At 57.9% G+C, this 115,343-nt stretch carries 100 protein-coding genes and 1 tRNA gene (2 of these 101 cut by a window edge); 39 read left to right on the forward strand and 62 right to left on the reverse strand.

The window, feature by feature from the left end:
* The 4 genes from mglB to folE all read right to left on the reverse strand — a co-directional run.
* On the reverse strand, positions 1 to 226 hold the beginning of the coding sequence (gene mglB / locus CWM54_RS17255; RefSeq protein WP_061153870.1) for a galactose/glucose ABC transporter substrate-binding protein MglB. 773 nt of this gene lie to the left of the window's left edge; the window shows 226 of its 999 coding nt (coding positions 1-226); the start codon lies at positions 224 to 226; its stop codon lies off the left edge, out of view.
* 296 nt (positions 227 to 522) lie between these two features.
* Positions 523 to 1,545 (reverse strand): HTH-type transcriptional regulator GalS, encoded by a 1,023-nt coding sequence (gene galS / locus CWM54_RS17260; RefSeq protein ID WP_100681781.1) that lies wholly within the window; start codon positions 1,543 to 1,545, stop codon positions 523 to 525.
* A gap of 155 nt (positions 1,546 to 1,700) precedes the next feature.
* On the reverse strand, positions 1,701 to 2,858 hold the full coding sequence (gene yeiB, locus CWM54_RS17265; protein ID WP_061153869.1) for a DUF418 domain-containing protein YeiB: 1,158 nt from the start codon (positions 2,856 to 2,858) through the stop codon (positions 1,701 to 1,703).
* Between the two features lie 15 nt (positions 2,859 to 2,873).
* Entirely contained in the window at positions 2,874 to 3,542 is a 669-nt protein-coding gene (gene folE, locus CWM54_RS17270) for a GTP cyclohydrolase I FolE (RefSeq protein ID WP_061153868.1), read from the reverse strand.
* A 362-nt stretch (positions 3,543 to 3,904) separates the two neighbouring features.
* Here folE and fghA point away from each other — a divergent pair, with 362 nt between their 5' ends.
* Positions 3,905 to 4,738, forward strand: a complete 834-nt coding sequence (fghA, locus tag CWM54_RS17275) for an S-formylglutathione hydrolase (protein ID WP_100631149.1) — start codon at positions 3,905 to 3,907, stop codon at positions 4,736 to 4,738.
* A 70-nt stretch (positions 4,739 to 4,808) separates the two neighbouring features.
* Here fghA and cirA read toward each other — a convergent pair whose 3' ends face one another.
* The 3 genes from cirA to yieE all read right to left on the reverse strand — a co-directional run bounded on the left by cirA (position 4,809) and on the right by yieE (position 9,794).
* A complete protein-coding gene (gene cirA, locus CWM54_RS17280; RefSeq protein WP_061153866.1) occupies positions 4,809 to 6,782 on the reverse strand; it encodes a catecholate siderophore receptor CirA in 1,974 nt (657 codons plus the stop codon).
* 498 nt (positions 6,783 to 7,280) lie between these two features.
* A complete protein-coding gene (locus CWM54_RS17285) occupies positions 7,281 to 8,750 on the reverse strand; it encodes an amino acid permease (protein ID WP_061153865.1) in 1,470 nt (489 codons plus the stop codon).
* Positions 8,751 to 8,927: 177 nt separating this feature from the next.
* Entirely contained in the window at positions 8,928 to 9,794 is an 867-nt protein-coding gene (gene yieE, locus CWM54_RS17290; protein ID WP_061153864.1) for a DNA-binding transcriptional regulator YeiE, read from the reverse strand.
* Positions 9,795 to 10,061: 267 nt separating this feature from the next.
* Here yieE and CWM54_RS17300 point away from each other — a divergent pair, with 267 nt between their 5' ends.
* Together CWM54_RS17300 and nfo are read left to right on the forward strand one after the other, a co-directional pair.
* Positions 10,062 to 11,111: a YeiH family protein gene (locus CWM54_RS17300; RefSeq protein ID WP_012967550.1), complete on the forward strand. Its 1,050-nt coding sequence runs from the start codon at positions 10,062 to 10,064 to the stop codon at positions 11,109 to 11,111.
* A 71-nt stretch (positions 11,112 to 11,182) separates the two neighbouring features.
* Positions 11,183 to 12,037, forward strand: a complete 855-nt coding sequence (gene nfo, locus CWM54_RS17305; protein ID WP_061153862.1) for a deoxyribonuclease IV — start codon at positions 11,183 to 11,185, stop codon at positions 12,035 to 12,037.
* 52 nt (positions 12,038 to 12,089) lie between these two features.
* Here nfo and fruA read toward each other — a convergent pair whose 3' ends face one another.
* From fruA to fruB, 3 genes are read right to left on the reverse strand one after another with little or no spacing between them, the layout of a single operon-like run.
* Positions 12,090 to 13,784, reverse strand: a complete 1,695-nt coding sequence (gene fruA, locus CWM54_RS17310; protein ID WP_100631147.1) for a PTS fructose transporter subunit IIBC — start codon at positions 13,782 to 13,784, stop codon at positions 12,090 to 12,092.
* Between the two features lie 16 nt (positions 13,785 to 13,800).
* Positions 13,801 to 14,739 carry a 1-phosphofructokinase gene (gene fruK, locus CWM54_RS17315; RefSeq protein WP_061153860.1) on the reverse strand — a complete coding sequence of 313 codons (939 nt, stop codon included), beginning with the start codon at positions 14,737 to 14,739 and terminating at the stop codon, positions 13,801 to 13,803.
* Positions 14,740 to 15,870 carry a fused PTS fructose transporter subunit IIA/HPr protein gene (fruB, locus tag CWM54_RS17320; protein ID WP_074388034.1) on the reverse strand — a complete coding sequence of 377 codons (1,131 nt, stop codon included), beginning with the start codon at positions 15,868 to 15,870 and terminating at the stop codon, positions 14,740 to 14,742.
* A gap of 334 nt (positions 15,871 to 16,204) precedes the next feature.
* On the opposite strand from fruB, the gene setB reads away from it, so the two are divergent.
* Complete coding sequence (gene setB / locus CWM54_RS17325) at positions 16,205 to 17,386, forward strand: sugar efflux transporter SetB (protein WP_061153857.1); 1,182 nt, start codon at positions 16,205 to 16,207, stop codon at positions 17,384 to 17,386.
* A 34-nt stretch (positions 17,387 to 17,420) separates the two neighbouring features.
* Here setB and CWM54_RS17330 read toward each other — a convergent pair whose 3' ends face one another.
* Together CWM54_RS17330 and CWM54_RS17335 are read right to left on the reverse strand one after the other, a co-directional pair.
* Positions 17,421 to 18,557 carry an HlyD family secretion protein gene (locus CWM54_RS17330; RefSeq protein WP_061153856.1) on the reverse strand — a complete coding sequence of 379 codons (1,137 nt, stop codon included), beginning with the start codon at positions 18,555 to 18,557 and terminating at the stop codon, positions 17,421 to 17,423.
* A gap of 1 nt (position 18,558) precedes the next feature.
* Positions 18,559 to 18,903 carry a DUF3302 domain-containing protein gene (locus CWM54_RS17335; protein ID WP_061153855.1) on the reverse strand — a complete coding sequence of 115 codons (345 nt, stop codon included), beginning with the start codon at positions 18,901 to 18,903 and terminating at the stop codon, positions 18,559 to 18,561.
* Between the two features lie 213 nt (positions 18,904 to 19,116).
* Between CWM54_RS17335 and CWM54_RS17340 the strand changes: the two genes are divergently transcribed.
* Positions 19,117 to 20,049, forward strand: coding sequence for a LysR family transcriptional regulator (locus CWM54_RS17340; RefSeq protein ID WP_100698115.1), 933 nt, complete (start codon positions 19,117 to 19,119; stop codon positions 20,047 to 20,049).
* A gap of 2 nt (positions 20,050 to 20,051) precedes the next feature.
* Here CWM54_RS17340 and CWM54_RS17345 read toward each other — a convergent pair whose 3' ends face one another.
* Entirely contained in the window at positions 20,052 to 20,306 is a 255-nt protein-coding gene (locus tag CWM54_RS17345; protein WP_100697965.1) for a YkgJ family cysteine cluster protein, read from the reverse strand.
* 147 nt (positions 20,307 to 20,453) lie between these two features.
* On the opposite strand from CWM54_RS17345, the gene yeiP reads away from it, so the two are divergent.
* Positions 20,454 to 21,026: an elongation factor P-like protein YeiP gene (gene yeiP, locus CWM54_RS17350; RefSeq protein WP_061153853.1), complete on the forward strand. Its 573-nt coding sequence runs from the start codon at positions 20,454 to 20,456 to the stop codon at positions 21,024 to 21,026.
* A 639-nt stretch (positions 21,027 to 21,665) separates the two neighbouring features.
* Here yeiP and uxuA read toward each other — a convergent pair.
* Positions 21,666 to 22,856 (reverse strand): mannonate dehydratase, encoded by a 1,191-nt coding sequence (gene uxuA / locus CWM54_RS17360; protein WP_061153852.1) that lies wholly within the window; start codon positions 22,854 to 22,856, stop codon positions 21,666 to 21,668.
* Positions 22,857 to 23,063: 207 nt separating this feature from the next.
* Here uxuA and CWM54_RS17365 point away from each other — a divergent pair, with 207 nt between their 5' ends.
* From CWM54_RS17365 to yejF, 9 genes are all read left to right on the forward strand, one after another.
* On the forward strand, positions 23,064 to 24,530 hold the full coding sequence (locus CWM54_RS17365) for a mannitol dehydrogenase family protein (protein WP_100697967.1): 1,467 nt from the start codon (positions 23,064 to 23,066) through the stop codon (positions 24,528 to 24,530).
* A gap of 120 nt (positions 24,531 to 24,650) precedes the next feature.
* A complete protein-coding gene (locus CWM54_RS17370) occupies positions 24,651 to 25,637 on the forward strand; it encodes a CobW family GTP-binding protein (protein WP_061153850.1) in 987 nt (328 codons plus the stop codon).
* A gap of 28 nt (positions 25,638 to 25,665) precedes the next feature.
* Positions 25,666 to 26,379 (forward strand): phosphatase PAP2 family protein, encoded by a 714-nt coding sequence (locus tag CWM54_RS17375; protein ID WP_165785836.1) that lies wholly within the window; start codon positions 25,666 to 25,668, stop codon positions 26,377 to 26,379.
* A gap of 426 nt (positions 26,380 to 26,805) precedes the next feature.
* A complete protein-coding gene (gene mepS / locus CWM54_RS17380) occupies positions 26,806 to 27,375 on the forward strand; it encodes a bifunctional murein DD-endopeptidase/murein LD-carboxypeptidase (protein WP_004201653.1) in 570 nt (189 codons plus the stop codon).
* Positions 27,376 to 27,563: 188 nt separating this feature from the next.
* A complete protein-coding gene (locus CWM54_RS17385; RefSeq protein WP_100697969.1) occupies positions 27,564 to 29,126 on the forward strand; it encodes a cyclic di-GMP phosphodiesterase in 1,563 nt (520 codons plus the stop codon).
* A gap of 68 nt (positions 29,127 to 29,194) precedes the next feature.
* The gene (locus CWM54_RS17390) at positions 29,195 to 31,000 is read left to right on the forward strand and encodes an extracellular solute-binding protein (protein ID WP_100697971.1); all 1,806 of its coding nucleotides are present in this window, start codon (positions 29,195 to 29,197) and stop codon (positions 30,998 to 31,000) included.
* 9 nt (positions 31,001 to 31,009) lie between these two features.
* Positions 31,010 to 32,104, forward strand: a complete 1,095-nt coding sequence (locus CWM54_RS17395; RefSeq protein WP_100631141.1) for a microcin C ABC transporter permease YejB — start codon at positions 31,010 to 31,012, stop codon at positions 32,102 to 32,104.
* Positions 32,104 to 33,129 carry a microcin C ABC transporter permease gene (locus CWM54_RS17400; RefSeq protein WP_074388026.1) on the forward strand — a complete coding sequence of 342 codons (1,026 nt, stop codon included), beginning with the start codon at positions 32,104 to 32,106 and terminating at the stop codon, positions 33,127 to 33,129. The genes CWM54_RS17395 and CWM54_RS17400 overlap by 1 nt, the downstream gene beginning before the upstream one ends.
* 1 nt (position 33,130) lies before the next feature.
* Positions 33,131 to 34,720, forward strand: a complete 1,590-nt coding sequence (gene yejF, locus CWM54_RS17405) for a microcin C ABC transporter ATP-binding protein YejF (RefSeq protein ID WP_100681791.1) — start codon at positions 33,131 to 33,133, stop codon at positions 34,718 to 34,720.
* 3 nt (positions 34,721 to 34,723) lie between these two features.
* On the opposite strand, the gene CWM54_RS17410 is transcribed toward yejF, so the two are convergent.
* The 3 genes from CWM54_RS17410 to rsuA all read right to left on the reverse strand — a co-directional run bounded on the left by CWM54_RS17410 (position 34,724) and on the right by rsuA (position 37,311).
* Complete coding sequence (locus CWM54_RS17410; RefSeq protein WP_002912974.1) at positions 34,724 to 35,068, reverse strand: YejG family protein; 345 nt, start codon at positions 35,066 to 35,068, stop codon at positions 34,724 to 34,726.
* A 330-nt stretch (positions 35,069 to 35,398) separates the two neighbouring features.
* Positions 35,399 to 36,595, reverse strand: a complete 1,197-nt coding sequence (locus CWM54_RS17415; protein ID WP_100681792.1) for a Bcr/CflA family multidrug efflux MFS transporter — start codon at positions 36,593 to 36,595, stop codon at positions 35,399 to 35,401.
* Positions 36,592 to 37,311 carry a 16S rRNA pseudouridine(516) synthase RsuA gene (gene rsuA, locus CWM54_RS17420; protein ID WP_061153842.1) on the reverse strand — a complete coding sequence of 240 codons (720 nt, stop codon included), beginning with the start codon at positions 37,309 to 37,311 and terminating at the stop codon, positions 36,592 to 36,594. The genes CWM54_RS17415 and rsuA overlap by 4 nt, the downstream gene beginning before the upstream one ends.
* A gap of 147 nt (positions 37,312 to 37,458) precedes the next feature.
* Between rsuA and CWM54_RS17425 the strand changes: the two genes are divergently transcribed.
* Both CWM54_RS17425 and rplY read left to right on the forward strand, forming a co-directional pair.
* Positions 37,459 to 39,216: a DEAD/DEAH box helicase gene (locus CWM54_RS17425; protein WP_100697973.1), complete on the forward strand. Its 1,758-nt coding sequence runs from the start codon at positions 37,459 to 37,461 to the stop codon at positions 39,214 to 39,216.
* A gap of 136 nt (positions 39,217 to 39,352) precedes the next feature.
* The gene (gene rplY / locus CWM54_RS17430) at positions 39,353 to 39,637 is read left to right on the forward strand and encodes a 50S ribosomal protein L25 (protein ID WP_100697975.1); all 285 of its coding nucleotides are present in this window, start codon (positions 39,353 to 39,355) and stop codon (positions 39,635 to 39,637) included.
* A gap of 80 nt (positions 39,638 to 39,717) precedes the next feature.
* Here rplY and CWM54_RS17435 read toward each other — a convergent pair whose 3' ends face one another.
* Positions 39,718 to 40,314: an NUDIX domain-containing protein gene (locus CWM54_RS17435; RefSeq protein WP_061153839.1), complete on the reverse strand. Its 597-nt coding sequence runs from the start codon at positions 40,312 to 40,314 to the stop codon at positions 39,718 to 39,720.
* 81 nt (positions 40,315 to 40,395) lie between these two features.
* Here CWM54_RS17435 and CWM54_RS17440 point away from each other — a divergent pair, with 81 nt between their 5' ends.
* On the forward strand, positions 40,396 to 41,157 hold the full coding sequence (locus CWM54_RS17440; RefSeq protein WP_061153838.1) for a DeoR/GlpR family DNA-binding transcription regulator: 762 nt from the start codon (positions 40,396 to 40,398) through the stop codon (positions 41,155 to 41,157).
* Positions 41,158 to 41,167: 10 nt separating this feature from the next.
* Here CWM54_RS17440 and yejK read toward each other — a convergent pair whose 3' ends face one another.
* Positions 41,168 to 42,175 (reverse strand): nucleoid-associated protein YejK, encoded by a 1,008-nt coding sequence (yejK, locus tag CWM54_RS17445; RefSeq protein ID WP_074388020.1) that lies wholly within the window; start codon positions 42,173 to 42,175, stop codon positions 41,168 to 41,170.
* Between the two features lie 186 nt (positions 42,176 to 42,361).
* On the opposite strand from yejK, the gene CWM54_RS17455 reads away from it, so the two are divergent.
* The 4 genes from CWM54_RS17455 to CWM54_RS17470 all read left to right on the forward strand — a co-directional run bounded on the left by CWM54_RS17455 (position 42,362) and on the right by CWM54_RS17470 (position 45,429).
* Positions 42,362 to 42,589 (forward strand): YejL family protein, encoded by a 228-nt coding sequence (locus CWM54_RS17455; protein WP_004195346.1) that lies wholly within the window; start codon positions 42,362 to 42,364, stop codon positions 42,587 to 42,589.
* Between the two features lie 18 nt (positions 42,590 to 42,607).
* Positions 42,608 to 44,368: an LPS biosynthesis-modulating metalloenzyme YejM gene (gene yejM, locus CWM54_RS17460; RefSeq protein ID WP_061153836.1), complete on the forward strand. Its 1,761-nt coding sequence runs from the start codon at positions 42,608 to 42,610 to the stop codon at positions 44,366 to 44,368.
* A gap of 76 nt (positions 44,369 to 44,444) precedes the next feature.
* Positions 44,445 to 44,521, forward strand: a tRNA-Pro gene (locus CWM54_RS17465).
* A gap of 98 nt (positions 44,522 to 44,619) precedes the next feature.
* A complete protein-coding gene (locus CWM54_RS17470) occupies positions 44,620 to 45,429 on the forward strand; it encodes a phage integrase central domain-containing protein (RefSeq protein WP_413773796.1) in 810 nt (269 codons plus the stop codon).
* Positions 45,430 to 45,701: 272 nt separating this feature from the next.
* Here CWM54_RS17470 and CWM54_RS17475 read toward each other — a convergent pair whose 3' ends face one another.
* From CWM54_RS17475 to CWM54_RS17505, 7 genes are all read right to left on the reverse strand, one after another.
* Positions 45,702 to 46,061, reverse strand: a complete 360-nt coding sequence (locus CWM54_RS17475; RefSeq protein ID WP_100697977.1) for a colicin E1 family microcin immunity protein — start codon at positions 46,059 to 46,061, stop codon at positions 45,702 to 45,704.
* 224 nt (positions 46,062 to 46,285) lie between these two features.
* Complete coding sequence (locus tag CWM54_RS17480; RefSeq protein ID WP_100697979.1) at positions 46,286 to 47,074, reverse strand: pyrroline-5-carboxylate reductase family protein; 789 nt, start codon at positions 47,072 to 47,074, stop codon at positions 46,286 to 46,288.
* 208 nt (positions 47,075 to 47,282) lie between these two features.
* Entirely contained in the window at positions 47,283 to 47,822 is a 540-nt protein-coding gene (locus tag CWM54_RS17485) for an L-2-amino-thiazoline-4-carboxylic acid hydrolase (RefSeq protein ID WP_008803992.1), read from the reverse strand.
* Positions 47,823 to 47,826: 4 nt separating this feature from the next.
* Positions 47,827 to 48,669: a transporter substrate-binding domain-containing protein gene (locus CWM54_RS17490; RefSeq protein ID WP_022065447.1), complete on the reverse strand. Its 843-nt coding sequence runs from the start codon at positions 48,667 to 48,669 to the stop codon at positions 47,827 to 47,829.
* Complete coding sequence (locus CWM54_RS17495; RefSeq protein ID WP_012541007.1) at positions 48,659 to 49,411, reverse strand: amino acid ABC transporter permease; 753 nt, start codon at positions 49,409 to 49,411, stop codon at positions 48,659 to 48,661. Before CWM54_RS17495 ends, CWM54_RS17490 begins: the two co-directional genes overlap by 11 nt.
* Before the next feature lie 9 nt (positions 49,412 to 49,420).
* The gene (locus CWM54_RS17500) at positions 49,421 to 50,119 is read right to left on the reverse strand and encodes an ABC transporter permease subunit (RefSeq protein ID WP_061156331.1); all 699 of its coding nucleotides are present in this window, start codon (positions 50,117 to 50,119) and stop codon (positions 49,421 to 49,423) included.
* Positions 50,120 to 50,127: 8 nt separating this feature from the next.
* On the reverse strand, positions 50,128 to 50,868 hold the full coding sequence (locus CWM54_RS17505; RefSeq protein WP_008803988.1) for an amino acid ABC transporter ATP-binding protein: 741 nt from the start codon (positions 50,866 to 50,868) through the stop codon (positions 50,128 to 50,130).
* Between the two features lie 332 nt (positions 50,869 to 51,200).
* On the opposite strand from CWM54_RS17505, the gene CWM54_RS17510 reads away from it, so the two are divergent.
* The 5 genes from CWM54_RS17510 (at position 51,201) to eco (ending at position 53,761) form a co-directional block, all read left to right on the forward strand.
* Positions 51,201 to 51,410, forward strand: coding sequence for a YdgH/BhsA/McbA-like domain containing protein (locus CWM54_RS17510; protein ID WP_100681030.1), 210 nt, complete (start codon positions 51,201 to 51,203; stop codon positions 51,408 to 51,410).
* Positions 51,411 to 51,481: 71 nt separating this feature from the next.
* Complete coding sequence (locus tag CWM54_RS17515) at positions 51,482 to 51,670, forward strand: hypothetical protein (protein WP_061153831.1); 189 nt, start codon at positions 51,482 to 51,484, stop codon at positions 51,668 to 51,670.
* A 19-nt stretch (positions 51,671 to 51,689) separates the two neighbouring features.
* Positions 51,690 to 51,983 carry a hypothetical protein gene (locus CWM54_RS28110; protein ID WP_133122423.1) on the forward strand — a complete coding sequence of 98 codons (294 nt, stop codon included), beginning with the start codon at positions 51,690 to 51,692 and terminating at the stop codon, positions 51,981 to 51,983.
* A 22-nt stretch (positions 51,984 to 52,005) separates the two neighbouring features.
* A complete protein-coding gene (locus CWM54_RS17520) occupies positions 52,006 to 53,115 on the forward strand; it encodes an AI-2E family transporter (protein ID WP_008803986.1) in 1,110 nt (369 codons plus the stop codon).
* A 154-nt stretch (positions 53,116 to 53,269) separates the two neighbouring features.
* Positions 53,270 to 53,761 (forward strand): serine protease inhibitor ecotin, encoded by a 492-nt coding sequence (eco, locus tag CWM54_RS17525; protein WP_032733375.1) that lies wholly within the window; start codon positions 53,270 to 53,272, stop codon positions 53,759 to 53,761.
* 64 nt (positions 53,762 to 53,825) lie between these two features.
* Here the strand turns inward: eco and mqo are convergent, their stop codons facing one another.
* Positions 53,826 to 55,460, reverse strand: coding sequence for a malate dehydrogenase (quinone) (gene mqo, locus CWM54_RS17530; protein ID WP_032733376.1), 1,635 nt, complete (start codon positions 55,458 to 55,460; stop codon positions 53,826 to 53,828).
* A 359-nt stretch (positions 55,461 to 55,819) separates the two neighbouring features.
* Here mqo and CWM54_RS17535 point away from each other — a divergent pair, with 359 nt between their 5' ends.
* Positions 55,820 to 56,980 (forward strand): SulP family inorganic anion transporter, encoded by a 1,161-nt coding sequence (locus tag CWM54_RS17535; RefSeq protein ID WP_100698117.1) that lies wholly within the window; start codon positions 55,820 to 55,822, stop codon positions 56,978 to 56,980.
* Here the strand turns inward: CWM54_RS17535 and mgtE are convergent.
* From mgtE to CWM54_RS17565, 6 genes are all read right to left on the reverse strand, one after another.
* On the reverse strand, positions 56,943 to 58,379 hold the full coding sequence (gene mgtE / locus CWM54_RS17540; RefSeq protein ID WP_061153827.1) for a magnesium transporter: 1,437 nt from the start codon (positions 58,377 to 58,379) through the stop codon (positions 56,943 to 56,945). The genes CWM54_RS17535 and mgtE overlap by 38 nt on opposite strands.
* 155 nt (positions 58,380 to 58,534) lie before the next feature.
* Positions 58,535 to 60,178: a multidrug ABC transporter permease/ATP-binding protein gene (locus tag CWM54_RS17545; RefSeq protein ID WP_100697981.1), complete on the reverse strand. Its 1,644-nt coding sequence runs from the start codon at positions 60,176 to 60,178 to the stop codon at positions 58,535 to 58,537.
* A gap of 74 nt (positions 60,179 to 60,252) precedes the next feature.
* On the reverse strand, positions 60,253 to 60,906 hold the full coding sequence (alkB, locus tag CWM54_RS17550) for a DNA oxidative demethylase AlkB (protein WP_100697983.1): 654 nt from the start codon (positions 60,904 to 60,906) through the stop codon (positions 60,253 to 60,255).
* Entirely contained in the window at positions 60,906 to 61,970 is a 1,065-nt protein-coding gene (gene ada / locus CWM54_RS17555; protein ID WP_100697985.1) for a bifunctional DNA-binding transcriptional regulator/O6-methylguanine-DNA methyltransferase Ada, read from the reverse strand. Before ada ends, alkB begins: the two co-directional genes overlap by 1 nt.
* A 73-nt stretch (positions 61,971 to 62,043) precedes the next feature.
* Positions 62,044 to 63,096, reverse strand: a complete 1,053-nt coding sequence (gene apbE, locus CWM54_RS17560; protein ID WP_100697987.1) for an FAD:protein FMN transferase ApbE — start codon at positions 63,094 to 63,096, stop codon at positions 62,044 to 62,046.
* Positions 63,097 to 63,199: 103 nt separating this feature from the next.
* Positions 63,200 to 64,291, reverse strand: coding sequence for a porin OmpC (locus tag CWM54_RS17565; RefSeq protein ID WP_061153822.1), 1,092 nt, complete (start codon positions 64,289 to 64,291; stop codon positions 63,200 to 63,202).
* A gap of 771 nt (positions 64,292 to 65,062) precedes the next feature.
* Here CWM54_RS17565 and rcsD point away from each other — a divergent pair.
* Both rcsD and rcsB read left to right on the forward strand, forming a co-directional pair.
* Complete coding sequence (gene rcsD / locus CWM54_RS17570; RefSeq protein WP_100697989.1) at positions 65,063 to 67,720, forward strand: phosphotransferase RcsD; 2,658 nt, start codon at positions 65,063 to 65,065, stop codon at positions 67,718 to 67,720.
* 15 nt (positions 67,721 to 67,735) lie between these two features.
* Positions 67,736 to 68,386 carry a response regulator transcription factor RcsB gene (rcsB, locus tag CWM54_RS17575; RefSeq protein ID WP_004201684.1) on the forward strand — a complete coding sequence of 217 codons (651 nt, stop codon included), beginning with the start codon at positions 67,736 to 67,738 and terminating at the stop codon, positions 68,384 to 68,386.
* Between the two features lie 45 nt (positions 68,387 to 68,431).
* Here the strand turns inward: rcsB and rcsC are convergent, their stop codons facing one another.
* Together rcsC and gyrA are read right to left on the reverse strand one after the other, a co-directional pair.
* Positions 68,432 to 71,272, reverse strand: a complete 2,841-nt coding sequence (gene rcsC, locus CWM54_RS17580; protein ID WP_100681035.1) for a two-component system sensor histidine kinase RcsC — start codon at positions 71,270 to 71,272, stop codon at positions 68,432 to 68,434.
* Between the two features lie 131 nt (positions 71,273 to 71,403).
* Positions 71,404 to 74,037, reverse strand: a complete 2,634-nt coding sequence (gyrA, locus tag CWM54_RS17585; protein ID WP_012967527.1) for a DNA topoisomerase (ATP-hydrolyzing) subunit A — start codon at positions 74,035 to 74,037, stop codon at positions 71,404 to 71,406.
* 146 nt (positions 74,038 to 74,183) lie between these two features.
* On the opposite strand from gyrA, the gene ubiG reads away from it, so the two are divergent.
* The 4 genes from ubiG (at position 74,184) to yfaE (ending at position 79,029) form a co-directional block, all read left to right on the forward strand.
* Positions 74,184 to 74,912: a bifunctional 2-polyprenyl-6-hydroxyphenol methylase/3-demethylubiquinol 3-O-methyltransferase UbiG gene (ubiG, locus tag CWM54_RS17590; protein ID WP_100681036.1), complete on the forward strand. Its 729-nt coding sequence runs from the start codon at positions 74,184 to 74,186 to the stop codon at positions 74,910 to 74,912.
* A gap of 345 nt (positions 74,913 to 75,257) precedes the next feature.
* Positions 75,258 to 77,543: a class 1a ribonucleoside-diphosphate reductase subunit alpha gene (gene nrdA / locus CWM54_RS17600; protein ID WP_061153818.1), complete on the forward strand. Its 2,286-nt coding sequence runs from the start codon at positions 75,258 to 75,260 to the stop codon at positions 77,541 to 77,543.
* Between the two features lie 101 nt (positions 77,544 to 77,644).
* On the forward strand, positions 77,645 to 78,775 hold the full coding sequence (nrdB, locus tag CWM54_RS17605) for a class Ia ribonucleoside-diphosphate reductase subunit beta (RefSeq protein WP_061153817.1): 1,131 nt from the start codon (positions 77,645 to 77,647) through the stop codon (positions 78,773 to 78,775).
* Positions 78,775 to 79,029, forward strand: coding sequence for a class I ribonucleotide reductase maintenance protein YfaE (gene yfaE, locus CWM54_RS17610; protein WP_002913017.1), 255 nt, complete (start codon positions 78,775 to 78,777; stop codon positions 79,027 to 79,029). The genes nrdB and yfaE overlap by 1 nt, the downstream gene beginning before the upstream one ends.
* A gap of 93 nt (positions 79,030 to 79,122) precedes the next feature.
* On the opposite strand, the gene glpQ is transcribed toward yfaE, so the two are convergent.
* Complete coding sequence (glpQ, locus tag CWM54_RS17615) at positions 79,123 to 80,190, reverse strand: glycerophosphodiester phosphodiesterase (RefSeq protein ID WP_100697991.1); 1,068 nt, start codon at positions 80,188 to 80,190, stop codon at positions 79,123 to 79,125.
* A gap of 9 nt (positions 80,191 to 80,199) precedes the next feature.
* The gene (glpT, locus tag CWM54_RS17620; protein WP_100631088.1) at positions 80,200 to 81,546 is read right to left on the reverse strand and encodes a glycerol-3-phosphate transporter; all 1,347 of its coding nucleotides are present in this window, start codon (positions 81,544 to 81,546) and stop codon (positions 80,200 to 80,202) included.
* A gap of 271 nt (positions 81,547 to 81,817) precedes the next feature.
* Here glpT and glpA point away from each other — a divergent pair, with 271 nt between their 5' ends.
* The 3 genes from glpA to glpC are packed head-to-tail and all read left to right on the forward strand — an operon-like array spanning position 81,818 to position 85,864.
* A complete protein-coding gene (gene glpA / locus CWM54_RS17625) occupies positions 81,818 to 83,440 on the forward strand; it encodes an anaerobic glycerol-3-phosphate dehydrogenase subunit A (RefSeq protein WP_061153814.1) in 1,623 nt (540 codons plus the stop codon).
* Positions 83,430 to 84,689 (forward strand): glycerol-3-phosphate dehydrogenase subunit GlpB, encoded by a 1,260-nt coding sequence (gene glpB / locus CWM54_RS17630; RefSeq protein ID WP_100697993.1) that lies wholly within the window; start codon positions 83,430 to 83,432, stop codon positions 84,687 to 84,689. The genes glpA and glpB overlap by 11 nt, the downstream gene beginning before the upstream one ends.
* Positions 84,686 to 85,864 carry an anaerobic glycerol-3-phosphate dehydrogenase subunit GlpC gene (glpC, locus tag CWM54_RS17635; protein WP_100697995.1) on the forward strand — a complete coding sequence of 393 codons (1,179 nt, stop codon included), beginning with the start codon at positions 84,686 to 84,688 and terminating at the stop codon, positions 85,862 to 85,864. The genes glpB and glpC overlap by 4 nt, the downstream gene beginning before the upstream one ends.
* Positions 85,865 to 85,892: 28 nt before the next feature.
* On the opposite strand, the gene yfaU is transcribed toward glpC, so the two are convergent.
* The 7 genes from yfaU to CWM54_RS17670 form a co-directional block, all read right to left on the reverse strand.
* The gene (gene yfaU / locus CWM54_RS17640; RefSeq protein ID WP_100681039.1) at positions 85,893 to 86,696 is read right to left on the reverse strand and encodes a 2-keto-3-deoxy-L-rhamnonate aldolase; all 804 of its coding nucleotides are present in this window, start codon (positions 86,694 to 86,696) and stop codon (positions 85,893 to 85,895) included.
* Positions 86,697 to 86,710: 14 nt separating this feature from the next.
* Positions 86,711 to 88,000 carry an MFS transporter gene (locus CWM54_RS17645; protein WP_100697997.1) on the reverse strand — a complete coding sequence of 430 codons (1,290 nt, stop codon included), beginning with the start codon at positions 87,998 to 88,000 and terminating at the stop codon, positions 86,711 to 86,713.
* Between the two features lie 42 nt (positions 88,001 to 88,042).
* Positions 88,043 to 89,248, reverse strand: coding sequence for an L-rhamnonate dehydratase (gene rhmD / locus CWM54_RS17650; protein ID WP_100681041.1), 1,206 nt, complete (start codon positions 89,246 to 89,248; stop codon positions 88,043 to 88,045).
* A gap of 10 nt (positions 89,249 to 89,258) precedes the next feature.
* A complete protein-coding gene (locus CWM54_RS17655; protein WP_100681042.1) occupies positions 89,259 to 90,044 on the reverse strand; it encodes an IclR family transcriptional regulator in 786 nt (261 codons plus the stop codon).
* Between the two features lie 204 nt (positions 90,045 to 90,248).
* Positions 90,249 to 91,445: a nicotinamide mononucleotide deamidase-related protein YfaY gene (locus tag CWM54_RS17660; protein ID WP_061153807.1), complete on the reverse strand. Its 1,197-nt coding sequence runs from the start codon at positions 91,443 to 91,445 to the stop codon at positions 90,249 to 90,251.
* A gap of 102 nt (positions 91,446 to 91,547) precedes the next feature.
* Positions 91,548 to 92,090, reverse strand: a complete 543-nt coding sequence (locus CWM54_RS17665; RefSeq protein ID WP_061153806.1) for a YfaZ family outer membrane protein — start codon at positions 92,088 to 92,090, stop codon at positions 91,548 to 91,550.
* 273 nt (positions 92,091 to 92,363) lie between these two features.
* On the reverse strand, positions 92,364 to 93,317 hold the full coding sequence (locus CWM54_RS17670) for an Rpn family recombination-promoting nuclease/putative transposase (RefSeq protein ID WP_061153805.1): 954 nt from the start codon (positions 93,315 to 93,317) through the stop codon (positions 92,364 to 92,366).
* 137 nt (positions 93,318 to 93,454) lie between these two features.
* On the opposite strand from CWM54_RS17670, the gene nudI reads away from it, so the two are divergent.
* Positions 93,455 to 93,880, forward strand: a complete 426-nt coding sequence (gene nudI / locus CWM54_RS17675) for a nucleoside triphosphatase NudI (protein WP_074387952.1) — start codon at positions 93,455 to 93,457, stop codon at positions 93,878 to 93,880.
* Between the two features lie 55 nt (positions 93,881 to 93,935).
* On the opposite strand, the gene menE is transcribed toward nudI, so the two are convergent.
* The 7 genes from menE to CWM54_RS17710 all read right to left on the reverse strand — a co-directional run bounded on the left by menE (position 93,936) and on the right by CWM54_RS17710 (position 101,540).
* Entirely contained in the window at positions 93,936 to 95,312 is a 1,377-nt protein-coding gene (gene menE / locus CWM54_RS17680) for an o-succinylbenzoate--CoA ligase (RefSeq protein WP_100697999.1), read from the reverse strand.
* On the reverse strand, positions 95,309 to 96,274 hold the full coding sequence (gene menC, locus CWM54_RS17685; RefSeq protein WP_100681044.1) for an o-succinylbenzoate synthase: 966 nt from the start codon (positions 96,272 to 96,274) through the stop codon (positions 95,309 to 95,311). The genes menE and menC overlap by 4 nt, the downstream gene beginning before the upstream one ends.
* Positions 96,274 to 97,131, reverse strand: coding sequence for a 1,4-dihydroxy-2-naphthoyl-CoA synthase (menB, locus tag CWM54_RS17690; protein ID WP_022066040.1), 858 nt, complete (start codon positions 97,129 to 97,131; stop codon positions 96,274 to 96,276). The genes menC and menB overlap by 1 nt, the downstream gene beginning before the upstream one ends.
* 14 nt (positions 97,132 to 97,145) lie before the next feature.
* Positions 97,146 to 97,904, reverse strand: a complete 759-nt coding sequence (gene menH / locus CWM54_RS17695; RefSeq protein ID WP_100681046.1) for a 2-succinyl-6-hydroxy-2,4-cyclohexadiene-1-carboxylate synthase — start codon at positions 97,902 to 97,904, stop codon at positions 97,146 to 97,148.
* The gene (gene menD / locus CWM54_RS17700) at positions 97,901 to 99,571 is read right to left on the reverse strand and encodes a 2-succinyl-5-enolpyruvyl-6-hydroxy-3-cyclohexene-1-carboxylic-acid synthase (RefSeq protein ID WP_100698001.1); all 1,671 of its coding nucleotides are present in this window, start codon (positions 99,569 to 99,571) and stop codon (positions 97,901 to 97,903) included. The genes menH and menD overlap by 4 nt, the downstream gene beginning before the upstream one ends.
* Positions 99,572 to 99,653: 82 nt before the next feature.
* On the reverse strand, positions 99,654 to 100,943 hold the full coding sequence (gene menF / locus CWM54_RS17705) for an isochorismate synthase MenF (RefSeq protein WP_100698003.1): 1,290 nt from the start codon (positions 100,941 to 100,943) through the stop codon (positions 99,654 to 99,656).
* Between the two features lie 135 nt (positions 100,944 to 101,078).
* Complete coding sequence (locus CWM54_RS17710; protein ID WP_100698005.1) at positions 101,079 to 101,540, reverse strand: GNAT family N-acetyltransferase; 462 nt, start codon at positions 101,538 to 101,540, stop codon at positions 101,079 to 101,081.
* 57 nt (positions 101,541 to 101,597) lie between these two features.
* On the opposite strand from CWM54_RS17710, the gene rnz reads away from it, so the two are divergent.
* The gene (gene rnz / locus CWM54_RS17715; RefSeq protein ID WP_100698007.1) at positions 101,598 to 102,518 is read left to right on the forward strand and encodes a ribonuclease Z; all 921 of its coding nucleotides are present in this window, start codon (positions 101,598 to 101,600) and stop codon (positions 102,516 to 102,518) included.
* A gap of 54 nt (positions 102,519 to 102,572) precedes the next feature.
* Here rnz and nuoN read toward each other — a convergent pair whose 3' ends face one another.
* The 11 genes from nuoN to nuoC all read right to left on the reverse strand — a co-directional run.
* Positions 102,573 to 104,030, reverse strand: a complete 1,458-nt coding sequence (gene nuoN, locus CWM54_RS17720) for an NADH-quinone oxidoreductase subunit NuoN (RefSeq protein ID WP_100698009.1) — start codon at positions 104,028 to 104,030, stop codon at positions 102,573 to 102,575.
* A gap of 6 nt (positions 104,031 to 104,036) precedes the next feature.
* A complete protein-coding gene (nuoM, locus tag CWM54_RS17725; protein ID WP_100698011.1) occupies positions 104,037 to 105,566 on the reverse strand; it encodes an NADH-quinone oxidoreductase subunit M in 1,530 nt (509 codons plus the stop codon).
* A 169-nt stretch (positions 105,567 to 105,735) separates the two neighbouring features.
* Positions 105,736 to 107,577, reverse strand: a complete 1,842-nt coding sequence (gene nuoL, locus CWM54_RS17730; RefSeq protein ID WP_008803949.1) for an NADH-quinone oxidoreductase subunit L — start codon at positions 107,575 to 107,577, stop codon at positions 105,736 to 105,738.
* Complete coding sequence (gene nuoK / locus CWM54_RS17735) at positions 107,574 to 107,876, reverse strand: NADH-quinone oxidoreductase subunit NuoK (protein WP_002913148.1); 303 nt, start codon at positions 107,874 to 107,876, stop codon at positions 107,574 to 107,576. The genes nuoL and nuoK overlap by 4 nt, the downstream gene beginning before the upstream one ends.
* Entirely contained in the window at positions 107,873 to 108,427 is a 555-nt protein-coding gene (gene nuoJ / locus CWM54_RS17740) for an NADH-quinone oxidoreductase subunit J (protein WP_015365591.1), read from the reverse strand. Before nuoJ ends, nuoK begins: the two co-directional genes overlap by 4 nt.
* A gap of 11 nt (positions 108,428 to 108,438) precedes the next feature.
* On the reverse strand, positions 108,439 to 108,981 hold the full coding sequence (nuoI, locus tag CWM54_RS17745; protein WP_008803948.1) for an NADH-quinone oxidoreductase subunit NuoI: 543 nt from the start codon (positions 108,979 to 108,981) through the stop codon (positions 108,439 to 108,441).
* 14 nt (positions 108,982 to 108,995) lie between these two features.
* Positions 108,996 to 109,973 (reverse strand): NADH-quinone oxidoreductase subunit NuoH, encoded by a 978-nt coding sequence (gene nuoH / locus CWM54_RS17750; protein ID WP_002913156.1) that lies wholly within the window; start codon positions 109,971 to 109,973, stop codon positions 108,996 to 108,998.
* On the reverse strand, positions 109,970 to 112,696 hold the full coding sequence (nuoG, locus tag CWM54_RS17755; protein WP_100698013.1) for an NADH-quinone oxidoreductase subunit NuoG: 2,727 nt from the start codon (positions 112,694 to 112,696) through the stop codon (positions 109,970 to 109,972). Before nuoG ends, nuoH begins: the two co-directional genes overlap by 4 nt.
* Positions 112,697 to 112,728: 32 nt before the next feature.
* On the reverse strand, positions 112,729 to 114,066 hold the full coding sequence (gene nuoF, locus CWM54_RS17760) for an NADH-quinone oxidoreductase subunit NuoF (RefSeq protein WP_061153791.1): 1,338 nt from the start codon (positions 114,064 to 114,066) through the stop codon (positions 112,729 to 112,731).
* Complete coding sequence (gene nuoE / locus CWM54_RS17765; protein ID WP_002913160.1) at positions 114,063 to 114,563, reverse strand: NADH-quinone oxidoreductase subunit NuoE; 501 nt, start codon at positions 114,561 to 114,563, stop codon at positions 114,063 to 114,065. The genes nuoF and nuoE overlap by 4 nt, the downstream gene beginning before the upstream one ends.
* 2 nt (positions 114,564 to 114,565) lie before the next feature.
* Positions 114,566 to 115,343: the 3' portion of an NADH-quinone oxidoreductase subunit C/D gene (gene nuoC, locus CWM54_RS17770; protein WP_074387942.1), read on the reverse strand. The gene runs 1,031 nt beyond the window's last position; the window shows 778 of its 1,809 coding nt (coding positions 1,032-1,809); its start codon lies beyond the right edge, outside the window — the gene reads right to left on this strand; its stop codon occupies positions 114,566 to 114,568.

Below are 115,343 nucleotides of genomic sequence, written 5' to 3' on the forward strand. Positions count from 1 at the left end.
CAATCTGATCGTTTTGTTTCGACTGGTCGTTCTGCGAGTCATTCATCAGCAACTGGACGTCAGGCGCGGATTTGCCATCTTTTTCAATCGCCTTACGCACCACCGACATAAAGTTGTCGTCATATTTATAAATCGTCACGCCGATACGGGTATCTGCTGCGTGTGCTGCGGCGCCAAATAACAGACCAGCCATTACAGCAGACAGGGTAAACACCTTCTTATTCATGGAATCTCCGGTTTTATTATGCAGGGTCATTATTGTGAAAAAGTGCGGGCGGGATTTGTTGCATTAGTGTTACCGCACAACGCATTTCACGACGAAAATTCGGTCTTCCGTGTCGGGTAACGCTCCAGAAAAATACGACTCTAAAACTCATTTAACGCCTTGTTCCTACTTAAAAAAGTGAGGATAACCCATCACCTCGTGGTTCAGACTGGTAAACGCTGCCATCATAATCAGGCGAATGTTAATATACTGTGAATTTACTCACAAATTGAAAGCGGTTACATCCCATCACCGCTTCAGTTAGTGATCGGCCCCACAGTTTGCCGCTGGGCAACGGAATGACGGCGCACCAGCGTCGGCATAAAGCAGTGCGTTGCCTCGCGATCCAGCTTGCCGGCCGCCCCCAGCAGCGCCAGCTCGGTGGCCAGTTTCGCCATCGACATCACCGGATAGCGCACGGTGGTGAGCTGAGGATCGGTGTAACGGGAAATAGGAATATCATCAAAGCCAATCAGCGACAGATGCTGCGGCACGACAATGCCGTTGTCCTTCAGCGTCGTCAGCGCGCCGGCCGCCATGCTGTCGTTATAGGCAAACACTGCGGTGAGACCGAGATTACGCCCCAGCAGTTCGACCATCGCCGCTTCGCCGCCCTGCATATCCGGAGAGCCAGAACCGACCCAGCTATCCGGGGCGATGATGCCCTGCTCCTGCAGCGCTTTGCTCCACCCTTCCCGGCGCATATCGTCATCTTCAATGCCGTGATTCGAGGAGAGGTAGCCGATGCGCTGGTGGCCGTTATTGAGCAACATGCGGGTGGCCATCAGCGCGCCGCTGACGTTGTCGAGCCCGACGCAGCGATGGGCAAAGCCCGGCACGATGCGGTTGATCAGCACCATCCCCGGGATATGTTGCATAAAGTCGCTCAGTTCATCATCGCTGAGCGCTTTCGAATGGACGATCAGCGCCGAGCAGCGCTGGCGGATCAGCACCTCGATGGCGTGGCGCTCTTTTTCTGCCTCGTGATAGCTGTTGCCGATCAGCACATACTTCTGATGCTGCTGGGCGACGGTATCCACCGCTTTCACCAGCGCGCCGAAGAAGGCGTCGGAGACGTCCATCACCACCACGCCGATGGTATCGCTCACCTGGGTGGCCAGCGCCTGGGCGTTGGCGTTGGGCCGGTAGCCCAGTTGGGTCACCGCTTTCATCACGGCGTCGCGCGTATCCGGACTCACCAGCGCGCTGTTGTTCAGCACCCGCGACACGGTGGCCACGGATACGCCCGCCTGGCGGGCGACATCACGAATGGTGATCATACTCTGCGACCTTAAGAGAATTACAGCACGTCACATTCACCTCCTGTGCTCAGCAAGGAGGCTATTCTGGCAGCGACCTGCGGTCCGCTACGTGAGTGAAGTCACATGGCTGGAAACGTTTACATCCGTTTTGTTAATGATTGTGATCGAGATCGTTATCTGGATGTGTCTTTCAATGATGTGCCTGACGCACGCAGGGTTAACTGACGCCACAGCCATTCCACCGGCCCCTGGCGGAAGCGGCGCAGCCACAGCGATGAGACGAGGAGGTTAACAGCCCAGATGGGGGGAACAAAGGCCAGCAGCTGCAGACGATCGAAGCGCATAAACAGCCCGAGATGATAAAACAGGGTGGTGCAGATCAGGGTCTGCAGCAGGTAGTTGGTCAGCGCCATGCGTCCAACGCAGGCGATAGCGCCCACCAGGCGGAAACGGCACAGCTGCGGCCAGTAACCCCAGGCCAGCGAGGCATAGCCGATAGCCTGCAGGGGGGCGCTCAGTTCGCGCGGCGCCTGCAGCAAAAACGCGCACCAGCGATAGTCCCAGGCCAGATACCACTGGGCGAATATTGCCGGCAGATTCACCGCCATCCCGGCCACCACCAGCAGCGCCCCCGTGCGCCGGTAGTGACGCAGGCTGAACTGTCCTTTGAGCCAGCCGCTGCGCATCAGCGCTGCGCCCATCAGCATCATCCCCGCCAGCTGCCAGCCATACTGGGCGCCCAGTGCCAGCAGATTGTCCGAGAGCATATCCGCCCGGTTACTGACTGCCTCCATGCCGCCGTGCAGCTTCCAGTACTGCTCATACTGCAGGTTCGCTGCGTCCGGCACCCAGGAGCGATTCGCCGCCGTCCCGGAGATCATCCCCAGCAGGACCAGCACCGCAATGCCGATGAGGTAGAGCACCACCCCGGTATTGAACAGCGATTTGACATGGTGCGCCTCACGCACCATACGCCAGCTCACCAGCCCCACCAGGGCGTAGGCCAGCAGAATGTCGCCATCCCAGAAAAAAAGACCGTGAATGAAACCGAGCAGCGCCAGTAGCGTCAGCCGCGACTGGATCCAGCGCTTCCCTCGCGGGAGCAGCAGCTGCAGACCGGCGCCAAACAGCAGTGCAAAGAGCGTGAGAAACTTAACCTGCGCCAGCAAGTCGAGGAGTGCCCACGTCCAGGCATCGCTGAGGGACGCGCTTCCTGACCAGGCGGGATTGAGGTAAGCGGCCTTCGGCAAGCCGAAGGCGCTGATATTGAGAAGCAGGATACCGAGGATGGCGACGCCGCGGACAAAGTCCAGCGTGACATTTCTCTCCATGTACCCTGCTCCGTTTTAGTTGTGGTGACGTACTGCGCGCAGGAATTCCTGGCGGGTATTCTGGCTGGATTTGAACAGGCCACCGAGGGAGGTGGTGGTGGTTGCGCTGGTCGCGTCGCGGATGCCGCGCGCTTTCACGCAGTAATGCACCGCGTCAATGGATACCGCCACGTTGCTGGTGCCGAGCAGCGTCTGCAGCGCCAGCAGGATCTGCTGGGTCAGGCGCTCCTGGACCTGCGGGCGCTGGGCGAAGAACTGCACGATGCGGTTGATTTTCGACAGGCCGATCACCGAATCTTTCGGGATATAGGCCACCGTCGCTTTACCATCGATGGTGACAAAATGGTGTTCGCAGGTGCTGGTCAGAGTGATATCGCGCACGGTGACCATTTCATCGACCTTCATTTTGTTTTCAATGACGGTGATTTTCGGGAAGCGGGTGTAATCCAGCCCGGAGAAGATCTCATCGACATACATTTTGGCGATGCGATGCGGCGTCTCCATCAGACTGTCATCACTCAGATCCAGATTCAGCAGTTGCATAATCTCGGTCATATGACCGGCAATCAAACGCTTGCGTGTTTCGTTATCAATTTCTTGTACTGGCGCACGCAGCGGCGTCTCCAGCCCACGAGCGACCAGCGCTTCATGAACGAGGACGGCTTCTTTACTCAGTGATGACATTTGGGTTTCTCCTGCAGGTGTGGCGCTCTTTGCTTTTTATGGGGGCAAAGTTTGTATTCATTGTGCGTGAGGTGGCGCACAGAATCCAGTAGCCGTAACGATAATTATTGAAATTGGCGCTGCCTTTTATTAGGGCCTGGAGCCGCACCTCAGGCACATCGCCAAATCCTTATCACCGAATCCGGAATGATCTAACCGCTGTACGCATCCATAAGCGCCATCGCTACACCGGCATGTTGGCTATAAGTTGCATTAATGATGCAGTAAGTTCTCAAAAGGAGAAAGTGAAAGTTACTCACCGGCTAATGAAATATCTGTATTATGAACGTTTACGCGCCCCCCCCTTGTTCGAGGAGCCTTGCATGGAACTGCTTGAAGAGCATCGCTGTTTTGACGGTCGGCAACAACGCTGGCGTCATCACTCCCCTGTCCTGAACTGCGCCATGACGTTCAGCATTTTTTTACCGCCTGAGCGCGAAACGCCGCCGCCGGTACTGTACTGGCTGTCCGGGCTGACCTGTAACGACGAAAACTTTACCACCAAGGCGGGCGCCCAGCGCATTGCCGCTGAGCTGGGCATCGCGCTGGTGATGCCGGATACCAGCCCGCGCGGTGATGAGGTCGCCAACGATGATGGATACGATCTGGGGCAAGGTGCCGGCTTCTACCTGAATGCCACCGAGGCGCCGTGGGCGGCGCACTATCGAATGTATGATTATCTGCGCGATGAACTGCCCGCGCTGATCCGTAGCGAGTTTAGCGTCGGCGAACGCTGCGCCATCAGCGGCCACTCGATGGGCGGTCACGGCGCGCTGGTAATGGCGCTCAAAAATCCAGGCCGCTACGCCAGCGTCTCCGCCTTCGCGCCGATCGTCAATCCCGGCCAGGTGCCGTGGGGCAAGAAAGCGTTTACCGCCTATCTGGGCGCGGATGAATCGACATGGCAGTCGTGGGACAGCTGCGCGCTGATGCAGGCCAGCCAGCCGGCTGACGCCGTGCCGACGCTGATCGACCAGGGCGATAACGATCCGTTCCTCGCCGGGCAATTACAGCCGGCCGTACTGGCGGAAACCGCCCGCCAGAAGGCCTGGCCGTTAACGCTGCGTATCCAGCCTGGCTACGACCACAGCTATTACTTCATTGCCTCGTTTATTGAAGACCATCTGCGCTTCCATGCGCAGCATCTCTTTGGCTAAACGCCAATGCGCCGCGAAGCAGCTTCGCGGCACATGCTCGGGCCCGCAGGCCACGTTTTAGTGCCGACGATCAGAAGCGATAATCCACCGCCATAAAGTAGCGACGGCCCTCTTCGGTATAGCTGTAGTCGTCCCGGCTCAGATCTTTATCACCCACGTTCTGCACCCCGGAGCGCAGTTTCACGTTTTTGGTCACCTGCCATGCCGCGCCAACGTCAAACAGGGTGTAGCCGCCCGGCGTTTTGCCGGTGGCGCTCACCGAGCGCTGCTGGCCGGTATAGTTGGCCGTCACGTAGAAGGACCAGTCGTCCAGCGGTTTCCAGTCAAGCGTGCCGTTGGCGGTATGGAACGGCAGCGTCTGCAGCGGTTTGTCGCCGCCATTGCTCAGATCGCGGCCATCGTTGTAGGTGTAGTTCATCGTCAGCTTCCACTCATCGCCAAACGGGATCTTCACCTCCGTCTCCACCCCTTTGATGCGGGCTTTGTTGACGTTGAAATAGCGGAAGATCGGCACGCGCTTGCCGTTGACGGTTTTCCAGCCGACAAAGTTCGGGTAGCCCGGCGCTTCGCTGGCGCTGGAGGTGCGCAGAACATCGATCATATCGTCGACATTATTCTGGAAGGTGGTGATGCTGCCTTCGACATCTTCCAGCCAGCCCTCTTCCCCACGGTAGTAGAGACCGAGCTCGAAGCTTTCACTGGTTTCCGGTTTCAGATCCGGGTTACCGATGATGCTGCACGACCCGCGGCAGGAGTTGGTGGTCCAGTCGGGGTTAAGCTGCAGCAGCGACGGGGCTTTAAACGCCGTCGCCCAGCCGCCTTTGACGGTGACGGTATCGGTGGCGTTATACACCAGATAGGCACGCGGGCTCCAGTGATCGCCATAGGTCTGGTGGTCGTCCATACGAATGCCGGTGGTCAGCGCCAGCGGCTCGATGATGCGCCATTCGTCTTCGATAAACAGGGCATACTGGCTGGCGGAGGTCGACTGGCTGCCGCTGCTCAGGTTGACCGGATCTTTCAGTTTATCGTGGCGCCATTCGCCGCCGAAGGTTACCAGCTGGTTAATCATGTCCAGCGGCAGGACATACTTGCCGTCGATGGCATTGCTTTCCGAGGTAATGGTCCCGTTCTGCCCCGGATTTTTGTTATCCACCTTTTCGCCGTAGAACTTGAGCTCACTGTTGCCCATATCCCAGCGGCCGTTATGGCTCAGGGAGTAGTTCTCACGCTCAAGGCGGTTGCGGTCAAGGGAATCGGAATCACGATCCTGACGGTCAAAGCCATAGCCCGCCGTAAAATCATGGTTTTCGCCCGGCGTCCAGGCGAATTCAACATTGCCATCGCGGCTGGTGAAGCCCTCAATGCGCGGCGTCTCGCCAGTGGCGCTGCTGGAAGACTGCGGATCGTCCTTGGCGCGTTTTGCCAGGCTGCCGTAGGCCTTCATCCCGAGCACGCCGTCGATCAGCGGACCGCTGGTGAAGAACTGGCCGTTCCAGGTATCGCCGCGGTCGCGGTGCTCCTGAATGGTGGTATCGGCACTCAGCGTCCCGGTCCATTTCTGGCCGATTTTTTTGGTAATAATGTTGACCACGCCGCCGAGCGCATCGGAGCCGTAAAGGGAGGACATCGGACCGCGCACCACCTCGATACGTTCGATGGCATCCACCGGGATCCAGTTCAGGTCGAAGTCATTATGGCGGAAGACGGCGTTCCGGGAGTTGACGCGTTTCCCGTCGACAAGGATCAGGGTATAGCTGCTGCTCAGACCGCGGATGCTGACGCCCTTGCGGTTATCCCCTTCGTTAGTGAGCTGGACCCCAGGGACATCGCGCAGTACGTCTTTCAGGTTCTGGACGGGCTTACGTTGTAAATCCTGCTGGGTGATGACGCTGATGCTCGCCGGCGCGTCTTTGACGCTCTGTTCAGTGGCCGAGGCGGTCACCACCAGCGTTTCTTCATTTACATCGGCGAGGGCCGGAAACGCCAAGGATACGACGGACGCAGACAATCCCGCCCGGATAAAAGGGTTTAACCTGAACATTCCAAATCTCCATGAGGTGTACAACCAAACAAACAAAAAGGTGCTGCTCACACGCGCTGGCGGCCTGTCGCTCTGTCGGCGGCATGCTCGCGCTGTTTTCTCGTCGATGTGGCTGGTCGCCCAATGTCAGTCTGACCAAATGGCAGAGACGGGGAGTGGCTTCATCCGTAATGGACGAAAATGATAAAGATAATGATTACGATTATCAATATAATTATGAAGAATTGTGTCAAGCTGTAACCGTGCGGACATAAAAAAAGCCCTCTTTTCAGAGGGCTTCCGGGTGATGACAAACCTGTTTTCGTTATTGTGCTCATATTTCTGCCGGGTGGCGGCTTTCGCCTTATCCGGCCTACGAAAGATTGCAATATCAAACAGTTATGCAGTTATCTGTAGGCCCGCGCAAGCGCAGCGCCGCCGGGCAATCCCTGAAGATTGCACTTTGCCAGCAATATAAAGCCCTCTTTTCAGAGGGCTTTTGCCGTATAACCGTGAGGATTAACGCTTAAAGCGGTCCGGGAAGGTCATTTCGCTGTAGCGAACAAAGCGGGTGCCTTTCGCCAGCTTGTAACCAAACCAGATGACGAGGAACAGCGGAATACCGATGTAGGTCGCCGCCACACCGCCCCAGTCAATAGTGTCCTTGAGGAACGCTTCGTAGTTCTGTCCAAGGGTGATGATCAGGCACAGCACGAAAGCGAAGATTGGCCCCAGCGGGAAGAACCCGGAACGATACGGCAGATTATTAATATCGTTACCCTGCATGACGTAGCCGCGACGGAAACGATAGTGGCTGATCGCAATCCCCAGCCAGGCGATAAAGCCCGTCATCCCGGAGGTGTTCAGCAGCCACAGGTACACCGTCTGGTTGCCGAACATGGACGTCAGGAAGCACAGCGCCGCGATAACAGTGGTCGCGTACAGCGCGTTGCGCGGCACGCCGCCACGCGACAGCTTCGAGAAAATACGCGGCGCTTTGCCGTCGCAGGCCAGGGTGTACAGCATACGCGTGGAAGCGTACATCCCGGAGTTACCGGCCGACAGAACGGCGGTCAGGATAACCGCGTTCATGATCGCCGCCGCCGACAGCAGACCGGCGTGCTGGAAGACCAGCGTGAACGGGCTGACGGAGATATCCTTCACGTCGTTGCGCAGCAGGCTCGGGTCGGTGTACGGAATGATCAGGCTGATAATCAAAATGGCGAAAACGTAGAACAGCAGGATACGCCAGAAGACCTGGCGCACCGCGCGCGGGATGTTCTTCTCCGGATCCTCAGACTCACCGGCCGCGATGCCGATAAGCTCGGTGCCCTGGAAGGAGAAGCCGACAATCATTGCCACGCCGATCATCGCCGAGAAGCCGCCGGCGAACGGCGCATCCGCGATCCCCCAGTTGCTCCAGCCGGTAGGCTGCGACCCTTTGAAGATGCCGACAATCATCATCACGCCGACAATAATAAAGATAATGACGGTGGCGACTTTGATCAGCGAGAACCAGTATTCCGCCTCGCCAAAGCCGCGAACCGAGATCCAGTTCAGCAGGAACATAATGCCAAGGAACAAGGCGCTCCAGATCCAGCCCGGAGAGTCAGGGAACCAGTAGCTCATCACCAGCTGCGAGGCCACGAGGTCAACGGCGATCGTCACTGCCCAGTTGTACCAATAGTTCCAGCCCAGCGCGAAGCCAAAGCCTTCTTCAACATAATTCTGGCCGTAGGTGGCAAAGGAACCGGACACCGGCATAAACGCCGCCAGTTCACCCAGGCTGGTCATCAGGAAATAGACCATTAAACCGATCAGAATATAAGACAGCAGCGCCCCGCCGGGACCTGCTTGCGAAATGGTTGCGCCAGAGGCAACAAAAAGACCCGTACCGATGGAACCGCCGATGGCGATCATGGTCAAGTGGCGCGCCTTGAGTTCACGACGTAGCGTGGGCGCTTCTGTGGTTTTAGTTTCCGAAACCATGTGATAATGCTATCCATCCAAAAAATGAGGCGCGATTGTAGCAGACGATCGGGGTTCCATCCGGTACAAATGCAAAGTTATAAGAGAGCTTCATGATCGCCCGCAAATTATTAGTAAAGCACTAACCTGCGGAATTGCCAGCGAATTCAGCCCGTTATGAGGCGGAAAAACCGGGTGCTACACCTGGCAATAATGCAGAAAACGTTGTAATGCTTTGGAAATATGCTTCTGCCGATGATGGATCCGCCACAGCGTGCGCGTCAGCCGAGGCAATGGCACTTTCAGCTCCGCCAGCGTGCCCGAGGCCAGTTGTTCGGCAATTACCCGCCGCGATAAACAGCTGATGCCCAGCCCATGCCGGACGGCGTGCTTGATCGCCTCCGAGTTGCCCAGCTCCATGCCCATATGAAACGCCGGCAGATGCGACAGCAGAACATAATCGACAATCTCCCGGGTACCGGACCCATGCTCGCGCAGGATCCACGGCGCCTCGGCCAGCTGCTGCAAAGTCACTTCCCCCGCCAGCAGCGGCGAATCAGGCGCGGCAAACACCACCAGCTCATCTTCCAGCCACGGCTCGGCAATAATATCAGCGGCATGGCACGGCCCTTCAATCAGACCGAAATCCACCCGCAGGTCGGCGACGGCGTTGATCACATCCAGACTGTTACCCACGCTCAGCTCAACCGGCAGCTCCGGGAAGTCATGGCGATAGCGGGCAATGATCTCCGGCATAATATAGTTACCGATGGTGCTGCTGGCGTAGACCCGGATTGCCCCATTATCGCCGCGAAACAGCTGTTCGATCTCCAGCGCCCGCTCCAGCAGGGCCAGCGCACGCGGGTACAGCAGCCGTCCGTGCTCATTCACCACCAGTCGTTTACCGACGCGGTCAAACAGCTGAACGCCGAGCTGCCCTTCCAGATCGGTCAGCGCGGCGCTGACCGCAGATTGCGAAAGCGCCAACATCTGTGACGCCTGAGTGGTTGACCCACTCTTGTGGACTTCGGCGAACACTTCCAGCTGCCGCAGCGTAATATGCATAACCCACCCGTTTAGTAATCCAACCTGAATAACCTTCCTTACTATGGTGACACAAATCGAGGCGGCTGAAGGAAGGAAAATCCGCTTATGTCACAAAATCATCGTCTTGCCGGGGGAAACCGCCCCGCTTCCGCCGCCTCAGGCCCCAGCCCCGTTGTCAGCGACGATGCGGTCATTAACCACTTATTACGATTGATTATAAACATATAATCAATTTTATATTTAACCGCGCGCGGCGTAACCTTTAGGCAGACAAAGGAGAAGGTTATGACAGCACTCACTTTACCCACCAAACATCGTTCCCTGTGGCATTTTGTCCCAGGCCTGGCGCTGACCGCCGCGCTGACCGGCGCCGCCCTGTGGGCCGGTAGTTTCCCGGCCATCGCCGGCGCAGGCTTTAGCGCCCTGACCCTCGCTATCCTGTTCGGGATGGTCGTCGGCAACACGGTCTACCCGAAAATCTGGCAGCCCTGCGACGGCGGGGTGATCTTCGCCAAGCAGCACCTGCTGCGCCTGGGGATCATCCTCTACGGCTTCCGCCTGACGTTCGCCCAGATTGCCGACGTCGGCGTGAGCGGTATTTTGATTGACGTACTGACGCTCTCCAGTACCTTTTTCATCGCCTGCTTCCTTGGCCAGAAAGTGTTTGGTCTCGACAAACACACCAGCTGGCTGATCGGCGCCGGCAGCAGCATCTGCGGCGCGGCGGCCGTGCTCGCCACCGAGCCGGTGGTCAAAGCCGAAGCCAGTAAAGTGACCGTCGCCGTCGCTACAGTGGTTATCTTCGGTACCATCGCTATCTTCCTCTACCCGGCGATGTACCCGCTGCTGGCGCACTGGTTTACCCCGGAGACCTACGGGATCTATATGGGTTCCACCATGCATGAAGTGGCGCAGGTGGTTGCCGCCGGCCATGCGGTCAGCCCGGACGCGGAGAACGCGGCGGTTATCGCTAAAATGCTGCGCGTCATGATGCTGGCTCCGTTCCTGCTGTTCCTGGCGGCGCGTGTTAAACAGCTGACCCCGGCAGGCAACGGCGAGAAAAGCAAAATCACCATTCCGTGGTTCGCGATTATGTTCATCCTGGTGGCGGTGTTTAACTCCTTCCATCTGCTGCCGAAAGCCGTGGTGGATATGCTGGTGACGCTGGATACCGTTCTGCTGGCGATGGCAATGGCCGCCCTCGGGGTCACCACTCACGTCAGCGCGCTGAAAAAAGCCGGGGCGAAACCGCTGCTGATGGCGCTGATGCTGTTCGTCTGGTTGATTGTCGGCGGCGGGGCTATTAACGTCGCTATCCACAGCCTGATGGCATAAAGCACTACATCTTTCTCCAGTTAAGCCGCTATCATTACCCACCCCCCAGCGGCTTTAACTGGAGTTTTTTTATGAAATACGTAGGAGCGCACGTGAGCGCCTCAGGTGGACTGGCCAATGCCGCCATTCGCGCCGCCGAAATCGAAGCAACCGCCTTCGCCCTCTTCACCAAGAACCAGCGCCAGTGGCGCGCCGCGCCGCTCAGCGACGAGACCATCGCCGAATTCAAAGCCGCCTGTGAAAAGTATCACTTTGGCCCGGGGCAGATCCTGCCGCACGACAGCTACCTGATTAACCTCGGCCACCCGGTGGAAGAAGCGCTGGAAAAATCCCGTGATGCCTTCATCGATGAGATGACCCGCTGCCAGCAGCTGGGGCTGACGCTGCTCAACTTCCACCCCGGCAGCCATCTGCAGCAGATCCCGGAGGAGGCGTGCCTGGCGCGCATCGCCGAATCGATCAATATCGCGCTGGCGAAGACCGAAGGCGTTACTGCGGTTATCGAAAATACCGCCGGCCAGGGCAGCAACCTCGGCTTTAAGTTCGAGCACCTCGCGGCGATTATCGACGGCGTGGAGGATAAATCCCGCGTCGGCGTCTGCATCGATACCTGCCACGCGTTCGCCGCCGGCTATGACCTGCGCAGCGCGGAAGCGTGTGAAAAGACTTTCGCCGAGTTTGCGCGCATCGTCGGGTTCCAGTATCTGCGCGGCATGCACCTGAATGATGCCAAGAGTACTTTTGGCAGCCGCGTTGACCGTCACCATAGCCTTGGCGAAGGCAACATCGGCCACGACTGCTTCAGCTGGATCATGCAGGACAGTCGCTTCGACGGCATTCCACTGATTCTGGAAACCATCAACCCGGATATCTGGGCGGAAGAGATTGCCTGGCTGCGGGCACAGCAGACCGCCGAAGTGGCGTAAAACAGAGATAAAAAAAGGGCCGAACAATCGGCCCTTTTTTATTACGGTAAGATTATGCTGCTTTTTCGACTTCCACTGCCTGCGCTTCCGGGCGTTTCAGCACCGCGTAGGAGAGGCCCGCCACCAGCGTCCCGGCAACAATCGCCAGCAGGTAGCCCAGCACTGGCGTAATCGCTCCCGGGATCAGCAGGACAAACAGACCGCCGTGCGGCGCCATCAGTTTCGCGCCAATCGCCATCGAGATAGCGCCGGTTACCGCGCCGCCGACGATACAGCAAGGCAGCACGCGCATCGGGTCACGGGCGGCAAAAGGAATCGCCCCTTCAGAGATAAAGCACAGGCCGAGAACCAGCGCGGCTTTCCCCCCTTCACGCTGCCCTTTGTCGAACTTATTGCGGGCAACCAGCGTCGCGATACCCATCGCCAGCGGAGGCACCATACCGGCCGCCATGATCGCCGCCATCGGCGCGTAGGTCTGGGTACTCAGCAGGCCCACGCCAAAGGCATAGGCCGCTTTGTTCACCGGCCCGCCCATGTCGGTACACATCATCGCGCCGAGGATCGCGCCCAGCAGAACCGCGTTCGCGGTGCCCATGGTTTGCAGCCAGTGGGTCAGCCAGGTGAGGATACCGGCTACCGGTTTACCGATCAGGTAGATCATCGCCAGACCCACGATCAGGCTGGAGACCAGCGGAATGATCAGGATTGGCTTCAGCGCTTCCATACTCTGCGGCAGTTTCAGCTTCGTGCTGATGGCTTTCGCCACGTAACCGGCAAGGAAACCAGCGATGATCCCGCCGATAAAGCCGGAGCCGCCGCTGACCGCCAGCATACCGCCGATAAGACCCGGGGTCAGACCCGGACGGTCGGCAATGGAGAAGGCGATAAAGCCTGCCAGCACCGGCACCATCAGCGCGAAGGCCGAGCCGCCGCCGATTTGCATCAGCGCCGCCGCCAGGGTGTCTTTCACTTCAAACGCTTTGATCCCGAAGGCAAAGGAGAGCGCGATACACAGGCCCCCGGCCACCACCATCGGCAGCATGTAGGAGACGCCGGTCAGCAGGTGGCGATAGGCGCCCGCCGACTCTTTTTTCCCTTCGCCAGCAGCCTGAGGTTTACCGGAAGGCTGGTACGGTTTGGCTTCGGCCACTGCTTTATCCAGCTCCAGCGCGGTTTTCTTCAGCGCCAGACCGGTAGTAGTGCGATACATCGGCTTACCGGCGAACTTCGCCAGGTCCACCTCGATATCGGCGGCGACGATCACCAGATCCGCCTCGGCCACCTCTTCCGGGGTGATAGCATTGCCAGCCCCGACGGAGCCGCGGGTTTCCACCTTCACCCACCAGCCGCGTTTTTTCGCTTCGGTTTCGATGGCTTCCGCCGCCATAAAGGTATGGGCAACGCCGGTCGGGCAGGCGGTGACCGCGACAATACGTTTCGGTCCGCCGGTGGCCGCCGGGACTGCTGCCGCGGCAGGGGCCGCGTACGGCGTCGCGTGACCTTTGGCTTCGCTGAGGAACAGCTCCGGGTGCGCCACGGCGCGATTAATATCGCCAAGGTAGACCTGTTTGCCGTTCAGCGCGCTGTCGGTGGGCAGCGCCGCGCCCAGCACAATCACCAGTTCGGCATCGTTCGGGTTATCAATCAGTTCAAGGTGCGCTTTAGGCGCTGCCGCTCCCAGCAGGGTTTTCGCCATATAGGCGCGTGCCTGTCCGAGTCCGGCATCAATAATCAGCAGCGTTTTCATTATGCCTCTCCTGCTGTCAATTAAAGGGTTGTAAGTCGACGCGCGCCATCATCGCGGCCAACTGGGTACGGTCGGTAATACCCACGTTGCTCTGGCTGACGGCCAGGGCAGCGACGGCAGTCGCCAGGCGCAGGGTATGCTCGCTGGATTCACGCATCAGCAGGCCGTAAATCAGGCCGCCAACCATCGAATCGCCGGCGCCGACGGTGCTGACCACTTCCACTGAAGGCGGTTTGGCAATCCATTCACCGGAGGCGTTCACCCACAGCGCGCCCTCTTCACCCAGGGAAATCACCACGTGGGCGATACCCTGCTCGCGCAGCGCATGGGCGGCTTCGATAACATCTTTCATCTCCGGCAGCTTGCGCCCGGCCCAGATTTCCAGCTCGCGACGGTTCGGTTTCACCAGCCACGGCGCCGCTTTCAGTCCGGCAACCAGCGCTTCGCGGCTGCTGTCGAAAATAATGCATGGGCACTGGCTGCGCAGACGGGTCATCCAGTCGGTGAAGGCCTCCGGGCTGACACCGGACGGCAGGCTGCCGCTGACGCAGACCATATCGAACTGCCCAAGCCAGCTCAGGGAGTCGTTGACGAAGCGTTCCCAGTCGCCCGGGGTGACTTCAAAGCCGGAGAAGTTGAAATCCGTCACTTCGCCATCTTTTTCCGTTAGCTTAACGTTGATGCGGGTCCGGCCCTGCACCACCTGGAAACGGTTGGCGATACCCAGCTCGCTGAACAGCTGCTGAAAGCCATCCTGGTTGTCTTTGCCCAGGAAGCCGCCGACGGTGACATCAATGCCGAGATCTTTCAGCACTTTCGCCACGTTGATGCCTTTCCCGGCTGCGTGCAGGCCGGTGGTGCGCACCAGGTTCACTTCACCGCGTTCAACCTCCGGGGTGAACCCCACCAGATCGTACGCCGGGTTTAACGTAATCGTTGCTACACGTCTGCTCATTTATGCGCCCTCCCCAAGGCCTGCGGCGATCGCTTCGCCAATCGCATCCAGCGCTTGTTGCGCATCCTCACCCTGCGCGGTGAAACGCAGACGGTGACCTTTTTTCACACCCAGCGCCACGACCTTCATCAGGCTACGACCGTTGGCCGGCTTGCCGGAACCGTCGAGGTTGGTGACGGTGACGTCGCTGGAGAATTGTTTAATCGTATTGACCAGCATAGTGCCCGGACGGGCATGCAGGCCATGCTCATTGCGCACGACGAATTCGGCGCTCAGCACATCTTCCGCAATGGCATCGTCGCTGGTCAGCAGCGCCAGCACGGTGGCGGCGTCGGCTTTCAGCAAACGGTCAGCTTTCTTATCCAGCAGCAGCTTGCTCAGGCGGTTCAGCACCGCAGTCGGCTGCTCATCGGCCATCGCCACCGTGACCAGCAGGGAAACCGGCTGATCGTCGCGGGTAAAGGCATTAGCCGCACGACTGACCGCCACGGCGCTGCGCAGATTGCCTTCCGCACTGTCGTTCAGCCAGATGCCCTGACCGAGGTTCAGCGGCGTATCGTTGATAGCGTGGCTAACGAATGCCGTGTCAGCAGCACCTACTTCTTTCAGCCGCGCCGCGTTCAGCGCCTGCAGGGTCAGCAGATCGCTGGCCGCCACGTCAAGGCTCAGGGTCTCGTTGTCCAGCTTCAGCGCTTCGCTCTGTTTTTCCCCCATCAGCAGCGCACGCAGCTCTTCCGCGGTGGTGGCGGACTGCAGCTGAGCGGCTACCGCGTCATCACTTAGCACATGGGTCAGCTGACGCAGCAGGCCGAGGTGTTCATCTGAGCTGGCGGCAATACCGATCGCCACATAGGCGGTCTGCCCTTCGCCCCAGGTGACGCCCTGCGGGAACTGAAACACCTGGACGCCGGTCTTCAGCACCTGGTCACGGGTGTCCGTCGTGCCGTGCGGGATCGCAATCCCGTTGCCGAGGAAGGTCGAGGTCTGCTGCTCGCGAGCCAGCATACCGTTCACGTAGCCATCAGCCACATTGCCGGCGCTGACCAGCGCGGCGGCGACCTGCCGGATGGCCTCTTCTTTATTACCGGCCTGCTGGCCGGGATGAATATCCTGCACAGATAACTGGAACATGGTTCTCCTCTCCTGCTGAATTGAATCGTTTCAGCTAACTTGAGAAAAAAGGCGCCATCTGACGGTGAACGGATTGTCGAATGACGCTGAAACGTTTCAAGAATTTTGTACCTTTCTTGCTCAACGCGCAAGGTACGTCAGCGACTTGATTGCAGAACTTAGAGGTACTGCACACTTTTGCTGAAGCCTTTGCTAGCGACCACCGCAAACGTCAGCTTTTTGCTGAACATTGTATTTTGAAACGCCTTTTTAATTATTCGTGCCATACTACTGTTTATTTTCAGCCAGCAGGCGTAAACTCCGCGCCGTCTCCTGAAACTACAGAAAACCGAACATGCAAAACCGTAGCGCCGCCCTTCCCCGACGCGGGTTCGATGTAACCTCTTCCGCATTCTTGATCGTCGCCTTTCTGACAGGCATTGCCGGGGCGTTGCAAACCCCAACCCTGAGCCTCTTTTTAACCAACGAAGTGCACGTCCGCCCGGCGATGGTCGGCTTCTTTTTTACCGGTAGTGCCGTCATTGGCATTCTGGTCAGCCAGTTCCTCGCCGGCCGTTCCGACCGCAGGGGCGATCGCAAGCAGCTGATTGTCATCTGCTGCCTGCTGGGGGTGCTGGCCTGCCTGCTGTTTGCCTGGAACCGGAACTACTTCATCTTGCTGTTTATCGGCGTCTTCCTCAGTAGCTTTGGCTCGACCGCCAACCCGCAGATGTTCGCCCTCGCGCGCGAGCACGCCGACAAGACCGGTCGCGAAGCGGTGATGTTCAGCTCCATTTTGCGCGCCCAGGTCTCCTTGGCATGGGTGATTGGTCCCCCGCTGGCCTATGCCCTGGCGATGGGGTTTGGTTTTACCGCGATGTATCTCAGCGCCGCGGCGGCGTTTATCGTCTGCGGGATCATGGTCTGGCTGTTCTTACCCAGCATGCGTAAAGCGACGGCAGTGGCGACCGGCCGGCTGGAAGCCCCGCGCACGCACCGTCGCGATGCGCTGCTGCTGTTCAGCATCTGCACGCTCATGTGGGGTACCAACAGCCTGTACATCATTAATATGCCGCTGTTTATCATTAATGAGCTGCATCTGCCGGAGAAGCTGGCCGGGCTGATGATGGGCACCGCGGCCGGACTGGAAATTCCTACCATGCTGATTGCCGGTTACTACGCCCGGCGCTTCGGCAAACGCTTTCTGATGCGCCTTTCCGCAGTAGCCGGTGTGTTGTTTTACGTGGGCATGTTGACGGTGCATACGCCAGCGCTGCTGCTGGCGATGCAGGTGCTGAACGCCGTCTATATCGGGATCCTCGCCGGGATCGGCATGCTCTATTTCCAGGATCTGATGCCGGGACAGGCGGGCGCGGCCACCACCCTCTACACCAATACCACCCGCGTTGGCTGGATTATCGCCGGTTCACTGGCGGGGGTCGTGGCGGAGATCTGGAGCTATCACGCGGTGTTCTGGATTGCGCTGGTCATGGGTATCGCCGCTCAGGCTTGCCTGTGGCGGATCAGGGATGTGTAGGCAAGACGGCCCGGCCGCGACCGGGCCATCCTGATTAATGATCCAGATAGAGGTAATGCAGCCAGCTGGTCATCCGTAGCAGGACTTTGCGCATAATCGACACATGGGCAAAATAATCGGTATAAACCGCCGCCTGCGCACTAACCCCGTCCGGTAAATGTTCCACTTCCGGGTGGGGATCGAGGTCGATCAGCACATAGATACCCTCTTTTCCGGCTCCGGCGCTCAGCCCCTGCAGCGCACCGCTGGCCTGATAGCTGCCATCCGGGATCGCCGGTAGCACCCGCGATACCTTACCGCTATAGACGCTGCCCGGCAGACCATTAAACACCACCTCCGCGCTATCCCCGGCCGTCAGACGCAGAACCGAGTTCTGGCGGAATACCGCCACCACCTGGCGCTTTTGCTGGGGAATAAACACCAGCACCGGCTTGAAGGGCAGACGTACCGCGGTCATCCCCGGTCGCGCCAATAGCTGGGTAACGTAGCCGTCACTCGGCGCACGAACCACGGTTTGCGCCAGATTATACTCCGCCTCGAGGATCTGCGATTTCAGACTGGCAATGTTGGCATCAAGCCCGTTATAGCGGCCAGACACCTGCTCTCTGGCGTTTTGTAATTGCGCTTTCGCCGCCTGCAATACCGCCGTCTGGATCTGCACCTGCTGCCTGGCGTGAGTCACATCCTGTTCCGAGAAAGGATTGACCGGCATGGCCGCCCCCTGAGCATAACGCTGGTAGTCACGGGTAACGCGATCGTACTCGGCCTGCGCCTGCTGCACTCTGGCGCTGGCATCGTCAATGGTCGCCTGCTTCGCCCGTAGCGTCGCCTCCTCGGCCGCCAGATCGGCCTGCAGTTTGTTCAACCGCGCGCGGTAGCGGGTGTCATCGATGCGGAACAGCAGTTCGCCCTTCTTCATTAACACGTTGGTTTTACTGGTGACCTCAACCACCTCGCCTGAGACCTGAGGCACCATCGGAATAGAGACGACAATTTTTTGCGCCCGCAGCGTATAGGGATGGTTATAGTTCATCGTTAATATTAACGTGCCTACGACCACTATTCCGCCTAATATGGCAGTGGGGATCGTCCATTTATTAACTGGAATGCGAAATATCTTAAAAACGCCCCAGGCGATGGCGACATAGCAAAGGATAATTAACAGATCCATATTATTTCTCGTTATTCCCCGCTGACGCTTGCTGACTATTTTTTAACGCTGCTTCGAGTAACGCAATGCGTTTCTCCAGTTCCTCGCGTTGCAGACTATCCTCGGTCTGCGAAGCCATCCCCCACCCGCGGTCAGGGCGGTACAAGGTGGCCCAGATCCACAGAAAAGGCCAGATAGCATGCAGGGTAAACAGGCTTATCCAGCCCGCCACATGAATCGCGTCCTGATGGGGGTGCTGCCGTTTTTGCGCGATATGATAGGGAATATCGTGGATAATAATCACTCCATAAAATAATATGAGAAAAACCAGTATTAATACAAACAAAGCAAAATAATTAAGCAGCATGGTGCATATACACTCAGTAAGCCAGCGGGAAGATCGTTATTTTTAATGACGTCGAGGACCACAAAAGAAGCGATAAAACGCACAATTTTCCTTAAATAACGGACTGTTCAACGCAAAGGCCATCATACGTTTAGCGGATCAATAAATCACATGGCAATTCCGCCAAACTGGTATATCATTTTTGATATATTACAGATATCAGGCAGCGATAAGATGTTGAAAGACTTTAAAATGGATGAGCTCAGAGTTATCAGCGCCATCGCCGAAACCGCCAGCGTGAGCCGGGCGGCCCAGCGCCTGAATATGCCCCAGTCTAACGTCTCACGGACGCTGACCAGCGTGGAGCGGAAAGTCGGTTTGGCCATTTTCCTGCGCGCCGCCCGAGAACTGGTGCGCACCGAATTCGGCGAGCAGTTTATCCATGCCAGTCGCGCGGTTCTCGAACAACATGAGCAGCTTATCAACCTTGCCGACCGTTATAAGAACACGCTGCAGGGCGTGGTCACGCTCGGGGCCCCCATCGGTATCCATCAGTTTCTCGGGCGGTACATTCTGCCGGCGCTGAGAAAAACCCTGCCGGAGCTGCAGATCAATCTGGTCACCCGCAACGCCAGCGAGCGGGAACAGAAATACGGCGCCATTTTTAATAGCGACTGCGATCTGCTGATAAGCCCCTTTAAGCCGCAGAATGAAAATCTCATCGCCCGCCCCTTTACCCGGTTTCGCACCGGCGTCTTCGCCTCTCCGGACTATCTGGCGCAACATCCTATCGCCGAGCCGGAGGCGCTGGTGGATCATGAGTGCATGACCCTGCGCATGCTGGGCGGCAGCGACAATATCTGGACCTTCAAAAGCAAAAACGGCAAACCGCTTAATCTCACGGTAAAAGGGGGATTCGTTTGCGATAACACGCTACCGGCGGTAGAGCTGGCGAAGCTGGGGATGGGGATCGTCTATGCGCCCTACTATTCACTCGCCACCGAGCTGGCGGCGGGACAGCTGGTTCCCTGTCTGAAAAAGGAGCGCTGTATCGACCTGCAGGCCTGGCTTATCTTCCAGCGGCGGGACATTCTTCCCCTGCGCGTACAGGCGCTACTCGACGGCCTCAGCGCCCATATCAAAAACCTGTCTCATCTGCTGCTTTAAGCTCAGGGTGCGGTGACCAGTTCAAGATCCAGCAGCCAGGTGATGGCGTCATCACGGTTGGTGAAGCACATCTCGGGCGAGGGCTGCAGGCTGGCGCACACCTTCGGGCGCAGAGGCGAGCCGAAAATCAGGCATAAATTGTGCTCGGAAAGCTGAATACAGCGGGTATTGGCGGGCTTGCCCTGCGGCATGCCGGGTATTGGCGATGATATAGAGGGAGCGATGCAACATGCGCCACAATCGGTACGACATTCCACAACCCAGCTCCCAAACGCTCATTTTGTGCCACAGCCTAAACGTTTTGCCAGAAGATAGCAAAACTCGCGAATTCCGCTTGCCTGAAGGCGCGGGCGCGAGTAGTTTTACGCGATATTTTTGACTCGTTAAGTGACAGGATTACTGCAATGCCAAGAGCGAATGAAATTAAAAAAGGTATGGTGCTGAATTACAACGGCAAGCTGCTGATTGTGAAAAATATCGATATTCAGTCACCCAGCGCCCGTGGTGCTGCGACACTGTATAAAATGCGCTTCTCCGATGTGCGTACCGGCCTGAAAGTGGAAGAGCGCTTCAAAGGTGATGATATCGTCGATACCGTCACCCTGACCCGCCGTTTCGTTGACTTCTCCTATGTCGATGGCAACGAATACGTGTTCATGGATAAAGAAGACTATACCCCTTACACCTTTACCAAAGAGCAGATCGAAGAAGAGCTGCTGTTTATTCCGGAAGGCGGTATGCCGGATATGCAGGTGCTGACCTGGGACGGCCAGCTGCTGGCCCTGGAGCTGCCGCAGACCGTTGACCTGGAAATTATCGAAACCGCGCCGGGTATTAAAGGGGCATCCGCCAGCTCCCGCACCAAGCCAGCCACCATGAGCACCGGCCTGGTCATTCAGGTGCCGGAATACCTGACCACCGGTGAGAAAATCCGCATTCATATCGAAGAGTGCCGCTATATGGGCCGCGCGGATTAATCCTCTGTGACGCACCGACAGTAAAAAAGGACAGCCGCTGGCTGTCCTTTTTATTTGGCGACGGTATGCCCCGGTGCCGGGTAATATTCATTCAACACGGTTCCCGTATTTGTGCCGGATGGCGGCTGACGCCTTATCCGGCCTACGATGCGGGCACCCTGTCGTTAATTTATTCACTATTCTTGCTGAAACTGCCGGTGCTGGCGGCCTCAAAATCGCTGAGACGTTCCCGGAAGGCCGGGGCAGCCCGCATGGATGCGGGCTGAGGGCCGTGTTTTGCACGGACGCTGCCTCGGCCCGACCCGAAGCCTGCAGGGATAAGTCGAAGGCGCCACGAAGTGGCGATTTTGCTGGCCGGAGCCAGGGGGTACAGGGGGCGGCGGCGACTGGCCGCCCCCTGTGCGCTCCCTGCACCATGAGTGACATAACGCAGAAGAAATATCGGGAGCGCAATCTGCCCGGAAATAACAGAGAACACAGGTTTTTCCAGGGTCGACACTGTTGCAAACCGATCACAGTATCTACCCCATTGCGCCGTTATTTTGTCGGGTGGCGCTTCACTTACCCGACCAGGCTGACGCCCCGACAGTAAAAAGGGACAGCCGCTGGCTGTCCCTTTTATTATCCCTATTACCGCGATTACAGCAGTTCAGGGTATTTGGTCATTTTCAGCGCCAGCTCGACGCCACGCACTTCCGCCATCCCCTTGAGACGGCCAATCGCCGAATAGCCTGGGTTGGTTTTCTTGCGCAGATCGTCGAGCATCTGATGACCATGATCCGGGCGGAATGGGATCGGACGCAGATCGCCTGCCTGTTTACGCCGCTGCTCTTCACGCAGGATAGCATCCACCACCGCCACCATATTGACGTCGCCGCTAAGGTGCGCCGCCTCGTGGAAGGTTTTCGGGTTCGCTTCACGGCAGGTGGAGCGCAGATGGGTGAAATGGATGCGATCGCCAAAGGTTTCCACCATCTTCACCAGATCGTTATCGGCGCGGACGCCATACGACCCGGTACACATGGTGAAGCCATTATTGATGCTGTCCACCGTCTCTTTCAGCCACTGCATATCTTCGATGGTTGACACGATACGCGGCAGGCCGAGGATCGGCCGCGGCGGATCGTCCGGATGCACTGCCAGACGGATCCCCACCTCTTCGCACACCGGCACGATGGCGCGCAGGAAATAGGCCATATTGTCGCGCAGCTGCGCTTTATCGATGTGGTCATATTCCGCCAGACGCGCGCGGAACTGATCGAGGGTGTAACCCTCTTCCGCCCCCGGCAGGCCGGCGATGATATTGCGGGTCAGTTTCTCAATATCCGCTTCGCTCATCGCCTTGAACCAGGCTTCGGCCTGGCGCTGCTCTTCTTCGCTGTAATCCGCTTCCGCGCCCGGGCGTTTAAGGATATGTAGTTCAAAGGCGGCGAAGGCTATTTGATCGAAACGCAGCGCCCGGGAGCCGTCCGGCAGCTCATATTCCAGATCGGTGCGCGTCCAGTCGAGGATCGGCATAAAGTTGTAGCACACGGTATCGATGCCGCAGGCCGCGAGGTTGCGGATGCTCTGCTGATAGTTGGCAATCCAGGTCGCATACTGCCCGCTATGAGTTTTAATATCCTCGTGGACCGGAATGCTTTCGACGACCGACCAGGTCAGCCCTTTTGCCGCTAACAGCGCCTGACGCGCTTTAATCTCGTCTACCGGCCAGACCTGACCGTTTGCAATATGGTGCAGCGCAGTCACGACGCCGGTCGCCCCTGCCTGCCGTACATCATCAAGCGATACCGGATCGTTCGGCCCATACCACCGCCAGGTTTGTTCCATCGCTATGCCCTCACAAAAGTTGTTATACCAATAATGGCGACACTCATGACGACTACCATACATGTTTCTGCTCAGGCTGCAAACAGTGCCGGCGCATTGATTGATCCAGCTCACAGTCAGCGGATAATTTCGGCTTACCAATTTAATTTCCTGTCATATAACTTTAGACTGACATTGTTAATAAGCAGTTAAACAGGTGTGTGAAGAATGACAACAATTGCAACCGCTACGCTACCGGAAAGCGTGCAACGTCCTCAGTACGATCGCAGCCAGCTCCGCTCGCGTATTGTCCATTTCGGCTTTGGCGCGTTTCATCGCGCGCACCAGGCGCTGCTGACCGATCGCGTGCTGAATAACGTCGGTGGCGACTGGGGGATCTGTGAAATCAGTCTGTTCAGTGGCGATACGCTGATGAGCCAGCTTCGCGAACAGGACCACCTGTTTACCGTGCTGGAAAAAGGCGCCGACGGTAATCAGCCTATTATTATCGGCGCGGTGCACGAATGTCTGAATGCCAGGCTCGATTCACTGGCGGCAATTATCGAAAAATTTTGCGAGCCGCAGGTGGCGATTGTCTCGCTGACCATCACGGAAAAAGGCTATTGCATCGACCCGGCGACCGGCAAACTGGATCCGACGCATCCGCGCATCGTTCACGATCTGGAGAATCCGACGCTGCCGCAGTCGGCTCCCGGTATTTTAGTGGAAGCGCTGGCCCGCCGCCGGGAACGGGGCCTGCCGCCCTTTACCGTGCTCTCCTGCGATAACATTCCCGACAACGGCCACGTGGTGAAAAATGCCGTCCTCGGCATGGCGGAAAAACGCAGCCCGGCGCTGGCGAACTGGATCGCCGATAACGTCAGCTTCCCGGGCACCATGGTGGATCGGATCGTTCCCGCTGCCACCGCCGAGTCGCTGGCGGAAATCGCCGCCGTGCTGGGGGTCGACGATCCCTGCGCCATCAGCTGCGAACCCTTCATCCAGTGGGTGGTCGAAGACCACTTCGTCGCCGGACGACCGGCCTGGGAGACGGCAGGCGTGCAGATGACCGACGACGTGCTGCCATGGGAACAAATGAAGCTGCGGATGCTCAACGGCAGTCACTCTTTCCTCGCCTGGCTTGGCTATCTGGCAGGTCATGCGCACGTCAGCGACTGCATGCAGAATGACGTCTTCCGCCGGGCGGCTCGCCAGCTGATGCTTGACGAACAGGCCCCGACACTGACCATTACCGGCGTCGATCTGGAGGCTTATGCCGACAGCCTGATCGCCCGTTTCAGCAATCCGGCGCTCAAACACCGCACCTGGCAGATCGCCATGGACGGCAGCCAGAAGCTGCCCCAGCGTATGCTCGATGGCATCCGCGTGCATCTTGAGCGCGGTAGCCGCTGGCCGCTGCTGGCCCTCGGCGTTGCCGGCTGGATGCGCTACGTCAGCGGTACTGACGATGCGGGTCAGACGATCGACGTGCGCGATCCGCTGGTCGACAAGATCCAGCAGCGGGTGGCGCAGAGCGATGAGCAGCAGCGCGTCGATGCGCTGCTCGGGCTGGAGGAAATATTTGGCCGCGACCTGCCGCACAACGCGCAGTTTGTCGCCGGGATCCGCACCGCCTGGCAGCAGCTGACGACGCACGGTGCCCGCGAGGCCGTGGCCCGCACGCTGAATTCTTAACAATATTTGCGCTTATGCGGACAGAATCCGCTTCTGTCCGCCTCAGGTCTTCTCTTTTCTCCCTTTTTTCGTCAGGATAGGCGTAACTGTTACAACATTACATTTATCCTGGAGAAAAGAGTGACCAGAACCAATTTGATCACCGGCTTTCTCGGTAGCGGTAAGACGACCTCTATTCTTCATCTGCTGGCACAGAAACCTGCGGATGAAAAATGGGCCGTACTGGTGAATGAGTTTGGTGAAGTCGGGATAGACGGCGCGCTGCTGGCCGACAGCGGCGCCCTGCTCAAAGAAATCCCCGGCGGCTGCATGTGCTGCGTCAACGGCCTGCCGATGCAGGTTGGACTGAATACCCTGCTGCGCCAGGGTAAACCCGATCGTCTGTTGATCGAACCCACCGGACTTGGCCACCCGAAGCAGATCCTCGATATCCTCACCGCAGCAGTGTATGAACCCTGGATCGATCTGCGCGCCACAGTGTGCATCCTCGATCCCCGCCAGTTGCTGGATGAGAAAGTCGTCAACAATGACAATTTCCGCGATCAGCTGGCGGCGGCGGACATCATTGTGGCCAACAAAAACGATCGGGAAACGCCCGAAAGCGCCCAGGCGTTGGCCGACTGGTGGCTGCGCTGGGGCGGCGATCGTCGTCAGGTGTCGGCGACCCAGGGCAATATCGACCTCGCCCTGCTCGATGAGCCGCGCCGCAACACCGCCCCATTGCCGGCGAGTGCGGAGCATGTTCACCACTCTCGCCCGACCAGCGGTCTCGCCGCACTCAGCCTGCCCGAGCACCAGCGCTGGCGCCGCCATCTCAACAGCGGCCAGGGCTATCAGGCCTGCGGCTGGATTTTCGACGCGGAAACGGTCTTCGAGACCATCGGCCTGCTCGAATGGGCACGGCTGGCACCTGTGGCACGCGTCAAAGGTGTGATGCGCATTGCCGAAGGGGCTGTGAGGATCAACCGCCAGGGCGAAGATCTGCATATCGAGACCCTGAGCGTCGCCCCACCTGATAGCCGGATCGAGCTTATCTCGGCGAACGAAGCCGACTGGAACGCGCTCCAGACCTCACTGTTGAGGCTTCGTTTAAGTTACGACGGCTAAGGTTGCCGCCGACTGTTACAGAATCGCAATGGCTATGATGAAAAACCGAATTCCTTTAATCCTGCTGCTTAACATCGCGGGTGTGGCACTATTTTGTTCCTGGTATTTACCAGCCAACCACGGCGCGTGGTCGCCGCTCGACTCTGCGATCTTCCATTTCTTTAACCATGGCGTCAGCGTCAGCCACGCCTATGCCTGGCTGCTGGCGATTATCAACAATCGCGCCTTCGACGCCTGTTCACTGCTGGCGATGGGTTGCCTGATGCTCAGTTACTGGCTTAAAGCGTCGGCGGCGGGCCGTCGTCAGATTGCCATCATGGGCGTGGTGATGCTGCTGGCGGCGGTGATCATTAACCAGCTGGCGCAGCACCTGATGCCGGTTCAGCGCGCCAGTCCATCGCTGTTTTTTGACGATATCACCCGCGTCAGCGATGTCGTCAATTTTCCCACCAAGGATGCCTCAAAGGACAGCTTCCCTGGCGATCATGGGATGATGCTGCTGATCTTCGCGAGCTTTATGTGGCGCTATTTCGGCCGTCGTGCGCTGGCCGTGGCGCTGGTGATATTTGTGGTCTTTGCTTTCCCGCGCGTCATGATTGGCGCTCACTGGTTCAGCGATATTGCCGTGGGCTCCCTGACCGCCGTCCTGATTGGCGCGCCGTGGGTATTGATGACACCGCTGAGCGATAAATTGATCGCCCTTTTCGATCGCTCCCTGCCCGGCGGAATATCGGCCAAATAATGCCGTGCTCGCCGTCTGGCGTCATTATCTATAAGGGGACCTTTTGGGTCCCCTTTTTCAATTGTGCTTTTTTTCAACATGATGTTCATCTTCTTGTCACATTAATCCCGTGACAAATGAAGGAATTGTCTGTTTTTTACCCGATGCTGGCGCTATTTTGTCCTTTCCCGATGATTCACTTTTTGTCACCAAAATACTTATAAGAAATCGCGCAAAACCGCTCGCCATGCGGCGTTTGATAGGGTAATCTCGTTCTCGTTTTGCCTTTTCCGCAACATTAATTCAGAGCATGAATAAATTTGTGCGTGACTGCACAAATTTAAGCTTAAGGAATTGTCTCATTGCGGATGGGTATTTAGGCTCTAACACGTTTGGCATTTTTTATAACGACATTGTCGTTAAGGACAACAAGGGAAAATAAACAGCATGGTCAAATCTCAGCCGATTTTGAGATACATCTTGCGGGTAGCCCCCGCGATTGCAGTAGCGGTTCTGCTTTCCGCGTGTAGTTCAACAAGTACCGCCAGAAATATGCATTCTGAGACGCATGCTGTGGGTAGTGGCGATTTATCATCACTGCAAGCCTCTCAGGATGAATTTGAAACGATGGTCCGTAACCTGGACGTGAAGTCCCGTTTGATGGATCAGTATGCCAGCTGGAAAGGCGTGCGTTACCGCCTCGGTGGCAGCACTCGCAAAGGTATCGACTGCTCGGCGTTCGTGCAGCGCACCTTCCGCGAACAATTTGGTCTGGAACTGCCGCGTTCAACCTCTGAACAGCAGGAAACCGGAAAATCGATTTCCCGTACCCAGCTGCGTACTGGCGATCTGGTTCTGTTCCGCGCCGGCTCTACGGGCCGCCACGTCGGGATCTATCTCGGCAACAACCAGTTCGTTCACGCCTCCACCAGCAGCGGGGTGACCATCTCCAGCATGGATGAACCGTACTGGAAAAAGCGCTACAACGAAGCGCGTCGAGTTCTGAGCCGCTCGTAAACTGTCCTCTACCGCCGCCGGTTATCCCTTGGCTGGAGGCGGGATAAAAAAACACTGCCCCGGCAGTGTTTTTTTTTGCCACCTGATTCTGAACGACGCAAAATAAGCTATGTCTTTTAAGTGGGAATGAGAAAAACGACGACTGACAACCCGTTGATGCGATTCAATAAAACGGAAAGACTATAGCTATGCTTACTCGCTACTTTTCGCCCCAGCGTAAAATCTGGTTAACCAGCCTCTGCGTGGGGGTTATCGTCGCGCTGCTGGCCGGCTGCATTCAGTTCATGGTGATTTACCATAACCGGGCAGAGCGTTTCGACGCCATTATCAACAACGTTAACACTTACCTGAAAAGCTATTTTTACGATCTCCGTCAGACCATTGACGGCCTGCAGCCGCTGGTGGATCAGCCCTGCGAAAATATCGACTCCGGGCTCACCTCCCATGCCGCCTTCAGCCCTAACGTTCGCGCGTTTCTGCTGGTCAAAAACGGCGTCGTCTTTTGCTCCTCGGCGACAGGGGCCATGAATACGCCCCTCAGTCAGCTTATCCCGGCGATCGATATTCACAAACCCGTTGATATGGCGATTTTGCCGGGCACGCCGATGATGCCGAAAAGCGCAGCGCTGGCGTTATGGGTCAGCAAACCCGATGATGCAAACAGCGGCATTTTCGTATCGATTAACGCCAACCTCACGCCCTATATCCTCTATTCCGCACGACAAAATGATTTCAGCGGTATAGCGCTGGCCATCGGCCATACCGCCATCTCCACCTTCAGTAACCGGCTGGTGGATCCGCAAACGCTGGACAACGCGCCGATCCGCCAGGTACAGATCGACGGTTTACCGCTGAAGGTCTACCTGTATGCCAACAGCTGGCTGGCGGAAAATACACAGTTTGCCCTGTTGCTCGGGGTAGTGTGCGGTCTGCTGGCGGGGTTGCTCTGTTATTACGTGCTGACGATCAAATCCGATCCGCGAAAATCGATACTGCTGGGGATCAAAAATAACCAGTTCTACGTCGTCTATCAGCCGGTCGTGAATGCCCAGACCCTGCGCATCAGCGGCGTGGAAGTGCTCATGCGCTGGCGCCATCCGGTGGTGGGTGAAATCCCACCCGACGTCTTTATTAACCTGGCGGAAACCCAGCAGATGATCGTGCCGCTGACCCATCACCTGCTGGCGCTGATCGCCAGCGACGGTCAAGTGCTTAAACGGATCCTGCCCCGCGGCGTCAAGCTGGGGCTCAATATTTCCCCTGCCCATCTGCAGGCTGACAGCTTCCGCGACGATATGCTGCGCTTTGCCGACGCGCTGCCCGCCGACCATTTTCACGTGGTGCTGGAGGTGACCGAGCGGGCCATGATTGATAAAGAAAAATCGATCGCTAACTTCGCCTGGCTCCACCAGCAGGGTTTTGAAATCGCGATTGATGACTTTGGTACCGGGCATAGCGCGCTGATTTATCTCGAACGCTATAACTTCGATTATCTGAAGATCGATCGCGGCTTTGTGCAGGCGATTGGCACCGAAACCGTGACCTCGCCGGTGCTGGATGCGGTACTGACCCTCAGCCGCCGGCTGAAATTAAAGACCGTCGCCGAAGGAGTGGAGACCCAGGAACAGGCGGAATGGCTTCGTGCCCAGGGCGTCAATTTCCTGCAGGGGTACTGGATAAGCCGTCCGCTATCGCTGGAGGCGCTGGTGGCTGCGCATGATGAACCTGCGAATTATTTCACAACGCGCTAAGTCTCACATATGATGCGGGAACAGAGGTCGGCTATGGGGGCCGACCATGACAAGGTATTCTGTCGCCTATGTATGCGCGCCTCTTTTTAATCCTGCTTGCTCTGTTTAGCCTTAGCGCTAAGGCGCAAACTATAAAAGAAAGCGTCGCCTTTGCGATTATCGGTGAACCCAAATACGCTGCCAGCTTCAGCCATTTTGATTATGCCAATCCAAAGGCGCCAAAAGGCGGCACCCTCACCCTGGCGGCGATCGGCACCTTTGACAACTTCAACCGCTACGCACTGCGCGGCAATGCCGCCGTGCGCACTGAGGCGCTCTACGATACCCTGTTCACCACCTCGGATGATGAGCCCGGCAGCTACTACCCGCTGATTGCCGAACGGGCGCGCTATGCTGAGGATTATTCATGGATGGAGATCGCTCTCAACCCGCGCGCCCGCTTCCATGACGGCACGCCAATCACCGCCCGGGATGTCGCGTTTACCTTCAACAAGTTTATGACTGAAGGGGTGCCGCAGTTCCGCCTGTTTTATAAAGGCACCACCGTTAAGGCCATCGCCCCGTTGACCGTACGAATCGACCTCGGCCAGCCCGGGAAAGAGAACATGCTGAGCCTGCTGAGCCTGCCGGTGATGCCTGAGGCATTCTGGCGCCAGCACAAACTCAGCGACCCGCTGTCAAAGCCGCCGCTGGCCAGCGGGCCATACCGCATCAGCGCCTGGCGAATGGGGCAATACATCACCTATTCACGGGTCGCCGACTACTGGGCAGCCGATCTGCCGGTCAACCGGGGTCGCTGGAATTTCGATACGCTGCGCTATGACTATTATCTCGACGACAATGTCGCTTTCGAAGCCTTTAAAGCGGGAGCCGTCGATCGCCGGGAAGAGACGGTCGCCAAAAACTGGGCCACCCGCTACGTCGGTCGCAACTTCAGCCGCGGCTACATTATTAAAGATGAGCATACAAATACCTCGGCGCAGGATACCCAGTGGCTGGCGTTCAATATTCAGCGCCCGGTTTTTGCCGATCGCCGGGTGCGGGAGGCCATTACCCTGGCGTTCGATTTTGAATGGATGAACAAGGCGCTGTTTTACAGCGCCTATCAGCGCGCCAACAGCTATTTCCAGAACACCGAATATGCCGCCCGCAGCCTGCCCGACGCGGCCGAGCTGGCCCTGCTGACGCCGATGAAAAACGAACTGCCCCCGGAGGTCTTCAGCCAGGTTTACCAGCCGCCGGTCTCCCGCGGCGATGGCTTCGACCGCGACAACTTACTCAAAGCCGACGCCCTGCTCAATGCGGCGGGTTGGACGGTAAAAAACCAGCGCCGGATCAACGCCGCCACTGGCAAGCCGCTGCGCTTTGAGCTGCTGATGCCAGCCGGAGGCAATGACCGCTGGGTGCTGCCGTTTCAGCACAACCTGCAGCGCCTGGGGATCGTCATGGATATTCGTCAGGTTGATAACTCGCAGTACAGCAACCGCCGCCGCAGCCGCGATTACGACATGATGCCGAGCCTGTGGCGTGCCATGCCCTGGCCCGGCACCGACCTGCAAATCTCCTGGGCCTCAGACTATATTCACTCCAGCTATAACGCGCCGGGGGTGCAAAGCCCGGTGGTGGATAAGCTGATTGCGCAGATCCTGCAGTGGCAGGGCAATAAGCAGAAACTGATCCCCCTCGGTCGGGCGCTGGACCGCGTGCTCACCTGGAATAACTACATGCTGCCGATGTGGTATATGGCGCAGGACCGCACCGCGTGGTGGAATAAATTCTCATTCCCCGAGACCCGCCCCATTTATTCGTCAGGCCTCGATACCTGGTGGTACGACGTGAATAAAGCGGCCACCCTCCCCGCGGACAGACGTTAAGGACATCCCATGGGCAGCTACCTGATCCGCCGTTTGCTGTTAGTGATCCCCACCCTGTGGGCCATCATCACCATTAACTTTTTTATAGTGCAAATCGCGCCCGGCGGCCCGGTCGACCAGGCCATCGCCGCCGTAGAGTTTGGTCAGCACGGCGGGATGCCGGGTGCCGGCGACGGCGGGATGGGCGCCAGCCATGCCCGCACCGGCGCAGGGAACATCAGCGAGGGGCACTATCGCGGGGGGCGGGGCCTTGATCCGGAAGTCATCGCCGAGATCACCCACCGCTACGGCTTCGATAAGCCGCTGCACGAGCGTTACCTGAAGATGCTGGGCGATTATCTGCGCTTTGATTTTGGCGACAGCCTGTTTCGCAGCGCCTCAGTACTGCAGCTGATTAAAGACAGCCTGCCGGTCTCGGTGAGCCTCGGGCTGTGGAGTACGCTGATTATCTACCTGGTTTCCATTCCGCTGGGTATCCGCAAAGCGGTCAGCAATGGCAGCCGCTTTGACATCTGGAGCAGTACGCTGATTATTATTGGCTATGCGATCCCCGCCTTTCTGTTCGCCATCCTGCTGATCGTGATTTTTGCCGGCGGCAGCTATTTCGACCTCTTCCCGTTGCGCGGTCTGGTCTCACCGAACTTCGACACCCTTCCCTGGTATCAGAAGATCCTCGACTACCTGTGGCACATCACCCTGCCGGTGCTGGCGACGGTGATTGGCGGCTTTGCCGCCCTGACCATGCTGACCAAAAACAGCTTCCTCGACGAGATCCGCAAACAGTATGTGGTCACTGCCCGCGCCAAAGGTGTCGGTGAGAAACAGATCCTCTGGGGACATGTATTCCGCAACGCCATGCTGCTGGTGATCGCCGGCTTTCCGGCCACCTTTATCAGTATGTTCTTTACCGGTTCGCTGCTGATCGAAGTGATGTTTTCGCTGAACGGCCTGGGTCTGCTGGGCTATGAAGCGACGGTCTCCCGCGACTATCCGGTGATGTTCGGCACACTCTATATTTTCACACTGATTGGCCTGCTGCTGAATATCATCAGCGATATCAGCTATACGCTGGTCGACCCGCGCATTGATTTTGAGGGCCGCTAATGTCTTTCTTCAGTCCCGTTAATCAGGCCCGCTGGGCGCGCTTTCGTCACAACCGTCGCGGCTACTGGTCGCTGTGGCTGTTTTTAATTCTCTTCCTCTGCAGCCTGGGCGCCGAGCTGCTGGCCAACGATCGCCCGCTGCTGGTGCAGTACCGGGGCCAGCTGTACGTTCCGGTGTTAAAAAACTACACCGAGCAAACCTTTGGCGGCGCATTTGCCACCGCCGCCGACTATCAGGATCCCTGGCTACAGCACCAGCTGGCCACCCACGGCTGGGCGCTTTGGCCGCCGGTGCGCTTCGGCGCAACGACGATTAATTTTGCCAGCACGGTTCCTTTTCCGTCGCCGCCCTCGACCAGCAACTGGCTCGGCACTGACGCCAACGGCGGCGATGTGCTGGCGCGGATCCTCTATGGGACACGCATCTCGGTGCTCTTCGGTCTGCTGCTAACGCTGTTCTCCAGCGTGCTGGGGGTGCTGGCCGGGGCGATACAGGGTTACTACGGCGGTAAAATCGACCTCTGGGGCCAGCGCTTTATCGAGGTCTGGTCAGGGATGCCGACGCTGTTTTTGATTATCCTGCTCTCCAGCGTCGTGCAGCCTGGCTTCTGGTGGCTGCTGGCAATCACCGTCCTTTTTGGCTGGATGACGCTGGTGGGCGTGGTGCGCGCTGAATTTCTTCGCACCCGCAACTACGACTACATCCGGGCGGCGCAGGCGCTAGGGGTCAGCGACCGGCAGATCATCCTGCGGCATATGTTGCCTAACGCAATGGTGGCGACCCTCACCTTCCTGCCTTTTATCCTGTGCAGCTCCATTACCACCCTGACGTCGCTGGATTTTCTCGGCTTCGGTCTGCCGCTCGGCTCCCCCTCTCTCGGGGAGCTGCTGCTGCAGGGAAAAAACAACCTGCAGGCGCCCTGGCTGGGCATTGCCGCGTTTCTCTCCGTCGCCGTACTGCTGACGCTGCTGATTTTTATTGGTGAAGCGGTTCGCGACGCCTTTGACCCAAGTAAGGCGGTGTAATATGACCCACCCGCTGTTAGCTATCGACAATCTCTCTATTGCCTTTCGCCAGCAGGGCGAGACGCAGACCGTGGTACATAATCTGTCGCTCGAGGTGGCGGTCGGTGAGACGCTGGCGCTGGTGGGAGAATCCGGCTCCGGAAAAAGCATCTCCGCGCTGTCAGTGCTGCGGCTGCTCCCCACCCCGCCGGCCAGCTACCCCAGCGGCGATATCCGCTTTCATGGCCAGTCGCTACTGCATGCGAATGAGGCCACGCTGCGCGGTGTGCGCGGCAACCGAATCGCGATGATCTTTCAGGAGCCGATGGTGTCGCTCAACCCTCTGCATACCCTGGAAAAACAGCTCTACGAGGTGCTGTCGTTACACCGGGGAATGCGCAAACAGGCGGCGCGCGGGGAGATCCTCGACTGCCTGGAGCGCGTTGGGATCCGTCAGGCACCGCGGCGACTGGCGGACTATCCGCATCAGCTCTCCGGCGGCGAGCGCCAGCGGGTGATGATCGCCATGGCGCTGCTGACGCGCCCGGAGTTGCTGATCGCCGATGAACCGACCACCGCCCTCGACGTGTCAGTGCAGGCACAAATCCTGCAGCTGCTGCGCGAGCTGAAGCGGGAGCTGAACATGGGGTTGCTGTTTATCACCCATAACCTGAGCATTGTCCGTCAGTTGGCTGACCGGGTGGCGGTGATGCAGAACGGCCGCTGTGTGGAACAAAATCACTGTCGGGCGCTGTTCAGCGCACCAGCGCATCCGTACACCCAACGCCTGTTGGATAGCGAGCCGGACGGCGAGCCGGTACCGCTGGCCGTCGATGCCCCGGTGCTGCTGCTGGCGGACGATTTAAACGTGGCGTTTCCTGTTCGCAAAGGGATCCTGCGCCGGGTGGTCGATCACCATCGGGTGGTCAACAGCCTCAGTTTTCAGCTGCGCGCCGGCGAGACGCTGGGGCTGGTGGGCGAATCGGGATCGGGAAAAAGCACCACCGGTCTGGCGCTGCTGCGCCTGATCTCATCCGAGGGCAGGATAACCTTTGCCGGCCAGCCGATTCAGGGGCGTAACCGTCGACAGCTGCTGCCGTTGCGCCGACAAATGCAGGTGGTTTTTCAGGATCCGAACTCGTCGCTCAATCCGCGTCTGACGGCGCAGCAGATTATTGAAGAAGGATTGCGCGTTCACCAGCCGACGATGACGGCAGTCGAACGCGAACAGGCGGTGATCCTCGCCATGCAGGAGGTCGGCCTCGATCCGGCCAGCCGCCAGCGCTACCCGGCGGCGTTCTCCGGTGGCCAGCGGCAGCGTATCGCCATCGCCAGAGCGTTGATCGTCAAGCCGCAGCTGATCGTCCTCGACGAGCCGACCTCATCGCTGGACAAAACCGTTCAGGCGCAGATCCTGAATCTGCTGAAAGCATTACAGCAAAAACATCAGCTGGCCTATATTTTTATCAGTCATGATTTACGCGTGGTGCGGGCGCTGTGTCATCAGGTGATGGTGCTGCGTCAGGGAGAGGTGGTTGAACAGGGCGAGTGCCAGTCCGTCTTCAGCGCACCCCGACACGAGTATACCCGCCAGCTGCTGGCGCTGAGCTGACGGTCAGAAGGGGTTGTTGCCGGAGAAGGGCTCGGCGATGGCCACGCCAAAATTTTTCAGACGACAGGTGGCGGCGAACTCATCCTGCAGGTTAACGAACAGGCAGGGTTCGCCTTCGCACTCAAGGACGGAACAGTCGACTTCGATGTCGCTTAACGCCTGGCTGAGCTTATGCATAACCGGCCAGGCTTTCTCACCGTCCGGACTCAGCAACTTCAGGGCAACGAGACTGTTCTCGTTCTGCGCGCCGTTTTGCGGAATCGGTTCAACTCTGGAACCCGCAAAACCGGCCAGCCAGCGATAGCTCTGCGGCAGACGGTGTACGATAGAGAGTTGTTGTGTATTCACGTGGTTTCCCCGGAAGCAAAAAGCTTCACAATAAATTTACATCAATATTAACACACTGTTGACAAATAGTCCTGCCTTGACGCAGAAAACGTTTACAGCCACGGCGGGCCAGGGTTAAGCACTTATAATCCAGCGCTTTATTTTTTTACCCGGCGAGCCGATTGGCGCTATATGTACCCGTTTCTGTGATCCAAAACAACTTTTTTATCGCAACAATGCGACTTTTTACACTAATTGATTTTACATAAAGGAAACAAATCGCAGAACCCTGAAGCTCATTCTGGTTGACATGTATCAAGAAAGGGGCGATTTCGCCCCTGAAAATGTGACCTAGTGTGCGATTTTTCGCCGACGGGAAGCGTAAAGCGAGAAGAAAATAGAACAGGTTGCGCAGAAGGCAATAGAGATCAGCATCGGCCAGGCGGTGGTAAACGTTGCCATAGACAGCAATGCGCCGATGATAGCCCCAATACCAAAACGAAACGTTCCGGCCAGCGACGAAGCGGTGCCCGCCATATGCGGAAACTCATCGAGGATCACCGCCATGGCGTTAGACGACACCATCGATACGCAACCGACAAAGGCCGCCACGCCGAGCACCAGTGACCAGAAGCCAACATCGAGTAGCGCGCAAACCACCATCCATACCGCCATGGCAAACTGGATCCACAGCCCGGCGCGGAACATGCGCAACGCCCCCACCCGCCGCACAAAGCGGCTGTTGAACATGGTCATCAGGAACAGGAAAACAATGTTCAGCGCAAAATAGTAGCCAAAGTGCTGAGGCGCGACGTGGTTAATATTGATATAGACGAAAGGCCCGGCACTGAGGAAAGAGAACATGCCGGCGAAGCTAAAGCCGCTCGCCAGCATATAGCTCAGCACCCGCTTGTGACGGAACAGGGTGGCAAAATTACCCAGCGTAGTACGCAGATGGAACGGCTGACGCCTGTCAGCTGGTAGCGTCTCGCGGATAAACAGGCCGATCATCAGCGAGGCCAGCAGGGCCACCAGCGCAAGGATCCAGAAGATGGCATGCCAGCTAAACCAGACCAGCACCGCCCCGCCAACCATCGGCGCCACCAGCGGCGCAATGGTCGTCACCAGCATGACAAACGACATCATCCGTGAAAACTCATCTTTCGGATAGATATCGCGCATCAGGGCGTTGATCACCACGCTGGCCGCCGCGGCCGCCAGACCGTGGAAGAAACGCATGACAATGAGCATATCGATGGTCTGCGACAGGGCGCAGGCCACCGCCGCCGCGGCGAATACCAGCGTCCCGCCGAGGATCACCGGTTTGCGACCAAGGCTGTCTGCCATCGGCCCGTACAGCAGCTGACCCAGCGCAAACCCCAGGATATAGGTGCTGAGCGTCATCTGCGCGCTGCCGTCCGGGACGTTGTACTGGGCGGCGATCACCGGCAGCGCCGGAAGATACATATCGATCGACAGCGGCATCAACATGGCCAGCAGGCCGAGAATAAACACAATTCCCACAGAAGAATTCTGCTTCACCGTCACGTTTTACTCCGTGCCTGCGGGGCGCCCACGCTGGCGATTTCCGCTTCCGTCAGCGGACGATATTCACCCGGCGCCAGCGCGTCATCCAGCAGAATGTCGCCGATGCGCTCCCGATGCAGGCCAACCACATGGTTGCCCACGGCGGCGAACATACGTTTCACCTGATGGTAGCGCCCTTCGCTAATGGTCAGACGCACTTCGGTCGGGGTGATGACTTCAAGCACCGCGGGTTTAGTGAGATCTTTTTCGTTATGTAACTGGACGCCTTTGGCAAACAGCTCTGCGGTCCCTTCCGCCAGCGGGCTTTCCAGCTCCACCAGATAGGTTTTTTCACAGTGGTGGCGTGGCGAGGTAATGCGGTGCGACCACTGGCCGTCATCGGTCATCAGCACCAGCCCGGTGGTGTCGATATCCAGACGCCCGGCGGCGTGCAGCTTGTGCGCCACCGGCTCATCGAGGAAATAAAGGATCGTCGGATGATCGGGATCGTCGGTGGAACAGACGTAACCCTGCGGCTTGTTGAGCATAAAGTAACGTGGGCCGTGCTGCTGGGTCAGCGTGTTACCGTCATACTCCACCTCGTGCTCCGGCTGGAGCTTAAAAGAGGTATCTTTCACAATGTCGCCGTCCACGGTAACGCGGCTACCGCGGATTTCACGCCCGGCAATAGCCCGGCTGACGCCAAGCTGCTGAGCGATAAACTTATCAAGTCGCATGAGTTTTTTTTAGCCTGTAATAATGCTGGAGCGGGCAACTCGCCCGAAAAAGAAGAATTTCACTGGCTAGTATAACGGGCTCTTAACACCACTCAAGGGAAAAGATTCGTGGCATACTATTCGCGAGTTAATTAGCCCCGTGAATTCATGACTTTTACATTACGCCCCTATCAACAAGAAGCTGTCGACGCCACCCTCGCCTGGTTTCGTCGCCATACCGAGCCGGCGGCGATAGTCCTGCCCACCGGCGCGGGCAAAAGCCTGGTGATCGCCGAGCTCGCCCGGCTGGCCCGCGGCCGCGTGCTGGTGCTGGCCCACGTCAAAGAGCTGGTGGCGCAGAACCATGCGAAATACTGCGCCCTTGGCCTCGAGGCGGATATCTTTGCCGCCGGTCTGCAGCGTAAAGAGAGCCATGGCAAAGTGGTGTTCGGCAGCGTGCAGTCGGTGGCGCGCAACCTCGATCAGTTTCACAGTGAATTTTCGCTGCTCATCGTCGACGAATGCCACCGTATCAGCGATGACGACGACAGCCAGTATCAACAGATCATTAGTCACCTGCGGCAGGTGAATCCTCAGCTCCGGCTGCTCGGCCTGACGGCCACCCCGTTCCGCCTCGGCAAGGGCTGGATCTATCAGTTTCACTATCACGGCATGGTTCGCGGCGACGAGAAAGCGCTGTTTCGCGACTGCATCTACGAGCTGCCGCTGCGCTATATGATTAAGCACGGCTACCTGACGCCGCCGGAACGCCTTGATATGCCGGTGGTGCAGTACGATTTCAGCCGTCTGCAGGCGCAGAGTAACGGCCTGTTCAGTGAAGCCGATCTTAACCACGAGCTGAAAAAACAGCAGCGCATTACGCCGCATATCGTCAGCCAGATCGTGGAGTTCGCCGAAAGTCGTAAAGGGGTGATGATCTTCGCCGCCACCGTGGAACACGCCCGGGAAGTGACTGGCCTGCTGCCGGCGGCGCACGCCGCACTGATCACCGGGGAAACGCCTGGACCAGAGCGGGATCGCATCATCGAGGCGTTTAAAGCGCAGGAGTATCGCTATCTGGTGAACGTCGCGGTGCTGACCACCGGCTTCGACGCCCCGCACGTTGACCTGATCGCCATCCTCCGCCCCACCGAGTCGGTGAGTCTTTACCAACAGATCGTTGGCCGCGGCCTGCGCCTGGCGCCGGGCAAAACCGACTGCCTGATCCTCGACTACGCCGGCAACCCGCATGACCTGTACGCCCCGGAAGTGGGGACGCCGAAGGGGAAAAGCGACAACGTGCCGGTGCAGGTCTTCTGCCCGGCCTGCGGTTTCGCCAACACCTTCTGGGGCAAAACCACCGCCGACGGCACCTTGATTGAACACTTTGGCCGCCGCTGCCAGGGCTGGTTTGAAGATGATGACGGCCACCGCGAACAGTGCGACTTCCGCTTTCGCTTCAAAAACTGCCCGCAGTGCAACGCGGAAAACGATATCGCTGCCCGCCGCTGCCGCGAGTGCGACACGATTTTGGTCGACCCGGACGATATGCTGAAGGCGGCGCTAAAGCTAAAGGACGCGCTGGTGCTGCGCTGCAGCGGCATGGCCCTGCAGCACGGTAGCGACGAGAAAGGCCCGTGGCTGAAAATCACCTACTATGATGAGGACGGCGCCGACGTGAGTGAGCGCTTCCGTCTGCAAACGCCCGCCCAGCGTACCGCCTTTGAGCAGTTGTTTATCCGCCCGCATACCCGTACGCCGGGAGTGCCGTTACGCTGGATAACCCCGGCGGATATCATTGCCCAGCAGGCGCTGCTGCGCCATCCTGATTTTGTCGTCGCCCGTATGAAGGGACAATACTGGCAGGTGCGGGAAAAAGTGTTCGATTATCAGGGCCGTTTCCGTCGCGCCAATGAGCTGCGTTAATCCGCCAAAAACTGAGGTTTTGATTGCCGCTGTGCCGATTGGCGGCTATAATGCCGCCCGCTTTTGCATTCGCAAAGCAGATAATCTGCCTGCAGCTGGGTCGCCTGTTGCAGGCTTTATATATAGAGAGACATCAATGTTTACTATCAACGCAGAAGTACGTAAAGAGCAGGGTAAGGGTGCGAGCCGCCGCCTGCGCGCAGCTAACAAGTTCCCGGCAATCATCTACGGTGGCGAAGCTGCTCCGGTTGCTATCGAACTGGATCACGACAAACTGTGGAACATGCAGGATAAAGCTGAATTTTACGGCGAAGTTGTGACCCTCGTTATCGATGGCAAAGAAGAGAAAGTGAAAGTTCAGGCTGTTCAGCGTCACCCGTTCAAGCCGAAACTGACCCACATCGACTTCGTTCGCGCGTAATCGCCGATAGCAAGTTGTATGGCATAACGCCCCGGGGTCTTCGGATCCGGGGCGTTTTGTTATTTGCGCCACCCACGGCCTTAGCCGGCGAGGAGCGTGTCAGCATTTAGTGCCAGATGCTGCAACAGCATTATCGTTTTAGCATCCATGATCTCGCCATCGCGAATAGCCTGCAGCGCCCGCGCCAGCGGCCACTCCAGCACTTCAATATCCTCACCTTCTGCCGCCAGCCCGCCGCCGTCGCCCCGACGATCATCAGCCTGATATTCCGCGATAAAAAAGTAGAGCTTCTCAGTAACAGAGCCTGGGCTCATAAAGACAGTGAAGACGGGTTCGATACGCGTCACGCGAAAGCCGGTCTCCTCTTCCGCTTCGGCAACGATCCGCGCTTCCGGCGAGGCGTTATCCAGCAGCCCGGCGGCAGCCTCAATCAGATACCCATCGTGGCCGTGGGTAAACACCGGAAAACGGAACTGGCGGGTCAGGACCACCGTCCGCTTCTCACGGTTATAGAGTAAAATGACCGCGCCGTTGCCGCGGTCATAGGCTTCCCGGCTCTGCTCCTGCCAGCGGCCGTCCCGGCGCAGCAGTTCAAAAGTATATTTTTTTAAGGTGTACCAGTTGTCAGAGAGCAGCGTCTCGCGAACGTGGCGGACGTGCGGTGCGTGAGTTTGCATGTTATTTCCCCTTTGAGGTGACAGACGGCACCATAACATGCATAATCGTGCATAAACAAGATCAGCCGTGAAGGAAAATCGATGCTCGCCAGTCAGAGAAAACAACAGATCCTCCAGATCCTCACTGAGGAAAAACAGGTCATGTCCGGGGAACTGAGTCAGCGATTTAACGTCTCCGAGGACTCCATTCGCCGCGATCTGCGCGAGCTGGCGGCGGACGGGAAACTACAGCGGGTCCATGGCGGCGCACTGCCGGTTTCTGCCGCCATTGCGCCTATTGAAACGCGCAAAAGCGTGCAGATCGCCTCCAAGCAGGCGGTAGCGCGCGCCGCTGCCGCGCTGATCCAGCCAGGACAGGTGGTGATTGTCGATGGCGGCACCACCACCGCGGCGATGATCGGCTTTTTACCTGCGGAACTGAGCTGTACGGTGGTCACCCACAGCCCCGGTATTGCCGTGGCGCTAGTCGACCACCCGCGAATCGAGGTGATCCTGCTCGGGGGCAAAGTGTTTAAACATTCGGTCGTCGCTGTGGGCGCCGAGACGCTGGCGGGTATGGCGCGGATCAATGCCGATCTGTTCTTTATGGGGGTGACCGGCATCCACCCGCGGGCAGGTTTCACTACCGGTGATTATGAAGAAGCGGGCATCAAACGCGCACTGGCGGCCAGAGCGGCGGAAACCGTGGTGATGGCGTCCCGGGAGAAGCTCAACGCCGCGTCGGCCTTTGCCATCGGCGAACTGAGCCTCGCCAGTACGCTTATCGTCGATGGTGAACCCGACGCCGCGCTGCGCCAGCAGCTGGTGCAGTGCGGCGTGGAGATCATCCCCGTTCAGCGATAGCGCGTGGGACTTAATTACCGCCGGACGTCCGGCGCTGCAGCTGGTCGCGCAGATTCGGCGGAGTACCCTTAATGGTCAGGGTATCGGTGGCGGGATCCCAGAACACGCGCTCGCCTAACAGCATGGCGTCGAAGTTAATGGTCAATCCGCCGCCGCTGCCGGCAAACTTGGTCAGCTGGCGTAAGGTGCTGCGATCCGCCGGGAAGCTCTCTTCCAGCTCATAGCCCTGCTCGGCAGTGAACTCCTGGAAGCTCCTCTCACTGACGCCGGCGAGCTCTTTGGATAGCGACTCCAGCTCAATCTCTTCCCCGGCCTGCAGCTGTTCATTGCAGTAAGCGTAGACCTGCTGACGCACATTCTGTCGCTCGGATTTATCAAGCTGGGCATCGGCGGCAAAGTCATCCACCGCCTGCAGCAGGCCACGGTTCTGCGCTTTGGCGTTAAGCCCTTCGCTGGCACCGAGGAAATCCATAAAGAAGTCGGCCACTTTGCGCCCTACCCGCCCTTTCAGGAAGGTCAGATAGCGGGTCGATTCCGGGTTGGTTTCCCACTCCGTCAAATCGATGCGCGCGACGATATCGGCATGGTTAATATCCAGATAATGGGTCGAGCGGATATCCAGCTCTTCGTTGACGCGCATACTGCTCAGGTTATTGAGCACCGCCACCAGCAGATACTCGACCGCCAGGTAACGATACTGGCAGAACAGGACAATGCCCCCTTCAGCGAACGGGTATTTCGCCAGTTCATCGCGCAGACGACCAGTCGCCGCGCGGCTGAACGCCAGAAACTCTTCTTCCCCCTGACGCTGCAGACGCAGCGCCTGCGCCAGTTCACTCTCTTCATTGAACAGGCCATAGGCTTTGCTTTTGGCGCTATAGACCCGGTGCAGTTCAGCCATCATCTCGACGACCGTCGCGTTCGGCTCCAGCAGTGACTCGCGCAGCACCAGCTCCAGATTTTGTTCATCACGTTTGATTAACTGATGCAGGGCAATCTGGTCGATATCCAGACTCATGTTAAACTCTCCTTTTAGACCGGGCGGTATTCAACCACCGCCGGGTTGCCGACGCAACTGGCGCCACACATTTCGACGTTGTTACCGACGATCGGTGCGCTTTTGCGCCGCGGCGAAAAAATGCGGAAAAAAAGCTGCTGCTACGGTAATATGTTGCCCTTTCACGAACAAACAGATTTTGAGTTTATGCCGCAAATTTCCCGCTATAGCGATCAACAGGTCGAACAGTTGCTCAGTGAGCTGACGAACGTCCTGGAATCACACAAAGCCCCGGTTGACCTTTCACTGATGGTGTTAGGCAATATGGTGACCAACCTGATCAACAGTAGCGTCGCGCCGGCGCAGCGTCAGGCCATCGCCCGTTCTTTCGCGCAGGCTTTGCAGTCTTCCATTAACGACGATCCGGCGCATTAAGGATAACAGCAACAGTATATGGTGACTCTACGTCAGCCCTACCGAGAAAAAGTCTCCCAGATGGTTAGCTGGGGGCACTGGTTCGCCCTGTTCAACATGTTGTTGGCCATGGTGCTCGGCAGCCGCTATCTTTTTGTCGCCGACTGGCCGACGACGCTTGCCGGACGACTTTTTTCGTACGTCAGTCTCGTCGGACACTTCAGCTTCCTGGTGTTTACCAGCTATGTGCTGATCCTATTCCCGTTGACCTTTATCGTGGTCTCGCAGCGCCTGATGCGCTTCCTGTCGGTGATCCTTGCCACCGCCGGGATGACGCTGCTGCTGATAGATAGCGAGGTCTTCACCCGCTTCCATCTTCACTTAAACCCGGTCGTCTGGGAGCTGGTCATTAACCCTGACCAGAATGAGATGGCGCGCGACTGGCAGCTGATGTTTATCAGCGTCCCGGTCATCTTTTTGATTGAAATGCTCTTCGCCACCTGGAGCTGGCAGAAACTGCGCAGCCTGACACGTCGCCGCCATTACGCTCGCCCGGTCGCCTGGTTCTTCTTTCTGTCGTTCGTCAGCAGCCACCTGGTCTATATCTGGGCGGATGCCAATTTCTATCGCCCGATCACGATGCAGCGGGCGAATCTGCCGCTCTCCTATCCGATGACCGCCCGCCGTTTCCTCGAGAAACATGGCCTGCTCGACGCCCAGGATTATCAGCGTCGCCTGGTGGAACAAGGGGCGCCGGAGGCGGTATCGGTCCAGTATCCGCTCAGCAATCTGCGTTACCGTGACCTCGGCGCGGGTTACAACGTGCTGCTGATCACCGTCGACAATCTGAACTATTCGCGGTTTGAAAAGACCATGCCGGCGCTGGCGGCGTTCGCCAAAGAGAACGTCAATTTTACCCAGCATATGAGCTCGGGTAATACCGCCGACAGCGGCCTGTTTGGCCTGTTCTACGGTATTTCACCAGGCTATATGGACGGTGTCCTCTCGGCGCGTATTCCCGCCGCGTTGATCACCGCCCTCAACCAGCAGGGCTACCAGCTGGGCCTGTTCTCCTCCGATGGGTTTAGCAGCCCGCTCTATCGCCAGGCGCTGCTCTCCGACTTCTCGCTACCGAGCGCGAAGACCCAGAGCGACGAGCAGACGGCCAATCAATGGATCGGCTGGCTGGACCGTTACGCGCAGGATGAGAATCGCTGGTTCTCGTGGATCTCGCTCAACGGCACCACCCTCGACGACACGCAGCAACAGGGCTTTGTCCGCCGTTACAGCAAGGCGGCAGGTGACGTCGACGCCCAGATTGATCGGGTGCTGACCGCGCTACGTGCAGCCGGTAAGCTCGACAATACGGTGGTGATTATCACCGCTGGCCACGGCAAGCCGCTTAACGTCAAACACGACCCGTTCGACTGGTCGCGCGAGCAGCTGCAGGTACCGCTGGTTATTCACTGGCCGGGCACGCCGGCCCAGGAAATTGCCACGCTGACCGATAACAAAGATGTGATGACCACGCTGATGCAGCGTCTGCTCCACGTTTCGACGCCAGCCAATGAATACTCGCAGGGTGAAGATCTGTTCAGCGCCGTACGGCGTCGTAACTGGGTCACCGCGGCCAACGGCGATACGCTGGCCATTACCACCCCGACTATCACCGTGGTCCTCAACCATAACGGCACCTACACCACCTGGAGCCGCGACGGCGAGAAAATTAAAGATCAGAAACCGCAGCTCAGCCTGTTGCTGCAGGTCCTGACTGACGAAAAACGCTTTATCGCTAACTGATTGATTAATTATGAATCAATCGCGCGTGACCCGCTTGCATTCGCTCGGGGAACGGGTAATATTGTTCCCCACGCGTCGGCACGTAGCGCAGCCTGGTAGCGCACCGTCATGGGGTGTCGGGGGTCGGAGGTTCAAATCCTCTCGTGCCGACCAAATCATTCACCGGTAAGTTTCGTTAACGACCGGTAACCCCACAAGAGCCCGCACTCTCTCTGAGTTTGCGGGTTTTTTGTTGCCTGTTTTCCGCCGGTTTGATTGCCAGCCAAAACACCTTAGCTAAAGTAGCTGCTGATTGGTATGAGTTGAAAAAAACAGAGCAACTGGCACTTAACACCATTAAAGATATTTGGCGATCGCTAAAAAAGCATGTAATACCTTGGATTGGCAACCGTCCTGTCACCAGTCTGGTTGCTCGTGACTTCATTACGGCTCTGGATCCGATTGAAGCCAGTGGCAAACTGGAAGCATTAAAGCGAGTTATTCAGCGTATCAACGAGGTGATGGATTACGCGGTAAATGATGGTCTGATACTTTCTAACCCCGCTGCTAAGATCCGTAAAGTATTCCAGGCACCTGTCAAAAAGAATATGCCTACCATCAGGCCTGAAGCACTTCCCGATCTGATGAAAACTCTTTCTGTTGCCAGCATCGAGTTACAGACCCGGCTACTGATTGAATGGAAATTGCTGACCGTAACTCGCCCAGCAGAGTCCGCGTCTGCCCGTTGGTCTGAAATAGCCCCTGACACAAGCACATGGACAGTACCTGCTGGTCGCGAGCATACCATCCCCCCTCCCCTCGCAAGTGTTAGCGATTTTGGATGCTATGCGACTATCAGCGACCACCGCGAATACATTTTTCCATCCGCCAACGACCACAAACAGTCGATGAACAACCAGACTGCCAATGCAGCGTTACGCCATATGGGCTACAAAGGCATTCTTGTTTCTCATGGCTTGCGTGCCATATTCAGTACAGCAGCAACTGAAGCCGTGTTTCCGCCAGATGTAATAGAGTCAGCCCTCGCGCATATAGACACGAACGAAGTACGTCTGGACTGACCCAATCCCGGAATAGCTGCCCTTACAATTACAACCGCACGAGCGATAGCGTACTCATTTACACTCGGCACGCAAAATGTCAGGACGTATATAGCCTGTTAGTCATCTTCCCAAATAATGCCGCAACATGGACAAGGATAAGGACAATGGAATAATAAATGACATTGCCAAATACGCGGAAGCCTTCCAGAAACTAACAAACCCGTAGTTACCAGCAGTTCCATGCCCTTATCAGACGCAGCGTGAATCCATTACGAGAATTTTCATATTTTTTAAGCATTTACTTTAATCTTTTCACGTATGCATAAATACACGATGAATAAGGGTACAGACAGCGGCATGCAAAACAACCACACAATAATGAACATGCCAAACACACCGCTGTTCACGCCAATGTGACGTTCCCAAAAGTGTTTGGTCATTATCTTAAGGGCTAGTTTCTCCGAAGAATAATATGAGAATGGGTACAGGAAGGCGCTTAAAAAAAGATATGCAACCACAAATGGCATATAAGGAGCATAGGGAGGAAAAATGTGCCCGTTATTCATATCGCGCACTATAAAATAGATCAGATAGCCATAACCACACCATCCCCATAAGCAGTGCCTTAAATAATATTTCAAGGTCATCATCTATGATTCCTTCATAGCTATACCATTAAGTCTATCATATCATGACCAGTGAGTATCCGTTCCTTCTACGTTTTACAACACTGACCTGCTCCCCGTGGATTAATACACGACGATATTAGCGACCCGGCTGGGCTACCGTACTCATGCAGCCTTAAGCCGCACCTCTAAGCGCACCACCGGAAAAGCGCCGGGGTGCTGCACGGCCTGTCGCGGGAAGAAGGGTTTTAGCGCAGTCCCAGTTCACGGGTACGCCTGACCGCCGCCAGTACGCTGCGCTGAAGGCCTGCGGCAAAATCACTGTTGTTCAGCTCATACAGAGCGTGGATCCCGACTCCCGCCGGTGAATTATTGATATCCAGAAGCTGATGCGGATGCTTCTGGCTTTGGCGCAGCATCTCGACCGCGCCGAGCAGGTTCTCCAGCACCACCTCCGTCGCCTGAGGCCGCGACAGCCCCGCCAGTACGCCGGCATCAGTAAGGGACTCAATAAAGTAGTAAATATAGTTAGGCCCCGCGACGCCAAAACCGGTAAAAACATCGATCAACCGCTCTGGCAAATACAGCACTTTGCCAAAACCGCGCAGAAACGGCTCGATCTCAGCCGCGCTGGCGTGGGCGTTTAAGGTCACGCCGCTATAGCCAAATCCGGTATCGGTCAGAGTATTGGGGATCGTCCTGACAATCGGCGTTGCCTCACCAAACAGGGAGGCCAGCGTTTCCAGGGTCACTCCCGCGATCAGAGAAACCACCGTCGTCGAGCCGTTTAGCTGGGCGCGCACGCGGCCCGCCACCGCCGCCAGATCGTCCTGCGGACGGATCCCCAGCACCAGTAAAGAGGCTTCGCTTAAGCCACCGTCGCCCGACAACCGATAGCGGGAGTGCAAAGCCTCGATTCGCGCGCTGTCGATATCCTCCAGCGAGATCGCGTCCGCCCGCAGCGTACCGTTGCTTAATGACGCGCGAATAATCGCCTCCGTCATCTGTCCGGCACCAATAAAATGGACCTTTGCCATAAATCTTACTCCTTACTCAAAACGATATTCGCCGTTACCAACACCGAAGCGCCGGCTTTGTCGCGCGGGGGCGGCAACGCGAATCCCCGTTCCGTCAGTGGGATAAATCCGTCCGTCAACGTCGCCGTCAACCGTGGTGAGATTTTGCCTGCTCAGTGCCTGAATCGCCGCTTCTGGCTGATTAATAAACTGGTTGCGTGGTCCCCACTTAAGGTTGCCATTCCGCCTCATGCGACTCTGACTGATAAAAACGCAGCCGACAGGCGGCATCACCGCGAGCCAGCGCGGTCTGCACCTCTAAACGCAGCCCCGGAAACGCGTCGGTTAACGCATGATCCCCTTCCATGCAGATATCGCATAGCGTCTCAATTTCGCTGGCGCCCCGCCCCTGCTGACGCCAGCAGTTAACGTAAGGACAGTAGTGAAACAGGACGATAAATTCAGCCCGGCTGGCGCTAACGGGCTCCATCTCATAAACCTGAGATTCCAGACCGCGGGTAAACAGCCCGGCAAACTCCTGCAAATCCTGGCGATCGCGCATTTGCGCACGCAGCTTATGCCCGATATCGCGGCCATAGTGGCGTATGGCTTCACGCGCAAAATCATCCGCGATATGACGTTGTCGGCTTTCGTCCAACAGGTAACCGATGGTAGCCGCGCGTTTTTCAGTAATGGCGCGCAGCGCCAGGGTCACCTCATCGTTTAAGGTGGCGGCGTTATGCGCCGGTTCCGAGCTTATTTGCGTCATGCGTTTATTCCCAGTCGGTATTCACTTTGACGTCGCTGGCGCCCGGCAGGGCATACACATCTTCGGCGTACCATTTCCGTGAGAGCTCAGCGAGCGTGCCGTCTTTTTTCAGGGCAACCAACTGCGCATCAATCGCTTTGATCAACTGCGGGTCGGTATTTTTTTTATACAAATAGACGTTAGGAAACAGGCCGACGGAATCCGAAGCTTTCAGATTGAGATTTAGCGCCTTATTTAACGCCAGCAGTGCGCCAATGGGATAAATCGCCGCATCGTATTCCCCGGAAGCGACCGCTTTAAAGATATCGGCGGCGGACTGCTCGCCGTTGGGCTGCAGGTTAATTTGTTGGCCTGGATGTTTTTTGTTGTAGTTTTCAATCACCGTATAACGGGCGTCGGAGGTGTGAATCGGCACCAGTTTTTTCTTACCGCTGGCGAGATCGCCAAGGTTATGAATATCGTTCTCATCGTTACGTACAATCAAACGTAAATCGCTGATCCCGGTCGGCTCGCCGGAGTGGTCATATTTTTCCGCCCGCTCTTTGGTGAGATAAAAGTGATCCGCCGCAAGGGTATACGCGCCGGTCGACAGGCCGACGATCATCGCGTCGCGCGAGACCGCATTAAAATGAAACGTATAGTCGGTTAACCGCTGGTCCAGCACCTTTAACAGATCGCCATCGTAGCCGGTAATATTGTTGTTATCGTCAACAAAGCTAAAGGGAAAACCGTTAGCGTTAACGACAACCTCAATCGTCTTCGCGTGCGGACTTTTTTCAACCGCCTGTGCGGCGTTAATTCCCATTGCCAACGTCAGCGCACTCACCAGTAAAATTTTATTTTTCAAAATACCTTCCCCAAAATGATAACCGTGGAACACTCTTTTTTACGTTTCCTTGCCAGCGGGCGCGCAGAAACCGTTCTACACTGCGCAATGCTCTGGCAATTGCCAGGCACAGCACGATATAAATCACCAGCACGACGCAATAGGCTTCGACAAAATGAAACCCGCGCGCGGCGGCGATATTGGCTTTCGCCATCAGATCAATAACGGTGATGGTGTAAACCAGCGAGGTGTCTTTAATCAGATCGATCAGCACGCTGGTGAAGTTCGGCAGTGCGGATACTGCCGCCTGCGGAAAAATAATGCGTCGGAACTGCGTGAACCCGCTTAGCCCAATTGACCATGCGGCCTCGCGCTGCCCCTTATCAACCGCGTTCCAGCCTGCGCGAAAGGTTTCGGCGAAATACGCGCTGAAAATCAGCGATAGCGCGGTGACCGCCGCCACCAGTGGCGAGAGTTTATAGTGGTACATATTATCCTGCGGGCCGCCAAACAGCCCGGCGGCTATCCACGGCCAGACGTAAAAAAAGAAATACAGCATCACCAGTACCGGGACCGAACGGCTAAAGGAGAGAAATACCTTCGCCCCCCATTGAACGCCGGGAACCTGACGAATAATCACCCACGCCAGCGCCGCGCCCAGCAGAGTGGAAAAGAGTAAGGACAATAACGTTATCACCAGGGTGACCGGCAGCGCGCTTAAAATAAACGTAAAATTGTCCCGAATGAACGCCAGGCTAAACATGTTAATCTATCACTCCAACAGGAACTGATACTTCTTTTCAATACGAGTGGTAAAATAGAGAATAATACTATTCAGCACCCAGTAAACGATAATAACACTAATAAATGCCGCGACCTGTTTAGACCCATAGCTATTTTGTGAAATCTTTTGTGCACGGCCAAAAATATCTACAATACCAATAATATTGACCAGTGAGGTCATCTTCACGAGGTTAATTAAAAGATTACCAAAAACGGGAATGGCAATAATGAGCCCCTGGGGAAAAATAATCCGCAGCATTCCCTTATGCCAGGGAATATTCAAGCTGATAATGGCCTCTTTCTGGCCGATATCCACCGCACGCCACGCTGAACGCATCATTTCCGCAAAATAGGGACTGATGCTGACCGAAATAGACAACACCGCAAAGGTGGTATCGCTAATCCATAGCGGCGGCAGCGCCAGCGCAGTCAAAATTAATTTTCCGCCGAAGAAAAACAGCAGGATCAGCAGCGCCAGGGGGGCGCCACGCAGAATGTCGGTATACCCGTTTGCTACCGCGCTGAGCGGCTTAAAGCGACTAAACTGCAGCAGCACAATCAGCAGCGCGATCGTCAAACCAAGCAGCAGCGAGGCCAGCGTTATCCCGAGGGTCACGGGTAAATTTTCCAGCAGTTTCGGCAATATTCCGGCGATATCCTGCCAGTTAAAGAGCGGGTTATTGTTCATCAGTAGCCTCAGGCATGATAGTGCAGTTGCGCCAGAAACGCCCGGGTTCGCCCCTGCTGTGCTGCGCCAAATATCTGTTCCGCCGGGCCCTGCTCAACGATTTCGCCGTTTTCCATAAATACCACCCGGGAAGCGACTTGGCGGGCGAACGCCATTTCATGGGTCACGATAATCATCGTCTGACCCGCAGCGGCAATCGTCTGAATAAGCTCCAGCACTTCACCAACTTTTTCCGGATCCAGCGCGGAAGTCGGCTCATCCAGCAGCAGAACGGCGGGGTTAATTGCCAGCGCCCGCGCAATCCCGATACGCTGCTTTTGGCCGCCGGAGAGACTGTGCGGATAGCTGTCTTTTTTATGCAATAACCCCACCTGCTTTAAGAGTTGTTCAGCAATATCCTGCGCCTCCTGACGCGGGCGCTTTTGAGCGTAAATCAGTCCTTCGGTAATATTCTGCAGTGCGGTCAGATTATGAAAGAGATTCCACGATTGAAAAACCATGGCGGTTTTTGCCCGTAGCTTTTCAATCTCCTTTTTGCCCGCTTTTGCGCAATCCAGCGCCACATCATCTATTCTTATTTGCCCGCTATCGGCAGGCTCCAGGAAATTAAGCGTACGTAATAGCGTGGTTTTCCCTGAGCCACTGGGGCCAATAATGCAAATAATCTCGCCGGAATGAATACTGAGCGAGACCTCTTTTAGCACTCTTTCACCGGAGAAGCTTTTACTGATCTTATTAATAGTTATCATAATGAAATATTCGTGGATAATTTTTATTTGCCGCACGCCGGCGCTTATTGCTGTCTAAAAACTATATTGCCGCGGTTCAGATGATAGCAAACAAGAAAATCATCTATCGAAAGTTAAAAAATAACTTTTTATATATTTGTTATGACAATGAGGCTGAATTGTAATCAGACTTTCTTAGCAAAACAGGATGTCGGTACCGCACAAACTCATTCAACTTTACTGAACAATGAGAGCAAATTGTTTCGATTTTAATCATCCGACCGTCAGCCTATCATTTATCACATCGGGGCAACAACGCTCCAACACTGACAAAACACTTAAGGAATACGACCATGAAATCCATCAAAACTTTCGTTGCAGTTGCCACACTCTCTATGATCTCTTTCGGTACTTTTGCGCAGAGCATCAGCGCCAGCGCTTCCACACTGGATCGCGCAGAAGCCAAAATTGCCGCTCAGGCCGCGGAACAAGGCGCGTCTTACAAAATCACCAGCGCTCAATTCAATAACCGCGTACATATGACCGCTGAGTTGACGAAATAAAATCGCCAACATTGCCGGGCCGCCGGAAGTCACAGGCGACAGCGACAACACGATGCAATAAGGAACAGAACATGAAAAATATCGGCGTAGTCACCGCACTGCTGTTGGCCGCAACACTTTCGTCCGGCGTGATGGCCGCAGAGAATAGCTTTGCACGTCCGGAGGCAGGTTCAAATATCGATACATCGATGCATCAAAATCATATTGATGTCAGCCATGCCTTTGATAAAGAGAGCCTGACGGCAGGCAATCTTCAGTAAGTCACAGCACAAGGCGCGCGTGGAAATATCCGCTGCGCGCTTTTTTTTCTGCCCGTTTCCCCACGGATTATCCGCCATAACCTCCGCTTTTGCCGTATCGATATACTGCGCTTCTACATCTCGTCGCTTCCTGAATGAACGTTTTGCAGATGATACTGCTTTCATCATGCGTACCGGACAGGCATTAAAAGCAGCCGTAGTCAGTTTTACTGAACAGCTTCAGCAGGGTTTTATCAACTTTTCCGCCTCAGATATAGAGTACGACTATCCTGATGGTAAATTACGTCGTAGCATCTATTATTCGACTGTATGACTCATAAGCAGGAGCGGATGACATGAGAGTTAATGGACTTACCAAAGGATTTTTCATCCTTATCGTCTTTATTGTAACCCTGGCCTTTTTTGATGTTCTCTCACCCTATTATTCCGCCATCCTCTGGGCCGCGATCCTTGCGGTGATTTTTAATCCGGTCAAAAACAAGATTCGCACTCGCCTCGGCGAGCGCAATGGCCTCGCGGCGCTGCTGACCATCGTCATTATCTGCCTTATCGTTTTTACGCCGCTGGCGATCATCCTCTCGTCGCTGGCCTACGAGCTGAACGTGGTGTATAGCAAACTTCAGCATAACGACACTCAGTTCCCGACGGTGGTCGCCAGTCTGTTTGCCCACCTCCCCGGCTGGGCGAGAAGTTTCCTTGCCGAGCACAACCTCGATAGCGCGCAGCAGATCCAGCAGCAGCTCTCCGATGTTGCGCTGAAAAGCGGCCAGTATCTGGCCGGCAGCGCATTTCTGATTGGTAAAGGCACCTTTGGCTTTACCGTCAGCTTCGGCATTATGCTGTACCTGCTGTTCTTCCTGCTGAAGGATGGGCCTTACCTGGTGCTGTTGACCCTCGAATCCCTGCCGTTATCGAGCTACGTGAAGCAGCACCTGTTCGCTAAATTCGCCGCGGTCGCCCGCGCCACGGTAAAAGGCACTGTGGCTGTTGCGCTGGCGCAGGGGGCGTTGGGCGGCTTTGCCTTCTGGGTTGCCGGTCTGGACGGCAGTATTCTGTGGGGAGCGTTGATGGCGTTCCTGTCGCTTATCCCGGCGGTAGGCTCGGCCATTATCTGGGTGCCGGCGGCGATTTACCTCTTCGCCACCGGGCAGCTGTGGCAGGGTGCCTTTATCGTCGGCTTCTTTGTGATTGTGATTGGCCTGGTGGATAACATTCTGCGTCCGCTGCTGGTGGGCAAGGATACCAAAATGCCGGACTACCTGATCCTTATCGCCACTCTGGGCGGCATGGAGATCTACGGCATCAACGGATTCGTTATCGGGCCGCTGATTGCCGCCTTGTTTATCGCTTGCTGGAACCTGCTGTCGGGACGAGAGCATGCCGGCAACACTGATGAATTAGATGAAGAATTCATTGAGGAAGCGAAAAATAGCCGCAACGAATAGCTTCATCGGCCGGCGTCGGGCGCAAGGTGCGTTGATGGAATCATGCCAGTACATAACACCATTCATTTTGAAAAAATTAGTAAATAAAACTTAACATTCAGCAAAGCAATGATAGGCTGTATCAGTCAGGAACGAAAATAAAGGATGATCAACCGTGAAAAAAATCACTACGCTAGCCGTTTCTCTGCTGACCGCCGCCTGCATGTCCGCTGGCGCCCTGGCCGCAGACCAGCCGCTGGAAAAAGTCGCGCCGTTCCCGAAAGCGGAAAAAGGCATGAAGCGTCAGGTTATTCAGCTGCCGCAGCAGCAGGATGAGTCAGCGCTGAAGGTTGAGCTGATAATCGGCCAGACGCTGGAAGTTGACTGCAACCACCATCGTTTAGGCGGGAAGCTGGAAAGCAAAACCCTGGAAGGCTGGGGCTATGACTACTATGTCTTTGATAAGCTGAGCGGCCCGGTCTCTACCATGATGGCCTGCCCGGATGGCAAGAAAGAGAAGAAATTTGTCACTGCCGGTCTCGGCGATGATGCCATGCTGCGCTACAACAGCAAGCTGCCGATTGTCGTGTACGCGCCGACCAATGTCGATGTGAAATATCGCATCTGGCGCGCCGACGAAACCATCGGTAACGCCGTCGTCCGCTAAGTCGACCCATCAAACCGACAAAAAAACGGCAGCCCGCAGGCTGCCGTTTTTGTCAGAGCGTTTGTCAGAGCGCGATATCCGCCATCGGCTTACCACCGCTCAGCGGCTTCAGCTCCGCCTGCGGGGCTTCATCCGCCGCCGCGGCCGGCTCATATTTCAGCTCCAGCACTTCACTGGTCCACGCCAGCGCTTTCTCAATCTCAGCCGGGTTGCCATCAAGGCGAATACCGTAGGTCGGGATGATAGCTTTCAGCCTGGCCTGCCATTCCGGCGAATTGACTTTATCTTTAAACACTTTTTCCATCAGCTGCAGCATGATAGGCGCCGCCGTGGAGGCTCCAGGCGACGCGCCGAGCAGTGCCGCGACGGTGCCTTCGTCATCGCTGACCACTTCGGTGCCGAGGCGCAGTACCCCGCCCTTCTTCGCATCGCGCTTGATAATCTGCACGCGCTGACCGGCCTGCCACAACCGCCAGTCCTCTTTCCGCGCTTCCGGATAGTATTCGCACAGCGCAGCCAGGCGATCTTTATCTTTCTGCATCACCTGGCTAATCAGGTATTTCACCAGATCGAAGTTGTCCAGACCGACGTTGAGCATCGGCAGAATATTCGAGGTATTGGTCGAGGCCAGCAGATCCCACAGCGAACCGTTTTTCAGGAAGCGGGTCGAGAAGGTGGCGAACGGCCCGAACAGCACCACGCGTTTACCGTCGATAATACGGGTATCGATGTGCGGCACCGACATCGGTGGCGCGCCCACTTCGGCCTGGCCGTAAACCTTCGCAAGATGGTGGTTCACCACCTCCGGATTTTCGCAGACCAGGAACTGGCCGCCGACCGGGAAGCCCGCATACTCTTTGGCCTGTGGAATGCCGGTTTCCTGCAGCAGCGTCAGCGCCGCGCCGCCGGCGCCGATAAAGATGAATTTAGCTTTAATGACCCGCTTCTGACGACGGTTGTCGGCATCCGCGAGAGTGACCGTCCAGCTCTTGTCGGCGTTGCGCTTGAAGCGACGTACCACGGTACCCAGCTGCAGGGAGAAATTATCATGCTTTTGCAGGCCGGCGATCAGCTGGCGGGTGATTTCGCCATAGTTGACGTCAGTTCCCACTTCAGTACGGGTGGCGGCCACCTTTTGCTGTGGATCGCGGCCTTCCATCACCAGCGGTGCCCAGGCTTTGATCTGCTGATGGTCTTCAGAATAGCGAATACCGCGGAACAGTTCGCTCTGCTGCAGCGCCGCATAGCGCGCGCGCAGGAAGTTGACGTTATCTTCGCCCCACACAAAGCTCATGTGCGGCACGCTGTTAATGAAAGATTTTGGTTTGTTCAGGACGCCGCGCGTCACCTGATGCGCCCAGAACTGACGCGAGATATGGAAGGCTTCGTTGATGTCGACCGCTTTGTCGATATTAATGCCGTTGGCGGTCTGCGGCGTGTAGTTCAGCTCCATCAGCGCCGCGTGGCCGGTACCCGCATTGTTCCACCCATTTGAGCTCTCTTCTGCCACGCTGGACATTTGCTCAACCATGGTAATAGACCAGTCTGGCTCAAGCTCCTGCAGCCAGGTTCCCAGTGTGGCGCTCATAATGCCGCCGCCAATCAACAATACATCCGTCTCTTGCTCATGGCGGGTGTTGGTCCGAGTGCTGTTGGGACCAACCGCCTGTGAGCGTGGTACGGCCATCTTTTTATTCATCGGATTTGAGCCTTACTTTACTCGCTGTTTTTATTTAGCGCAGGTGATACGATTCTCACCACTCACGTTACCACCTAAGCTAAAAAATTTAAATATTGTTTAAATTTTAAGTTCTGTTTTGAGATCCGTTATAAAAATGTTTAATAAATGTATACACAAAATCACTTTTCATACTGGTAGCGTTGCGGATTCCGCGCTATCATCCTCGGTTTTGTGACAGACCGCACGGAAGCCGGGCCTGACACCGCTCCTCCTTTTTTTATAACCTGCGAACTTTTTTTATGCCGCCTGTTCCTGACTCCTCCGCTTCCGGCACTTTGCGTCCGATCCTCCGCTCCCCGTCGCTGCTGACGCGCGAAGTGCTGGCCGGCGTGCTTACCGCCCTGGCGTTAATCCCTGAAGTTATTTCGTTTTCGGTCATTGCCGGCGTTGACCCACAGGTCAGCCTGGTTGCCTCGGTGGTGCTTTGTCTGGCGATGTCGGTGCTCGGCGGGCGCCCGGCAATGGTGACGGCTGCCGCCGGGTCGGTGGCGTTGGTCATTGGCCCGATGGTGCATCAGTACGGCGTGGGCTACATTCTGCCGGCTGTCATTCTGGCGGGTATGATTCAAATTTTGTTTGGTCTGTGCGGCATGGCGCGCCTGATGCGTTTTATTCCCCCGGCGGTGATGACCGGGTTCGTCAATGCCCTCGGGATACTGATTTTCTTTGCTCAGGTACCGCATTTCTTGAGTCGCCAACCACTGATCGTCGGCCTGTTCGTCCTGACGCTGCTTATCGTCCTGTGGGCGCCGCGCTTCATTAAGGTTGTCCCGGCGCCACTGATCGCCATTGTTGTGCTCACTCTCTATACCGTCACCACCGGCCAGCAGTTGCCCACCGTCGGCGATGAAGGCTCGATGAGCGGCGGCCTGCCGGGATTCACCGCCCTGACCGTCCCCCTGAACCTGGCGACACTGCAGATTATCTGGCCCTGCGCCCTCAGCATCGCCTTTGTCGGCCTGATGGAGTCCCTGCTGACGGCTAAGCTGGTGGATGATCTCACCCATACGCCGTCGAATAAATCGCGGGAGAGCGCCGGGCTGGGTATCGCCAATATCCTTGCCGGTTGTTATGGCGGTATCGCCGGCTGCGCGATGATCGGCCAGACCATTGTTAACGTGGAGATGGGCAAAGCCCGCAGCCGTCTCTCAACGGTGATCGCCGGTCTGGTGCTGCTCCTGCTGGTAACGGCGCTCAGCCAGGTAATGGCGCAGATCCCGATGGCGGTGCTGGCTGGGGTGATGGTGATTGTGGCGGTGAAAACCTTTAGCTGGCACAGCATTCGCCCGGGCGAACTGGCGCGTAATCCGTGGCCGGAAACGCTGGTGATGCTGGTGACCGTCGCCGCGACGGTGGGAACCAGCAATCTGGCGATCGGCGTGCTGGCGGGGATCATCGCCATGGCGCTCATCCCCCGCCGCCTGCGCACGAAGGCGCAGGCTACATCAGAAACAGCGTCGCCAGACCAAGGAAAATAAAGAAGCCGCCGGTGTCGGTGATCGCGGTGATCATCACGCTGGAGCCGACCGCCGGGTCGCGCCCCAGCTTCACCATAACCATCGGGATTATCACGCCCATCATCGCCGCCATCAGCAGGTTGAGCATCATGGCCAGCGTCATCACCCCACCGAGCTGCGGATCGTCATACAGCCACCAGGTAATAGCCCCCATAATCCCGCCCCATACCAGGCCGTTAATCAGGGCGACCCCCATTTCACGCAGGATCAGGAAGGTAAAGCTGCCGGGCTGGATCTGCTGCAGCGCCATCGCCCGGACGATCATGGTGATCGTCTGATTGCCGGTATTGCCGCCGATCCCGGCGACGATCGGCATCAGCGAGGCCAGCGCCACCAGCTGTGAAATGGTGTGTTCGAAGCCATCGATGACCCTGGACGCGATAAACGCTGTACACAGGTTGACCGCCAGCCACGCCCAGCGCGTTTTGACCGCTTTACTGACCGGGGCGAAGACATCCTCTTCATCGCTCAGGCCGCCCATCCGGCGCAGATCGTTATCGGTTTCTTCATAAACCACATCGACGATCTCATCGATGGTCAGACGCCCGATCAGCTTGCCGTCGGCATCAATGACGGCGGCGCTGAGTAAGTCATCACGTTCGAAGGTGCGCGCCACCTTCTCGGCCTCTTCGTGCGGCTGAAAGGTGACCGGATCGCCCTCCATCACCTCCCCTACCCGCTTCTGCGCATCGTTGAGCAGAATGGTCTGCAGCTCCAGCTCGCCGAGCAGCAGCTTGTTACGGGTGGTGACGAACAGCTTATCGGTGTTCTCCGGCATTTTACCCAGACGCCGCAGATAGCGCTGCACCGCCGCCAGCGTGGCCTCCGGACGAACCGTAATGACCTCAAACTCCATGATCGCCCCGACGCTGTTGTCAGCGTAGCGCATAATCTGGCGAATACGGGCGCGCTTCTCGGCCGGCAGGGTCGCCAGCAGCCGTCCGGTCAGGTTGCGCGGCAGATGCTGCAGCAGGTAAACCTGTTCATCGATATCCAGCGGCTGCATCGCCTGCAGCAGCTCGGGGTCGCTCATCTTGTCGATGAGGTCGCCCCAGACGTTTTCTGAGGCTTCCAGCAGCACTTCGCCACGTTTATCGTCAGGCACCAGGCACCATAGCGCGGTGCGAGCGTCATAGGGGAGCGCTTCCAGCGCATCGGCGAGATCCGGCGGCGGCAGATGCGAGACCAGGATCTCGACTTCCGCCAGGTCATCGGCCAGCGTGCCTTCATCGTAACGTTCGGCCAGCGTCAGTTTGCCCAGCAGCGCGGAGGTCACCGCTTTATCGGTGCTCAAGAGCCAAATCAGACGGGCGCGCTCTTCGTCACGCAAGCGGGCGCTTTTTTTATGCAAAACGGACATCGATCGGGCAATCCTTTTGAGAATAGTGAGCCGGCCTGTGGGCCGGAAGCCTTAAGCATAGCGCGGGGAGGGGGAAATAATAACTGTCAGCAATATAGTCGCTGAAAATTTCAGCGGCGCGGCGCCCGGGTTTTCCCCCGGGCTCGCGGCGAGCATCAGGCCGTACGGGCCACCGCATCGCGGGAGGCCTGCGCCCGCTCCTCCCCGGTGAGTTCGGACAGCTGGCCGGCACGCATCTCCAGCAGGCGATCGGCGTGCTGGAAATAGTGATCGTCATGGCTGATGGCGAACACGGTTTTCCCCATCTGCTGCATCAGCGGCAGCAGCACCTGATAGAACTCGCGGCGGAAATGCGGGTCCTGATCCGCCGCCCATTCATCCAGCAGAATGATGTCCCGGGACTCGGCCAGCGCCAGCAGGAGCGCCACGCGCTTCTTCTGCCCTTTCGACAGCCGGAGGTCGGCGATTTTCCCGTTCTCCAGCTGCAGCTTGTGGGCCATTTGCAAACGCTCCAGCCACGTTGCCACCAGCGCCGGATCGGCCTCCTCGCCCTGCGGCCCGAGCAGACGGTCAAACAACCAGACGTCGGTAAACACCGCGGAGAACAGTTTGCGGTACTCCTCAGGCCTCTCCGCCGCCAGCGGCTGGCCGTCCACGAGGATCTGACCGGAAACCGGCTGATACAGGCCGGTCAGGAGCATCGCCAGCGTTGACTTGCCGCTGCCGTTGCCGCCGATCAGAAACACCAGCTCGCCGCGTTTCAGCGTCAGGTTAAGCGGCCCTACCGCAAAGCGATGGTCCGGATAATGGAAAGTGACATCGCGCAATTCCAGCGTTTGCCAGTCAGGATGCGCCTGTGGCCGGGGAAATTCGGCTTGATATGGGGCGAGAGAGAACTGGCGCAGCTTGTTAAACGCCACCTGGGCGCTGAGCAAGGTGGGCAGCGCGCCGACGGCAGAGAGCAGCGGCGTGCGCAGAAACAGCAGCGTCAGGGAATAGGTCGCTGCCACGGCGGTATCGGCCCAGCCGAGGCTGTTGGCCATCCAGAACACCAGCCCGATGGCGCCAAGCATCATAATATTCGACCAGTTAACCGCGCTGAGATGGAAGGTATCGGCGCGAACGATATGGTGCCGATACTCCCGGGCGTCCGGGAGGTAGAGCTGATTAAACACATACTCCGCGCGTTCGCGATTGAGGGTCAGCTCTTTGCGCCCCTCCAGCACCGTCTGGTAGTCGTGATACAGCTTATCTTCCGTTTCGCGCAGGCTGGCCATATGTTTGTACACCCGCGACACCAGCACAAAGCCGCCCCAGATAGTGAGCGCCATCCACAGCGCCGTCACCAGCATCATTTTGCCTGACAGCCAGGCCAGCCAGGCGGCAGAGCCGAAGGTCAGAATGATCCCCTGCACCAGCTCCGGCAGGCGCACAAAGGCGATGGTGATATTACGGATATCGCTGGTCAGCCCGGCAAGCAGCGACGCGCTGCCGATCTTCTCCACCTGTTCAATCTGAGTGTCGAGAATGCGTTTAACAAATTCGCCCCGCAGGCGATAAACAAAATGGTGGCCGAGGGTGGTCAGCGCCAGCTGGGAGCCCAGCGTCACCGCCATCAGCAGCCCCAGCAGGCCAAGAAACTCCGGCAGGACCCGCAGCGAGGTATCGACAGCGGTAATCAGGCGCAGGTTAATGAAGGCGATTAAGCCGATACCCAGCGCGGCGCTGAGCAGACTGAGGGCAATCACGCCGAGAAACGGCCAGCGATACTGACGCCAGACGAGAGAGAGAAGTTCCATAACAGGCTATCCGGAAAAGCAAAACAGCCAGCAGTTTAAACGGCTCGCCGATGACATCAAGAATAATTCTTATTTTAATACTGGCGACTGCCCGCCTGCCGAAAAGTGAGGTTGTAACGACAGTCGCCCGTTTCGGGGTGATGACCGGCTTTCAGCGGCTGAATACCATGATAAAACAGACGCGACTCGCCGCCCCAGACCACCACATCGCCATGCTCCAGCAGCAGCCGCTGCAGCGGGTCGCTGCGTTGCAACCCGCCAAACTGAAAGATGGCCGGCAGACCCAGCGAGACCGAGACGATCGGCGCCCGCAGATCCTGTTCATCTTTATCCTGATGCAACGACAGTTTTGCGCCCGGCTGATAGCGGTTAATCAGACAGGCGTCGGGGGAAAAGCCCGGATAGCCGCCGGCGGCGGCTGCCGCCAGCGCCAGTTCGCGGAATACGGCAGGCATCGGCGGCCAGGTTTGATCGGTTAACGGGTCGACCGGGGCGTACAGGTAGCCGTGGCGATCGGTGGTCCAGCCCAGCGCGCCGCAGTTGGTCATGGCGACCGACATGGTGTATCCACCCGGCGTGACCATCTGGCGAAATGGCGACTGGCGGGCGACATCGGCAATCGCCTGCAGCAGCGCCGGGGCGCGCTCGCGGGCGAAGCGTCGGAGCACCACCGCACCGGGTGCCAGCGGCTCCTGCCACGGTGGCGTATCGCTAAACAGATCGAGCATTATTCCTCCTCGTGTTGGGCCTCGCGCGCCAGCAGCTTCGCTTTCCGCGCCGTTCCCCAGCGATAACCGGACAGCGCGCCGCCCTCCCGCACCACCCGATGGCAGGGAACGATCACCGCCAGCGAATTCGCCGCGCAGGCGCCAGCCACCGCTCTTGCCGCTCGTGGCAGACCAATATGCTCTGCCACCTGGCGGTAGCTGCGGGTCTCGCCCGCCGGGATCTGCCGCAGCGCCTGCCAGACCTGCAGCTGAAACGCAGTGCCCTGCAGATCCAGCGGCAGCGACACCGGCCGCCGGCTGTCGTCGAGGTGAGCGAAAATCTCCGCCATCTGACGACGGAACTCAGGGTCTCCCTGACGCAGCTCGGCGTTGGGAAAGCGCTGGCGCAGGTCGTCAAGCAATGCCGTATCGTTATCGCCCGGCAGAACCGCGCAGACGCCGCGCTCACTTTGCGCCACCAGACAGCGACCCAGCGCGCAATCGCCCGTCGTCCAGGTCACCACGGTGGCAGCGCCGCCACGGCGAAACTGGCTCGCCGTCATGCCTAATGCCGCATCGGCCTGACGATAATAGCTGCTGCTGTCGGGAAAACCGGCTGCCAGCGCGGCGCGGGTCACCGTGTTCCCCTGCTCCAGTGCTTCCCGCAGGCGTCGGGCACGCCACGCCTGTTGCCACGCTTTGGGGGTCATACCGGTGACGGATTTGAATAAACGGTGGAAATGAAACGGGCTGACCGCCAGCTCACGAGCCAGCGCCTCAAGGGTCAGGGGCGCGTCCTGCTCCAGCAACCGGCAAGCCTGCGCCACTTTGTCGACCCTTTGCTGCTGCGGATCGTCTTTATCCGGCTGGCAGCGTTTGCAGGGGCGGAACCCCGCCGCCACGGCAGCGGCGACGTCGGCAAAAAAGCGCACATTTTCTCGCCGCGCACGACGCGAGCGGCAGGAAGGGCGGCAGCAGATGCCGGTGGTCAGTACCGCGAAGACAAACTGACCATCGGCCCGGGTATCACGTTCGCAGACCGCCTGCCAGCGGCGGTCATCGGTATCGGCAACTATCGGTTTCATGACGAGGCTCCTGCTGTAAGTGTATCCTCAGTCTGCGGCGACGCCCGCAGCAAAAAACCCGCAATCTTGCTTTTTAATTTTTCTCGCCGACGAGGAAGGTGCGGAACTGTGGCGACATCCAGGTTTTAAACCCCTCGCCCTCTTTGACGATCATATAGACCGCCAGCCCCTGCTCGCGCACCACCTGCTGCGCTTTTTCCGGCCCGAGCACCATCAGTCCGGTATCCCAGCCATCCGCCTCCAGCGCCGTTGGCGCAATGACGGTGACGGAGACCAGCTTATGGCTTATCGGCTGCCCGGTCTGCGGATCGATGACGTGCGAGATACGTTTGCCGTCAAGTTCGTAGTAATTACGATAGCTGCCGGAGGTGCTGATGCCGTGACCATTGATGTCGACAATCGCCTGGACGGCGTTTTCCCGGTCGGTCGGTTTCTGGATCGCCACCCGCCAGGGCTCGCCTTCGCCGTTCATCCCGCGGCTCACCAGCGCCCCGCCCACCGACACCAGATAGCGGGAGATCCCCTCCTGCTCCATCAATCGCGCGAGGTGATCGGCAGCATAGCCCTCCCCCACCGTGGAGAGATCGACAAACAGATCGGGGATATCTTTTTGCAGGAATTGCCTGCCGCTCTGATTGATAACCTGCAGATGCTGCAGGCCGGTGCGCGCCTTCGCCGCGGCTATCGCCTGGGCATCCGGGGTGGTGACCGGCTGTTTATCCGGGCCAAAGCCCCACAGATTGACCAACGGCCCCACGGTAATATCCATCGCGCCGTGCGTTTTGGCGCCAATCCGCAACGACAGCGTCACGATGTCCGCCATCGCTTCGCTCACTGGCCAGGGCCGGGTATCCGCCGCGTGGTTGAAACGCATCAGCGCCGAGTCGTTTTTCCAGGTCGAGAGCAGGCGATCGTCGGCATCCAGCTGGGCCTGAACTTTATCGCGCAACGCCTGAGCCTTTGCCTCATCCACGCCAATGACGCTGACCCGCCAGAAGGTGCCCATCGTTTTGCCATCCAGCACGGTGGCCGTCGAGGTGGGGGTCGCAGGGGTGGTGGCTGAATCGCAGCCAGAGAGCAATACGCAGACGCCCAGCAATGCGGCGCGAAAGAAAGTCATGTCCATTAATCGAGGCTCCTCTTACCAGGGCGACAAGAGTATACCAGCGAGGTTAAACCAGACATAAAAAAAGGCGCCAGAGGCGCCTTTTTGTTGTGCAGCTTGCGACTTAGAACTGGTAAACCAGGCCCAGTGCAACCACGTCGTCGGTAGAAACACCGGCGTTGCGGGTGAAGCTGTTGTCGTCCAGCAGGTTGATTTTGTAGTCAACATAGGTGGACATGTTTTTGTTGAAGTAGTAGGTCGCGCCAACATCAACATATTTCAGGAGGTCCTGGTCGCCGTAGCCTTCCAGATCCTTACCTTTAGACTGCAGGTAAGCAACGGACGGACGCAGACCGAAGTCGAACTGGTACTGAGCAACCACTTCGAAGTTCTGTGCTTTGTTAGCAAAGCCCAGGGAGCCGGCGCGGGTCGCGTTGTAGGTCTGGGTGTACTGAGTCGCCAGGTAAACGTTGTTCGCGTCGTATTTCAGACCACCGGTGTAGGTTTCAGCGTTGTCGCCGTTACCCAGAACCAGGTTGTTCTGATCGTCGGTACGTTTAGAGTGAGAGAACGCGAAACCAGCGCTGATGCCATCAAAGATGTCATAAGTTACAGAAGTACCGTAGCCGTCGCCGTTCTGTTTCTGCGCGCCACGACCGTTGTTGGTCGCGCCTTCGCCGCTGACGCTGCCGTTTTTACCCTGGTACTGCAGAGCAAAGTTCAGGCCGTCAACCAGACCGAAGAAGTCAGAGTTACGGTAGGTTGCTACGCCGTTAGCACGGGACTGCAGGAAGTTGTCAGAACCGTAGGTGTCGCCGCCGAATTCCGGCAGAACGTCGGTCCAGGACGTTACGTCGTATACCACGCCGTAGTTACGACCGTAGTCGAAAGAGCCCGCGTCGCCAAATTTCAGACCGGCGAATGCCAGACGAGTCCATGCCTGATCGCTGGAGCTTTCAGTGTTGTTCGCCTGAACGTTGTATTCCCACTGGCCGTAACCGGTCAGCTGGTCGTTGATCTGAGTTTCGCCTTTAACGCCTACACGCATGTAGGTCTGGTCGCCGTCTACGCTCTTGTCGTCAGAGAAGTAGTGCAGGCCATCGATTTTACCGTACAGGTCTAATTTGTTGCCATCTTTGTTATAAATTTCAGCCGCATTTGCTGCGCCTGCTACCAGCAGAGCCGGTACCAGGAGGGACAGTACTTTAACTTTCATGTTATTAACCCTCTGTTTGTTATATGCCTTTTATTATGCCACTGCTTACTGATTACCCTTCTAATCAGTCGGCTATTTCATTGTGCTGCAAAATGCAGAATAATCCAACAAGAATATGATACTAAAACTTCTAAGATGTTTCAAAATGCCCACAAGATGTTTCAATTTGTAAATTTGGCGGAACTTTTTGCACCGCAAAATGGTCTGGGAAATACGCACTAATAATCAAAAAAAATATTTAACCATTTAGAATCAATCACATACATAGAAATAACCCTATAGCACTGAATGGTAAAACAAAACTATCATTGGTGACTAAAATAACAGTCGCTATCATCATTAACTTTATTTATTACCGTCATTCAGTTCTGAATGTCTGTTTACCCCTATTTCAACCGGATGCCTCGCATCCGGTTTTTTTTACCCTTCTTTACACAACTTTAATTTATCTGTGCTACAGCCAAAGATTCCCTAACGACTATTAATCAATCAATTAGCTTGTTAGTTGCTCTTATTCAGCCAATGTCTTGTTATTTCGTGCGATTCTTATCCCCACATTTTGTCAATATCGCTACTGGTCGGCGTTGATGGCGCGGTTTCATTTGCGCTTCGATTCTAAGATAATTCCTGGAGGGTATCGCGCCGCTGGCACCATTCTGTAGTATGGATTTACGCCATTAGCCTTTATACTGCCTGCAGCATCTGCTTTGTTGCCAGTTACTCTGGCGCTACATCCTGTTTACAAACAATGATGAGTCGTTCAGCCACAAGATGACCCCGAAAAAATTCTCCCTGATCCCCGGCAACATCAGCCGCTTCTTCATTTTGATGGTTATTGTCCTGCTGGCGACGATGGGGGTGATGATTCAAAGTGCCGTCAATGCCTGGCTGAAAGAGAAGAGCTATCAGGTGGTTGATGTCTCCCACGCCTTGCACCAGCGCATTGACACCTGGCGCTATGCCACCTGGCAGATTTACGACAATATCGCCGCGACCTCGGCTAACGCTTCGAGCGGTGGCTTGCAGGAGACGCGTTTAAAACAGGACGTCTACTACCTTGAGAAGCCCCGGCGTAAAACCGAAGCGCTGATTTTTGGCTCCCACGACAGCTCGACCCTCGAGATGACGCAGAAAATGTCCGATTATCTCGATATTTTGTGGGGCGCGGAGACCATCCCATGGTCGATGTACTATCTCAATGGTCTGGACAATAGCCTGATTCTGGTCTCAACCCTGCCGTTGAAGGACCTCTCCTCAAGCTTTAAAGAGTCAACGATCAGTAGCGTGGTGGAATCCCGGCGCGCGGAGATGCTGCTGCAGGCCAATACCCTTGATGAGCGCGAGACCTTCTCGCCGCTGCGCCATCTCGCCTGGCAGAACGCGCACTACTTTACGTTACGCACCACCTTCAACCAGCCCGGACACCTGGCCACCGTGGTCGCTTTCGACCTGCCGATTAACGATCTGATCCCGCCGGGCATGGCGCTGGACAGCTTCCGTATTGAGCCAGACCCGTCGCAAAACCTTGCCACCAATCCTGACAAAGAGACCACCGACCATATCGGGATCACTTTTAACGGCATGCAGATTGAAATCGCCACTGATATCAGCACGACCGGTATGCAGTTACTCTGGACGGTACCGCTGAGCAGCATGCTGCTGGCCGCCCTGCAGAATATTCTTCTGCCGCTGCTGCTCAACATCGGCCTGCTGGCGCTGGCGCTGTTTGGTTTTACCACCTTTCGTCACTTTAAAGGACGCAGCAGTCCGTCTGGCGCCGGGCTCCCTTCCGCCGCCAACAGCGAACTGCGTCTGCTGCGCGCTATTAATGAAGAGATTGTTTCTTTGCTACCGCTGGGGCTGCTGGTCCACGATCAGGAAGCCAACCGAACCCTTATCAGCAACCCTATTGCCGACCACCTGCTCCCGCATCTGAATCTGCAGAACATCACCAATATGGCGGACCAGCATCAGGGGGTGATTCAGGCCACCGTCAACAATGAGCAGTATGAAATCCGCCAGTATCGCAGCCAGGTCGCGCCGCGCACGCAGATCCTGATTATCCGTGACCAGGACCGTGAAGTGCTGGTCAATAAAAAGCTCAAGCAGGCCCAGCGCTTGTATGAGAAAAACCAGCAGGGCCGGGCGGCCTTTATGCAGCACATTGGCAGCGCCCTGAAGCAGCCCGCGCTGACTCTGGCGGCAGAGGCGGCGGCGCTCGACAGCGCAGAGAACCGGATGCTGGCGCAGCATGCCGATGAGCTGGTCAAACTGATTGATGACATTCAGCTTGCTAATCTGCTGGAAAGCGACACCTGGAAAACCAGCCAGGCGCTGTTCTCCGTTCAGGCGCTGATTGACGACGTCGTGCCGGAGGTGCTGCCAGCAATGAAGCGCAAGGGTTTACAGTTGCTTATCAATAACGCGCTCCCTGCCGGTGAGCAGCGCTACGGCGACCGTGAAGCCCTGCGACGCACACTGGTGCTGTTAATCCAGTATTCCATCACCACCACGCCTATCGGCAAGATCACCCTCGACGTTTGCCAGGACGAGTCGGCCAGCGATCGTTTGACCTTCCGCATTCTGGATACTGGCAACGGCGTCTCGGCGAACGAGATCGATAATTTGCACTTCCCGTATCTCAACGCGACCCAGAGCGATCTGTACGGCAAAGCAAACGCCCTCACCTTCTGGCTGTGCGACCGCATGACGCGCAAACTGGGTGGGCAGTTGACCATCAAAGCGCGGGAGTCGCTGGGGACTCGCTATACCCTGCATCTGAAAATGCCGGCCAGCGAAGAGGCGCCAGAGGCGGGCGAACATCTGCTGGATGACGTTATCGTCCTGCTGGATGTGACCTCCAGTGAAGTGCGACGGATTGTCACCCGCCAGCTGGAGAGCTGGGGCGCGTCCTGCATCACGCCGGACGATCGGGCGACAAGTCAAGCGTTCGATCTGTATTTAACGGATAATCCGTCTAATCTTACTGCTTCGGGCTTGCTTTTAAGCGATGATGAGGTCGGGATACGCAAGATCGGCCCGGGACAACTGCGGGTCAACTTTAATATTAGCACGGCGATGCAGGAAGCTATCCTGCAGCTTATTGAGCAGCAGCTGGCGGAGGAGGCGGTTCAGCCCGCCACCTCAGGAAACGAGAGTAACGCCGAACTCCATGCCAGCGGCTATTACGCACTGTTTGCCGATACGGTACCGGATGATGTTCAGAGATTGTATACTGAAATCGAAGCGGGCGATTTTGCTGCTCTGGCGCAAACCGCCCACCGCCTCAAAGGGGCATTTGCTATGCTTAATCTGATACCCGGCAAGCAGTTATGTGAAACGCTTGAGCATCTGATTCGCGAAAAGGATGCGCAAGGCATAGAAAAATATATCAGCGACATTGACGCTTACGTCAAGAGCTTGCTGTAGAAGGTAGCCTTATACATGAACACTATGAACGTAATTATTGCCGATGACCATCCGATCGTACTGTTCGGTATTCGTAAGTCACTTGAGCAAATTGAGTGGGTGAACGTCGTTGGCGAGTTTGAAGACTCCACGGCCCTTATCAACAATCTTCCGAAGCTGGACGCCCATGTGCTGATCACCGATCTGTCCATGCCCGGTGATAAATACGGCGACGGGATCACGCTGATTAAATACATCAAGCGCCACTTCCCGGATCTGTCGATCATTGTTCTGACCATGAACAACAACCCGGCGATCCTCAGCGCGGTGCTGGATCTGGATATCGAAGGGATCGTCCTCAAGCAGGGGGCGCCGACCGACCTGCCAAAAGCGCTGGCCGCGCTGCAGAAAGGGAAGAAATTCACACCGGAAAGCGTCTCTCGTCTGCTGGAAAAAATCAGCGCCAGCGGCTATGGCGATAAACGCCTGTCGCCGAAAGAGAGCGAAGTGCTGCGTCTGTTCGCTGAAGGCTTCCTGGTGACCGAGATCGCCAAAAAGCTCAACCGCAGCATCAAAACCATCAGTAGCCAGAAGAAGTCGGCGATGATGAAGCTGGGCGTGGAAAACGACATTGCGCTGCTGAACTACCTCTCCTCCGTCTCGCTGAGCTCTACGGATAAAGAGTAATCCCTTTGCTTTCTCCGTCTCGCCCCGGCGAGACGGAGTTCCTCGTTATTCCCGCCCTTTACGCACCCGCGCCGCATACACCGTCAGCGTTTGCTTCAGCACGTCGAGGGTGACCGGCTTGGACAGGCAGCTGTCCATCCCCGATTCCAGACAGCGCTGCTTCTCTTCCGCCAGAGCATTGGCGGTGACGCCGATCACCGGCAGCGTCAGGCCAAGCTGACGAATGCGCTGCGTCAGACGATAACCATCCATATTAGGCATGTTGACGTCGCTGAGCACGATATCGATATGCTGTTTGCTAAGTACGTTGAGCGCGTCGACCCCGTCGTTAGCGGTCACGCACTGGTAGCCGAGCGATCCCAGCTGATCCGCCAGCAGACGGCGGTTAATCGGGTGATCGTCGACCACGAGGATCATCATGTCGTCGTTATTACCGATCTGCGCGTCCGGCGCCATCAGCGCCCGGCTATTCTCCGCGCTGTCGAGGGCGACGTGGAAAATACGCCCCAGCAGCGGCAGCAGTTCATGCGGCGTCGTCACGCTGTGCAGCCACTCACCGGCGGCTCGCTCCTGCGGGATGCCGATATGGCGGCGGCAGAAGATGACCATCGCACTTCCCCGCCAACCCGCCTGCGCTTCATCGTCAGTCAGCAAGACATCGTCGGCATCCGGCGTTTCTCCGGCATGGCGGCGTACCGACAGGCCGTGATAGCTGAGCAGCGACGTGACGAACATCGCCAGCGAGGTATTATGGATTGCCAGCCAGCAGGTCTTGCCAGCGAAACCGTCCGCCGTCACCTGCGGTGTATTCTGCACGCCATACAGCGGGATACGGATGGTAAAGCGGCTGCCCATCCCCGGCTCCGTTTCCACGGCGATATCGCCATCCATCATGCTGATCAGCTTTTCACAGATCGCCAGGCCAAGGCCGGTGCCCTGGAAGTTTCGCTGCACGCCGGTCCCCACCTGGAAGAAGGGGTCGAACAGGCGCAACACCTCTTTCGCCGGGATCCCCTCCCCGGTATCGCGGACGCTAATCTGCAGATAATCCCCCGCACACTGGACGTGCAGGATAATACAGCCGGTGTCGGTGAACTTGATTGCATTGCTTAGCAGGTTAGAGATCACCTGCTGCAGGCGCATCGGGTCGCCGGACATCTGCTCCGGGACATCCGGCTCGATAAAGCAGTACAGACCCAGCTGCTTGCGTACCACCAGCGGCAGATAGTTGGCAGAAATATGGTTCATCACTTCACGTGGGGAAAACTCCCGCGGCTCGATCTTCAACTGTTCAGACTCGATTTTCGAGAAATCGAGAATATCGCTGATGATTTTCAGCAGCAGGCTGGAAGAGTTGTTCATCGCCGTCACCAGGCGATCAACGCCCTTCGGCAGGGCCTTCGTCTGCAGTAGATCGAGGTTACCGATGATGCCGTATAGCGGGGTACGCAGCTCATGGCTGACGGTCGCGAGGAACATCGATTTCGACTGGCTGGCCTGTTCAGCCGCCTGGGCCATCTCCTGCAGCGACTCCTCCATTTTCACGCGGGCGGAAACGTCCACCAGCACGCAGATGGCGACGTTTTCATTGCGATAACGCGAATGGACAAAGCTAATCTGCAGGTTGGTATGGTTGCTGGTCAGCACATCGACAAAGTTGACCTGCTGGCCGCAGATAATCTGCGTCAGCCGCTGGCGATCCTCATGGGTCAGCATGTTCAGATAGTTGTGCGCCAGCTCGTTACTGAGAATATTGGTCCCGTCGACGGTGCGCAGAATACAGATCCCCACCGGGGCGGAGGCCACGATTTTGCGGTTGAACTGTTCATGCTCTTCCAGTCGCTGAGCATCATTTTCCGCCGGGATAAAAATGCGCCGCTCATACATTCGCGCCAGCGCAAACAGCATTGCCCCGGTCAGGATATTGAGAATGATGGCGTTGATGATGAGCATGCGGATCCGCTCCAGCACCTGGTCTACCGAAACGGAATAGACGATGCTTAAGGAGGACGGCGCCAGGCTTTTTTTCAGCACCAGCTCGCGAAAGCCGGCGCTGTAGCCAAACCACATCCGCTCCTGCATCCACTTCGCTTCGCTCTGGATTTTGCCTTCCGCGCCGGCCAGCGAGATCAGCGGCTGGCCGTTATCGTCAAAAATCGTCACGCTCATCGGCAAACTGCCCGGCGTGAAGAAGCTTTCCATACGGATGGTCTGCTCCACGCCGAGCATCGCCTGCAGACGGTTGGCCATATAGACCGGGGTCAGGGCATAAAAGTAGCCCACGCCGGGACGCACGCCCTGGCTTATCCAGAACAGGTTGTTGCCGCGCTCGTTTTGCGGCGCGTTGCGATATTGCTCAATGCGCTGATGCAGGACTTTCAGCGCCTGATCGCGCTCAATCGGCACATCCCGCAGGCCAAAGTTGGCCATGCAGAGGTTATCGCTGCCAATGAGAAAGATGCGGTTAAGGTCGTAGGCAGCGGTAAAATTATCCCGCCAGTAGCGCATAAACCACGCCAGCGATTGCAGCGAATTACGCCAGGTGGTGCTCATCGCGCTGCAATCGGAATCAGGGTACAGGGGTTCAAAGTTGGGCACTGCTATATCGCTATTTTGCCCTTGCGCTACCGCATCCCCTGCCGACAGGCGGTTACCGGCGACGTACTTCAGCTCTTTAATCACATCCGCCGTACGCTGAATATAGCGCTGGGCCTGATCGGCATTGAGATTGAGCTCCTGATGGATCTCGGCTTCCCGCTCGTGCAGGGCATTGACGATATAGAACACAGAGACAAACGCAATCAGCAGCCACAGTAATACCGCCAGCGCTCTGAACAGATAACGTGAAACCTTCAGGGTTGTATGAAACGAGGCAAGATATTTCAATGTGGCGATGCTCGGCCGTCAGGGACTCAACAGAATGGGGTTAAAGTAGCGGTAAACCAGCTTTGCCGCAATGTTAATGCAAAAAGGGCCGGGAGAATACCCGGCCCTTTCAGAACATTTACCTGCGACGATTACTCTTCGTCTTCGGCGATGTCGTCATCGGTATCCGCTTCCGGGGCGATATCGTCATCGCCTTCCGCTACGCTACCGTCGATGGCATCCAGTTCTTCGTCGTCCACCGGCTCTGCCACGCGCTGCAGACCCACCACGTTTTCATCTTCCGCGGTGCGGATGAGGATCACGCCCTGGGTGTTACGGCCCACGATGCTCACCTCGGAAACGCGGGTACGAACCAGCGTCCCGGCGTCGGTGATCATCATGATCTGATCGCAGTCATCCACCTGCACGGCGCCCACCACGGAACCGTTACGCTCGGTGACTTTGATCGAGATAACGCCCTGAGTGGCACGCGATTTGGTCGGATACTCCGCCGCTGCGGTACGTTTACCGTAACCGTTTTGCGTTACCGTCAGGATGGCGCCTTCGCCGCGCGGAATAATCAGCGAGACAACGCTGTCATTTTCCGCCAGCTTGATGCCGCGTACGCCGGTGGCGGTACGGCCCATGGCACGAACGGCGTCTTCTTTGAAGCGTACGACCTTACCGGCCGCGGAGAACAGCATCACTTCGTCCTGACCGGAGGTCAGATCGACGCCGATCAGCTCATCGCCTTCGTTCAGATTGACCGCGATGATACCGGCGGAACGCGGACGGCTGAACTCGGTCAGCGCGGTTTTCTTCACGGTACCGCTGGCGGTCGCCATAAAGACGTTGACGCCCTCTTCGTACTCGCGGACCGGCAGGATGGCGGTGATACGCTCATCGGCTTCCAGCGGCAGCAGGTTGACGATCGGACGACCGCGCGCGCCGCGACTGGCTTCCGGCAGCTGATAGACCTTCATCCAGTACAGACGACCGCGGCTTGAGAAGCAGAGGATGGTGTCATGGGTGTTGGCCACCAGCAGGCGGTCAATGAAGTCTTCTTCTTTAATGCGCGCTGCTGACTTGCCTTTGCCGCCACGACGCTGTGCTTCGTAGTCGGTCAGCGGCTGATACTTCACATAGCCCTGATGCGACAGGGTGACCACCACGTCTTCCTGGTTGATCAGATCTTCGATGTTAATATCAGCGCTGTTGGCAGTGATTTCGGTACGACGTTCGTCGCCGAACTGGTCGCGGATCAGCTCCAGCTCTTCGCGAATCACTTCCATCAGACGGTCGGCGCTGCCGAGAATGTGCAGCAGTTCCGCGATCTGCTCCAGCAGCTCTTTATATTCGTCGAGCAGTTTTTCATGCTCAAGGCCGGTCAGTTTCTGCAGACGCAGATCCAGAATCGCCTGGGCCTGCTGCTCGGTCAGATAGTATTTACCGTCGCGCACGCCGAACTCTGGCTCCAGCCATTCCGGACGCGCAGCGTCATCACCGGCGCGCTCCAGCATCGCCGCAACGTTACCGAGATCCCACGCCTGGGCAACCAGCGCCACTTTCGCTTCTGCCGGGGTCGGCGCGCGACGGATCAGTTCGATAATCGGGTCGATGTTGGCCAGCGCAACGGCCAACGCTTCGAGGATATGCGCCCGGTCGCGTGCTTTGCGCAGTTCGAAAATCGTACGGCGGGTCACCACTTCGCGGCGGTGGCGTACAAACGCGGCGATGATGTCCTTCAGGTTCATGATCTTCGGCTGACCATGGTGCAGAGCAACCATGTTGATGCCGAAGGAGACCTGCAGCTGGGTCTGGGAATAGAGGTTGTTGAGCACCACTTCCCCTACCGCATCGCGCTTCACTTCAATCACGATGCGCATCCCGTCTTTATCAGACTCGTCACGCAGCGCGCTGATGCCTTCCACGCGTTTTTCTTTGACCAGCTCGGCGATTTTCTCAATCAGGCGCGCTTTGTTCACCTGATACGGAATTTCGTGCACGATGATGGTTTCGCGGCCGGATTTCGCGTCCACTTCCACTTCCGCGCGCGCGCGGATGTAGACTTTACCGCGACCGGTGCGGTAGGCCTCTTCAATGCCACGACGGCCATTAATAATGGCGGCGGTCGGGAAATCAGGGCCTGGAATATGCGCCATCAGCCCTTCAATACTGATGTCTTCATCGTCAACATACGCCAGACAGCCGTTAATCACTTCCGTCAGGTTATGCGGCGGTATGTTGGTGGCCATCCCTACCGCGATCCCGGAGGCACCGTTCACCAGCAGGTTAGGAATTTTGGTCGGCATGACGTCCGGAATACGCTCCGTACCGTCATAGTTGTCGACGAAATCGACCGTCTCTTTTTCAAGATCGGCCATCAGCTCATGAGCGATTTTCGCCAGACGAATTTCGGTATAACGCATCGCCGCGGCGGAGTCGCCGTCGATGGAACCAAAGTTACCCTGGCCGTCCACCAGCATGTAGCGCAGCGAGAACGGCTGTGCCATACGGACGATGGTGTCATATACCGCGGAGTCGCCGTGCGGGTGGTATTTACCGATTACGTCACCAACGACACGGGCTGATTTTTTATAGGCTTTGTTCCAGTCATTGCCCAATACGTTCATGGCGTAAAGTACGCGACGGTGTACCGGCTTCAGGCCATCTCGGACATCCGGCAGCGCACGGCCAACAATGACCGACATCGCGTAATCCAGATAAGAGTTCTTAAGCTCTTCCTCAATGTTGACCGGTGTAATTTCTCTCGCAAGGTCGCTCATCTAACCGCTATCCCTCTACTGTTTCCCGGATTCAAAGGTCGCAAATTATAACACAGCCGCGCTAATAGAGGTAAAGCAATACGGTTTATTCATGGCGCGCTGCTGATATACTCACAGGTCTGAACAGAAAAGGAGTAAAAGCGCCCATGAATGCCGAAAAAACGTCGGTAGCCCCTAACGTCGATCATGCTGAAATCGCCAAATTCGAAGCCGTCGCCTCGCGCTGGTGGGATCTGGAGGGCGAGTTCAAACCGCTCCACCGCATCAACCCGCTGCGGCTGGGCTATATCGCCGAACGCTCCGGCGGCCTGTTCGGTAAAAAAGTCCTCGATGTCGGCTGCGGCGGCGGCATTCTCGCCGAGAGCATGGCGCGCGAAGGTGCGACGGTCACCGGACTGGACATGGGTGCCGAACCGCTGCAGGTCGCGAAACTGCACGCCCTGGAGAGCGGTATTCAGGTGGACTATGTTCAGGAAACGGTTGAGGAACATGCCGCGAAGCATCCGCAGCAGTATGACGTCGTGACCTGCATGGAGATGCTGGAGCACGTCCCCGATCCACAGTCGGTGGTGCACGCCTGCGCGCGGCTGGTGAAGCCCGGCGGCCAGGTCTTCTTCTCCACCATCAACCGCAATGGCAAGGCCTGGCTAATGGCGGTGGTGGGCGCGGAATACGTCATGAAGATGGTGCCCAAGGGCACTCATGATGTGAAGAAGTTTATCAAACCGGCCGAACTGCTGAGCTGGGTAGATCAGACTACTCTGAAAGAGCAGCATATCATCGGTCTGCATTACAATCCGCTGACCAACACCTTCAAGTTAGCGCCGGGGGTTGATGTTAACTATATGTTGCACACCACCGCCCAACAGGACTGAGGTCAGCACCTGCGCTTATGATGATTGCGCGGCATCAAGCCGCGTGATTATTTCTTCCGATGAAGAAATCAGCACTCGATCAAATTTTCATTTTTTTTTCTGTTTTATTGACTTCTTCTCCAGGCCTTATGCGACGTGGACTTGAGGATTATTACCCTTCCGCAACCTCAATTTAACGTCAAAATCAACCCTTGTACTCAAAAGATTCCTTACTAAAATAACTCACCATATAGCGTTCTTTTTATCGACAACCCCCTACATATAGTATTTATCCACAGAGTTAGTCACAACGGCCTTCTGTGGATAAACGGGGGATATTTTCTTTCACGGACAGGTAAAATCCACATGAATCAGAGTCTGCTGGTGACAAAGCGCGACGGGACCACCGAGCGCATCAATCTCGACAAAATCCATCGCGTACTGGATTGGGCGGCAGAAGGACTGAATAACGTTTCGATCTCCCAGGTAGAACTGCGCTCCCATATCCAGTTCTATGACGGCATCAAAACCGCGGACATCCACGAAACCATTATTAAAGCCGCCGCGGACCTGATCTCCCGCGACGCGCCGGATTACCAGTACCTCGCCGCGCGTCTGGCGATTTTCCATTTGCGTAAAAAAGCCTTCGGCCAGTTTGAGCCGCCGGCGCTCTACGATCACGTGGTGAAGATGGTCGAGAAGGGTAAATACGATCATCATCTGCTGGAAGACTACACGGAAGAAGAGTTCCAGCAGATGGACGGTTTCCTCGATCACTGGCGCGATATGAACTTCTCTTACGCGGCCGTTAAGCAGCTGGAAGGCAAGTACCTGGTACAAAACCGCGTTACCGGCGAAATTTACGAGAGCGCGCAGTTCCTCTACATTCTGGTCGCCGCTTGCCTGTTCTCTAACTACCCGCGCGAAACGCGTCTGGACTACATCAAGCGTTTCTACGACGCGGTGTCCACCTTTAAAATCTCGCTGCCGACGCCGATCATGTCCGGCGTGCGTACCCCGACCCGTCAGTTCAGCTCCTGCGTGCTGATCGAGTGCGGCGACAGCCTGGATTCCATCAACGCCACCTCCAGCGCGATTGTGAAATACGTTTCCCAGCGCGCCGGTATCGGTATCAACGCCGGCCGCATTCGCGCGCTGGGCAGCCCGATCCGCGGCGGCGAAGCCTTCCATACCGGCTGTATCCCGTTCTACAAACACTTCCAGACCGCGGTGAAATCCTGCTCGCAGGGCGGCGTTCGCGGCGGCGCGGCGACCCTCTTCTACCCAATGTGGCATCTGGAAGTGGAAAGCCTGCTGGTGCTGAAAAACAACCGCGGTACCGATGCCAACCGCGTTCGTCACATGGACTACGGGGTGCAGATCAACAAGCTGATGTATACCCGTCTGCTGAAGGGCGGCGACATTACCCTGTTCAGCCCTTCCGATGTCCCGGGCCTGTATGACGCCTTCTTCGCCGATCAGGACGAGTTCGAGCGCCTGTACACCCAGTACGAGCAGGACGACAGCATTCGCAAGCAACGTATTAAAGCCGTTGAGCTGTTCTCGCTGATGATGCAGGAGCGCGCCTCTACCGGTCGTATCTACATCCAGAACGTCGACCACTGTAACACCCACAGCCCGTTCGATCCGGTGGTCGCCCCGGTGCGTCAGTCTAACCTGTGCCTGGAAATTGCCCTACCGACCAAACCGCTGGAAGACGTCAACGATGAAAACGGCGAAATCGCGCTGTGCACCCTGTCGGCCTTCAACCTCGGCGCTATCGACAGCCTCGACGAGCTGGAAGAGCTGGCGGTACTGGCGGTGCGTGCCCTGGATGCGCTGCTCGACTATCAGGATTACCCGATCCCGGCCGCCAAACGCGGCGCGATGGGCCGCCGTACGCTGGGCATCGGCGTGATCAACTTCGCTTACTATCTGGCGAAGCATGGCAAACGCTACTCCGACGGCAGCGCCAACAACCTGACCCACAAAACGTTCGAAGCGATTCAGTACTACCTGCTGAAGGCCTCCAACGAACTGGCTATCGAGCAAGGCGCCTGCCCGTGGTTCAATGAAACCACCTACGCGCAGGGCATCCTGCCGATCGATACCTATAAGAAAGACCTGGATGCGATCGTCAGCGAATCCCTGCATTTCGACTGGGAGCAACTGCGCGAATCCATTAAAACCCACGGTCTGCGTAACTCCACGCTCTCCGCGCTGATGCCGTCCGAAACCTCTTCGCAGATCTCCAACGCCACCAATGGCATTGAGCCGCCGCGCGGCCACGTCAGTATCAAAGCGTCCAAGGACGGTATCCTGCGCCAGGTGGTGCCGGATTACGAAAACCTGCAGAACGCCTACGAGCTGCTGTGGGAAATGCCGAACAACGACGGTTATCTGCAGCTGGTCGGTATCATGCAGAAGTTTATCGACCAGTCTATCTCTGCCAACACCAACTACGATCCGACGCGCTTCCCTTCCGGAAAAGTGCCGATGCAGCAGTTGCTCAAAGACCTGCTCAACGCCTATAAATTCGGCGTCAAAACGCTGTACTATCACAACACCCGTGATGGCGCAGAAGATGCTCAGGATGACCTGGCACCGTCTATCCAGGACGATGGCTGCGAAAGCGGCGCTTGTAAGATCTAAGTTATTTTTGCCGGGTGGCGCTACGCTTACCCGGCCTACGATTTTGTAGGCCCGGCCAACGCAGTGCTACCGGGCAATACATTTCAACAGGACTCACTTCAATGGCATACACCACTTTTTCACAGACGAAAAACAATCAGCTACTTGAGCCGATGTTTTTTGGCCAGCCGGTTAACGTGGCCCGCTACGATCAGCAAAAATATGACATCTTTGAAAAGCTGATTGAAAAGCAGCTCTCTTTCTTCTGGCGTCCGGAAGAAGTCGATGTTTCCCGCGATCGCATCGACTACCAGGCGCTGCCGGAACATGAAAAACATATTTTCATCAGCAACCTGAAGTACCAGACGCTGCTTGACTCCATCCAGGGCCGCAGCCCGAACGTCGCGCTGCTGCCGCTGATCTCCATCCCGGAGCTGGAAACCTGGGTGGAAACCTGGGCCTTCTCCGAGACCATCCACTCGCGCTCCTACACCCATATCATCCGCAACATCGTCAACGATCCGGCGACCGTGTTCGACGATATCGTGACCAATGAGCAGATCCAGAAGCGTGCGGAAGGTATCTCTCACTATTACGATTCGCTGATCGAAATGACCAGCTACTGGCACCTGCTGGGCGAAGGCACCCACACCGTCAACGGTAAAACCGTGACCGTGAATCTGCGCGAGCTGAAAAAGAAACTGTATCTGTGCCTGATGAGCGTTAACGCCCTGGAAGCAATCCGCTTCTACGTCAGCTTCGCCTGCTCCTTCGCTTTCGCCGAGCGCAAGCTGATGGAAGGCAACGCCAAAATTATCCGCCTGATCGCTCGCGATGAAGCGCTGCACCTGACCGGCACCCAGCATATGCTGAACCTGCTGCGCTCCGGCAGCGACGATCCGGAGATGGCGGAAATCGCCGAAGAGTGCAAACAGGAGTGCTATGACCTGTTCGTGCTGGCGGCGCAGCAGGAGAAAGAGTGGGCGGACTATCTGTTCCGCGACGGCTCGATGATCGGCCTGAACAAAGATATTCTCTGCCAGTACGTCGAGTACATCACCAATATCCGCATGCAGGCGGTGGGCCTCGATCTGCCGTTCCAGACCCGCTCCAACCCGATCCCGTGGATCAATACCTGGCTGGTCTCCGATAACGTCCAGGTGGCACCGCAGGAAGTAGAAGTCAGCTCGTATCTCGTGGGCCAGATCGACGCTGAAGTCGACGCCGACGACCTGAGCAACTTCCAGCTGTAATGAAGCGGATTTTCCTGAAAATTTCTGACACTCGCCTTGAGTGTCAGGATGAACACCCTTCCCTGCTGGCGGCGCTGGAGTCGCATAATATCGACGTGGAGTATCAGTGCCGTGAAGGCTATTGCGGTTCCTGTCGCACCCGTCTGGTCTCCGGCCAGGTTGACTGGCTGACCGAGCCGCTGGCGTTTATCCAGCCGGGAGAGATTTTGCCCTGCTGCTGCCGGGCGAAAGGGGATATTGAGATCGAGATGTAAGTGTTGTCGATGTGTGCGGCCTGATGCCCTCACCCCGGCCCTCTCCCATAGGGAGAGGGGGAAAACATAAAAGGGCCTTACGGCCCTTTTGTTTTATTTCGCGTTCAGAAACTGCACCGCTTTATCCGGGAAATCGGTAAACAAGCCGTCGACGCCCGCCTGGTGATACAGCACGTCATAGAGCTGATTAACGTTAGTGGCGTACTCCGGCAACTGATCCGCACGCACGGTATAGGGATGCACCTGCAGATGGCTGGCATGCGCCTCTTTCACCATCGCCGTCAGCTTCACCGCGTCCGGCTTCGAGCCTTCCGCTACCAGCATATGGTAATCCGGGCCGATACCGTCGGCGTACTGCGCGATCTGCGCCATCGCTCCCGGCTTAAACATCCAGTCGTAGCTATAGTTCACCCATTTGCCATCTGCCTGTTTCTGCTGGGTTTCATTCCAGTCGGTATAGGCGATGAGCTGCACCAGATTGAGATCCATACCCATCTTCGGTTCCAGCTCATTTTTAATGCGCTTCAGCTCGTTGGCGTCAAAACACTGCAGATAGACCTTATCCTGCTTGCTGGTATAGCCATATTCCTTCAGCACTTTTAGCGTGCTGGCAGCAATATCTTTGCCTTCCTGATGATGGAACCACGGCGCTTTGATTTCCGGGTAGATACCGATATTTTTGCCGGTCGAGTGGTTCAGCCCCTGGACAAATTCAATCTCTTCTTCAAAGGTATGAATGCGGAAATCAGATTTGCCCATCGGGAAACGGCCAGGATAGGTTTGCACGTTCTTGCCCTCTTTCGGCTCAAAACCTTCGGTAAACTTCAGCGTTTTAATCTCAGCCAGGGTAAAGTCGATGGCGTAGAAACGGCCATCTTTACGCGCCCGCTGCGGGAAGCGCTGGGCCACGTCAGTCACCCGATCGAGATAGTGGTCGTGCAACACCACCAGCCGGTCGTCTTTGGTCATCACCAGGTCTTGCTCAAGGTAATCCGCTCCCTGGGCGTAGGCCATCGCCTTCGCCGGCAGGGTATGTTCCGGCAGATAGCCGCTGGCCCCGCGGTGCGCGATGACCATTTTCTCTGCTGCGACGACACTGGAGCACAGCGCCGAACCGGCGAGGATCATGCCGCTCATCAGCGCGGTTAATTTCATGTTCATCATCGCCCCTTAAGCTTGTTTCAGCTGTTGGTGATGGCGACGTTCACCGAGCATCACGATAACCAGCAGGATAACCGCCAGCACGCTGCCGCCGATCATCACCATAAAACCGCCGTCCCAGCCAAAGAAGTCGACGGTATAGCCGACGATGGCGCTCGCCGCTACGGAACCGCCGAGATAACCGAACAGACCGGTGAAGCCCGCAGCGGTGCCGGCAGCTTTTTTCGGCGCCAGTTCCAGCGCATGCAGACCGATCAGCATCACCGGGCCGTAAATCAGGAAGCCAATGACGATCATACAGGCCATATCGACGCCCGGATTACCCGGCGGGTTGAGCCAGTAAACAACGGTGGCGATGGTCACCAGGGTCATAAAGAACACGCCGGTGGCGCCGCGGTTGCCTTTAAACACTTTGTCCGACATCCAGCCGCACAGCAGCGTGCCCGGGATCCCAGCGTATTCATAGAGAAAGTAGGCCCAGGAGGATTTATCCAGCGCGAAGTGCTTCACCTCTTTCAGATAGGTTGGCGACCAGTCCAGAATGCCGTAGCGCAGCAGATAAACGAAGACGTTAGCCACCGCGATGTACCACAGCAGCTTGTTCGGCAGAATGTATTGCATAAAGATCTGCTTCGCCGTCAGCTCTTCTTCGTGCTTTTCGCTATAGTCATCCGGATAGTCGTTTTTATACTCTTCAATCGGCGGCAGACCGCAGGACTGCGGGGTATCGCGCATCATCGCAAAGGCAAAAATCGCCAGCAGGATCGCGCCGAACGCCGGCATATACAGCGCCGCGTGCCAGTCGTTAAACCACGCCATCCCCAGCAGGAACAGCAGCGGCGGAATACCGCCGCCGACGTTATGCGCACAGTTCCACACCGAGACAATTCCGCCGCGCTCTTTCTGCGACCACCAGTGCACCATGGTCCGCCCGCACGGCGGCCAACCCATCCCCTGGAACCAGCCGCACAGGAACAGCAGCACGAACATGATCATGATGCTGGAGGTGGCCCACGGGACAAAGCCCATCACCAGCATCACCAGCGCGGCGAGGATCAAGCCGGCCGGCAGGAAAATGCGCGGATTCGAACGGTCAGAGACCGAGCCCATGATGAATTTCGAAAATCCGTAGGCGATGGAGATGCCGGAAAGGGCGAAACCGAGGTCGCCACGGGAGAAGCCCTGCTCAATCAGATAAGGCATCGCCAGGGCAAAGTTCTTACGAACCAGATAGTAAGCGGCATAACCAAAAAAGATGCCAATGAAAATCTGCCAGCGTAATCGACGATACAGCGGGTCGATCTCCGCTGCTGGCAAACGCGCTTTATGCGCGGCGGGTTTAAAAATACTTAACATATCAGCCTCCGTGGCCCTTGCTGTTTTCTACTGACGTCACGACAAAATCCCAGATTAATCACCCACTTCAAATATGGTCGCGATGGTAGGCAATACGTAGAGTTGATACTGTGAAACATCGCACAATTTGTTACAGAAATATGACAAAACGTTCCATTGTGAGCACAAAATCACATAACACGCTCAAATAACGCGCGAATATGCTCGAAATCAAACAATAACCTTACCGATTGTGGCTAAATGGCGTTAAACGAAAGCAGAGGAGCTGAAGATGACGGGACGCCTTGATAGCGAGGTCATTATCATCGGCGGCGGGGCAACCGGCGCCGGCATTGCCCGCGACTGCGCCCGACGCGGATTACGGACGCTATTAATTGAGCGCCATGATATCGCCACCGGGGCCACTGGCCGTAATCATGGGCTGCTGCACAGCGGCGCTCGCTATGCGGTGACCGACAACGAATCTGCCCGCGAATGCATCAGCGAGAACCGTATCCTGCGCCGCATCGCCCGCCACTGCATCGAACCGTCCGGCGGTCTGTTTATTACCCTGCCTGAAGATGACCTGGCGTATCAGCAGACTTTTATCAGCGCCTGCCAGCAGGCCGGCATTGAAGCTACCCCGCTCTCCCCGCAGGAAGCGCTGCGCCGGGAGCCCGCCGTCAACCCGACGCTGCTGGGCGCGGTGCAGGTTCCGGACGGCACCATCGACCCGTTTCGCCTCACGGCGGCCAATATGCTCGACGCCCGCGAACACGGCGCGCAGATCCTCACCGGCTGCGAAGTGACCGGCCTGCTGCGCCAGGGCGATCGCGTCTGCGGCGTCCAGGTATATGACCGTCAACTTCACCAGGCGCGTACCCTACACGCCGGGGTGGTGGTCAATGCCGCCGGGATCTGGGGACAGCGCATTGCGGAATATGCCGACCTGCGCATCACCATGTTCCCGGCGAAGGGATCGCTGTTGATCCTCGACCACCGGATTAACAACCTGGTGATCAACCGCTGCCGTAAGCCGGCCGACGCCGATATTCTGGTGCCCGGGGATACCATCTCGCTGATCGGTACCACCTCAATGCATATTCCTTATGACGACATTGACGACAACCGGGTAACGACGGCGGAAGTCGATACCCTGCTGCGCGAAGGCGAAAAGCTGGCGCCGGTCATGGGCCGCACCCGGATCCTCCGCGCCTACTCCGGCGTCCGCCCGCTGGTGGCCAGCGATAACGATCCCAGCGGGCGCAGCGTCAGCCGCGGCATCGTCCTGCTGGACCATGCCCAGCGTGACGGTATGGAAGGCTTCATTACCATCACCGGCGGCAAGCTGATGACCTATCGCCTGATGGCCGAGTGGGCCAGCGACGCCGTCTGTCGTAAGCTGGGAAACACCACCCCTTGTTCCACGGCCGAGACCCCGCTGCCCGGTTCACAGGAGCCAACGGAAAGTACCCTGCAAAAAATTATCTCCCTCCCCACCCCGCTGCGCGGCTCCGCCGTCTACCGTCACGGCGATCGCACTCCGGCCTGGCTTGGCGACAGCCGCCAGCACCGTAGCCTGGTCTGCGAATGCGAAGCCGTTACCGCTGGCGAAGTGAAATACGCGGTGGAAAACCTGGCGGTCAACACCCTGCTCGACCTGCGCCGCCGCACCCGGATTGGCATGGGCACCTGCCAGGGGGAACTCTGTGCCTGCCGCGCTGCCGGACTGCTGCAGCGCTTTAACGTCACCACGCCCGCGCAGTCGTTAACCCAGCTCTCGGCGTTTCTCAATGAACGCTGGAAGGGCGTTCAGCCCATCGCCTGGGGCGATGCACTGCGCGAAAGCGAATTTACCCGCTGGGTCTATCTCGGCCTGTGCGGACTGCCACAGGAGCACCAGGATGAAGTTTGATTGCGCAATTGTCGGCGGCGGGCTCGCCGGCCTGTTATGCGGGCTGGCGCTGAATCAGTACGGCCTGCGCAGCGTCATCATCAGCCGCGGGCAGAGCGCGCTGCATTTTTCCTCCGCGTCGTTAGACCTGCTCTCGGTGCTGCCCAACGGCGATAACGTTACTGACGTCGCGCAGGGGCTTCAGCAACTCGCTGAACAGCTTCCTGAACACCCTTATTCCCGGCTCGGCGCCGAGGCGGTACTCGAATACGCGACACAGACCGAAGCCCTGTTGGCCGCCTGCGGCGCGGTGATGCAGGGCGACGCGCGCCAGCCTCACCGACGGGTGACGCCGCTGGGGACGTTGCGCCCGGCATGGTTGTCACCACAAGAGGTTCCGCAGGCGCCACTGCCGCAGCAAGGCGTCTGCCTGGTGGGGATCAGCGGCTTTGCCGATTTTCAGCCGCATCTCGCCGCCGCTGCACTCGGGCAAACCGGCATCACCGCCGTGGCGGCGGAAATCGAACTACCGCTGCTGGATGTGTTGCGTGACAACCCCACCGAGTTTCGCGCCGCCAATATCGCCCGCGTGCTGGATGATGAGAATCTATGGCCGGCCCTGCATGCAGCGCTGCTGCCGCTGGCGCAGCAGCATGACCTGCTGATCATGCCCGCCTGTTTTGGCCTCGCCGACGATCGCCTGTACCGCTGGCTGCAGACGCGCCTGCCCTGCCCGCTGCGTCTGCTACCGACGCTGCCGCCTTCGGTTCCCGGAATGCGTTTGCATTCTCAGCTGCAACGCCAGTTCATTCGCAGCGGCGGCACCTGGCTTGCTGGCGATGAAGTGGTGAAAATCAGCCATCGACAGGGCGCCGTCGAGGCCGTCTGGACGCGAAATCACGGCGATGTCGCGCTGCGTCCGCGTTTCACCGTGCTGGCCAGCGGCAGCTTTTTCAGCAACGGTCTTGTCGCCACTCGCGATAGCGTGCGCGAGCCGATCCTCGGCCTCGATCTGCAGCAGACCCTGCCACGGGAAAGCTGGTACCAGCGCGATTTCTTCGCCTCACAACCGTGGCAGCACTTCGGCGTGAAAACCGATGCCCTGCTGCGCCCCCTGCTGGGCGGGCAGCCGTTCCATAATCTGTTTGCCATTGGCTCATTGCTCGGCGGGTTCGATGCCATTCAGCTCGGCTGTGGCGGTGGCGTCTGCGCCGTCACCGCGCTGCACGCCGCCAGACAGATCCACGCCCTTGCCGGAGGCCGGCCATGAACGATACCCGTTTTGAAAGCTGCATTAAGTGCACGGTCTGTACCACCACCTGCCCGGTAAGTCGGGTCAATCCACGCTATCCCGGCCCGAAACAGGCAGGGCCGGACGGCGAACGCCTGCGTCTGAAGGATGGTGCGCTGTACGACGAGGCGCTGAAGTACTGCATTAACTGCAAGCGCTGCGAGGTTGCCTGCCCGTCGGATGTGAAAATTGGCGATATCATTCAGCGCGCCCGGGCACAGTACGGCCAGCAAAAGCCAACCCTGCGCGACGCCATCCTCAGCCATACCGACCTGATGGGCACCCTTTCCACTCCCTTTGCCCCCCTGGTCAACGCCACGACCGGTTTAAAACCGGTGCGCCGCCTGCTCGACGCGACGCTCAACATCGACCACCGGCGCACACTACCGAAATATGGCTTCGGCACCTTCCGCCGCGCTTACCGCCAGCTCGCGGCCAGACAGGCGCAGTACCGCGAGCAGGTGGCCTTCTTTCATGGCTGCTACGTCAACTATAACCACCCGCAGCTGGGTAAGGATCTGATCCGCGTCGTCAACGCGCTGGGTACCGGCGTGCAGTTGTTATCGAAGGAAAAATGCTGCGGCGTGCCGCTGATCGCCAACGGCTTTTTTGACAAGGCGCGTAAACAGGCGCAGAGCAACGTCGCCGCGATGCGGGAAAACACGCTGCCGATCATTGCCACCTCCTCGACCTGCACCTTTACGCTACGTGATGAATACCCCCATCTCCTCGATGTCGACAACAGCGATCTCCGCGATCGGGTGGAGCTGGCCACCCGCTGGATCTGGAAACAGCTGGATGCCGGCAAGACGCTACCGCTGCGCCGGCTGCCGCTGAAGGTGGTCTATCACACCCCGTGTCATATGGAGAAAATGGGCTGGTCGCTGTATACCCTTGAGCTGCTGCGGCTGATCCCCGGCCTGCAGCTGGAGGTGCTGGATTCACAGTGCTGCGGCATCGCGGGCACCTACGGGTTTAAAACTGAGAATTATGCGGTATCCCAGGCTATCGGCGCCCCACTGTTCAAACAGATTGAGGAGAGCGGGGCCGACATCGTCGTGACCGACTGCGAGACCTGCAAATGGCAGATTGAGATGTCCACCAGCAAACGCTGCGAGCATCCGCTGACGGTACTGGCGCAGGCGCTCGCCTGAGCCCAGCGCCAGCCTCCGCCATCAATAGCTAATAGCTCGCTTTCTCCTGCGGCTGGGCGCTGACAGCTTTAAACATCGCCAGCCGGCGGTCCAACGCCTGGGTATACAGCATGGTATCCACCCCGACGGCGACGAAGTTGGCCCCCCAGGCAAGGCATTTTTCCGCCATCGCCGGGTCGACCGCCAGAAATCCGGCCGCTTTCCCCGCCGCGCGAATGCGCCGGATGCTCTGCTCGATCACCCGCTGCACGTCAGGATGGCTGGCATCGTCCGGGTGACCCAGCGAGGCGGAGAGATCCGCCGGACCGATAAACACCCCGTCAATGCCGTCAACCTCGAGAATCGCGTCCAGATTCTCCAGCGCGGTTCGGCTCTCAACCTGAATCAGCAGACAGAGTTCGTCATTCGCCTCCGCCATATAATTCTCCACCCTTCCCCAGCGCGCCGCTCTCGCCACGCCGGCGCCAACACCGCGGCTACCGATGGGCGGATAACGGGTCGCCGAGACCACTTCCCGCGCCTGCTCGGCGGTATCGACCATCGGCACCAGCAACGTTCTGGCGCCAATATCCAGCACCTGTTTTATCAGGCTGCGGTTGCCCTCGACCGGACGAATGACCGGCTGGCTGGCGTAGGGGGCGATAGCCTGGAGCTGATGATAAAGGTCCTGAATCGTGTTCGGCGCATGCTCGCCGTCGATCAGCAACCAGTCGTATCCCGAGGTCGCGGCGATCTCGGCCATGTAGGAGGAGGTCGAGCTCAGCCACAGGCCGATTTGCGTCTCGCCGCGCAATAGTCCCCGTTTAAAGGGGTTAGATAACAGTGCGTTCATCGCGATTCCTTAAATTAATGCTGTACGCTGCCGCGCTGGGGGACCGCGCGGGTGAGGCTTAATGAGAAGATGATGATCACTCCGACGATAGCGACGCCGGCCAGAGTTAACAGTCCGGCGGCGCTGCTGGCGAACAGGGTTTCGGCCTGCACGAGCACGATCGGCGCCAGAAAGCCGCCGATAGCGCCAAAGAGGTTAACGAAGCCAATCCCGGCGGCCAGCGCCGTGCCGGACAGCAGTTGCGTCGGCATCGTCCAGAAGACCGGCTGCACGGCAATCACCCCAACCGCCGCCACGCACAGCGCGATGATAGCCAGCACCGGCGCCACCAGTCCGGAAACCGCAATCCCGACCGCCGCCGCCAACAGCGTCAGCGCGGCAATATTGCGCCGCTCGCCGGTGCGATCGGAGTAGCGAGGGATAAGCCAGGTGCCAAACAGCGCTGCCACCCACGGGATAGCCGTCACCACCGAGGCAACGAAGCCAACTTTAGTGCCCAGCAGCGCAGCAACCTGGGTGGGCAGGAAGAAAATCAGGCCATAGACCGCCACCTGAATGGTCAGATAAATCAGCGCCAGCTGCCAGACCCGCCCGTTACGTAATGCATCGGACAGGCGCGAGGTGATCTTTTTCTCCTCCTCACGCGCCAGCTCGCCGATCAGCGCCTGTTTCTCCTCCATGCTCAGGAAGCGGGCACGCTGCGGCGAGTCGTCCAGCCAGAAGAACGTGAACGCTCCCGCGGCGACGGCGAGCAGGCCTTCAATCACAAACATCCAGAACCAGCCAGGATGGCCCATCAACCCATGCATCTCCAGCAGCGCACCGGATAAAGGCGATCCCAGCGTCAGGGCCAGCGGTGCCCCCATATAAAACAGCCCCATAATGCTGGCGCGGTTTTGCTGGGGAAACCACTGCGAAGTGAGGTAGATCATCCCGGGAAAGAAGCCCGCCTCCGCCGCGCCAAGCAGGGTACGCACCAGAAGAAACTTCGCTTCAGTGTCCGCCCAGGCCATCGCCGCCGACAGCACGCCCCACAGCAGCGTGGTGCAGCCGATCCATCTCCTGGCGCCAAATTTGCGCATCAGCAAATTGGCAGGCACCCCGAGAAAGGCATAAACCACAAAGAAAATCCCTGCCCCCAGCGCGTAGGCTTCGTTACTGAGTCCGGTATCGAGCTGGTACGTCTCCTTGGCAAAACCAATATTGGAACGGTCAAGAAACGCCAGCACGTACAGCGCCAGCATAAAGGGGATTAAGCGGGCGCGGTTTTTCTTCACCACGCTCTCCAGCAGAGTGTTACTCATCATAATATCCTCAGGCGCGGGCCGCCCGGCGGCCCGATGCAATCAGTGTTGATAAGGACGCTTCAGGTTGCAGTCGCGATTGAGCTCGACGCCAAAACCGGGTTTATCCAGGACCGATTTATGAATGCGCCCTCTCTCCGGCACCGGCTCGCCGAGCAGGATCGGGTCGAACTGCGGACGCAGCGTGGCGCAGTCCGGGCTGGTCATCAGAAACTCGCTGAACGGCGTGTTGGTGAAGGTGATCACCGCATGATGTGAGTACACCGACGAGCCGTGAGGCACCACCAGCTGCCCGCGCGCTTTGGCGATGGCCGCGATCTCCACCAGGGTGGTTAAGCCGCCGCACCAGCCGACGTCGGGCTGCATAATATCGATGCCGGTTTCCGACAGGGTGCGGAAGGACTGCAGTGTGCCGTGGTGCTCGCCGCTGGTCACCATCATCCCGGCCGGCGCCTGGCGCTTCAGCTCGCGATAGCCTTCATACTGCTGCGGCGGCAGGCACTCTTCGATCCACTTGAGGTTATAAGGGGCACAGGCATGGGCAAGTTTGGTGGCATAGTTAACGTCCTGGCTCATCCAGCAGTCCAGCATTAACCAGAAATCCGGGCCGCACTTTTCACGCATGTCAGCCACCATGGCGACGTCTTTGCGGATCCCGGCGTCACCATCGTGCGGCCCCCAGTGGCTGGGCATTTTACCGCCGATAAAGCCCATCTCCTGCGCCAGGTCCGGACGCGCGCCGGTAGCATAGAACTGAATTTCGTCGCGCACCGCCCCGCCCAGCAGTTTGTAGACCGGCAAGCCGACCACTTTACCGAACAGATCCCACAGCGCCAGGTCGACACAGGAGATGGTGTTCATCACCAGGCCGCCGGATCCCGCGTAGTAAAGGGTGGCGTTAAGCATCTGGTCATGGATCAGCTTGATATCGCTGACGCATTTGCCTTCGATAAAGCGGTTGAGATGTTTTTCCACGATAAAGCAGCCCATCTCCCCGGCCGTCGACACCGCAAAGCCGGTCTGTCCGTTGTCGGCTTCCACTTCCACAATCAGCGTGCCCAGCACGTTGATGCCAAAAGACTGGCGGGACTGCTCATACTCTTTATATTTGCTCATCGGGGTGGCGATATGATCGTCAATCCAGTGGTTAGCCCCCTGGTCGTGGTAATCGCCGCCGCCGGCGCCCTGCTCTGCCGTCGCGCCGCCAATAAACCAGGCGCGGACATGTTTAATTTTCGGTAGGGTCATGGTGTTCTCCTTATGATGAGGCGTGTTGTTCAAAGGGGCTTTTCCACCCCAGCAGACGGGAAATATCTTTCGCGCAGGCAATCGCCTTACCGGCCAGATAATCGCGATTGTCTTCATTGATTTGCAGACGGGTGCCCACCACCGAGATGGCGGCGGTCAGGTCGTTATTGGCGTTAAACACCGGCGCGGCCACGCAGCGCACATCGGGATAGTCCTCGCCATTATCAAAGCTCCAGCCTCGGGCGCGAATGCGCCCCAGCTCCTCCCGCAGCTGTTGAGCATCGGTGATGGTCGTTGGCGTGGCCCGCTCCCATTGCAGGTCTTCGATAATCGACGCCTGAACGCTGGCGGGCTGCCAGGCCAGCAAACATTTGCCGATCCCGGAGCGGTAAAGCGACAGGCTCTTACCTTCGTGCGAACGCACGCTAATGGTGGCGGGGGATTCAATTTTCAGAATGTAGTAGGCGTTACCCTGATCGATGATGCCCAGATGGCAAAGCAGGCCGCACTCGTCCATCAGCCGGGTGAGGCGCGGACGCGCCAGCTCGCGCAGGTCCATTTTGCTCAGCGCCTGCCCGGCCAGCTCCACCAGCTTGGTCCACAGGCAGTAGTTATCCTGATTATCCATACTGATGAAGCGCTGTTTTTTCAGCTCGCCCAGCAGCAGATAAACCGTGCTTTTCGGGATCCCCAGTTCGGCAATGATGGTGGCTGCGCTGCAGGGGCCAATGCGGCTGATTAAATTGAGGATCTCAATCGCGCGGGTCAGCGCCGGGACTTTCGTTGATTCCAACATACTGGACTCCAATCCTGAATACTGGAATCAGTGTTGCGATTGTGCGGGCGGTAAAGTGTGAGCGATATCGCGGGGCAATCGTTTTCCCGTATGCTGGACCATCCGCTGTAGATTATTGCGACTTAACGCACAGAATTTTTTCAGGAGAGTACAACAGGCTGGACGACCGACGCCCCGGTAAAACCAGGGCGCCGGGGGAATGACTTACAGCGAGAGGGAATCCACCACGTTAATCCAGCCGTGTTCGCTGGCCAGCGGTTGACCATTCAGCCAGCGACGCAGCATATTTAATGCCATCATGGCGCAGACTTCCTGGCGTACCGCCAGGCTGTGGCGGGTGACGCTAAACTTCACGCGCAGCGCGAAGGTGCCGTCAGGGGTGGCAAGGGCCACATTGAGGTGATTGTTCTCCTGGCCGCTCACCGCCAGGGCCAGACCGGCAAAATGGTTTATGCGCCGCTCGGCCGCCCAGCGAGCCGCCTGCGCCAGCGTCTCCTCCTGCGCCGGGACCACTTCGCTGGCCAGCAGCGGCGCACCGGCGCGGGATAGCTGTAGCGCCAGCAGGCCGCCGGTAAACTGCTCGCTGAGCGTCAGACTTAGCTGTCGCTCCTGCAGGCAGCGCGCAATCTGCGCCGGTAATCCTTCTGTTCCTTCGAAAATCAGGCTGTCGCCAGCCACCTTGCGGACTTCCGGCCACAGGGCCAGCATAGCGTCGCGCTGGTCAGCCGGTCCGGTTAGCTTGAGTTCAATAATCGGCATCGACGAGCGGTAGCCCATCACCACGCCCGGGGGCAGCGTCAACGGATTGAGGCTTTGCGCCAGCTCGCTCTCCGAGCGGCCAAAGGTGGTCAAACGCAGGCATACCGGTGGATCTGGCAGCGTAAAGCGCTGACGCAGACGCGGTAAAATCTCCTGCTCGACCATCACCTTAAATTCAGAAGGTACACCGGGGGTGAAAAACATCAGGCAGCGGTTGAGCTGGATAGCAAAGCCACAGGCCGTGCCGACCGGGTTATTGATCATCTCGGCGCTGGCGGGGATTTCCGCCTGCTTGCGGTTACTTTCCGCCATCGGCCGCCCGCGTTCGGCAAAGAAGCGGGTTATCGTCTCCAGCCACTCCGGATGCAAAATAAGCCCTTCGCCTTTCGCGGTAGCCGCGGCCAGCGCGCTCAGGTCGTCGCTGGTCGGCCCGAGGCCGCCGTTGACGATCAGCACATCGGCTTGTTCGCTGCGTTCGCGCAGAATCGCCACCAGCGCATCGAGATCGTCACCGACGGTATTGCGGCGCGTTAACGGTAACCCCTGATTAAAAAAGAAATCCGCCAGCCATGCTGCATTGGTATCAACGATTTGACCATGCAACACTTCATCGCCAGTGGACAGCATTTCCACATTCAACATTGCTCACTCCTTGCCTGCCAGATGGCAAATACTATAACGCAAAGCGGGATGCTGACGAGGAGGAAAATCTGGCGCGGCAAGAGGATACCGCGCCGGAGGAGATTAGAAGCTGGCGCTGGCGCCGATGTACGGGCCGTCGGCGATGGTGTTATCGCGGTTGCCATCTTTGCCCGCCAGGTTCAGATAGCGATAGCCTGCCTGGATGCTGAGCGGACGCATGATGGTCCAGCTGGCGCCGACGTTAGCTTCCTGATAGCTGTCAATGCCGCTGGAGAGGGAATCCGGAGAGTAGTAGTAGTCGCCGTACAGGCGGAAGCTGTCGCCGATTTTCCACTGCAGGCCGCCGCCGACCGCTGCCGCATAGCCTTCATCGCCCTGTTTCGGATTGGTGTAAACGCCTTTGCCGCCTACGGTCGCGAGGAACGGCCCCAGCGGAATATTGAGTCCCAGGCCTAAACCCGCGGCGTCGCCGTCGTTATCGCTGTGCAGCCAGTTACCGGAGATGGCAAGGCCGGTAGACTCCGTGCCAAACCCGACGCCAAGATTGGTGTAATGCTCGCCTGCTTCACCGGTAACGCTAATCGCATGGGCCGCGGAAGAAACCAGCATGACGCCAGCCAGCGCCATAAAAATGCTTTTTTTCATTATTTACTCTATCCAGAAAATTAAAATCAAAGAAGTCCCGAAAAAACCTGAAAATTCTACTGCGCACCCGTCAGGAATCAATGACCTGGCGAAATGATTTTTCACAAGAGTGTAACCAGGTGCGTTTTTTTACGGCATCGGGCGTTGCCAGAATGACGAACAGCCCATTCAGCGCCATGAATATTCATGTTTATTATGATTAACGCTGATGCATTGACGAAAACAGGGAACTGACGCCGCACGATCGGCGCGGCGCGGTTGAAAAGGAAATAATTAATGCTGCAGCAGAGCCAGGCGCTCAGGTGCCAGACCGGTCAGTTTCGCTACCAGGGGCAGGTCAAGCCCGTTAGCGATCATCGCCCGGGCGATACGCTCCGCGGTCTGCTGCTCACCTTGCTCGATACCCTGCTCGATACCCTGCTGTAGGCCTTGTTCGAGGCCTTGCTTTAACCCTTGCTGATGGCCGCGATCTTCCAGAAACTGGGCAATATTCATGAGCGTCTCCTTATGCGGCCGCCGGGGTACGCTTTGCGCAAGATGGCGCAAAAAAGCGACCGGATCGGCGGCATTTCCTGCCTGTAACAGATAGTGCAGCAGCGTCTTTAGCTGCCTGCGGCTAGTGTATCCCAGTGCTAACAAGCTGACCAGTTGCTCGTGCAGGTCCATCATGTCACGCTGGCGAATATGCTTTTGCAGTAGCTCCAGCATCGCGACTCGCCGGTGGCGCATGATTTCATTGTCCGGAGTGGTCGTGATGTCGATTACGTGAAAATCCTTGCTATAAATCTGTCGCGCAACGTCCGGATCGGCAAAGCCTGCCAGCCAGCACATCGGGTAAGGCCAGGGCGAAACGCTGCCATGATAAAACAGCAGAGGGATAACCAGCGGCAGCTGCGTATGCCCCTTATCCAGATGGCGCTGCATCGCGGCGATGGCATAGCGCATCAGGCGAAACGCCATGTGGCGGTCCGCTGAACTTTGATGCTCAATCAGCAGATAGATATAGCCCTCACCCACCTGGGTGTGTAGCGAATAGAGGATATCGGAATGACTCGCCCGTAGCTCATCGTCAATAAAGCTCCCTGACTCCAGTTGCAGCGTATTCAGGTTGCATAACGCGCGCAGCGGTGCGGGGAGATGAATGTCAAGGAAGTCCTTTGCCGTCGCCCGGTGCGACAACAGGTGTTTAAATACGGCGTCATGCGGGGAATGGGGCGCCCTTTCCATGGCGAAACTCCATGCGATTATTTTCACCTAACTTAACACCCAACAGGGCCAGGGCCGCATTTCGCTTGCGGTTTACCGAGGCGGCTCGCAAACTATTTCATCGGCATACCGCCCCACCCCTGTGAAGGAGAAAAACCATGCGCCAAAGGACGATTGTTTGCCCGCTTATCCAGAATGAAGGCCATTATCTGCTCTGCAAAATGGCCGCCGACCGCGGGGTTTTTCCCGGGCAATGGGCCTTATCCGGCGGCGGCGTGGAGCCAGGGGAGCGTATTGAAGAGGCGCTGCGGCGGGAAATTCGCGAAGAGCTTGGCGAAAAACTCATCCTTACCCATATCGCGCCGTGGAGCTTCCGCGACGATACCCGCGTAAAAACTTACCCCGATGGTCGGCAGGAAACGATCTATATGATCTACCTGATCTTCGACTGTGTCAGCGCCAATCGCGACGTGACGATCAACGAGGAGTTTGACGAATACGCCTGGGTCAAAGCCGAAGATCTCAAAAACTACGATCTTAATGCCGCCACCCGCGTTACTCTCAGCCAGAAAGGGCTACTTTAGTCCAGCATACCGCGTTCAACCCACCCGGCGTTATGTCGCGGGATATGGCGGGTGGCTACGATACCGTAGTATACGTCTGCTGTCTGGCCCACTCGCGCAGCGCCTGGCGGGAAATCTTAATCCCACCGTTCTTTAACGTGTCCGGCAGCCGTAGCCAACGCACTGGCTGCTGAAAGCGCGCTAACCGCTCAGCGCTCCATGTCGCCAGCACGCTCAACTCGCAGCTGTCATCGCATTCCACCACCGCGACCGGGCATTGACCGTATTCGACATCATCCAGCGGTACAATGAACGCCTGTTGTACCTGCGGATGGGCGAGTATCACGCGCTCGACCTCTTCCGGTTGAATACCTTCGCCACCGCTAAAAAAAAGATTATCCAGTCGCCCAACAACCGTCAGCCGACCATTGTGTAACTCCCCGCGATCGCGCGTCGCAAACCAGCCTTCATCATTGGTTAATGGCAATAGCTGACCATCGCGCCAGTAACCCGCCGCCATACTCGACGCCCGCAGCCAGATCTCGCCGGCGACAATTTTCACCTCCCGCCCCGGCAGCGCTTCGCCCACATCCGCCTCGCCGTCGGCCTCTTTGGCACAGACCGTGGAAGCGAATTCGGTGAGGCCGTAGCCGCAGAAGCTGCGTATCCCCTGCGCTCGCGCCCTTTCGGTCAGCTCGACGGGGATCGCCGCGCCGCCAAGCAGCACCGCCTTGAGGGAAAGCGCAGCATCAGCATTCATCAGGCGCCATAGCTGAGTCGGTACCAGTGAAGCATGGGTACAGCCCAGCAGCGCTTGCTCCAGCGGTTGTCTATCGCGCACCGTCAGCCGCGCGCCAGCCAGCAGCCAGCGCCAAATGATCCCCTGCCCGGAGACATGAAACAGCGGCAGCGACAGCAGCCAGTCGTCTTCTGCGGCAAACGGCATCAGCGCCAGCACGCCAGCGGCGCTAGCCAGATGGGCGCTGGCGCTATGTACCGCCGCTTTCGGCAAGCCGGTTGAGCCGGAGGTCAACGTCATCGACACCAACCGTTCGCCATGCCAGCAAAGGGCATGGGCGCCTTCGGCCGCCTGCAGAGTTAACGCGGGTAAATCCCCCGGCAGCGCAGCGCCGTTAAGCACCAGCTGATGCTGGACGGTTAACGCGGGCAGCAGCGCCTCCAGCAACACCGCCGGCAGCTGCGGATTCAGCGGCAGCACCCGCGCGCCGCACTGCAGCAATGCCAGCCAGGCGAGTAGCGTCTCCGGCTGGTTGTAGGCCCGGAGCGCCACGCCCTGACCTTCCATAACGCCCTGCGCGGCAAAGCCGGCCGCCAGCGCGTCAACCTGCGCGCATAGCTCACGCCAGGTAAGTAGCCGATCGTTCAGGCGTAACGCCTGCGCCTCACCGCGTAACTGCCGCCAGTGGCGCCAGGGCCAGTCGGAAAACATCACAGCAGTGGCTCCAGCGCATCAATGTCGATCATCGGCAGCGTACTTTCCGGCCACGGCCGTACCAGTTGGGCGCTCATCAGCGCCAGGGTGTCGAGTCCGGGGATGGTCTGCGGCGTCAGCCAGGCGGCAACCCGCGCCAGCTGGGTTAACCCGAGGCTGGACTCGATTGACGAGCTAATCACCGCGCTCAGCCCCAGGGCGTGTGCCGCGGCGACCTGTTGCTGGACCTTTTGTAAGCTGCCGGTCAGCGTCGGTTTGATGACCACCGCACGCACGCCAGGCTCGGCGACAAAGCGGAAATCCGCCTCGCGCAGGCTTTCATCCCAGGCGATAGCGATCCCCGTCTCTCGGCTAAAGGCCCGCGAGTCCTCCCGCGTTTTGCAGGGTTCTTCAAGAAACGCAATGCGTTGGCGATACGCGGGATTGACGTATTTGGCGAACTGCTGCGCTTTAAGCGGCGTCCACGCCCGGTTGGCATCCAGCCGCAGCTGGAGATCGGGGATGGCTTCCAGCAGCAGATTAACCACCATGCCGTCGCGTACCGCCTCCCACAGCCCCACTTTCACCTTAGCGACTTTCTCGCCGGGCATCGCCGCCAGTTTGGCGAACAGCTCATCCGGATCACCGGAACAGAGCGGCGCCGCGCGATAATCCGCTGCCTGCGGTAGTTCGCCGTAAAGCTCCGCCTGCGCGCAGCTAATACCAAAAGCGACAGAAGGCAGTGTGGGAAGCGGCGGTTCCGCGCCGTCGCGCCAGGGCTGCGCCCACGCCAGCAGCGCCGTTTGCGCGTCTTCCAGCGTCTCGTCACTGAATCCCGGCAGGGGAGAAATTTCCCCCCAGCCTTCGCGTTCATCCTCCTGCAGGCGGATGAACAGCCCGTCGCGGGTTTTTAACCGCCGTTCGCGTAGAACCACGCCCGCGTCCATTGGTATCTGCCAGCGGTAAACCTGCGAAACGCGCATTATGGATTCCGTTTAAATTTGCTGAAGTCCGGCTGACGTTTCTGGTTGAAGGCGTTGCGCCCTTCCTGCCCTTCTTCCGTCATGTAGAACAGCATGGTGGCGTTGCCCGCCAGCTCCTGCAGACCGGCCTGGCCGTCGCAGTCGGCGTTCAGCGCCGCTTTCAGGCAGCGCAGCGCCATTGGGCTGTTTTGAAGCATTTCACGACACCAGCGCACGGTCTCTTTTTCCAGATCCGCCAGCGGTACCACGGTGTTCACCAGCCCCATGTCCAGCGCCTGCTGGGCGTCATACTGACGGCACAGGAACCAGATTTCGCGTGCTTTTTTCTGCCCGACGATACGCGCCATATAAGAAGCGCCCCAGCCGCCATCAAAAGAGCCAACTTTTGGCCCGGTCTGGCCGAAGATGGCATTGTCCGCCGCGATGGTCAGATCGCACATCATGTGCAGCACGTGGCCGCCGCCGATAGAGTAGCCGGCCACCATCGCCACCACCGGTTTCGGGCAAGTGCGGATCTGGCGCTGGAAGTCGAGCACGTTGAGATGGTGAACGCCGGAGTCGTCCTGATAGCCGCCGTAGTCGCCGCGAACTTTCTGGTCGCCGCCGGCGCAGAAGGCTTTCTCGCCTTCACCGGTCAGCACGATGACCCCGATATTGTCGTCATAGCGGGCATCCGCCAGCGCCTGAATCATCTCTTTGACGGTCAGCGGGCGGAAGGCGTTGCGCACCTGCGGACGATTGATGGTGATTTTGGCAATCCCGTCAGTCGATTTTTGATAACGAATATCGGTATAGCCTTCTGAGCAATCGTGCCATTCAACGGGGGCGTAAAGCATTGCTTCATCAAGAGAGATCATAGAATGTCCTTCAGTTAACTTGCCAGAATCTGCGCCAGACAGGCAATCACCGCGGCGGGGTTGTCCCGGTGCGCGTTGTGTCCGGCATGGTGAATGATATGGGTATCGGCAGCGAGCGCTTGCGCGATGGCGCGAAACTTCGCGTCGCGTTCGCCGCAGAGGTAGTGAAAAGGAAAATCGCGAGCCTGCAGAGGCGCGCGCAGATCGGCCTGCCCGGCAAGGGAGGTTGCCTGCAGCATCGCCGCCAGCGTGGCGCCGTTATTGCGGCTACGTAAGGCAACCAATGACGCGCGCTGCACCGCATCCAGTGAGGCAAAAACCGGTTGCTGATACCAGTCGGCGAAGACCTGCGCTAACGGTTCGCGGCGAAAACGTTCTGCCCAGGCGCGGTCATTGCTGCGTCGCGCCAGCCGCGCCTCTTCATCCTGCAGGCCCGGGTGTCCGCCCTCGACAATCAGCCCGCGCAGTCCCGCACGCGGCTGGCAGGCGAAGTTCATCGCTACGCGGCCGCCCAGCGAGTAACCAATCAGCCAGTAGCTAAGGATGTTGTAACTATCAAGCGTACCCTGTAGCAGAATATTGACCCCGGCAAAGTCCTGTACCGCGATATCCGCGGAGCCGCCGTGGCCCGGCAGATCGAGATACAGACGCGGCCAGGCGGGAAAAGCGTCACCCACTTCACGCCACTCGTCGCGGTCGCCGGAAAACCCGTGCAGGAACACCAGCCAGGGATAGCCCGGCTGCCCGCCCTCAACCACTGCGTTTAGCGTCACAGGCGGCTTACCTGCGCCAGCAGCTGCTGGAGAGTCTGCGTGCCGTCGGTCTCGTTAACCGCCAGCTCAATCACCGTCGCCCCCGCCCTGCGCCAGGCGCCGGCTAGCGCTTCATCCAGCGACTGCCAGTCATCAGGGCAATGATAGGCCAGGCCGAACATCGCCGTCGCGTGGCTGAAATCAACATCCTGCGGCATTAAGTAGAACTGGCGACGCTCGTCCTCCGGCGTCGGTAGCATGGAGAAAATCTGTCCGCCGTTGTTATTCACCACGATCAGCACCAGCGGCGCCGACGCCTGGCGCAGCAGGGCCAGCGAGTTGAGATCGTATAAGGCCGACAGATCGCCGACGATCGCCAGCGTCGGCCGCGCACTGGCGCGCTGCACGCCGGCGGCGGTGGCGATTAAACCATCAATCCCGCTGGCGCCGCGGTTGCTGTAAACCGGATACCCGGCCGGTAGCTGCGCCAGGGCGTCGATCAGGCGCACCACCAGGCTGTTACCGACAAACAGTTGCCCCTGCTCCGGCAGATAGCGCCGAATACGCTGCGCCAGCTGCGCTTCGCCAAAAGGCTCATTGCTGGCAACCGCCGCCTCCCACGCCTGATGGGACAGCTCAGGGATCACCGTCGCCCACGGCTGACGTTTTTCCGCCGGATGCAGCTCAAGCCAGCGCTCAACGCTGGCGAGCAGACGGCGGCCGCGGTGCTGCGCCGGGTCGAGGCGGCCTGGCAGATTATCCACCAGCCAGTATTCATCCGGCTCGCAGGTGGCCTGCCACTGGAGGACGCGTTTGCCGGTCAGGCTGCTGCCGAGCTGCACCACGATCTGCGCCTGTGCCAGCTCGCCGACCGCTTTACCGTTGCCCAGCCACAGGTCGGCGCACGGCAGCGGCTGCCCGGTTTGCGACAGGACATCGCCAATCAGCGGCCAGCCCAGGGTTTGCGCCCACTCGGCCACTTTTTTACCTTCAGCCGCGCTCATTCTGCCCGCCACGACGACGCCGCGTTTTTGCCGCCAGAAGAACCAGTCGCGCTGTTTCTCACTCTCCATCTGTAGCGCCTGACGCAACCAGGGTTTATCGCTCTGCCACCAGTTGCCGAGCTGCTGCTGCCACTCCACGCCGGTCTCATCCATATCGCCATACAGCGGTTCGGCGAACGGGCAGTTGATATGCACCCCGCCGGCGTGCAGCTCGCCCAGCGCCTGGTCGATGGTCGAGACCAGCCAGCGGGCAGGAATATCCTGCGAGGGACGTGGCAAGGAGATCGTTTGCGAAGGGTGAGAAGCAAACATCCCCGGCTGGCGGATCGCCTGATTGGCGCCGCAGTCGATCAGCTCCGGCGGGCGATCGGCGGTCAACAGGATCAGCTTTTCACCGGTCAGCCCCGCCTCAATCAGCGCCGGATAGAGGTTCGCGGTGGCGGTGCCGGAGGTGACTATCACCGCCACCGGCTGCCGGCTGGCCTTCGCCAGGCCGAGCGCCAGATGGCCGAGACCACGTTCATCGAAATGGGTGTGATGGATAAAGGCGCGGTTTTCCGCCGCCGCCAGGGTTAAGGGTGTCGAGCGCGAGCCCGGCGCGATGCAGATATGCTGCACGCCATGGCGCGTTAAAGCTTCCAGGATCACCGCCGCCCAGCGTCGGTTAAATGCGCTTACTGACATGAAATTGTCCGGTATCAAATATTGATGCTAAGTATAGATAAGGCAAAGTGACGACGTTTTGATATGCATCGTCATTCCCGCCTTATGGACACAGCAGCGAGCGCAGCCCGGCCGCTTTGTTGTCAATCTCCTGCCACTCCTGCTGCGCATCGGAGCCGCTGACGATCCCCGCCCCGGCATACAACCGCAGGGTGTCGTGGTCCACTTTCGCCGAACGCAGCGCCACGCAAAACTCGCTTTGCGCCAGCGACAGATAGCCGGCGGACCCGGCGTACCATTCGCGGGCAAAGGGCTCATGGCGCTGAATGAACGCCAGCGCCGCCCGACGCGGCAGGCCAGCCACCGCGGCGGTGGGCTGAAGCTGCAGCAGACAGCGGCTGTCGTCAGGCTCCGCCAGCTCGGTCCAGATACAGCGTCTGAGATGCTGTACCTTACGCAGCCTCACCACCTGCGGCGGCAGGACGTCCAGCGTCGAGGCCTCACTCTGCAGGCGCTGGCAGATATCCTCCACCACCAGCATGTTTTCCCGCTGGTTTTTGTCGTCTTTCATCAACCAGTCGGCCAGTTGCTGCGCCTTCGCGTCTTCCTGATGGTTCGCGACGGTCCCCGCCAGCGCTTCGGTGCGCAGCAGCGCGCCGCGCCGGCGCCACAGCCGTTCCGGCGTGGAACCGAAAAATGCTTGCCGGGCATTGAACGCCATCAGGAAATGAAAACAGTTAAGATTGCTGCGGCGGCTGGCCGCCATGATGCTCACGGCGTCCAGCGGGGCGGCAAACTGCAGGTCGGTTGCCCGCGCCAGCACCACTTTATCCATCTCACCGGCACTAATCGCTCGGGTCGCTCGCGTGATCATTGCCTGCCACTGAGGATAGTCGGATGAGTGGCGCTCGCTCAGCAGCGGCGGTATGGCGCCGGGTGTCGCCTGGGCGGTGGTCAGGCTGGCGAGAAAATCGCACGCCGTCGCGGCATCGTCGCGCAGAGAGATATCACTGTGGAGTACCAACCGCAGCACGGCCCTACCGCCGCACCGACGCCACTCCAGACGCGGCAGCACCAGGCTACCCTGCTGCGGTTCAAACGCATTCAGGCCGCAGATGCGCAGATCCTGCTGCCCGGTCTGGCGTAAAAAGCGGTTGGCCGCGTCGAGCGAGGGAAAGGTTTTTACCGCCCCCAGCGTCGCCAGCTCTTCATCGCCATTGCGCTGCTGCCAGTAAAACTGCGGCCACTGCGTCTGCTGGCCACACCACAGCAGCGGATCGAAGGCATCATTCAGCGGAAAGGTAATATCGATAATTCGCGTGCCGGGCGAGTCAGGCAAAGACTCACCCAGGCCGTCTTGCAAACGGGCCAGCGCAGTGGAAACAGACAGCACGCAAACCTCCACGGTAGTAAAACCCCACATTATAAGGGGTTCGACGGCGGAATAGCAGTACCCATGACGAGGGAGCGGATTTTATATTACCCGCCCGCCAGGCCAGAATCGTATTCGGACGCAGGAATTAAGGGGTCAGACAGCGCGGTTTTCTCGCGCCATTCCGATGTGGGGGATGCCGTCCTCATCATAGACCTCGGTCACTGGCGTAAAACCGAAGTGGGCGTAAAAGGATTGCAGGTGTGCCTGTGCCCCGAGGTAAATTGCCTTTTGTGGCCAGTGCTGCTGACAGCTGGCCAGCGCCTGCTCCATCAGCTGATAGCCGAGCTTCTCACCGCGGGCGGTCGGGCTGACGATGACCCGGCCAATCACCACCGGCGCAAACTCCTCTTCGCTTTTGAGGATCCGCGCGTAGGCCAGCAGTTCGCCATCGCGCCAGCCGAGCAGATGGCGATTTTCACCGACCAAATCATCGCCGTCGACATCCTGATAGGCGCACTGCTGCTCCACGACAAAGACTTCACTGCGCAATTTCAGCAGCGCATACAGCTGGGGAATGGAGAGTTCACTATGGTGGAGATCCTGCCAGGTCATCATCTGTAGCTCCTTATTGATATACTGATACTTTGCGACTCGCCCTGAGGACACTGGACGATGGAATTAACTTTTTTAGGAACATCCGCCGGGGTGCCGACCCGTACGCGTAATATGACGTCGATAATACTGAATTTGCAACAACCCACTAGCGCTGAAATGTGGTTGTTTGACTGCGGTGAAGGGACCCAGCATCAGTTTCTTCGCACGCTCTATCACCCCGGCAAACTGAATAAAATTTTCATCACTCACCTGCACGGCGACCACCTGTTCGGCCTGCCCGGCCTGTTGTGCAGCCGCTCGATGCAGGGGAACTCTCTGCCCCTCACCCTCTACGGGCCAAAAGGGCTCAAAGAGTTTGTTGAGACCGCGCTGCGTCTGAGCGGCTCGTGGACCGATTATCCGCTCACCATCATCGAAGTCGGCCCCGGACTGGTGTTCGACGAAGAGGGCTATCGGGTGACCGCATTCCCGCTAAGCCATCCGGTGGAGTGCTACGGCTATCGCATTGAGCAGCATGACAAGCCCGGCACGCTCGACGCCGCCCAGCTGATTGCCGATGGCGTGCGCCAGGGGCCGCTGTTCCATCAACTCAAGCTTGGTCAGCGCGTTGAGCTGGAGGATGGTCGGGTCATTGATGGCAGCCGCTATCTGGGGCCGTCGACGCCGGGTAAAACACTGGCGATTTTTGGCGATACCGCCCCCTGCCCGCAGGCGCTGGAGATGGCTCGCGGGGCGGATGTGATGGTCCACGAAACCACCCTTGAGCAGGCGATGGCGGAGAAAGCCAATAGCCGCGGCCACTCCTCAAGCCAGCAGACCGCGGCACTGGCCAAAGAAGCGGGGGTCGGCACGCTAATCGCTACCCACTTTAGCTCGCGCTACGATGCCGAAGGCTGCCTGCGTATGCTGGCGGAATGCCGGGAGATTTTCGCTAATACGCTACTGGCGGAAGACTTTATGGTCTACAAGGTGGAATAAAACTCGGGCATAAAAAAACCGCCATCTCGGCGGTTTTTTGGTTTGTCACCCAACTTACATCAGCGGCGTCGCCAGCTGCACGATGCTAATCAGCGGCTGCGGCCAGATACCGAGCACCAGCACCAGCAGGGCAGAGATCAGCACCACGATACCGCCAGCGCTGTACTGCCAGTTCGACGGCGCATCGCGGTTCAGTTGCTCCGGCGCGCTCAGGTACAGACTCACCGCCACGCGCAGGTAGTAGTAGAGACCAATCGCCGAGCCGACAACCACCGCGGCAACCAGCCACCACAGGTGCGCATGCACACCGACGGCCAGCACGTAGAACTTACCGATAAAGCCGAGGGTCATCGGGATACCGGCGAGGGAAAGCATCATCACCGTCATTACCGCGGACAGAATCGGACGGTGCCAGAACAGGCCGCGGTAGGAGAACAGCGAGTCCGCATCCGGGCCGCGGTACGGGCTGGACATCAGGCTGACCACGCCGAACGCGCCGAGGCTGCTGAACAGGTAACCGGCCAGGTAAACGCCCACGGCTTCCATCGACATTTGGCCGCTCTGCAGGGCGATCAGCGCCACCAGCAGATAACCGAGATGGGAGATGGAAGAGTAACCAAGCAGACGCTTAATGTTAGTCTGGCTCAGCGCCATCAGGTTACCGAAGATGATAGAGGCGAAGGCGATAAGCCCCAGCACCACACGTACCGCTTCGCTGTTACCCACCGGCATGTACAGGAACAGACGCATCACTACGCCGAAGATGGCGATCTTGCTGGCGGTCGCCAGGAAGGTGGAGACCGGCGCAGGCGCGCCCTGGTAAACGTCCGGCGTCCACAGATGGAACGGCACCAGCGACAGTTTAAAGCCAAGACCGACAATCATCAGACCGAGGCCCGCCAGCAGCAGCGGCTCGTGCAGCGTGTTGTCAGCCAGGCTTTTGCCCAGCGCGAGGAAGGACAGGTTGCCGGAGTTCGCGTACACCAGCGCCATACCGAACAGCAGGAAAGACGAGGCTGCCGCGGAGAGGATGGTGTATTTGATGCTCGCTTCCAGCGAACGTTTCTGGCGGAAGGCGTAACCGACCAGGCCGAACAACGGCAGCGAAATCAGTTCGATACCGAGGAACAGCGCCGCCAGATGATTCGCACCGGCCAGCAGAATGCCGCCCAGCGCGGCGATCAGCACCAGCAGGTAGAACTCTTCTTTGTTGTCCTTGTAACCCTCAAGCCACGGGTAGGCGAAAGTACAGGTCGCGAGGCTCGCCAGCAGCACCAGCCCGGTGTAGAGCATGGCGTAGCCGTCAACGCGGATCATCGGGGTGACGTCCATCGCCCCATTCTGGCCGACGAACCAGAGCGAGACCAGCGCAGCATTAAGCCCGAGAACCGACAGCGTGGCATTGAGAAAATGATTGCGTCGCCACGCAATGGAGAGCATCACAACCACCACCGTCAAGCCGACGATCAGCAGCGGTAGCAGTGCGATCAGTTGTTGTGGAGTTATTGTCATGGCGAATTACGGCCTTGTAGTAGAAACAGAATTAACAAACCACTGCTGAATGTTGCTCATCGCAGCATGCGAGGTGTCGAGGATCGGCTGCGGGAAGAAGCCCAACAGCACCAGCAGCACCACCAGCAGCAGGATGATAGACAGTTCACGCAGGGACATCCCCGGCAGTTCTTTCGTCGCGATTTCGCTTTTCGCTTTACCGAAGTAAGCGCGATGCAGCATCGACAGCGAGTAAACGGAAGCGAATACCAGACCAAAGGTCGAGATAACAGTGATCACCGGCACCACTTTATAGCTGCCGAACAGGATCATAAATTCGCCGACAAAGTTACCGGTGCCCGGCATCCCCAGGGTGGCGACGGCAAAGAACATTGACATTGCCGGCAGCCATTTAATTTTGCTCCACAAACCGCCCATCTGACGCATATCGCGGGTGTGCAGACGTTCGTACAGCTGGCCGCACAGAATAAACAGGCCCGCCGCGGACAGACCGTGGGCGATCATCTGAATCACCGCCCCCTGATAAGCCAGCTGGCTACCGGTGTAGATAGCAATCAGCACGAAACCCATGTGGGAAACGGAGGTATAAGCGATCAGACGTTTGATATCGGTCTGGGCGAAGGCCATCCACGCGCCGTAGAAGATACCAATCACGCCCAGCCACATGGCGATGGGCGCAAACTCGGCGGAGGCGTTCGGGAACAGCGGCAGCGCAAAGCGCAGCAGACCGTAGGCCGCAGTTTTCAGCAAGATGCCCGCGAGGTCGACGGAACCGGCGGTCGGCGCCTGGGAGTGGGCGTCCGGTAGCCAGCCGTGCAGCGGTACCACCGGCATTTTCACCGCGAAGGCGATGAAGAAGCCCAGCATCAGCAGGTATTCCACGCCGTGGGACATCGGCGTTTTCAGCAGTTCTTCATAGTTGAAGGTCCACACGCCGGTGGCGTTGAAGTGGACGAAGGCCAGCGCCAGAATGGCGATCAGCATCACCAGACCGCTCGCCTGGGTATAGATGAAGAACTTGGTGGCCGCCGTGATACGCGTTTTACCGTCAGAGGCTTTGTGGCCCCACAGCGCGATCAGGAAGTACATCGGCACCAACATCATTTCCCAGAAGAAGAAGAACAGGAACATGTCGATGGCGAGGAATACGCCGATGACGCCGCCCAGGATCCACATCAGGTTGAGGTGGAAGAAGCCCTGGTACTTTTCGATTTCGCGCCAGGAACAGAGCACCGCCAACACGCCGAGCAGGCCGGTCAGCACCACCATCAGCAGCGACAGACCGTCAATCGCCAGATGGATGCTAATGCCGAAGCGTGGGATCCACGGCAGCACGAATTCCGACTGCCACTGCGGAATACCCGCGGATTGCGTCAGAGAATAGCCGCCCTGCATCCACAGCTGCAGGCCAAGCACCAGCGTCAGTCCCATGGTAATCAGCGCAATCCAGCGCGGCAGTTTCACGCCAAAGCGTTCAGTCTGCCAGCACAGGAAGCCGCCGATGAAGGGGATTAATATTAGCCAGGGTAATAACATGGCGATTTTTATTCCTTGTTAAAGTCCCGTTCAGGACCGATTTTCAACGAATTCGACTACATTCACGTTTGAGTGCGGTTTGTTGTGTCGGGTGGTGCTTCGCTTACCCGACCTACGGTTTCGTAGGCCCGGTAAGCGAAGCGCCACCGGGCAAAACCGCGCGCTCAAATCAACGCAGTACCATCAGCAGAGCCAGCACCACCACCGCGCCAATGCTCATTGAAGCCACATACCAGCGCAGATAGCCGTTCTCGCTCACCAGCAGACCTTTGCCTGCGAAGCGGGACAGAATCGCTGGGATATTCATCAACGAGTTCAGCGGATCGCTCTTCAGCAGCCAGGCAATGCCGAGGAATGGTTTCACGAACACCTTGTCGTATAACCAGTCGAAGCCCCAGGCATGGAACCACCAGGTACCGAAGAAGCGGCCAGGCGCGCTGTTGGCGATGGAGGTCACCAGGGTACGTTTACCCAGCCACAGCCATGCGGCGATCAGGATGCCAGCAATCGCGATAATCCCGGAGGCAATTTCCAGCGTCATGACACTACCGTGCGCAAGCTCAGTGGTCTGCGGCAGTACACCCTCCAGCGGCGGCACAATCAGCGCGCCAACGAAGGTGGACAGCACCAGCAGCACGATCAGCGGCAGATGATGGGTAATTCCCTTCCCTGCGTGCGCGTGAATTTGCTCTTTGCCGTGGAACACGATGAAAATCATACGGAAAGTGTACAGCGAGGTCATAAAGGCGCCGACCAGGCCCGCCACCATCAGATTGATATGGCCGTTGGCCATCGCGCCTGCCAGAATCTCATCCTTACTGAAGAAGCCTGCGGTGATAAGCGGCAGAGCGGACAGCGCCGCGCCCCCCACCAGGAAGCAGACATACACCAGCGGAATAGATTTGCGCAGACCGCCCATTTTGAAGATGTTCTGTTCGTGATGGCAGGCCAGAATGACCGAACCAGACGACAGGAACAGCAGCGCTTTAAAGAACGCGTGGGTCATCAGGTGGAAAATCGCCGCATCCCATGCCTGTACGCCCAGCGCGAGGAACATGTAGCCAATCTGACTCATGGTCGAGTAAGCCAGCACACGTTTGATGTCGGTCTGCACCAGCGCGGCGAAGCCTGCCAGCACCAGCGTTACCGCACCAACGATACCCACCAGATGCAGCACTTCCGGCGTCATCAGGAACAGGCCGTGGGTACGGGCAATCAGGTACACGCCCGCGGTCACCATGGTGGCGGCGTGGATCAGCGCGGAGACCGGCGTCGGGCCAGCCATCGCATCGGCAAGCCACGTTTGCAGCGGCAGCTGAGCGGATTTACCGACCGCGCCGCCGAGCAGCATCAGCGTCGCCCACTGCAGCGTGGTGCTGCCATTAGCGAAGTGCTGCGGCGCCAGCTCTACCATTTCACGGAAGTTCAGGGTGCCCAGTTCGTTATAAAGAATGAACAGCGCGAAGGCGAGGAACACGTCGCCGACGCGGGTGACCACGAACGCTTTCATCGCTGCGGCATTGTTCTTCGGATCGGTGTAGTAGAAACCGATCAGCAGGTAAGAACAGAGGCCCACACCTTCCCAGCCGAGGTACATCAACAGCAGGTTATCGGCCAGTACCAGAACGACCATGCTGGCGATAAACAGGTTGGTGTAGGCGAAAAAGCGAGAGTAGCCCTCTTCGCCGCGCATGTACCAGGAGGCAAACATGTGGATCAGGAAGCCGACGCCGGTAACCACAGAGAGCATGGTCAGCGACAGGCCATCCAGCACCAGGTTGAAGCCGATGTTGAAATCACCGACCGACATCCAGTTCCACAGCGGTACGCTGACCGCTTGTTTGCCGTTAGCGAAAAAGTCGACGCCGACGTACGCGGTGACCAGCGCCGCCAGGCCTACCGACCCCATGCCAACGGTGGCGGAAAGGTTTTCCGACCAGCGTCCACGGGAGAAGGCCAGCAGCACAAAGCCAATCAATGGCAAAAGAATGGTTAAGGCAAGCATGTTCATCCACGCAACTCACTTACTGAATCGATGTTCAGGTTCTGGCGGCGACGATGGAGCTGCAGCAGCAGCGCCAGGCCGATACTCGCTTCCGCAGCCGCGAGGCTGATGGCGAGGATATACATTATCTGACCATCTGCCTGGCCCCAGTAGCTACCCGCTACCACAAAAGCCAGCGCGGCGGCGTTAATCATGATTTCCAGGCTAATCAACATAAACAGCAGATTGCGGCGGATCACCAGCCCCGTCAGACCAAGCACAAACAGGATGGCCGCGAGGATCAGTCCATGTGTTAAGGGGATCATGCGTGTTCCTCCGTTTTTCTTTTGTCGCTGTCGTTCACGCGGTTGCTCAGCACCTCACCGGCGCGCTCTTCGCGGCCAATGTGGAAGGCAACAACCAGGCCCGCCAGCAGCAGCATGGAGGCCAGCTCCACCGCCAGGACGTACGGCCCAAACAGCGCAATACCCACTTCTTTGGCGTTGATCGCCGCGCCGTCGATACCCTGGTCATTGATGCCCAGGATGGCGTAAACGATTACCACCAGCAGCACCGCGGAAAGGATGGCCGGGCCAATCCAGATCCCCGGCTGCAGCCATTTGCGTTCCTGTTCGATCTCGGTGCCGCCCAGGTTGAGCATCATCACCACGAACACGAACAGCACCATAATGGCCCCGGCGTAAACGATGATTTCCAGCGCACCGGCGAAGTAAGCGCCCAGCGAGAAAAACACCCCGGCAATCGCTAACAGCGAAATGATCAGGTACAGCAGCGCGTGCACCGGATTGGTGTGGGTGACGACCCGCAAGGTTGCGAGGATGGCTATCAGGCCACAGATATAAAAAGCGAATTCCATTGCCCCTCTCCTTACGGTAACAGGCTCTTGACGTCGATTGGCTTAGCTTCGTTTTCCGCTTCGCCCTTATCTTTGCCGTCGATTGCCATACCCGCCATCCGGTAGAAGTTATATTCCGGGTATTTGCCCGGACCGGAAATCAGCAGATCCTCTTTTTCGTACACCAGATCCTGACGCTTGTATTCACCCAGCTCGAAGTCCGGGGTCAACTGGATCGCCGTGGTCGGGCACGCTTCTTCGCACAGGCCGCAGAAAATGCAGCGTGAGAAGTTGATGCGGAAGAACTCAGGGTACCAGCGGCCGTCTTTGGTCTCTGCTTTCTGCAGAGAGATACAGCCCACCGGGCAGGCTACCGCACACAGGTTACAGGCAACGCAGCGCTCTGCACCGTCCGGATCGCGGGTCAGCACGATGCGGCCGCGGTAGCGCGGCGGCAGATAGACCGGCTCTTCCGGATACATCCGGGTTTCACGTTTGGCGAAGGCATGCAGGCCAATCATCCAGATACTACGGACCTGGGTGCCGAACCCCACCAATAATTCTTTTAAGGTCATGTTCAATTCACCCCTTATTGCGCCTGCCAGAGAATGACAGCCGCCGTTACCAACAAGTTGACCAGCGTTAACGGCAGGCATACCTTCCAGCCAAAGGACATTACCTGGTCATAGCGCGGACGCGGTAATGATGCGCGGATCAAAATGAACATCATCATGAAGAACGCGGTTTTCAGCGCGAACCAGATGAAAGGAGGTAACCACGGGCCATTCCAGCCGCCGAAGAACAGCGTGACGATCAGCGCTGAAACGGTGACGATACCAATGTATTCACCCACGAAGAACAGACCGAATTTCATGCCGGAATATTCAATGTGGTAACCATCGGCCAGTTCCTGCTCCGCTTCCGGCTGGTCGAACGGATGACGGTGACACACCGCCACGCCGGCGATGGCGAAAGTCACGAAGCCGAAGAACTGCGGGATGACGTTCCACAGATGCGCCTGGTTGTTGACGATATCGGTCATATTGAATGACCCCGCCTGCGCCACCACGCCCATCAGGGACAGACCGAGAAACACTTCGTAGCTCAGGGTCTGCGCGGAAGCACGCATCGCCCCCAGCAGCGAGTATTTGTTGTTACTCGACCAGCCGGCGAACAGCACCGCATAGACCGCCAGGCCTGCCATCATCAGGAAGAACAGGATGCCGATGTTCAGGTCAGCCACCACCCACGTCGGGCTGACCGGCACGATAGCGAAGGCCAGCAGCAGCGAGGTAAAGGCGATAACCGGCGCCAGAGTAAAGATCACGCGATCGGAGAAGCGCGGGATCCAGTCCTCTTTGAAGAACATCTTGATCATGTCGGCGACCAGCTGCAGCGAACCGCCCCAGCCCACGCGGTTAGGTCCGTAGCGGTTCTGGAACAGACCGAGCAGACGACGCTCGCCGAAGCTCATGAACGCGCCACAGGTGACGACCACCAGCAGAATGACCACGGCCTTCAGGATGCTTAACAGAATGTCGATAAGATCCGGCGTTAACCAGCTCATGCTTTCGCCTCCTGCAGTGAATCAATACGCGATCCGGTCAGCACCGGCGCAATGCCCGGCATGCCCATCGGTAAGCCAACCTGTCCTGCGGTCAGGCCTTCAGAGATAACCAGCGGCAGACGCAGGGTCTGGCCTTCTACGCTAAAGGAGAGCATTGCCCCCGCGTTAACGCCCAGCTTCGCGGCATCCACCGGGTTCAGCTTGATGTACGGCTCAGGCATCCGGCTCTCGAACACCGGCGCGCGCTGAGACAGCTCATCGCTGCCAAACAGATGGTAGTACGGCGCGATACGCCATTTGCCCTCTTCCGCCTGGAAGCTGGCCGGCACCGCGGTGAAATACTCCAGCCCGTTGGCGGACGCTTCAAACAGTCGAACGCCCGGATCGCCATGACGCAGTTTCCCGCCCACTTCATCCTGGAACTTGTTCCATGCCTGCGGGGAGTTCCAGCCCGGCGCCCAGGCGAACGGGATCTGCGAACGTGGTGCGGACGGCTGGTTGTTCCCTTCCATTGAGAAGGCGAACATCGTGTCTTTATCCTGGGGCTGACGCGGCTCATGCACGCTGATGTTGGCGCGCATCGCCGTACGGCCGCTGTAGCGGTGCGGTTCACGCGCCAGCTTCTGACCGCGAATGCGGAAGGTCGCATCCGGCGCGGCATCTTTAATGCCTGCCAGCTGCGGCAGTGCGGTAATCGCCGCATCGATGACATGGTCCAGCTGCGTCCAGTCAACCTGACGGTTGTTGACGGTGCTGTGCAGCGAATGCAGCCAGCGCCAGCTCTCCAGCATCACGGTTTTCGCGTCGTAGTAAGCCGGGTCGTAGACCTGGAAGAAACGCTGAGCGCGGCCTTCGTTGTTCACCACGGTCCCGTCGCTTTCCGCGAAGCTTGCAGCAGAGAGCACCAGGTGCGCTTTGTCCATAATCGCGGTGCGCTGATGGTCAACCACCATCACCAGCGGGGCTTTCGCCAGCGCAGCGTCAACGCGCGCAGCGGAAGCATGACGGTGAAGGTCGTTTTCCAGCACGATAACCGCATCGGCGGCGCCGCTTTCCAGTTCGTCCAGCGCCTCTTCAAGCGAGCCGCCGCCGATCATGCCCAGACCGACGCTGTTCACCGCGCGGGCGACCATGGTCACGCCGACGTCGGCGCCGCGGCCTTTCAGGGCTTTTGCGACGTTAGCGGCGGCCTGGATGATCTCCATGCTGCCGGCGTTGGTTCCGGAGATAATCAGTGGTTTTTTCGCCCCGGCCAGCGCCTGGACAATCACGTCAACCTTACCCTTCAGGTCCTGGCTCAGGCCATCAACCGCCGGCGCGCTGTCGTCCAGCGCATGGGCGATAGCGAAGCCCAGACGCGCCTGATCTTCCACCGGCGCGCGGTAGGTCCACGCGGCAATGTCATCCAGGCGGGTGTCATCGATGTTAGTGACGAATAACGGGTGCTTGGCGCGCTGCCCGATGTTGAGGATCGCGGCGATCTGCCAGTCGGCTACTTTCTGCGCCGCTGCCATTTCACGTGCTTTCCCTTTCACCGCCTGGCGGACTGCCAGGGCCACGCGCGCGCCGGTCTGGGTAATGTCTTCGCCCAGCACCAGTACCGCATCATAGGATTCGATATCGCGCAGGCTTGGGGTATGGATCCCGCCTTCACGCAGCACTTTCAGCATCATCTGCAGGCGCGCTTGTTCGCCTTTGGCGATGCCGGTATAGAAGTTGTCGGCGCCCACCAGCTCGCGCAGCGCGAAGTTGCTTTCGATGCTGGCGCGCGGGGAGCCGATACCGATCACTTTCTTCGACTGGCGCAGAATATCCGCCGCCCCCTGCATCGCCTGCTCGGCGTTGAGGGCAATCAGATCGTCGCCGCGGCGCTGAACCGGCTGACGCGGACGGTCTTTCAGGTTCACGTAGCCATAGCCGAAACGACCGCGGTCGCAGAGGAAGTAGCGGTTCACGGTACCGTTATAGCGGTTTTCAATACGACGCAGTTCACCATAGCGTTCGCCCGGGCTAATGTTGCAGCCGATGGAACACTGCTGGCAGATGCTCGGCGCAAACTGCATGTCCCACTTACGGTTATAGCGCTCGGAGTGCGTTTTGTCGGTGAAGACGCCGGTCGGGCAGACTTCCACCAGGTTGCCGGAGAATTCGCTTTCCAGGGTGCCATCTTCCGGGCGGCCGAAGTAGACGTTGTCATGCGCGCCATAGACGCCCAGATCGGTGCCGTCGGCATAATCTTTGTAGTAGCGCACGCAGCGGTAACAGGCGATGCAGCGGTTCATTTCGTGCGAAATAAACGGCCCCAGATCCTGGTTGCGGTGGGTACGCTTGGTGAAACGATAGCGGCGGAAGCTATGGCCGGTCATCACCGTCATATCCTGCAGGTGGCAGTTGCCCCCTTCTTCACAGACCGGGCAGTCGTGCGGGTGGTTAGTCATCAACCACTCCACCACGCTTTCGCGGAACTGCTTCGCTTCGCCGTCGTCAATAGAAATAAAGGTGCCGTCGGATGCCGGAGTCATACAGGACATCACCAGGCGACCACGCGTGTCTTCCGCGTTCTGATATTGCTTCACCGCACACTGGCGGCAAGCACCGACGCTCCCTAGCGCCGGGTGCCAGCAAAAGTAGGGAATATCAAGACCAAGAGAGAGACAAGCCTCTAGCAGGTTGTCCGCCCCGTTGACCTCGTATTCTTTGCCGTCTACATGAATCGTAGCCATTTGCGTGCTTCCAAAAATAAAAAACCTTTAGATTACCAGCGCGTCTTAAGCAGGTTCGGCTGAATACCGTTAATTGCATGGGTATTGCTAAACTGCTGCTTAATGCCAGCCTCGAATTCTTCGCGGAAATACTTGATCGCGCTCTGCAGCGGTTCGACCGCACCCGGCGCGTGTGCGCAGAAGGTTTTACCCGGGCCCAGGAATCGACAGAGTTGCTCAAGCGTTTCGATATCGCCAGGCTGGCCTTCGCCGCGCTCCAGGGCGCGCAGGATCTTCACGCTCCACGGCAGTCCATCACGGCACGGCGTACACCAGCCGCAGGACTCGCGGGCAAAGAACTCTTCAAGGTTGCGCACCAGCGAGACCATGTTGATCTCGTGGTCAACGGCCATCGCCAGCGAGGTGCCCAGACGGCTGCCCGCTTTACCAATGCTTTCGAACTCCATCGGCAGATCGAGGTGCGCTTCGGTCAGGAAGTCGGTCCCTGCCCCACCCGGCTGCCAGGCTTTAAACTTCAGGCCATCGCGCATGCCGCCGGCGTAATCTTCGAGGATCTCACGCGCGGTAGTGCCGAACGGCAGCTCCCAGACGCCCGGATTCTTCACCCGGCCGGAGAAGCCCATCAGCTTGGTGCCAGCATCTTTGCTAGTGGAAATGTTCTGGTACCACTCGACGCCGTTGGCGAGGATCGCCGGCACGTTGCACAGGGTTTCCACGTTGTTGACGCAGGTCGGCTTGCCCCACACGCCGGAGCTCGCCGGGAACGGCGGCTTGGAGCGCGGGTTAGCACGGCGACCTTCCAGGGAGTTGATCAGCGCCGTCTCTTCACCGCAGATATAGCGCCCTGCCCCGGTGTGCACGAACAGTTCGAAGTCAAACCCGGTGCCAAGGATGTTTTTCCCCAACAGGCCCGCTTCGGTGGCTTCGGCAATCGCGCGACGCAGATGCTGTGCCGCTTCGATATATTCGCCGCGCAGGAAGATGTAGCCGCGGTACGCTTTCAGCGCAAACGCGGAGATCAGCATGCCTTCCACCAGCAGGTGCGGCAGTTGCTCCATCAGCAGACGGTCTTTATAGGTGCCCGGCTCCATTTCGTCGGCGTTACACAGCAGGTAACGGATGTTCATGGATTCGTCTTTCGGCATCAGGCTCCACTTCAGACCCGTGGAGAAGCCCGCGCCGCCGCGCCCTTTCAGGCCAGCGTCTTTTACCGCATTAACGATTTCATCCGGCGCCATCCCGGTCAGGGCTTTACGTGCCCCCTCGTAACCGTTTTTGCTGCGATACTCGTCCAGCCATACCGGCTGCTTGTCGTCGCGCAGACGCCAGGTGAGCGGATGCGTTTCCGCAGTACGAATTACGGTTTTCATTTGTACTGCTCCAGCAGGTCAGGAATTGCCTCCGGCGTCAGATGACTGTGAGTGTCCTCATCAATCATCATGGTCGGTCCCTTGTCGCAGTTGCCCAGGCAGCAGGTCGGTAGCAGCGTGAAGCGGCCATCGAAGGTGGTCTGCCCTGGCTTGATATTGAGCTTCTTCTCAATCGCAGCCTGAATACCCTGATAGCCGGTAATGTGGCACACCACGCTGTCGCAGTAGCGGATCACGTGACGGCCAACCGGCTGGCGGAAAATCTGACTGTAAAATGTTGCCACGCCTTCGACGTCGCTGGCCGGGATCCCCAGCACATCGGCGATCGCATAGATCGCGCCATCCGGCACCCAGCCGCGCTGTTTTTGGACAATTTTCAGCGCTTCGATGGACGCCGCACGCGGGTCTTCGTAGTGGTGCTTCTCGTGCTCAATAGCCTCACGCTCAGCCGCACTCAGCTCAAAAGCCTCGGTTTGTGGTTGTTGATTCTCGTGCATAATTAGCGGTCCACGTCTGACATAACAAAATCGATACTACCCAGATAAACGATCAGGTCGGATACCAGGCTGCCGCGGATCGCCGACGGGATCTGCTGCAGATGCGCAAAGCTCGGCGTACGCACGCGGGTACGGTAGCTCATGGTGCTGCCGTCGCTGGTCAGGTAGTAACTGTTAATCCCTTTGGTCGCCTCAATCATCTGGAAGGATTCGTTGGCCGGCATCACCGGGCCCCACGATACCTGCAGGAAGTGGGTGATCAGGGTTTCGATATGCTGCAGCGTGCGCTCTTTCGGCGGCGGCGTTGTCAGCGGATGATCCGCTTTGAACGGGCCTTCCGGCATATTATCGAGGCACTGCTGAAGAATGCGCAGGCTCTGGCGCAGCTCTTCGACTTTCAGCATCACACGGGTGTAGCAGTCAGAAACGCCACCGCCGGTCGGGACTTCGAAGTCGAAGTTTTCGTAACCAGAATAAGGACGCCATTTACGCACGTCGAAGCCGATACCGGTGGCGCGCAGGCCTGCGCCGGTGGTGCCCCACTCCAGCGCCTCTTTGGCGGTGTAAGCGGCAACGCCTTTGGAACGGCCAATCAGAATGGTGTTGCGCAGCGCGGCTTTCTCGTAAGAATCCAGACGCTTCGGCATCCACTCGAGGAATTCCCGCAGCAGGCGATCCCAGCCGCGCGGAAGATCGTGGGCAACGCCGCCGATGCGGAACCACGCCGGGTGCATACGGAAACCGGTGATCGCCTCCACCAGATCGTAGATTTTCTGCCGG

The organism is Klebsiella sp. D-Nf1, from assembly GCF_002810515.1.
Taxonomy (GTDB): Bacteria; Pseudomonadota; Gammaproteobacteria; order Enterobacterales; family Enterobacteriaceae; genus Klebsiella; species Klebsiella variicola.

Excerpts from the sequence above, each read along its gene's own strand:
- galS (WP_100681781.1), bottom strand. The coding sequence starts at position 1,545 with ATGATCACCATTCGTGATGTCGCCCGCCAGGCGGGCGTATCCGTGGCC.
- yeiB (WP_061153869.1), bottom strand. The coding sequence starts at position 2,858 with ATGGAGAGAAATGTCACGCTGGACTTTGTCCGCGGCGTCGCCATCCTC.
- folE (WP_061153868.1), bottom strand. The coding sequence starts at position 3,542 with ATGTCATCACTGAGTAAAGAAGCCGTCCTCGTTCATGAAGCGCTGGTC.
- fghA (WP_100631149.1), top strand. The coding sequence starts at position 3,905 with ATGGAACTGCTTGAAGAGCATCGCTGTTTTGACGGTCGGCAACAACGC.
- cirA (WP_061153866.1), bottom strand. The coding sequence starts at position 6,782 with ATGTTCAGGTTAAACCCTTTTATCCGGGCGGGATTGTCTGCGTCCGTC.
- CWM54_RS17285 (WP_061153865.1), bottom strand. The coding sequence starts at position 8,750 with ATGGTTTCGGAAACTAAAACCACAGAAGCGCCCACGCTACGTCGTGAA.
- yieE (WP_061153864.1), bottom strand. The coding sequence starts at position 9,794 with ATGCATATTACGCTGCGGCAGCTGGAAGTGTTCGCCGAAGTCCACAAG.
- CWM54_RS17300 (WP_012967550.1), top strand. The coding sequence starts at position 10,062 with ATGACAGCACTCACTTTACCCACCAAACATCGTTCCCTGTGGCATTTT.
- nfo (WP_061153862.1), top strand. The coding sequence starts at position 11,183 with ATGAAATACGTAGGAGCGCACGTGAGCGCCTCAGGTGGACTGGCCAAT.
- fruA (WP_100631147.1), bottom strand. The coding sequence starts at position 13,784 with ATGAAAACGCTGCTGATTATTGATGCCGGACTCGGACAGGCACGCGCC.
- fruK (WP_061153860.1), bottom strand. The coding sequence starts at position 14,739 with ATGAGCAGACGTGTAGCAACGATTACGTTAAACCCGGCGTACGATCTG.
- fruB (WP_074388034.1), bottom strand. The coding sequence starts at position 15,870 with ATGTTCCAGTTATCTGTGCAGGATATTCATCCCGGCCAGCAGGCCGGT.
- setB (WP_061153857.1), top strand. The coding sequence starts at position 16,205 with ATGCAAAACCGTAGCGCCGCCCTTCCCCGACGCGGGTTCGATGTAACC.
- CWM54_RS17330 (WP_061153856.1), bottom strand. The coding sequence starts at position 18,557 with ATGGATCTGTTAATTATCCTTTGCTATGTCGCCATCGCCTGGGGCGTT.
- CWM54_RS17335 (WP_061153855.1), bottom strand. The coding sequence starts at position 18,903 with ATGCTGCTTAATTATTTTGCTTTGTTTGTATTAATACTGGTTTTTCTC.
- CWM54_RS17340 (WP_100698115.1), top strand. The coding sequence starts at position 19,117 with ATGTTGAAAGACTTTAAAATGGATGAGCTCAGAGTTATCAGCGCCATC.
- yeiP (WP_061153853.1), top strand. The coding sequence starts at position 20,454 with ATGCCAAGAGCGAATGAAATTAAAAAAGGTATGGTGCTGAATTACAAC.
- uxuA (WP_061153852.1), bottom strand. The coding sequence starts at position 22,856 with ATGGAACAAACCTGGCGGTGGTATGGGCCGAACGATCCGGTATCGCTT.
- CWM54_RS17365 (WP_100697967.1), top strand. The coding sequence starts at position 23,064 with ATGACAACAATTGCAACCGCTACGCTACCGGAAAGCGTGCAACGTCCT.
- CWM54_RS17375 (WP_165785836.1), top strand. The coding sequence starts at position 25,666 with ATGGCTATGATGAAAAACCGAATTCCTTTAATCCTGCTGCTTAACATC.
- mepS (WP_004201653.1), top strand. The coding sequence starts at position 26,806 with ATGGTCAAATCTCAGCCGATTTTGAGATACATCTTGCGGGTAGCCCCC.
- CWM54_RS17385 (WP_100697969.1), top strand. The coding sequence starts at position 27,564 with ATGCTTACTCGCTACTTTTCGCCCCAGCGTAAAATCTGGTTAACCAGC.
- CWM54_RS17390 (WP_100697971.1), top strand. The coding sequence starts at position 29,195 with ATGTATGCGCGCCTCTTTTTAATCCTGCTTGCTCTGTTTAGCCTTAGC.
- CWM54_RS17395 (WP_100631141.1), top strand. The coding sequence starts at position 31,010 with ATGGGCAGCTACCTGATCCGCCGTTTGCTGTTAGTGATCCCCACCCTG.
- CWM54_RS17400 (WP_074388026.1), top strand. The coding sequence starts at position 32,104 with ATGTCTTTCTTCAGTCCCGTTAATCAGGCCCGCTGGGCGCGCTTTCGT.
- yejF (WP_100681791.1), top strand. The coding sequence starts at position 33,131 with ATGACCCACCCGCTGTTAGCTATCGACAATCTCTCTATTGCCTTTCGC.
- rsuA (WP_061153842.1), bottom strand. The coding sequence starts at position 37,311 with ATGCGACTTGATAAGTTTATCGCTCAGCAGCTTGGCGTCAGCCGGGCT.
- CWM54_RS17425 (WP_100697973.1), top strand. The coding sequence starts at position 37,459 with ATGACTTTTACATTACGCCCCTATCAACAAGAAGCTGTCGACGCCACC.
- rplY (WP_100697975.1), top strand. The coding sequence starts at position 39,353 with ATGTTTACTATCAACGCAGAAGTACGTAAAGAGCAGGGTAAGGGTGCG.
- CWM54_RS17435 (WP_061153839.1), bottom strand. The coding sequence starts at position 40,314 with ATGCAAACTCACGCACCGCACGTCCGCCACGTTCGCGAGACGCTGCTC.
- CWM54_RS17440 (WP_061153838.1), top strand. The coding sequence starts at position 40,396 with ATGCTCGCCAGTCAGAGAAAACAACAGATCCTCCAGATCCTCACTGAG.
- yejK (WP_074388020.1), bottom strand. The coding sequence starts at position 42,175 with ATGAGTCTGGATATCGACCAGATTGCCCTGCATCAGTTAATCAAACGT.
- CWM54_RS17455 (WP_004195346.1), top strand. The coding sequence starts at position 42,362 with ATGCCGCAAATTTCCCGCTATAGCGATCAACAGGTCGAACAGTTGCTC.
- yejM (WP_061153836.1), top strand. The coding sequence starts at position 42,608 with ATGGTGACTCTACGTCAGCCCTACCGAGAAAAAGTCTCCCAGATGGTT.
- CWM54_RS17475 (WP_100697977.1), bottom strand. The coding sequence starts at position 46,061 with ATGATGACCTTGAAATATTATTTAAGGCACTGCTTATGGGGATGGTGT.
- CWM54_RS17480 (WP_100697979.1), bottom strand. The coding sequence starts at position 47,074 with ATGGCAAAGGTCCATTTTATTGGTGCCGGACAGATGACGGAGGCGATT.
- CWM54_RS17485 (WP_008803992.1), bottom strand. The coding sequence starts at position 47,822 with ATGACGCAAATAAGCTCGGAACCGGCGCATAACGCCGCCACCTTAAAC.
- CWM54_RS17495 (WP_012541007.1), bottom strand. The coding sequence starts at position 49,411 with ATGTTTAGCCTGGCGTTCATTCGGGACAATTTTACGTTTATTTTAAGC.
- CWM54_RS17500 (WP_061156331.1), bottom strand. The coding sequence starts at position 50,119 with ATGAACAATAACCCGCTCTTTAACTGGCAGGATATCGCCGGAATATTG.
- CWM54_RS17505 (WP_008803988.1), bottom strand. The coding sequence starts at position 50,868 with ATGATAACTATTAATAAGATCAGTAAAAGCTTCTCCGGTGAAAGAGTG.
- CWM54_RS17510 (WP_100681030.1), top strand. The coding sequence starts at position 51,201 with ATGAAATCCATCAAAACTTTCGTTGCAGTTGCCACACTCTCTATGATC.
- CWM54_RS17515 (WP_061153831.1), top strand. The coding sequence starts at position 51,482 with ATGAAAAATATCGGCGTAGTCACCGCACTGCTGTTGGCCGCAACACTT.
- CWM54_RS17520 (WP_008803986.1), top strand. The coding sequence starts at position 52,006 with ATGAGAGTTAATGGACTTACCAAAGGATTTTTCATCCTTATCGTCTTT.
- mqo (WP_032733376.1), bottom strand. The coding sequence starts at position 55,460 with ATGAATAAAAAGATGGCCGTACCACGCTCACAGGCGGTTGGTCCCAAC.
- mgtE (WP_061153827.1), bottom strand. The coding sequence starts at position 58,379 with ATGTCCGTTTTGCATAAAAAAAGCGCCCGCTTGCGTGACGAAGAGCGC.
- CWM54_RS17545 (WP_100697981.1), bottom strand. The coding sequence starts at position 60,178 with ATGGAACTTCTCTCTCTCGTCTGGCGTCAGTATCGCTGGCCGTTTCTC.
- alkB (WP_100697983.1), bottom strand. The coding sequence starts at position 60,906 with ATGCTCGATCTGTTTAGCGATACGCCACCGTGGCAGGAGCCGCTGGCA.
- ada (WP_100697985.1), bottom strand. The coding sequence starts at position 61,970 with ATGAAACCGATAGTTGCCGATACCGATGACCGCCGCTGGCAGGCGGTC.
- apbE (WP_100697987.1), bottom strand. The coding sequence starts at position 63,096 with ATGGACATGACTTTCTTTCGCGCCGCATTGCTGGGCGTCTGCGTATTG.
- CWM54_RS17565 (WP_061153822.1), bottom strand. The coding sequence starts at position 64,291 with ATGAAAGTTAAAGTACTGTCCCTCCTGGTACCGGCTCTGCTGGTAGCA.
- rcsD (WP_100697989.1), top strand. The coding sequence starts at position 65,063 with ATGACCCCGAAAAAATTCTCCCTGATCCCCGGCAACATCAGCCGCTTC.
- rcsB (WP_004201684.1), top strand. The coding sequence starts at position 67,736 with ATGAACACTATGAACGTAATTATTGCCGATGACCATCCGATCGTACTG.
- gyrA (WP_012967527.1), bottom strand. The coding sequence starts at position 74,037 with ATGAGCGACCTTGCGAGAGAAATTACACCGGTCAACATTGAGGAAGAG.
- ubiG (WP_100681036.1), top strand. The coding sequence starts at position 74,184 with ATGAATGCCGAAAAAACGTCGGTAGCCCCTAACGTCGATCATGCTGAA.
- nrdA (WP_061153818.1), top strand. The coding sequence starts at position 75,258 with ATGAATCAGAGTCTGCTGGTGACAAAGCGCGACGGGACCACCGAGCGC.
- nrdB (WP_061153817.1), top strand. The coding sequence starts at position 77,645 with ATGGCATACACCACTTTTTCACAGACGAAAAACAATCAGCTACTTGAG.
- yfaE (WP_002913017.1), top strand. The coding sequence starts at position 78,775 with ATGAAGCGGATTTTCCTGAAAATTTCTGACACTCGCCTTGAGTGTCAG.
- glpQ (WP_100697991.1), bottom strand. The coding sequence starts at position 80,190 with ATGAACATGAAATTAACCGCGCTGATGAGCGGCATGATCCTCGCCGGT.
- glpT (WP_100631088.1), bottom strand. The coding sequence starts at position 81,546 with ATGTTAAGTATTTTTAAACCCGCCGCGCATAAAGCGCGTTTGCCAGCA.
- glpA (WP_061153814.1), top strand. The coding sequence starts at position 81,818 with ATGACGGGACGCCTTGATAGCGAGGTCATTATCATCGGCGGCGGGGCA.
- glpB (WP_100697993.1), top strand. The coding sequence starts at position 83,430 with ATGAAGTTTGATTGCGCAATTGTCGGCGGCGGGCTCGCCGGCCTGTTA.
- glpC (WP_100697995.1), top strand. The coding sequence starts at position 84,686 with ATGAACGATACCCGTTTTGAAAGCTGCATTAAGTGCACGGTCTGTACC.
- yfaU (WP_100681039.1), bottom strand. The coding sequence starts at position 86,696 with ATGAACGCACTGTTATCTAACCCCTTTAAACGGGGACTATTGCGCGGC.
- CWM54_RS17645 (WP_100697997.1), bottom strand. The coding sequence starts at position 88,000 with ATGAGTAACACTCTGCTGGAGAGCGTGGTGAAGAAAAACCGCGCCCGC.
- rhmD (WP_100681041.1), bottom strand. The coding sequence starts at position 89,248 with ATGACCCTACCGAAAATTAAACATGTCCGCGCCTGGTTTATTGGCGGC.
- CWM54_RS17655 (WP_100681042.1), bottom strand. The coding sequence starts at position 90,044 with ATGTTGGAATCAACGAAAGTCCCGGCGCTGACCCGCGCGATTGAGATC.
- CWM54_RS17660 (WP_061153807.1), bottom strand. The coding sequence starts at position 91,445 with ATGTTGAATGTGGAAATGCTGTCCACTGGCGATGAAGTGTTGCATGGT.
- CWM54_RS17665 (WP_061153806.1), bottom strand. The coding sequence starts at position 92,090 with ATGAAAAAAAGCATTTTTATGGCGCTGGCTGGCGTCATGCTGGTTTCT.
- CWM54_RS17670 (WP_061153805.1), bottom strand. The coding sequence starts at position 93,317 with ATGGAAAGGGCGCCCCATTCCCCGCATGACGCCGTATTTAAACACCTG.
- nudI (WP_074387952.1), top strand. The coding sequence starts at position 93,455 with ATGCGCCAAAGGACGATTGTTTGCCCGCTTATCCAGAATGAAGGCCAT.
- menC (WP_100681044.1), bottom strand. The coding sequence starts at position 96,274 with ATGCGCGTTTCGCAGGTTTACCGCTGGCAGATACCAATGGACGCGGGC.
- menB (WP_022066040.1), bottom strand. The coding sequence starts at position 97,131 with ATGATCTCTCTTGATGAAGCAATGCTTTACGCCCCCGTTGAATGGCAC.
- menD (WP_100698001.1), bottom strand. The coding sequence starts at position 99,571 with ATGTCAGTAAGCGCATTTAACCGACGCTGGGCGGCGGTGATCCTGGAA.
- CWM54_RS17710 (WP_100698005.1), bottom strand. The coding sequence starts at position 101,540 with ATGATGACCTGGCAGGATCTCCACCATAGTGAACTCTCCATTCCCCAG.
- rnz (WP_100698007.1), top strand. The coding sequence starts at position 101,598 with ATGGAATTAACTTTTTTAGGAACATCCGCCGGGGTGCCGACCCGTACG.
- nuoN (WP_100698009.1), bottom strand. The coding sequence starts at position 104,030 with ATGACAATAACTCCACAACAACTGATCGCACTGCTACCGCTGCTGATC.
- nuoM (WP_100698011.1), bottom strand. The coding sequence starts at position 105,566 with ATGTTATTACCCTGGCTAATATTAATCCCCTTCATCGGCGGCTTCCTG.
- nuoL (WP_008803949.1), bottom strand. The coding sequence starts at position 107,577 with ATGAACATGCTTGCCTTAACCATTCTTTTGCCATTGATTGGCTTTGTG.
- nuoK (WP_002913148.1), bottom strand. The coding sequence starts at position 107,876 with ATGATCCCCTTAACACATGGACTGATCCTCGCGGCCATCCTGTTTGTG.
- nuoJ (WP_015365591.1), bottom strand. The coding sequence starts at position 108,427 with ATGGAATTCGCTTTTTATATCTGTGGCCTGATAGCCATCCTCGCAACC.
- nuoI (WP_008803948.1), bottom strand. The coding sequence starts at position 108,981 with ATGACCTTAAAAGAATTATTGGTGGGGTTCGGCACCCAGGTCCGTAGT.
- nuoH (WP_002913156.1), bottom strand. The coding sequence starts at position 109,973 with ATGAGCTGGTTAACGCCGGATCTTATCGACATTCTGTTAAGCATCCTG.
- nuoG (WP_100698013.1), bottom strand. The coding sequence starts at position 112,696 with ATGGCTACGATTCATGTAGACGGCAAAGAATACGAGGTCAACGGGGCG.
- nuoF (WP_061153791.1), bottom strand. The coding sequence starts at position 114,066 with ATGAAAACCGTAATTCGTACTGCGGAAACGCATCCGCTCACCTGGCGT.
- nuoE (WP_002913160.1), bottom strand. The coding sequence starts at position 114,563 with ATGCACGAGAATCAACAACCACAAACCGAGGCTTTTGAGCTGAGTGCG.